This window comes from Lysinibacillus sp. UBA5994, from assembly GCF_002429725.1.
Classification (GTDB): Bacteria; Bacillota; Bacilli; order Bacillales_A; family Planococcaceae; genus Lysinibacillus; species Lysinibacillus capsici.
The window spans coordinates 8,998-124,340 of sequence record NZ_DJAU01000024.1 but is presented as its reverse complement, the minus strand read 5'-3'; the positions used below and the strand labels follow the sequence as shown (position 1 = coordinate 124,340).

The window sequence follows — 115,343 nt, the reverse complement described above, 5'->3', positions numbered from 1 at the left end:
ATAATTTTTTCTCTTATATTGTGGCAATTTTATGTACTTTAAAATAGCAATTACATAGTTTCAAAATAACATAATCACTACCTTTATAATAAAAACAAAATATCAGTTATTTACTATTCATTAGATCCTCAAAATAGAACTGTTTTCCAAAAAATATATTTTACTTTCATAGTAAAATATTTTTAAAACCTTTTTAAATTCAATATTCTACAACAAAACAACATTCCAATGCTCCTATCATCACCTTAACTTTTTTGCAAAATAATAACATGAAGAAATTTAACAATTTTAATAAAAATACGAGTTGAACTTTTACAAAAAATAGAATACGATGAATTGCGAAAGGTGGTTCACCATCATTCAAGCAATAATAATTTTTTAAAAGGGGTTGGAAATATGTCAGACGTTCTAAAGCAATTTGTTATGCCGAAAACAAACTTATTTGGACCTGGAGCAATTCAAGAAGTTGGTAAACGCTTAAATGATTTAGAAGTGAAAAAGACATTAATCGTAACAGATGAGGGTCTACACAAATTAGGTCTCTCAGAACAAATTGCAAACATCATTACAGCTGCTGGAATTGATGTAGCAATTTTCCCTAAAGCAGAACCAAATCCAACAGATCAAAACATAGAAGATGGCATTTCCGTGTATCATGCAGAAAACTGTGATTCTATTGTTTCTCTTGGAGGAGGCAGCGCACACGATGCAGCAAAAGGTATCGGACTTATTGCTTCGAATGGTGGACGCATTCATGATTATGAAGGCGTTGATAAATCACAAAATCCACTTGTGCCATTAATTGCAATTAATACAACTGCTGGTACTGCCAGTGAAATGACTCGTTTCACTATTATCACGGATACAGCACGCAAAGTAAAAATGGCCATTGTTGATAAGCATGTGACACCGTTACTTTCTATAAACGATCCTGAATTAATGATTGGTTTACCTCCTGCTCTTACGGCAGCTACTGGGGTCGATGCACTAACACATGCTATTGAATCATTCGTTTCTACGAATGCTACACCAATCACGGACGCATGTGCTGAAAAGGTCCTTCAGCTAATTCCTGAATATCTACCACGTGCCTATGCAAATGGAGCTGATATAGAAGCGCGTGAACAAATGGTATATGCACAATTTTTAGCGGGAATGGCCTTTAATAATGCATCACTTGGCTATGTTCATGCAATTGCTCATCAATTGGGTGGTTTCTATAACCTACCACATGGCGTGTGCAACGCTATTTTATTGCCACATGTTTGTCGATATAATGTCACAGCACGTACAGAGCGCTTTGCTCGTATCGCTGAATTATTAGGAGAAAATGTAGAGGGTTTAAGTAAGCGAGATGCGGCTGAAAAGGCTATTACAGCGATTGAGAAGTTATCACAAGATTTAAATATTCCTAGCGGCTTCCGTGAATTAGGTGCAAAAGATGAGGATATTGAGATCTTAGCAAAAAATGCATTATTAGATGTGTGTGCTGAGACGAACCCTCGTAAAGCAACACTAGAGGATATCAAACAAATCATCACAAATGCAATGGGTCCTATTGTGAAAAAAGAAGAGTCACTCGAGGCAGTTGCCCTTTCTTAATCGACGGTTTCCTATAAGCCTATACAAAGGATGGAGAAAACAAATGTTTTCTCCACTTTTTTATGGACTCGATACACACACATTGTCTATCACGGGAACTCTCGCTATACTTTTCTTAAAAAGAATAGGAGAAAATAATATGCGTTTAATTTCAATTTGTCCTAGCAATACAGAATTAGTCGCCTATTTAGGGCTGACAGACCAGCTCGTTGGAGTTGATGATTATTCTGATTGGCCATCATCGGTTAAAGATCTACCACAGCTTGGGCCTGATTTATCAATTAACATGGATGCATTAGAGGCATTACAGCCTGATCTTGTTCTGGCTTCCTTGAGTGTACCTGGTATGGAAAAAAACATTGAGGCACTAAAAGAAAGAAATATTCCTCATATTATTTTTAATGCAAACTCATTAGAAGAAATTGCGCAAGATCTTCTGACACTCGGGAAAGCTTGTCAAGTGGAGGAACAAGCAAAGACAATTGCTGAAGAGTACATGCATTCCATCGAAAAAATGTATTCCATTGCACAAACAATTCCGAAGAAACCTACCCTGTATTGGGAATGGTGGCCGAACCCTATTTTCACTCCTGGGAAAATAAATTGGCTAACAGAAATTAGCGCTCTTGCTGGTGGCATAAATCTATTTCAAGATGTTGAGCTTGCTAGTGTTCAAACAGATTGGACAGATGTTGTTAAACGCCAGCCTGACTATATCATGATGGCTTGGGTTGGTGTCGCATTTGAGCGTATCCAACCTGCTAATTTATTAAAACGTCCATATGCCAAAGAGTTACATGCCATTCAATCGGAACAGCTCCATGTAATGGAAGAATGGCTGTATTGTCGCCCTTCTCCACGACTTATTGAAGGTGCTATAAAGCTTGGAAAAATACTGCATCCTAAAGAATATGAACAAATAAAACCTCCAAGTTTCTTATGATGAAAAAACCACATCCAGCGTTTTTTGGGATGTGGTTTTGCAAATAGAAATTAGATAAATTTCACCATATGATATTTTTTCTTACCTCGACGGACAATGCTAAATGCATCCTCTAAACGATCCTTCGCATCGACTACATATTCTAAATCTGTTACCTTTTCACCGTTTACACTAATTGCACCATTTGATACATCTTCACGTGCTTGACGTTTTGAAGAGGAAATGCCGGCCTCCACAAGTAGGTCCACAATGTTTTTATCCTCTTTAGCCATTTCAATAGAAGGAACGTCTTTAAAAGCGTCCTTCATTTCTTCGGCTGAAAGTGCTTTTAGATCTCCTGAGAATAAAGCAGCTGTAATACGGATGGCTTGCTCTAATGCCTCTTGACCATGTATTAAACGAGTCATTTCTTCAGCTAGCGCCTTTTGGGCCTTACGTAAATGTGGCTCCTCCTCTACAGATACGGCTAAAGCTTCAATTTCTTCACGAGATAGGAACGTGAAGATTTTTAAGTATTTTATGACATCTGCATCAGCTGCATTGATCCAGAATTGGTAGAATTCATATGGAGATGTTTTCTTACTATCTAGCCAAACAGCACCACCTGCTGTTTTACCAAACTTTGTACCATCTGCCTTTGTTACTAATGGAATCGTAATTCCAAAGGCTTTCGTTTCTTCCTCGTGTGTTTTACGAATAACCTCTAACCCTGTTGTAATATTACCCCATTGGTCAGAGCCACCTACTTGAATACGGCAATTGTAGTGATTGTATAAATGATTGTAATCAATACCTTGAATTAACGTATAGGCAAACTCTGTAAACGAGATTCCTGTGTCAAGACGAGAAGCAATCGTATCTTTTGCTAACATATAGTTTACGTTAATTAGTTTCCCGTAATCACGTAAAAATTCAATTGTGTTTATATTACCAATCCAGTCACGATTGTTCACAAGCTGAGCACCATTGCCATCTTCCGCAAATTCGAAAATACGTTCTAATTGACTACGGATTCCTTGAACGTTTTTATCGATTTGCTCTACTGTTTGTAATTGGCGCTCTTCTGAACGGCCAGATGGGTCACCGATCATCCCTGTCGCACCACCAACGAGTAAAATTGGACGGTGGCCCGCTTTTTGGAATCGACGAAGTGTTAACAATGGAACAATATGTCCAATATGCATGGAGTCAGCTGTTGGATCTACCCCACAGTATAAAGATACAGATTGTTCATCTAATAATTTTGCCATGCCTTCCGCATCTGTTTGTTGGTATAGCAAACCACGCCATTCTAAATCTTGTAATAATTCGTTTGTCATGTTCATTCCTCCTAAAATGGTTAAATTCATTACGTGCATGGACATGTTTAAATAAAAAAAGTCCCTACACGCAAACAATTGCATGCAGGGACGTTAAGTTGCAAACTAACGCGGTACCACCCAGCTTGAAGATGTCATCCACCTTCCACTTCATTCAGCCGCCTTTATCGCAGGCGCGCACGTCTAAGCTCCAAGCACGTAATTCGTCTCTACAATATGACCAGTTTTCACCAACCACTGGCTCTCTAAACAGGGAATATAGACACTACTGCAAGCTCTTCATCACCAGAAAACTATAAACATAATTTTATACGATTCTTTTTCAAAGTCAATAACTATGTTCGTGCTAAAACAATATGTGCTATAATAGACAAGATTTTAGGAGGTCGATACATTGAAAGATTGGATTGAAAAAATCAATGCAAAGATCGATGAATTACTTGAACAAAAATGGATGAAGAAATTACGTATTTCAGGTAGTGTTACCTGGAACTTATTTTTACTATTTTTAGTCTTTGCATTGGTTGGCACTGTATTTGTCGGTTCAGTTGGAGCTGGTTATTTTGCTTCTCTTGTAAAAGAAGAACCGTTACGCTCAAAACAAGAGTTAAGGGATCAAATTTTTAGCTATGAAGAAACCAGTGAGATTTATTTTGCCAACGATATTTATATTGGGAAATTAAGGACAGATTTAGATCGACGTGAAACTTCGCTTAGCAATGTTGCACCAGAGGTCGTGAATGCTGTTCTGGCAACAGAAGATGAATATTTCCGAGAGCATAACGGAATTGTTCCTAAAGCAGTTATTCGTGGGTTATTACAAGATGTCACAAACTCTGCAACGCAGACAGGTGGTTCTACACTTACCCAGCAGCTTATTAAAAACCAAGTACTAACTAATGAAGTATCATACGAGCGTAAAGCTAAGGAAATTTTACTAGCGATGCGTTTAGAACATTTTATGACGAAGGAAGAAATATTAGAGGCTTATTTAAATATCATTCCCTATGGTCGTAACTCTTCAGGACGAAATATTGCAGGTGTTGAAACAGCTGCGGAAGGAATTTTTGGCGTAAAAGCAAAAGAATTGACTCTTCCTCAAGCTGCGTACATAGCTGGTATTCCACAGGCACCATTTGCTTATACACCATTTACAAATACAGGTGAACTGAAAAGTGAAGAAGCTTTGAAACCAGGTATTGATCGTATGAAAACAGTACTTTATCGTATGAAAGAAGCTGGTTATATTGATGATGCACAGTATAATGAAGCGTTAAACTATGATATTGCTGCCGATTTCCGTGGACCAGAAATGCGCGCGGAGGATCGTTATCCTTGGTTGACTTATGAGCTTGAAGCTCGTGCAAAAGATATTATTGCTGAAAAATTAGCAAAAGATGATGGGATTGACCCAGAGCGCTTAAAGTCAGAAAAAAAATTAAAGGATAAATATACGATTTTAGCAGATCGTGATGTTCGTTCAAAAGGCTATCGTATTTATTCAACCATTAATAAAGATATGTATGATGCGATGCAAAAAGCAGCAAAAGACTTCCAGTATTATGGTCATACGTATACTGGTAAAGGGAAAGATCCTGTTACTGGTGAAGAGATTGATATTGAGATGCCGGTACAAGTAGGTAGTATTTTAATAGAGAATACGACAGGTCGTATTTTAAGCTTTGTCGGTGGTCGAGACTTTAAAACCACTCAAGTAAACCATGCAACACAAGCTTATCGTTCTAACGGTTCTACAATGAAACCATTACTTGTTTATGGACCTGCCATTGAGTATGGCGTAATCGGTGCGGGTAGTCCATTAGTTGACGTGAAATTCTCAATTGGTTCTTGGAGTCCAAGTAACTATATTACGAGTGATGAGCGAGGTCTTATTCCAGCACGTGAAGCTTTAGCAGATTCTCAAAACATTTCAGCACTACGTTTATATAATGATATTATTAGTAGACGCCCTGCAGATTTGTTAGTAAAAATGGGATTCTCAAAATTACATCCAGATGATTTTACTAACCTAGCAACTGGGATCGGTGCTTTAAGCGAAGGAACTACTGTTGAAGAAAATACAAATGCCTTTGCTACCTTTGCAAATGGTGGCCAATTCATTGACGCTTATATGATTGATCGAATTGAAGACCAAGAAGGAAATATTGTTTACCAACATGAAGTAGAACCTGTTCAAGTATTTAGCCCAGAAACATCTTATATCGTGACAGATATGCTACGTGATGTTCTCACTAAAGGAACAGGGACAATGGCACGAAATACATTAAAATTCTCTTCTGATTTCGCTGCAAAAACAGGGACTTCTCAAGAATATAAAGATGTTTGGTTAGTTGGTTATAACCCTAATGTATCTCTTGGTGTTTGGATGGGTTACGATCAACCTCGTACACTTTATGCATTTAACAACACCTATTTACAGCCAAGCGTTCGGGTGAATAAGCTATGGGGTACTTTAATGAATGCTGTTTACGATGCGGACCCTCAGCTAATTGACCCTCCAACAAGTTTTAAGGCGCCTAAAAATGTTGTGACAGCATCATTCTGTGGCATTTCCGGCATGGCCCCTTCTGCAGCTTGTGCTAGCGCAGGTCTTGTACGCTCAGATTTATTTAATGCGAAAGTATTTTTACCATCACAACCTGATGATAGCTTAGCCTCTTCAAGTGTTGTGACGATTAAAGGAAAAACTTATAATGCGTTGCCAAATACACCAGCAGAGTTTGTAAAAGCAGGTGGCGCAGGCATTAATCAAGACTTTATTAAACGAATGTTAGGTAGACTTGGCGGGAACCCTGCTAGTCTGTTACCAAAGAATTCTACATTGTCGAATTCATCTGTATCAGCAGTTGATTTCCCAGCGGATGGTAGCCCTCCAGGAGCTGTCTCAGCTTCAGTAAATGGCTCTACATTATCATGGTCAGAGTCATCGAATGATGTTGTTGGTTATCGTATCTACAACGTTACGAATGGCGGTAATACACTTGTAACGTCCGTACTAGAGTCAACACAAAGCATTACGGTTGCTAGTGGACAAGCTTATGTAGTGGTCGCTGTAGATATTACAGGTTTAACATCACCACACTCCAATGTTGTGTCTACTGGCGGTAGTGAAAATGAACCTGACCCAGAGGAAAACGACCAAGAACCAATACCACCTACAACACCACCTACTAATGGCAATGGTAATGGTTCGGGTAGTAACGGCAATGGCTCCAATAACGGGAACGGGTCTGGTAATAACGGCAATGGCTCCAATAACGGTGATGGTTCTGGTAACAATGGCAATGGCTCCAATAACGGTGATGGCTCCGGAAGCAATGGCGATGGATCTGATAACCCCGGAGATGGCACAAATGGAGGAGACAATGGTAATACCACTACTCCAACTGAAACATCAAGGCGCTAATCCATTATGCCTTAGCAAAAGCATTTGTATTAGATAATCAATTAAACAGACTTACTGCATATTACTTATGAATTGTAGTAAGTCTGTTTTTTTGTCATTATTAAGAGGACTACTATTTTGAAGGGGTGAAAATATATGAACATATTGATTTTAGGAGGCACACGTTTTTTTGGAAAAAAGCTAGTTGATCTTTGTATTCAAAATGGACATAATGTAACGATTTTAACACGTGGTCAAAGTGGCAACCCCTTTGGTACACATGTTAAGCAATTAGTAGTAAATCGTAATGATCGTGATGCTTTAGAACAGGCACTAGCCAATACAACATGGGACATTGTCTATGATAATATTTGCTATTCGCCCAACGAGGCACAAGCGATTTGCGAGATATTAAAGGGAAAAACGAAAAAGCTCGTCTTTACTTCTACTCTTTCAACATATGAGGTAGATGGTAAGATGAAAAAGGAAGAAGACTTTGATCCATACCAGTATCAAATTCGTATGGGACATCAAGAGGAATTTTCTTATGGAGAAGGAAAACGACAAGCGGAGGCAGTCTTATTCAAAGAAGCTTCATTCCCAGTCGTAGCTGTACGTTTCCCAATTGTGATGGGTGAAGATGATTATACTCGACGTTTACATTTCCACGTTGAACATATTTTACAGAATCAGCCGATTACTTTACCGAACATTGATGCAAAGATGAGTTATATTACAGATAGGGAAGCTGCTGAATTTTTATACTTTGCGGGCGTTACTCCTATTGAGGGACCATACAATGCTACCGCATCAGGGGCCATATCTCTCAAAGATCTAATTGCGCTAATTGAAGAAGCAAGTGGTCAGCGCGCAAAAATTTCCCTCATTGGTGGTGATGAGGAATCACAGTCTCCTTATGGGGTGCCTGCTGATTGGTATATGTCTAATGCTAAGGCTGAGAAGGCAGGATTTACGTTTAGTCAGCTTGAAGATTGGTTACCAAAATTAGTGGCAACATTAGTAAAACAGCTACAATAGCATTTATAGCGCAAAGAATCTGCTCATATCTAGCAGATTCTTTGTTCATCCTAATGTCTAGTCATTTTTGCCGCTAATGCCTCACTTTCTGCTGAACGAAAGTTTATTTTCACGGTAATATGTTCTTTAAAATAGCTACTGCTTTGTCAATCTCTTCCTTTGTGACCGTTAATGGAGGCAAAAGACGAATAACTGTTGGCCCTGCCCCTACTAATAAAAGACCACTTTCTTCCGCTGCCGCGATATAAGGCGCAACTTCCGTGTCCCCACAGCCAATCCCTAACAAGAGACCCTGGCCTTGAACAGTATAGCTAGAAGATAAATGAGCCCTTAGTTGTGCCACAAAATAGGCAGATATTTCTCGTACCTGGTGTAAAAAATCCGGCTCAAACACATGATTTAAAACAGCTTGTGCCACATTCATCGCAAGAGGGTTTCCACCGAATGTTGTACCATGTGTTCCTGGACTAAATGTAGCATGAAGCTCAGCAGTTCCGAGCATTGCACCAACAGGGAAACCACCACCTAAGCCTTTTGCCAAAGTTACGATATGTGGCTTTAATACCGTTTGTTCAAATGCATAGCGTGTTCCTGTTCTTCCAATGCCCGTTTGCACTTCATCAACAATTAGTAGTACACCTTGCTCCTCACAGACTTTTGCAATAGCTGCGGCAAATTCTGCTGATACACTATTGACGCCACCCTCTCCCTGAATCATTTCTAGCATTATAGCTGCAACTGAATCATCAACGGTTGCTTCAAGTGTAGCAGCATCATTAAATGGCAGAATCGAAAATTTTTCTACGAGTGGTCCAAAGCCATTATGTACTTTGCCTTGACCTGTTGCAGACATTGCTCCAAAAGTACGACCGTGGAATGATTTTTCAAATGTAATAATATGATGTTTGCCTGTATGCTTACGAGCTAATTTAATGGCCGCTTCATTAGCCTCAGCCCCGCTATTACAAAAAAAGGCATGTGAAAAGTGTGTATTAGCAATTAATTTTTCTGCCACCTTTTCCTGACCTGGTATTTCAAAAAGATTTGAAATATGCCATAGCTTTTGGCTTTGCTCTTGAAGTGCCTGTACAACGGCTGGATGGGCATGACCAAGACTCACCACAGCAATGCCACTAGTAAAATCCAAGTATTGCTTCCCTGTTGAATCCTCAACAATTGTCCCCTGACCTTTAACAATTTGTGCACGACGCTTGCCGTAATTCTCAAATAAAACACTCATGTTATCATCTCCACTATCATTTAAAATAGTTTCTTTCAACAACTATACTTCTCAAGCTATCCTATTTAGAACACTAGGAAGAAAGAAGTTCACTTGTGGCTACAATTGTTGTACCAATTAAAGTTGCGCCTACAATTTGTACAGAAGGAATCCCTGCCCGTAAACAGTCAATCGCTCCTTGCACTTTCGGAATCATTCCACCGTAAATATGGCCCTGCTCTGTCCATTGATCTATAAGACTAGGTGTAGCTATTGCTTGATATTCATCTTCAATACGGATACCACTCACATCTGTCACGAGTAGTAAGCTATCTGCTCCGACGGCTAAAGCAATTTCACTTGCTACCGTATCGCCATTAATATTAAGAGCCTGACCTGCTTCGGTCGTACCTACGCAGGCAATAACAGGTACAATCCCTACACCCATTAAAGCTTCCAATAAGGATGTATTGATATTTTTAATAGCTCCTACATACCCGTAAGTCTCTTGATCTAAAAAGTCTACGACTATCAACTGATTATCAAAGCCATTTAATCCGATGGCTGCTATACCAGCTGTTGTTAACTCATGAACTAATGCTGTGTTTACTTGCCCTATTAGGGTCGATTGGACAACTTTAATTGCAGCCTCGTTCGTGACACGTATTCCATTTAATGTATGTGATTGTAGGCCTTGAGCAGCTAGTTCTCGATTTATGACTGGCCCACCCCCGTGGGTAATAATAAGCTCTACCCCACTCTCTTGTAATCTTTTAAAATTATCAAAGAAAGCCTCATTTAAACCTTCCAGTGTACTGCCCCCAAGCTTAATGACCACACGTTTATGAGCGGTATGATGCATTGATTTGGACATAGTCATATGTTAAGTCACATCCCCAAGCATGCCCCTTACCATCACCCACACCAAGGGACACATAGATTTTTACTTCATGCATTTTTAATATTTGAATTAACTCGTCCTCAGAAAAGGGAATTGGTTCACCGTTTTCTACCATAGTAGCACCACCGATTTGGATAGTAATTTTATCTGGATCAACTGTTGCGCCACTATACCCTACTGCTGCAATAATACGCCCCCAGTTGGCATCACAGCCGAAAACTGCAGTCTTTACAAGTGGTGAACCAACGACTGTTTTTGCAATTTTACGTGCCTCCTCGTCTGAAATTGCACCAACAACTTCCACTTCGATAAGCTTCGTTGCTCCTTCACCATCTTTGGCAATCATTTTTGCTAAATCTTCCGCTACTGTTTGCAAAGTGTTAAAGAAATTTTGCCAATCTGGATGCTCTGGAGTTAAAGAATTATTCCCTGCCAAGCCATTAGCCAATATTACCACTGTGTCATTAGTGGATGTATCCCCGTCAACTGTAATAGCGTTAAATGTTAAATTAGTAATAGTCGATAAAGCTGCTTGTAACACATCAGATTCAATGTTGGCATCTGTTGTAATAAAGCCTAGCATTGTTGCCATATTAGGTTCGATCATACCTGAACCTTTTGCTACACCAGCAATGATAACTTCCTTGCCATCCACAGTTGTACTATAGCTTGTGTTTTTCATGACGGTATCTGTTGTCAAAATAGCCTGCGCAAAGTCAATCGCACTTTCTAAATTGTCCTTTGGCTCTAACTGAAGAATACCATTTGCTACTGGCTCTAATTTCATCATTTCTCCAATAACACCTGTCGAGCAAACTCCCACCAAATTTGGTGCAATCCCTAATTTTTCAGCAGCTAGCGCTTGCATTGTTTGGGCATCTTTTACACCTTGTTTACCTGTACAAGCATTCGCATTGCCTGAATTCACGATCATCGCTTGCATTTTCTTAGTTGCATAAACAACTTCCTTCGTGACTTTTAATGGTGCTGCTTGCACAGCATTTGTAGTAAAAACACCCGCAACACTTGCTGGGACTTCACTTACTAAAAGGGCTAAATCCTTTTTCTTATGTTTTAAACCACAGTGTAATCCGGCTGCCTTAAAGCCTTTTGGTGAAACAATATTTTTACTTGATAATTTTTTCATTACATTCGTTGAAGTGGTAACTGTCATCCGAAATTCCTCCTTAGATTAATAAATAAGAGAAGCATACAGTTGCCTGCATGCTGTTAAATAAAGAACGGTACGACATCTAGCCCTGTCGTTTGTGGTAAGTCAAATTGCACATTCATATTTTGGATAGCTTGCCCTGCTGCTCCTTTGACAAGGTTATCAATTACACTAACAATTGTGGCGCGATTTGTACGGGAATCTACTTTCACTAGAATGTCACAATAATTTGATCCCTTGACACGATTTGTCCCTAAACTAGATGCATCCGTAACGATTCGAACAAATGGATGATTCTCATAGGTTGCCTGTAAGCAAGTGATCAATTGCGACTCTGTAATTCCCTGCATTACTGGTGCATAGGATGTCGCCAAAATTCCCCTGGTCATTGGAACCAGATGCGTATTAAAAGTAACCTTTGTATCTGCTTGAGCAAACATGGAAAGTGCCTGTTCAATTTCGGGAATATGTTGATGTGTATTTACTTTATAGATTGAAAAATTCTCATTTGTCTCACTAAAATGGGTAGTTTGTGAGGGCTTATTGCCTGCTCCTGAAATACCACTCTTTGCATCAATAACTAGAAAACTAGGATCAATTAAACGTTCTTTTACAAGTGGTAGTAAGGATAATAAAACTGCTGTTGGGTAGCAACCCGGATTAGCAACAAGTGTTGCTTGACGTATAAGCTCTTCATTCCATTCTGTTAAACCATATACACTTTGTTGAACACTATGGAACGGTGCAGCTTTTTTGCCATACCAGGTTTCATAGCTTGCTAAATCTTTTAACCGAAAATCACCAGATAAATCGATTAGCTTTGGTCCTTTCCCAACCAAAGGCGGTAATAGCTCACTTGTCACCCCAGATGGTGTACTCGTAAAAATAACATCGAATTTTTCTAAAGTGTCATACCCAATCTTTTGTAACGGTGTATCAGCTATCCTAACAAGATGGCCAAATTTCGAAGAAAATTGGACACCCTCTTCTGAAGAAGTAAATAAATCAATTCGTTCTACAGCTGGATGATTATGTAAAAATCGAATAAGTTCTAGACCACCATATCCAGTTGCTCCAATAATACCTACTTTCACTGCACTCACCTCTGAAATAAGTTAAAAATAGTATACGTCTGCATATTTATTAAGTCAACTGAATTTTTATTTAATTCATTGTTTTTTGAAATAGATAATATTTCACCTACTCTCACCTCTATACTATTGTAAATCCAGAAAAAAGAAGGCAAGAATCCTTTCGCCCATCGAATGAATCCCTGCCTTCTTTTTATGCACATGTTGTATAAATATCAATTGATGTTTTAGATAATTAATCTTCCATGGTTGATAAATCACCAGTTGGTAAATTTAATTCCCAAGCTTTCAAAACGCGACGCATAATTTTACCACTACGTGTTTTTGGCAATTTATCTTTAAATTCTATTTCACGTGGTGCTGCATGTGCAGATAAACCTTTTTTAACAAAATCACGTATATCTTCAATTAATGCATCAGAAGGTTCTACCCCTTCTCGTAAGGATACAAAGGCTTTAATGATTTCACCTCGCACCGGATCTGGTTTCCCGATAACACCCGCTTCAATCACATCTGGATGCTCAAGTAGCTTACTTTCTACTTCAAAAGGTCCTACACGTTCACCAGCCGTCATAATGACATCATCCACACGCCCCTGGAACCAGAAGTAACCTTCATCATCCATATAGGCTGAATCTCCAGACACGTACCATTCTCCTTTTAGGAAATAAGATTCATAGCGCTCTGGATTGCCCCAAATTTGGCGCATCATGGCAGGCCAACCACGACGAATAGCTAGATTCCCCATTGTAAATGGTGGAACCTCATTGCCTGCATCATCTACAATCGTCGCATGAATACCAGGAAGAGGTTTCCCCATTGAACCTGGCTTAATATCCATCGATGGATAATTACAAATCATATGCGCTCCCGTCTCTGTCATCCACCATGTATCATGTATACGATGACCTAGTTCCTCTACTCCCCAGCGAATAACTTCTGGATTCAAAGGCTCACCAACAGACAGCACATGGCGTAAAGATGTGAGATCATAGCTTTCAAGCAAGCCACTACCTGCACCCATCAGCATTCGGAACGCTGTTGGTGCACTATACCACACTGTCACACTATAATCTTCAATAGCCTGATACCATGCTTGTGGTGAAAATCTTCCTCCGACGATTAGCATTGTTACACCGTTTAACCACGGACCAAAAATGCCATAGGCTGTTCCTGTAACCCATCCAGGATCAGCTGTACACCAATAAATATCATCTTCACGTAAATCAAGTACCCATTGTGTCGATTGATATTGCTGAATCATAGCATTATGGACATGCAATACACCCTTTGGAGCACCTGTTGATCCAGAGGTATAGTGAAGAATCATCCCATCTTCTCTGTCTACCCACTCTATATCAAAATGAGCTGAAGCTTCTTTTAAATGTTTAGTAAAGTCTAGTATTTGAGCTGTTTCCTCAACGCCCTCCCCTACTAAAAAGATATGCTCCAATTTAGGTAATTTAGCTAAAGGTACACGTTCAAGTAAAGCAGGTGTCGTGACTAATACTTTCGCCTCACTATCAGCAAGTCGATCATACACAGCACCTTCCATAAAAGCTTCAAACAATGGTCCAACAATAACCCCCATTTTCAACGCACCTAATAATGAAAAATAAAGCTCAGGTGAACGAGGCATAAAAATAAATAAACGATCACCTTTCTGCAGATTAGTAGTCGCTTTAAAAACATTTGCTGCTTTGTTTGTTAACCTTTTCATTTCATTAAATGAATATGCCTCTTTCCGTTTACCATCATTAAAATACAATGCCACCTTATTTTTGCGATGTGTTTCTGTATGGCGATCAATAGCCTCATATGCCATATTCACTAAACCTGTTTCGCTCCAACTAAATGCCTTTTCCGTATCTGCCCAATTATGAGATTCTGCCACTTCTTCATAATTCGTTAAATGGTGTTGACCAGGTAAAGCCATTAACTTCTCCTTCATTTTCATCCCCATGAAAATACCCCTTTCTTTGCTTTTGTTTTTGACTAAATTTCAACAATCCCCCCTGTTGAAATTCAGAGAATTTCCCAAAAGCAAAATTGATATGTAGCAATTGTTATATAACAGTTATCCATAGTATTAATGTTCGAATCCCTAATAGCACTACTTTTATCTGTTAAATAACAGAAGCAATATAATCTTATTTTACACGAATTCAGATAGATTGTCTCAATATTTTTATTTTTCCAAAAATACAGGTATATTTTGCAAAAATAAGCGTTTTTACGCAAGAAATCAGCTATAATGGAATTATTAAACTCAGGTGGTGTAATTATGGAACATAAAAAAACTTTTTTTTCTGTCACAAAGGAAACAAAGCATGGTACTGTGTATGTGGAAGGACCTGTGCCTCCAGAAAAATTAGCTACATATTCATTCCATGAAGGCTTGGTTGCCTTCAGACCTCCAAAACAGCAACAGCAGGCCATTATAGAAATTGCTGGACTACCCGAAGGCCGAATTATTATTATTCGAAACGAAGATATTATTGTAGGCTATGTTACCTATCTTTACCCTGATCCACTTGAACGATGGGCAGAAGATCGTATCGATGACATGATTGAATTAGGTGCCATTGAAGTCATTCCTGACTACCGTGGTACTGGTGCTGGGAAGGCGCTACTAGCCGTTTCATTTATGGGGGATGAAATGGAAGATTATCTTGTGATTACTACCGAGTACTATTGGCATTGGGATTTAAAGGGAACTGGTTTAAATGTTTGGGATTACCGCAAAATGATGGAGAAAATGATGAGCTCTGCTGGTTTCGAATATTTTGCAACAGATGATCCTGAAATTACATCACATCCAGCCAATTGCCTGATGGCGCGCGAAGGAAAACGGGTGCCTCCTGAGACAATGGAAAGATTTGATAGACTTCGTTTTAGAAATCGTTTCATGTATTAAAACTAATACAAAGGGGATGCATATATGATTGTAGAAGAAATTATGAATGATAAGCCTTATACATTAGCTCCTACCAATACAGTGCAGGAGGCACTAAAGTTAATGCGTGAAAAGAAAGTTCGTCATTTACCAGTTGTAGATGATGAACACCACGTTTTAGGTGTAATTACTGAACGAGATATTAAAGAGGTCTTGCCCTCATCTTTGCAGGATGAACCAAACTCTCCTATTTTTAATGCAAAAGTAGAGGATATTATGGTGAAAGACCCCCTTATAGGTCATCCACTAGATTTTGTTGAAGAGGTGGCACTTACGTTTTACGAATCAAAAATAGGCTGTTTACCTATTGTCTCTGGTGGAAAATTGGTAGGCATTGTTACGACAACAGATTTACTCTATACATATATAGAGCTGACTGGTGCTACCGAGCCTGGGTCAAAAATCGAGATTCGGGTATCCGATACCCCAGGAGTTTTATTTGAAATTACAAAAATATTTCATCAACATCATGCCAATGTCCAAAGCGTCTTAGTTTATCCTGACTCTGAAAATACACAAAACAAAATTTTAAGCGTCCGAGTAAAAACACTAAATCCTTTAGCAATGATTGAAGATTTACGCAAAGAGGGCTTTGATGTCCTATGGCCAAATTTACCGGGTGTTTCGCTATAATGAAAAAGGCCGTATTCGTATACTCGCCAGAACAACTCGGATATAAATTTTCAGATACACATCCTTTCAATCATAAACGCTTGACGCTAACTATGGATCTACTAAAAAATATTAATGCACTCGATGATGTAGATATTGTACCAGCACGTGTTGCAACGGAAGAAGAGCTATTGCTTGCACATGATTCAAAATATATAGATATTGTAAAAAAAGCAGGACATGGTGAATTATCAGAAGCACAATGTGAAAGCTATGGGATTGGCACTGAAGATACCCCTATTTTTGAAAATATGCATGAAGCAAGTGCACAGCTAGTTGGTGGAACTTTAACCGCTGTTGATTATGTAATGGAAGGAAAAGCCGAACACGCCCTTAACCTTGGTGGAGGACTCCATCATGGTTTCCGTGGTCGAGCATCAGGTTTTTGTATTTACAATGATAGCACAGTGGCTATTCGTTACTTGCAGGAAAAGTACAACGCTCGTGTACTTTATGTAGATACAGATGCTCATCATGGGGATGGTGTCCAATGGAGCTTTTATGAGGATCCTAATGTTTGTACACTGTCCATACATGAAACTGGTCGTTATCTATTCCCTGGAACCGGAAATATTACTGAGCGCGGCAATGGGCAAGGCTATGGAACCTCCTTTAATTTTCCAATGGATGCGTTTACTGAGGATGAAAGTTTCCTAGAGATCTATGAACAGTCAATGCGAGAGATTTTTGAATTTTTCAAGCCAGATGTTGTATTAACACAAAATGGTGCAGATGCACATTATTTTGATCCATTAACACATTTACATGGAACAATGAATATTTATCGCGAAATTCCTAAGCTAGCTCATCAATTAGCACATGAGTATTGTGATGGTCGATGGATTGCAGTGGGGGGCGGTGGCTACGATATTTGGCGAGTGGTGCCCCGTGCCTGGTCCATGTTATGGTTGGAAATGACTGACCAAGCGTTACCAATGGGGCCACTCCCTCAAGCATGGCTGGATCGCTGGCAACCAGAAGCACCTGTTCCTTTTATTCCAACATGGGAGGATCCGATTCCTTTATATGAACCAATTCCTCGTAAAGCGGAAATAGAGGAAAAGAATGCTCAAATGTTAGCCAAATCGCTACATATTATTCGGAATGAAAGACGGGATTAATTTCTTGGCCTCACGATATTCGTGGGGCTTTTTAAATTAGATGAATGCTTTTGGTGGTATATCCATCAATTCTTTTGTTCTATCCCTCACTTTTGAAACGCTATCCTCTATTTTTGACGTTCCATCCAGCAAATAAAAACACGCAAATCCTTCATAAGCGATTTACGTGTTAGTATCATTATTTACTTTTGACAGATTGTCGATGCTCAATACGGTGTGGTAAAATAACCGCTTCGTCCTCGACAGTTTCCTTGCTCATTAATTTTGTCAGCAGGCGCATTGCAACAGCTCCAATATCGTAAAGCGGTAGCGCGACACTTGTTAACTGTGGGCGAACCATTCGTGCTAACTTTGAGTTCTCAAAGCTGATAACTTCAATATCTTCTGGAACATTTTTGCCCGCATCTTGTGCGCCATGAATTAAACCGATGGCCAATTCATCACTTCCTGCAAAATAAGCTGTTGGTGGCTGTTCAAGAGCAGATAAAATCTCCCAAGCCTCTAAGCCCATATCATAGCTGGACTCTTCTGCAGCAATTAATGCTTCATCTATTGGTAAACCAGCATCCTGCAATGCTTTCTTATAGGCTGCTAGCTTGAATTTTCCGTTAATTGTATACGAAAGTGGGCCAGTTACAAAACCAATCCGTGTATGGCCATTTTGAATAAGTAATGAAATAGCTTCATAAGCCGCCTGGAAATAATCGATATTCACAGTTGCAATTGTTTGGGATTCATCCACAGAGCCTGCAAGCACAATTGGTACTGGCGAATGATCCATCGTTTGCTGCATCTTTTCTGTAACCTCATCACTCATCATGACAATACCATCAACCTGTTTTCCAAGCATTGTATCCAGTAGCTGTAACTCTTTATCTTCATGTTGATCTGAGTTGGCTAAAATAATATTGTAACGATACATTGTGGCAATATCCTCTACACCACGAGCCAGCTCCGCATAAACATTGTTTGCAATATCTGGGATAATCACGCCAACTGTTGTTGTTTTCTTACTTGCTAAACCTCGCGCTACTGCGTTTGGACGGTATTCTAATCGTTCAATTACTTCTAGTACTTTTTTTCGTGTTGCTGGTTTTACGTTTTGATTACCATTGACTACGCGAGAAACCGTTGCCATGGAAACATTTGCCTCTCTTGCAACATCATAAATTGTAACAGTCATCGTACGTGCCTCCCTTTTTTCCTATTATAGCCTTATCATACGATAATTTTCATATTATTTTCAAGAAGAACTACGTAAAAACCAAGTACTAATAGTCCTATTCTAGACATTATTTTGTCACGATATAATAAACACCGCCTGCCGAAGTAAGCAAGCGGTGTTCGCTGTTAACAATTAAGCATGAATTTCATGATTTTTCATGAATTTTTGTAGCGTTTCATAGAATGCGTCAAATGTTGGGATGTCCATTTGTTGTTGTGAGTCAGACAATGCCACAGATGGATCTGGATGCACCTCTGCCATGACGCCATCAGCACCAATTGCAATAGCTGCTTTTGCACAAGGTAATAATAAATCACGACGCCCTGTTGAATGTGTAACATCTACGAATACTGGCAAATGCGTTTCTTGTTTTAAAACTGGTACGGCTGAAATATCTAATGTATTACGAGTTGCTTTTTCATAAGTACGAATACCACGTTCACAAAGGATAATGTTTTCATTTCCTTTAGACATAATGTATTCTGCAGCATGAATGAATTCATCAATTGTTGCAGCTAAACCTCGTTTTAATAAGACAGGTTTATTTGTTGCACCTGCTGCTTTTAATAATTCAAAGTTCTGCATATTACGTGCACCAATTTGGATGACATCAATATAATCCAATGCTTCCTCTAAATGACCTGGTGTCACGATTTCTGTAATAACACCTAAACCATATTCCTCGGACACACGTTTTAAGATTTTCAGACCTTCTAATCCAAGACCTTGGAAGTCATAAGGAGAAGTACGTGGCTTATAAGCACCACCACGAATTAACTTTTCGCCTTTTGCTTTAATAGAAGCAGCAACTGCTGCTACTTGCTCATAAGACTCAACCGCACAAGGACCAAATACGAAAGATGGTTTTCCTTGCCCAATTAATTCACCATTGATATTAATAATTGTATCTTCTGACTTCTTCTTACGAGATACAAGCAACTCTTTCTTTTTATCAGCTTCAAGTTGTTTTAAAGCTGTTTTAAAGATTTGCTTAAATATATAATCAACCGTCATTTGGTTTAATGGACCTTGATTGTGTTCTTTAATAAGATCAAGCATGTGTCTTTCACGCAGCGGATCATAGCGATTCACACCTTGTTTTTCTTTAATTTTACCGATTTCATCAACTACAGCTGCACGTTCATTAATTAGACGAAGAATTTCTAAGTTTAAACCGTCTATTTGACTACGTAAGCTTTCTAAATCTTTTTGGCTCATGCTTTCTTGCTCCTCTCCTCATGACAGACACTTTCAGAACTCTGAAATGTATGTTACATTTTTAGATAATAGCATTATTATAATCAATGTTGTTCAGAATGTCACGCATTTTTAATTTAGCGCTTCAACTCGCTAAATTATTTTCAAGTATGACGCGAAAGGAAGCGATTACATTGAGTTCTAAACTATTCGCACTTGATATTGGCACTCGCTCAGTGGTCGGGATTATTCTCCAAGAAGAAAATGATCATTTTCATGTGGAAGATATTTTAGTAAAAGAGCATAAAGAACGTGCCATGGTAGATGGACAAATACATAATGTCATGTATGTGGCAGAATTAATTAATGAAATAAAACGTGAACTTGAAGAGAAACATGGGCCGCTCACAAAGGTAAGTGTCGCTGCAGCAGGTCGATCTTTGAAAACTGAACAAGCTAGTGTGACCATCAATATACGTAATCGACCAATTTTTACTGAAGAAGATATTAGTCGCTTGGAACTTCAGGCTGTTCAACAAGCACAGCAGCAACTCTTGCAACAAAAAGAGGATGCAAAAATTAGCCACTATTATTGTGTAGGTTACTCAGTCCTGTATTATCGCTTGGATGGCGAGGAGATCGGAAGCTTGTTGGATCAACAAGGGGATGAAGCCCAAATCGAAGTGATAGCAACGTTTCTACCTCGTGTAGTTGTGGAATCATTGATTGCCGCTCTTAAACGAGCTGATTTAGAGATGGAAGCATTGACGTTAGAACCGATTGCTGCCATTAATGTGCTGATTCCTCCAACGATGCGTCGCCTAAATGTGGCACTTGTTGATATAGGGGCAGGTACATCAGATATTGCCATTACGGATAAAAGTACAGTTGTAGCTTATGGTATGGTCCCTACAGCTGGCGATGAAATAACAGAAGCTTTAAGCGACCACTATTTGCTAGACTTCCCTGTAGCTGAAGAGGCTAAACGTCAGCTACAAACCTCTGAAGAGATATTGATTCAAGATATTCTAGGCTTTGATCAGTTCTATCCAAAGGAAGAGGTTTTTTTAGCAATTGAGCCTGCAGTGAAACAGTTGGCGAAGTCTATCGGAGAAGAAATTCTACGACTCAATAATCGAGTAGCACCCAAAGCCGTTATGCTGGTTGGTGGCGGTAGTTTAACACCCAACCTTACTACAGAACTAGGTCAAGTTCTAGATTTACCAGCTAATCGTATTGCTGTTCGAGGCATTGATGCTATTCAAAACTTAACAAAAGAAGATCATATAAAAGCCTCACCTGAATTAGTCACACCTATTGGTATTGCCATTGCTGCTAAAAAAATGCCGATTCAATATATGAGTTTAACAGTCAATAACCAAGTGGTACGCCTTTTTGAACTAAAAGAAATGACTGTTGCAGATGCCTTTCTAGCTGCAAATATTCGCGCAAAGCAATTATATGGAAAGCCAGGACATGGACTATCTATCAGTGTCAACGGACAGGACATATTTATACCAGGTGGACATGGTCAGCCTGCTGAAATATTGGTAAACGGGCAACAGGCATCAACAAAAAGCCTGATTAAAACTGGAGATGCCATTCAGTTAATAGAAGGACAAGATGGGCAACAGGCGACGGCTACAGTAAGAGATCTTATAGATGATGCAGCAATAAAGACTGTGACAATCCAAAACACCAAATATGTGATTGAGCCCAAAATTTCTGTCAATAACTCTTCTGCATCACTCGATACCGTTTTAAATGATCGTGATATCGTCGTTTTTGATATTGCCGAAACAATTGAGGATGTATTCAAAATCACTAATAATTGGCATTTGTTAAAGCAATTTGAGTCCTATACGATTCAAGTAGATGGACAACCTTTATATTTACCAGAGTTCTCTTCTCAGCTAATGATTAATGGAAAAGTAGCCAAATTGAGCTATGCTGTACAAAATGGAGATGTGATAAGCTTCCAACAACCATCTCTACCAACAGTACAGCATATCGCAGACCAAATGAATCTTTTGCTAGAGGATAAAATCATTATTCATTTCCAACAGGAAGTTTTGGAACTAAAGAAGACTGCAAATGAAGCGATTGTTAATAAAATGGTTGTGTCACCACAATCCACTGTACCCAATGGAGCGACTTTAGTATTTAAAGAAAAGGATCGTAGTCGTTGGATTTATCAAGATGTTTTCCGATTCTCTAATTGGCAGCTGCCAAGTGCCTTTAAGGGGAATTTTACGATTTTAAGAAATGGTCAGCCAGCGAGCTTTGATACAGAGATATTTGGTGGTGATCAATTAGAAATAATATTAGAAGCAACACCTATCATTTAAAAAAAGGGATACGTTACAACTTTATCTTGTAACGTATCCCTTTATATTATGCATTATGCACGAACTTCTTCATTTGTTTCTTCTTTTTGATCTGCTTTTTCTGTCGTTTCTTCGGCTTTTGGTTCCTCACTTGGAATATAATCCTCTAATGGTTCTTCCCCTTCAAAGGAAACCGTACCATCATCAAAAACAGTTGGTGCTTTTGCTGTTTTTAGTGTTTTTACTTTCTCTACTAATTGTGTAGATTGCTCTTGAATTTGTTTAGAAAGTTGAACTGTTTTATCTTTTGCAGTTGTCGAGAAGTCTGCACTCTTATCTTTTAGCTGAACAGCTTGTACAGCCACATCACTGCGTAAATCTTTTCCTGATTTTGGAGCTAACAGTAGACCTGCAGCAGCCCCTACGATTCCACCAACTAATGCGCCAATCACAAAATCTTTCATGTTTACACGCTCCTCTTCATAAATCGAGTCTTGCGGATGATAAAGCTGAGGCAAAGAACTTTCAAGCTGCTGTTCCTTTACTTCGTTAAAATTTGGCTTTTGAGTTGTCATGCAACAATTCCTCCCCATCTAATTATCAAATTTGTCTAGACTGGTTGTCCATCTATTTTCACAGATGCATCTTCAACTTATATGTCTAAGACTTTATTTTTATTCAGCCAGCATAGAATACTCACTGAATAATTATCATTTTTTACGACCCCATTTTCTTTTTGGTGTTTCTTCTACTTGCACAGTTTCAAATGCATAGGCATCAGGTGATACCGTTTCCTGCTCGATGATTTTTCGCTTTTTCCATTTATCAGCAATACCCATCGCAACATTACTCCATTGTACAACTTGTGCAATTTTTTCTTCATTTTGTTCTACGCTTTTAGAGACAGAAGTAGTAATCTGCTGAACAGAATTATTTAAACCATTAACGGAGTCACCAATACCTTTAACAGCTTGAACAACTGAATTTAATTGTTCAGATTTATGTTGAATATCCTCTGCTAAGCTATTTGTTTTTGATAATAAAGAAGTTGTTTCGCGTGTAATGCCTTCCATTTGGCCTTCAATCCCAGATAATGTCCCTGCTAAGCTGTTTAAGATGGATTTAAGCGAGAATAATGTCATGCCCACGCTCACACATAAAATTAAAAAACCGATTGCAGCAATAATGGCTGCAATATACAAAATCACTTCCATAAGTTGACCTCCTGCTAGTAAATTCTCTTTACTATTACTTTCCCTATCTTCGACAAAAAAAACGGAATTCCTGCTTAAATTTGAGAAAAAACAGCTTAACCCCTACGGACTAAGCTGTTTCATTGTTTTTAAGCACGTCTTCAAAAGCATCTTGGAACTTGTGAACATCACCAGCGCCCATAAATAAAAATACTGCGCCATTATGTTTTGTTAATATATCAATTCCTTCAGTGGTAATCACTGCACTGCCTTCAATAAGTGACGCTAAATCATGAATAGAAAGCGCGCCTTGCGTTTCTCTCGCAGAGCCAAATATATCACATAAATAGGCTGTATCTGCAAGGCTCAAACTATCCGCAAAATCTTGTAAAAAAGCTTGTGTACGTGTAAATGTATGTGGTTGGAAAATCGCAACTAGCTCACGTTCAGGAAATTTTTGTCGTGCTGATTGAATTGTCGCGCGAATTTCCGTTGGATGGTGTGCATAGTCATCTATTAAAACATTATCCCCTATATCCGTCTCAGTAAAACGTCTTTTTACACCTTTATACGTGTGTAAACGCTCCTGAATAATATCTGGAGAAATGCCTTCATATTCACATAGCGTTATAACCGCCAATGTATTTAAAACAGCATGATCCCCAAATAATGGGATAAAGAAAGTGCTATAAAATTCATTACGTACAAAAACATCAAATTTTGTACCCTCAGTTGTTTTTTCAACATTACGAGCTTCAAAGTCATTTTCAGCACCAAATCCATAATACACAACTGGTACTTTTGCTTGAATACGTTGAAGCTGTTCATCATCACCACATGCTATAATTGCTTTTTTCACTTGTAATGCTAATGATTGAAATGCAGAATATACGTCCTCTATATTAGCGAAGTAATCTGGATGATCAAAATCGATGTTCGTCATCACAGCATAATCAGGATTATATGCTAAAAAGTGACGGCGGTATTCACACGCCTCCATTACAAAGAAATCAGCATTTTCATGACCTGCCCCAGTACCATCACCAATTAAATAAGATGTCGGTTTATAGCCACCTACCACATGTGCCATTAAACCAGTCGTAGATGTTTTACCATGTGCACCTGTGATGGCAATAGATGTATAGTTGCCAATATATTCACCTAAAAATTTATGGTAACGAATGACTTCTACACCTATTTCTCGAGCACGTACTAATTCAGGGTGATCATCGGAAAATGCATTACCTGCGATCACTGTCATACCTTCTTTAATATTATCTGCATTAAATGTAAAAATTGGAATATTACGTTCACGTAACGGTTGCTCCGTGAAGAAATATTTGTCGACATCTGAGCCCTGTACTTGTTCACCAGCATCAAATAAGATTTGTGCAAGCGAACTCATGCCAGAACCTTTAATGCCTGTGAAATGAAAAACTGTCATTAATTAAACCCCCCGGGAATTTCAATATCCCATCTATCATCTATTAGGTGTATCGTATTATTTCACGAATGGTTAGGTATTAATACCTTCACAAGTATTAAAAAATACGTACTATTCAACACATCTTGTCTATTATAGCACTTTTTATGCACAAGGATAGATGTGTAACTTTTCTAAAAAAACTAAATTCGACGTAAATTAGATAATCTAGACGAAAACAATGCAATTCTTATTCAAACATAGTAATTAAATCTTCTTCTGTAATGTAACTTTCACGTGGCTTACTTCCTCTTGCTTCCGAAACAAAACCATGTGATTCTAACATGTCAATTAAACGAGCAGCACGATTATAGCCAATATGATACTTTCGTTGAATCAATGAGGTAGAAGCGCCACCTTGCTCATAGACAAATCGACAAACATCTTCAAATAAATCGTCCTGTTCTGCGGACACCTCTGTTTTCTTTAATAATTCCTCTTGATCGAAAATATAATCAGGCTCACCCTGTTCACGAACATGCTCAATAATCGATTCAATTTCATCATCTGTAACAAAAGTTCCCTGTAAACGCACGGGCGCTGACATACCATTACCTAAATATAGCATATCCCCTCGACCAAGTAACCTTTCAGCTCCCTGCCCATCTAAAATGGTACGAGAATCAATTTGAGAGGAAACTGCAAAGGCAATACGTGTAGGGATATTTGATTTGATTAACCCTGTAATAACATCCACTGAAGGTCTTTGCGTAGCAACAATTAAATGAATACCACATGCACGTGCCTTTTGAGCAATACGGCAAATGGCCTCCTCTACATCTGCTGGAGACATCATCATTAAATCTGCTAACTCATCAATGACAATTAAAATGTAAGGCAACTTCAGGCTATGTTCATTATTTTTATCAGCTATGGCATTAAAACGTGTAATATCACGTGCACCTGCATGAGCGAATAGTTGATAGCGACGCTCCATTTCCTCAACTGCCCATTTTAGTGCAGCCGTTGCCGCCTTTACATCTGTAATGACAGGACTAACTAAATGCGGAATATGGTTAAATGGCGCCAGCTCTACCATTTTAGGGTCGATCAGCATGAGTTTTAGCTCGTGTGGTGCAGCTTTATATAATAAACTAACCAAAATAGAATTAATACAAACGGATTTACCCGAACCCGTTGCACCAGCGATTAAGCCATGTGGCATTTTACGCAGATCTAACGTAACAGGTTTTCCAGTCAAATCAAGTCCTAATGCTGCCTCTAATGGTGAATCTGACTCAACGAAGGAGGCACTATTTGTTACCTCAGATAAGCGAACAGCTCGTGATACTCTATTTGGGATCTCAATACCGATCGAACTCTTCCCAGGAATTGGTGCTTGAATACGAATATCTTTTGCTGCTAGGGCAAGTTTTAAATCATCTGCTAAGTTTCGAATTTTACTCACCTTTGTACCATGGCTCACCGTTATTTCAAATTGAGTAACAGCAGGACCTTGCATAATCGATTCAATTTGAGCAGAAACTTGGAAATAAGATAGTGCTTCGACTAATGTGTCGCCCTGTTGCTCCATCCAATCCGTATCCTGTGTTTTTTCCTCTGGTGGCTCTAGATATTCATCCGTTGGCTTTTGATAGACGTGTACAGGCTTTGCTGGTATCTCAGCTTCTACTTCTACTTCTACTTCTACTTCTACTTCTTGTGGTGCTACTTGATTCTCAACAGATTCTACCGGAGCATACTCTACAATTTCTGAAACTACTTCAGGTTCGATAGCTAGTTCTGGTTCTGACACTTGGTCCCGTTCTGAAGATAGTTCAAGTTCTGGTTCTAACTCAAGCTCTGGCTCAATAGTTGCAGAAATTTCATCAGCAGCTGCTTTTTCAATTTCTATTCTTTCATTTATTGAGATACTTGACATTGATGTAACAGGAGCCATTGTAATTACAGCAATAGGCTCTTCAGCACTACTTGTTGTAGGGACACTTTCTACTTCATCTTTTACCTCAAGTTGCACTGGACCATCTACTTGCAATTGAACAGTCTCTGACATATGGAAATCGTTGTCATCTTCTGGTGGTGAAACGGACATTTCGCTTGTTGTCATGCTGTCTAAGGACGATGATTTTTCTGGCATCACATCCACTAGTTTGTTTTTCTCTGTTTCTGGCATGCTCTCTACACGTATAGGCTGCTGAGCCATCTTCAATTGCTGTTGGATTCTCCATTTTTCTTTATCTGTTTTTAACATTAGTACATTAAATGGAATTCGACTTTTTTCTTCCCTCGATGCAGTATCAGGAGATTGGTCATCCATTGACGGTTGAACGACAGTAACTTCTCCAATATGGATCGTAGAATTTTCTATTTGTACTTGTTCCACAATCATTTCTTTGACATGGATTTCCGATTGATCTGCTGAAAGTTGTTGAACTGTTTGATCTTGAACAACAGCTTCCTTCTCTTGCCCTTCAAAATCCATAGCAAAAGAAGTCGTTTGAGGCACAGCTACATTTGATGACAAATTTTCCTTATCATCGTTCTCTTCAACCAACAGTTCTTCCTCAAAAATAATTGGTTCACTTACTGTCGAAAGTTCTTTCGATTGAATAATCTCATGGTGTTCCGTTAAAACCGTTTGGTTTGTGCTAGCCGGCTCTTTTTCTTCTAGTATATTTTCATTGACCTCATTTGTTGTCGCTTCTTTTAAAGGCTTTGCAACAGTAACCCTTTCAACTGCCTGTACATCGGTTTCTTGCTTCTCATATTCCTCTTTTCTTTTATCTAATAAATCTTTGATGGGACTTGGTTTTGCAAAACCATAGACAGGTGAAGGCACATCTGTTGGAACAAATCGTTTGCGATTCTCAGGCATAATATTTTCAACTTTTTGTTCTTTTCGCTGACTCTTTTCTTTTGGTGCAGGTGCAGTCATAGGACTTATAGTAGCTGTTTCATTTTGTGCATCTCGAAACACTAAGCATGCTCTTGAACGAAATTCTTGTTCTGAAGGCTGATTTTTCATCATTGTTTTTCTACCTGTACGTTTAGAGCGATTTGCTAGTAAATCTCGAATTCCTGAAACCTCAACATCATAAACACTAGAATCGACAATATGATGATTTAAATGTTTTGGTAACGATAAATCCCCAATTTGTCCATAATCATCATCTTCCATTTGATCAAACATTTCTTTTGAGTGCGTATAGGATGCTTCACCTTCATCATCGTCAATCAAAGGGAAACGGAAAGTCTTTTGCTTAGCGATTGGTGGTTCTTTTTGTGTATGTAATTGCTCCGACTGAACTTCTCCATAATCCTCATAATATTCTTCATACTCATAGTCTTCATCTTCTTTATTAATAAATTTACTAATTTGTTTTTTAAACCAGTTCACTTCGTTTCACTCATTTCTCTTACACTTCATTTATAGCATTGTCTAGTTTTAAATTTATCAATAGCTCAATGTCTACATCAAAAAGCATACCATAAAAACGGTCTTGAAACTTGCATTTAGAGGCTCATTCTAAACAAAAAAATCGTTATGCTACTAGCATATTAGTAACATAACGATTTAGGGCATTTCACCTTGACACAAGGAATAATATCATGATAAAACATTTAAATTTTAATAATTTCTTTTTTAAATAGGGGAATTTTTATTTAGTTGGTGATTCAAAAGCACTACCAACTATAGCATCCTCTGGTAATACTAAAATTCCTTTTTCAGATGGTGCATTAGGAATCGCTAATTCACGCGCTGAACAAAGCATGCCGTAAGACTCAACACCACGTAAATTTCCTTCTTTAATAAGCATTCCCGAAGGCATTACGGCACCAATTTTCGCAACAACTACCTTCTGACCTGCTTCTACATTAGGAGCTCCACATACAATTTGTAGTATCTCATCTCCTACATTGACTGAACAGATACTCAATTTGTCAGCATTTGGATGCTTGTCCTTTGTTTCTACATAACCAACCACAAATTTTGGTGAAAAATCAACATCAAGATTAATATTAGCTCCATTTTTTTCGATTGCCACCGCTAGCTGTGCTACTAATTCTGGTGTCACTTCTACTAAGCCTTTAGCATCTGTTTGGATGTAACTGCTCGCATTAAATAAATTGAAGGCTTTAATTTCTCCCGTTTGAGCTTCCCTTAAAATAGCAATATCACCAGCACGTTCTACTTCTGTTTTCACAATAGCCTCCGTTGCTAGTTGAACTAGTAAGACATCTCCTACATGCTCTTTGTTGTAAAATACGTTCATTGTTATTCTTGCTCCTTTTTCACTCTGTTTTTTGCTAAGATAAAGATTGGTTCTAGTTCCCCATCTTCATAAATAAAAGATAATGACGTAATCGGTACAGTACCGACTGCAAAGAAATGCATCGTCATCTGTGCTAATACATCATACCCTGTTTCATTACGAATATCACCTATAATTAATACATCTTGATGAGGCACGGATAATGTCATATCGCCCTCCACTTGTGCCTGCATTTCTTTTAAAAAGCTCTCATTTAAAATACGGCTAGCATCATAGCCATCATTCACATTGACAAAATAAAAAATATTACCTGCTACCTCATCTTTTTTATAGGCGGTTGGTAGTTGTTTCACCGAAAAGCGTGCCATTTCTCGAATTTGTTCTACCGTTAATTGTAAGGCTTCTAGCATGGATTCATCAATAAAGCGATAGGTTTTACCTAAATCGAGTGCATAAAAAACGCGCGTTTCAGCTGTATGCTCAGTTGTAATAAAGGCATGCCCTTCTTTCGATGCCTGTGGATAAGAAGTGGCACGAATCACGGGATAAATCTGTGTAGTCGTTTGGAAACCCTGTTCTTTTTCTTGTACCATTGCATTAAAGGTTTGCTCAATTGTATATATAACTTCTTCAATCGCTGACTCTTGCTTGTCATTATATTTTGCTAAGATCCCAGGTAAGGAGAGCTCCATCCCTTTTTCAATTGTCTTATGATTCAAGCGTAATTTATCGTACTTTTTATCAAAATGAAATTCATATTTCTCTTCAGTTAATTGCTTTTTTAATAGGTCGACTAGTTGTTCAGACTTCATTCGCTTCATCTTTTTCACATCCTAACTTCAAAATGAAACGGCTCACATGTTTGTGAACCGTTCTGTTCATTCCTTCTATTTACTTCATCTTAACCGAATGAACGATTTTCGTCATCTCACGCAAATTATTTTCAATTTGTTTTGCCTTTGAAATGGTTGTCATCTTCACACCACCACTACTAACAATGAGCTCCATTTCATTTTCTTCGTCCGTTTTTAGAACCGCTGTGAAGCCAAATCGACCATCCTTATCAAAAGTCGATTCCTCGATAATTTTGTCCGCTTCATTTTCTTTTAAAAGATTATAATAAAGTTTACTGTCTTGTGCTTCACGATCATTGATAAAAAGAATGTAGCTTTCTTTGCCTTTTGAAATCACAATATTATAAGCATCTGAACTGTCTTCAATTTTAAAGTTTGAAGGTAAGTATAATTTGATATCCCCAATTTCTACTGTATGTTCTTCTGGCTCTTCAGCAAAAACCTTCTCCGTTAATTGGAGCCCATTAGCAATTTGATCATCAATAGATTGATTGCAGCCAGAAAGGACAAGAAGTATAAGCATTAGGCCAATTGCTCTTAGCCATGAAAATAACATGTCTCTCTTCCTTTCACTACTAACTTTTTTCTATTTTAAAAAAATTAATCATAAGATGCAACCTAACTATCCTCTCACCACTAATTCTTTTTAACTATTTTTGTGAAAATGTGAACAAATATTGACCAACTAAAAGCGAGACAATATGCTCAAACATCATCTGTCTACTAACTAAACCTTGCGTAAAAATACCTACAGCACCTGCGCCTTGACGAATATCTCGACGCTTTGTATATTGCTCCATAATCGGTCCAAGTTCTCCACCAGTTCTTATTTCCTGGGCAATTTCTTTTGGCAGAATAATTTGTGCGCCAGCAGCTGTAAACATTGTTCCATCTGACACAGTTAATGCACCCCAGTTACAAACATACATGTCATCATCGATTTCAGTTACGCCACCTTCTAAGCCAAATGATAATTCTGCATCCGTTAAAATCAAGGCGTTTTTAGCACGATTCATTGCCCCTAATCTAGTTTCTTCATTACTTATCGGTTGATCTGATACTTCAGAAGCAGCTTTGACATGAGTAAAGAGAGAATCCTCAAAGTATTTGCGAACAATTACTTCAACTGCTTCTGTTTTGGCCTTATTGGTTGTGCCAATTGCTATTTTCATTTAATCCCCACTTTCTTTCCATAGAAAAAGATGCCTCTAAAAGGCATCTTCCTAGCTTCTTATACATTAGCGTGAATTGACTCTAATGTCGAACGATCTGCTTTTTTCACTAATTCAACAATTAAAGCTTTGGCAGCTGCATAATCATCAATGTGAATAATTGATGCTGATGTATGAATATAACGTGAGCATACACCAATAACTGCACTTGGAACGCCATCGTTTGCCGTATGCACTCGACCAGCATCTGTTCCACCTTGGGAGACAAAGTATTGATAAGGGATATGATTGGATTCGGCCGTATCTAAAATGAATTCACGCATACCACGATGTGTTACCATTGTACGATCTAAAATACGAAGTAAAGTACCTTTGCCGAGCTGTCCAAATTGACTTTTTTCACCTGACATATCATTGGCAGGAGAAGCATCTAGTGCAAAGAATAAATCTGGTTTAATCATGTTTGCTGATACTTGTGCACCGCGCAAGCCAACCTCTTCCATTACATTTGCACCTGAGTATAAATGTGAACCTAATTTTTCGTGCTGTACTTCTTTCATTAGTTCAATCGCTAGACCACAGCCATAGCGGTTATCCCAAGCTTTAGCCATAATTTTCTTCGGATTAGCCATTGGTGTGAATGGACAAATTGGTATGATGGATTGTCCAGGACGAACACCCATAGACATAGCATCTTCTTTATTATCAGCACCAACATCGATAAGCATATTTTTTATATCCATTGGCTTCGCTCGTTCTGCATCTGTTAATAAATGGGGTGGGATGGATGAAACTACACCAGGAATTGCCCCATTTTTCGTATATACTTCTACACGCTGTGCAAGCATAACTTGGTTCCACCAGCCGCCCAATGTTTGAAAACGGATCATTCCATTATCTGTGATAGAAGTAACCATAAATGCTACCTCATCCATATGACCAGCAACTAATATTTTCGGTGCATCCGTAACATCACTGTGCTTAACACCAAAAATACCCCCCAAATTATCTTGAACGATTTCATCCGAGTACTTTTCTAACTCAGAACGCATGAACGCGCGTACTGCGTGTTCATTACCCGGAGCGCCTGGTAATTCTGTTAAAGTTTTAAATAATTGTAATGTTTCCTCATTCATGATGACTCTCTCCCCACGAAGTAGAATATTCTTCCTTGCCTATTGTAACACAATTATTTCCGAATTCGAAATATTGATACATTTCCTCAATCCGCTTAATTGTGAACGTGCATTCACTCTATAGGCTATGCTAAAATAAAGGTATAGAAAAAGGAGGAAAAAAGTATGAAATTACGTGATTTTTTAATTGGTGTCGCAACTGGCTTAGCTGCCGCAGTCATTATTAAAGAAGCTAGTGAAAAAGTTTCTCCGTTCGTACCTGCAGGACAAGTACTTGAAAACATAAAAAGAGAATTTAAAAAGGATTCACCGATTGATGGTTCTTGGATTTTTATGAAAACTGAAGATTTTACAAACGGTATTATTACCATCCCAGTATATCGTGGGGGGATCTCGCGTATGCATGAAGGTGAGATGCAGACATTCGAATTTGCTGCCGATGCACGCTCTGGTGTTGTCGTGGAACTAACAGAAGTTTAATTATGTATATACAATAGAAGCCATCTCATAAATTGAAGATGGCTTCTTATAATGTTAAAAAACAAAACATTTTTGTGAAAGGTGAAAAGAGATTTCCAATGCGCTGGCGGAACGGAAATCAACCCCTCACCTTGCTAAAGGGCCTTTTCTGCTACTCATAATATCTAATTCAACAACATAAGAAGCCATCTCATAAAATGAAGATGGCTTCTCTATGTTATTCGGATAAACCTTTATTATTAAAGTACTTTTTATACTTACGGTAATAATTTAAATTATTGAGTGTTAGTTTCACCCAACGCTTCGCATTCATATCCTCGTTAAAGTAAAGAGAATTTGTGTATTTACCCTCACTAATTAATTTTTTTGCTTCTAATTTGAGCTTTTCATTCGATGCATATTTGAATAATACACCTTTAGGAATAATCATCCATAAATGCTTGTCCTGCACATATGTGACTTCTTGCTCGATATTTAACATATGGTCATCCGCAACATACTTCATTAAATTATGCCCACTTGCTGTTACATAATAGCTAGAACGCCCATTACGTAAATTGATTTCAAAAAGTTTATATTGCTTGTCTCGAATATCATATTTCATATCAAAATTCGCAAAACCTGTATAGCCAATGTCCTCTAGGAAGAAACGTACTTGATCCATTAATTCTTTATCATAGGTTGTCACGATGGCTGCATAACTTCCGATTCCTTCAGGAGAATGTTCTTCTAGAATAGGGTTACCTAGACACATCAGCTTCACTTTTCCATCCTTTCCTACATAGGCATTTAACACACGCATATAGGAATCGTCCCCAGGAATAAATTCTTGAATAATCATTGTATCCTGATAAGTAGAGCTATAAATAGCTTTTAATATAGCCGTTTTTTCCGCTTCATCATGTGCAACAAATACTTTTTTCTTCCCAGGGAATTTACAAGCCCAATATTCTACAGAGTTGGAAGCCTTTAAAATGATAGGGTAAGCAAATGGTGGTGTAAAGTTTTCATAGTTGTCAGCTGTCACCGTTGTTGTACCTGGATATTTAAAATTATATTGATCACACATTTTATAGAAATTTTCTTTCAATAAAATTTCATCCATCAATGATTCGTCGATATAAGGTACGGTAAAATGCTCTTGTAATGCTGGCTTATTTTTGATGATCAGCTTGGCATAATCGTCCCCACATGCTAAAAGTAATAGTTTTTTATCAGCATATTTTTTTGCAACTTCTGCAAGGGCAGGTGCAAAAACATCTTGTTCATTTAAACGGTCTATTTCTTGAAATTGTAGGATATGGCTATCTTGTGTTGCTGTTAAATGAGAACGTCCTAAAACAAGTGGTTTAATACCATATGCTTCATAAAACGCACGTGCCATACCATATGCATTCATATCTGATCCAAGTAAAACGGGTAAAAATGGTTGTTCAGTTGCCATGTTTATTTCAACTCTCTTTTGTATTTTAGTATCGTGTTAAGTGTATCATATTTTCTATCCTGTTCACGAACAAAAACGCGAGGTATTGACATTTTATATGCCAAATACCTCGCCTTTGCTTGCTCGATTAAAATGTAATAACAGCTTGTCTACTACGCTCTAGTTTATCCACAATCTCTTTGCCTGACTCATCCCATCGAATCATACGGTAATAAGCATCGTGATAGAAAATAAAGCCATAGTTATTTGCAAGGGCTTCTTTCATCAGTCGCTCTTTTGCAAATACACTTGTCATTGGATAATCGTCATAGGCTAATACCCATAATGGATTTTGATGAGCATGAGTCGGCATAATATCTGCCATATGCAATAACACTTCATCATTTTGCGTTAGCTTGATGACAGCATGACCCTCACTATGACCACCAGTATGAAGCATTTCGATTCCAGGTACTACTTCCAATGACTCTTCGTAGGTTTCAACTAAATGCTGAACTGGCTCCCAATTTTCTTTCCAATAAGTATTTTTAGAACGGATATTGGGGTTACGCATTTCATCCCATTCAATTTTCGTTACAAAAATCTTGGCATTTGGGAAAGTTGGTACAAGTACATCCCCTTCCCACTGTGTTAACCCCCCAGCGTGATCAAAATGTAAATGCGTCATTAACACTGCATCAATATCTGCTGTCGTTAATCCTAACTCTTGTAAGCTATCAGCTAACGAAGATTCTTCTGTTACACCAAAGTTTCGTAGCTGCTTTTCATTTAATTTGTTAAAGCCAACACCCGTATCAATAAGGTAGTTTTTGCCCCCAAATTGAATAAGAATAGGTTCTGTTGGTAATTCAATTTGGTTTTTTTCATTGACTGGATATTTGCGGGACCAAAGAGGCTTTGGTACAACACCAAACATCGCACCACCATCTAGGCACGTAACACCCCCGTTAAGCCATGATAATGACATATTGTGAAACTGTAACTGATCCATCCATATTCCCCCTACAATTTAGTGATAAATTGCGATTCTAAGCGATAAATCGGCTGCCCCTTCGCAGAAAACTTCTCTTCATATTCTGTCATCACATTATCCTCTGGCATATTTGCATGCAGGTCGAGAGATACATACTTTAATAACATCCCATATTCAGACATACTGATTAAAGAATACTCGAAAAGACCTCGGTTATCCGTTTTAAAATGGACTTCCCCATTATCCACTAAAATCGACTCATATAATTTCAAAAAATCCCCGTGCGTTAAACGTCTTTTTGCATGTCGTGTTTTTGGCCAAGGATCTGAGAAATTCAGGTATACACGTGATACATCGTTTTTGTCAAAGAATTTATATAAATCTGCGCCATTTACTTTTAGTAAACGTAAATTCGCTGGAGATTTTGCCTCTAGCACTTTTTCTAGTGCACAAACAATCACACTATCGTAAAGTTCAATGCCAATATAATTGATTGTTGGATTTTGCAAAGCCATACCGGTCACAAATTGTCCTTTTCCAGACCCTACTTCAATATGAATAGGGTTGTCATTGCCGAAAACAGCCTGCCAATTTCCTTTAAAGTCTTCAGGATTTGGAATAATCACCTCTGGGTGATCTGTAATCATTTCCTCTGCCCAAGGCTTATTTCTTAATCTCAATGTTGTTCCTCATTTCTTTCTTGTGAAATTATTGATTTTTTTATAGTATAACGTATTCCCTTATAATTCGCATGAAATTATTGCACAATGATATTTTTATGAATCCTTAACAATAACCTGCCAAGCATTTTGTTGTATTGTACAGTGGATATTGGTCTCTTGATTGACAATGCCAATATAATTACCATCCGTATGGCAGTCAACCTTATCTGCTACGATAAGATCAAAGACCTGCCCCTGTAAAAAAGTAACTTCCTTAAATTTTGTATGTTTTTCAAAAAACACAGTGACAAATACCAGTAATAATTTGATACGAGAAATACCATGTACAATTGTGATATCCACTTGCCCATCATCTGCTTTTGCGGCAGGTGATATTTTCATGCCGCCTCCAAAATAAGGTTGATTACTCATCGCCACAAACCACGTCTGCTGAAATTGCCATTCCTGTCCCTCTGAACGTATCGTTATGTCAAAGCGTTCAAAGCGAAATAACCCTCTAATTACAGCGACAGCATACGAAAGTTTCCCTAATCCAATCTTATTGAGATAAAACTTAAGACGAGAAGTGTTAATTGATTTTGTCACAAAGGCATCGAAGCCTATGCCAGCATTATTAACAAATATTTCTTTTCGTTGATTATCAATCTGAACGATCCCTGCATCCATTCTTACATTAGCCAAGGTAGTCTTTACATAATCCTCGATTTGCTGGGCATTGGAAAAGGTATGAAAATAACGTGCAAAGTCATTACCAGAGCCAGCACGAACTACACCAATTATGATGTATTTATTATGTATAACACCACTAACTACTTCATGAATGGTGCCATCACCACCAACAACGACAAGCAATTTCTTCTCTTGTTGCTGGTGTGCCCATTGTTGAGCGATTTCCTGTCCATGTCCTGCATATTCAGTAAAAGCCACTTGATAGGAAATCGTTAGTTGCTCTTGAAGTTGGAGCCAAACTTTTTTTCCTTTTCCATTCCCAGCGGCCTCATTGACAATAAATAGAACGTTCATACATCATTCCTCTGTTGGCTGAGATGCTTGCTGCCATATATCTCGGTTAAAGGAGGTGGTTTGGACCGTATTTAAAATTGTCTGTGCAGCTCGGATTTGCATATGCTTCATAGGAGAGGAAACTTTTCTTAAATGCTCTATCCATTCATGGTAATTTCGACGATCAACAAAGCGTACCCCAAATGGTGAACCAGGATAATCAAAATACCCATTACGAGATAGCACAACCTTACGGATGGGCATATCAATATCCTCTTGTTTAAATAATTGCGACAGTACCGATTCCATCCGCCCTAAGTTAATCGTTGGATTCAAAACTTTAAAATCCTTCGTCCCTACTTTTTTAATCCAGAAGCGATCGCTGCCACCTACATATACAGCTTGATTTTCAGCCTCTAAGACCGTAATACAAATACACTCTGTCGGCGACATTAACACTACATCTAGCTCTATAGGTGCTTTTCTAATTTGTAGTATTGGATAATAAAACAATAGATAATTATCTGGCAATGTTTGCAATAGCATACGGAGCAATGAGTCACGCATGAAGCGAGGATCTACATATGATTTTTCCCGTAATGTTGAACTGGCCCATTTCATTTGAAAATGAAAGAACTGATCAATAAACATTCGTTTCAACTCATGGATGGATTGTGGTGCATACACAATTTTAGGTTCAAATGTGAGCGTCGTTTCTTCTTCAGGAATTATATCCTCATCGCTGACAAGCTCATTTGATATTTCTACTTCTTCAACATCCTCTGTTGTTTCCTTTTGCCGTCCAGCAAACCATTTTTTTATGAAGGTAAAACGTTCTTTTTCCTCGTAAGCCTCCGCTTCCACCTCATTGTCGACATGTTGCCACTCGCTAATATCTTCTCCCAACTCCCACTGTCGCTTAATGCGCTCCCATTGGTTTTTCTTCAAGCGCACAAATTGTGTTGGGTATCTCGCTAAATCAATTTGATAGCGTGAAATGTAATCTTGTAATTTCACCAATTGTGCCATGTAAAGGTCACTCCATTCTTACTCACCATATCTATAGTTCTCTTTTTATCTAGATTGCTTTGGTAGAAAAGAGGCATTGTATTCAATACATCGACAATTATTCTACAAATTTCAATCTGTAAAATTATTCATTACTATCCTTTTTATTTTACATGACGATACCAAACATTACATCCATAAAAAAGAGAACTACCCTTATCGATAGTTCTCTTAAACGGTTCTTTTATTTTGAATTCAAAGAAAGTGGTAATTTCGCCTCAAAAGCTTGTTGCAATTTACGCGTCCATTCACCTGGCACACCAGTACCGATTTGGTTTCCATCCACATCAATAACAGGAGTAACTTCTGAAGATACAGAAGATACAATAATTTCATCCATTGTTAATAAATCAGCTTTTGTCATTGGTTCTTCAACTACAGGTAAACTAATCTCCTCTGCACATTTTAAAATGACCTGACGAGTAATACCGTTTAAAATGAAGTTATTTGCTGGGTGTGTATAAAGCTTACCGTCTTTAATCCCATAAACATTTGCTGATGAACATTCTGTTACGATATCCCCGCGATGTAAAATTGCTTCGTAGCAGCCCTTTTCAGCTGCCTCTTGTTTTGCTAATACTGCACCAAGTAAGTTTAAAGATTTGATATCACAGCGCAACCAACGAATATCCTCTACAAACGTAGCCTTAACCCCTTTTTCAAAGTTTTCATATGCACGTTCACCAGCTTTCACATTACCCGTTAATACAGCTGGAACACTTGCATCTGGGAAAACGTGATTACGTGAATTGGCACCACGTGTAATTTGGAAATAAACATGCCCTGTATCAAGATTATTTTTTTCAATCAGCTCATGTAATAATTTGTGTAAAACGTCTTTTGTATAAGGAATAACAAGACGAATTTTTTCGGCGCTTGCATAGAAACGATCAATATGCTCTTGTGCTGTAAACATATTTCCGTTATAAACTTTGATTACTTCATAAATACCGTCACCAAATTGATAGCCTCTATCTTCTGGTGATACTGCAATGGATCCTTCTTCAACAATTTGATCATTCCATAATGAATATGCCATGTTTTGTTCATCCTTTTCGTCTTTGAGTTATTTTTTTCCTGCAAGTTCAACAATTGCTTCAGCATAAATTGCCGCTGCTTTTACAAGGTTTTCAACGACAACAAACTCATCCGCTCGATGCGCTACATCTGGCTCCCCTGGGAAGAGCATGCCAAATGCCACGCCTTTTTTCATCACACGTGCATACGTCCCACCACCAGTTGATAATAAAGGTGTTTCTGTATCTCCCGTTTGACGTCTATAGATAGCTGCTAATGTCTGGATGAATGGATCATCTTCGCTGACATAATGTGGCTTGGAGTCGTCTTGTATATCTAGAGAAAACCCTTTTTCTACCGTTAAGCGTTGTGCTGCTGTTATTTTTTCATCGAATGGATAGGAAACTGAATAGCGCATACTAATTACTAAACTGCCGCCTTTATAGACATCATAGCTTACGATCCCTGGATTTAATGTTGTTTGTCCTGACATTGTATCCTCAAACTGCAGATCGAGCTGACTACCATAATGATCCTGATAAAAAACATCTGCAATAAAGTCGACAAATTGTTTACTTGCTTCTGTCGTCAACTCTTGTTGTAAAAATGCTGCAAGATAAACAGCTGCATTGATACCTTTATCTGGTTCCATTGCATGGGCTGCTTTACCTTTGATAGTTATTATATAGCGAGACTCCTCCATTAATAAAGAGCCTTCTAGCTGATTTTTACTTAAAAATGTTTGAAAATTCTGTTCGAATGATGCTGTTACGTGCTGAATTATTGCTTTTGCAAAATCAGGTACCATATTTGGGCGCTTTCCTGCATTAAATAGTAGTAGCTGTTCTTTCGTTGCATCACCCACTTTATTTTGAGAGAACACAAGCTCTGCAATGCCTTTTTCTGCATTGATGAGCGGGAAATCCGCATCTGGTGCAAAACCAATTGTCGGCATTTCCTCCTGTTTAAAATAGTGGTCGACACAGCGGAATCCTGTTTCTTCGTCTGTACCAATAATCATTCGTACTCTTTTTTCTAACGGAATACCTGCATCTTTCACAAGTTTCATGGCCATCCATGCCGCAATCGTAGGCCCTTTATCGTCAATCGCACCACGTGCAAATAATTTACCATCAGCTACTGTGCCGCTGAAAGGAGGGTAAGTCCAATCTGCTTCTTCTCCAATTGGGACAACATCAACATGACATAAAATACCAAGTAAATCTTCACCAGTTCCCATTTCAATATGTCCAGCATAATTATTAACATTTTTCGTGAGCAGGCCTTCACTTTGACCTTTTGCTAGTAACCATTCAAGCGCTTGAAGTGGACCATCCCCAAAAGGTACTTCAGTAGTTATTGTATCCTCATCGAGCACACTATTTATTTGCACAAGCTCCTGTAACTCTTGTATTAATTCGTCTTGCCTTTCTTTTGCAGCTTGTAACCAATCCATACCATGTACCTCCTTCAAAGTATTAGCATTATTCTACACCTTACAACATATATGACAATCAGCTTTCTGACAACTATTTTCAGTAACTTCTACTGTCACTACCATATATAGCACGTTTTTCACGTATTCCCACAAAATACAGTATAAATTTTATATATTAATTGTAAATTTCTCTTGCATTCACTAGAAAATTAAGTAGTTTTTCTATATAATAAAGTTATCAGAATAATTGTTCTGACTATAAAATTAGAAAAGGGGATGTCTAAGGCAGCTACTTATTAGCCTAAGTGCACTCCGCACATATTGTCGTCCGCTAGTCTTTGCCAAGAGAATTAAGATGAAGGAGTGGTTCATTTAATGAAACCAACTACTGATCGAATGCTTAATCGTATTAAAGACGTGTACATGTTTATTTTAGACAAAGGAACCGTGTCTACACAGGATTTAGTCGAAGAGTTTAGTATCACTCCTCGCACCGTTCAAAGAGATTTGAACGTGTTAGCCTTTAACGATTTGGTGACGAGTCCAAGTCGAGGCAGATGGACAACGACGAAGAAAAAAGTAAAATTAACGTCTTAGTTTTACGTTTTGTACGTAAAGCATTGTGTATGGAAAAAGAATGACCTTTCGTCGGGGTCATTCTTTTTTGTCGTTAGAAGATTTTTAGATTTTTTTCCCACTTTGCTTACTGACTTCTCCAGCTTGCTTTCTGTGTAAAGTAATTATTTACATCACTTTTTCAGTCATCTATCTATGCAAAGCAATGATTTTTATCTTACTTCCATTCATCTATATAAAACGATTATTTACATTGCTCCTTTACCCTTCAATCTAAGCTTCACATCTTAGCATAGCAACATAAATCTGCACGCCATTATCTGCTCTGTGCTCTTTCAAGATTATTTTAACTATTTACAGTTGCTTAACAATCCGTTAAACTCGAAACATTCTAAATGTTGAGAGGAGGATTTTATATGACTTTGTCAAAGTTGTTTCATCCATTAGTTTGGATTATTTTAGGTGGAACAATTTTTACACGTATTGCAAGCTTTATGGCAATGCCTTTTTTAGCAATTTATTTACATAATGAAATTCAAGCCTCTCCCTTACAAATTGGATTGACAATTGGCATCGCGCCGCTCATTTCCACAGTAGGTGGATTTTTCGGGGGTTATTTAACAGATCGCTTTGGTAGAAAAAGCGTTATTCTATTAACAATTATCGTTTGGAGTCTTGTGTTCTTTGGCTTTGCAACGGTTCATGCTGTTTGGCTTTTTATCCTATTCAATGCTTTGAATGGACTTTGTCGATCATTTTTTGAACCTTCCACACAGGCATTGATGATTGATTTTACACCTGCCGATAAACGAAAAAGACTATTTTCCTTACGTTATACAGCCATTAATATTGCAGCGGTTATTGGTCCAATTATTGGCGTGTATATCTCACAGCTCTCCAGTCCAAGTATCCCTTTTATGCTGACAGGGATGATGTATATTATTTACGCAGTCTTTTTATTTTTTGTGTTAAATCGCTATCAAATGCAGCAACCCAAAGCGGTTACACAAACAAAAATACTCAGTACATTCACAATTCTTTTGACAAATCGTGTGCTGCTTAGCTTTATATTGGGTGCCATTTTAATCAATATTGGTTACTCGCAATTTGACTCAACGCTACCACAAATTATCGAATTAAAAATTGATGAAGGTGCGAAACTTTATTCGTTATTAATCTCTCTCAATGCAGCAGTTGTGTTATTACTACAATTACCTATTAGTATAGTATCAGAGCGCTTTTCATCTACAGCAACATTATTAGTAGGTGTACTGTTCTTTGCTATTGGATTATGTATGTTTGGATTCTCCAATAATTATACGCTCTATATCATTGCCATGATTATTTTTACCATAGGTGAAATCTTTGCCTTCCCTACAATGAATGTTATGATTGATGAAATTGCGCCAGATACTCAAAAGGCAACCTATTTAGGTGCTGCACAATTTAAAAATTTAGGTGGCTTTATTGGCCCAATAATAGGCGGTTGGCTCTTGACTCATTATATGAACGCTATGTTTCCAGTCATCGCTGTTCTTGTTTTATGTAGTTGTATCTTTTATAGAACAAAAATAGCTGCTCATTAATAAACGCCCCATTGCTATCAGAATAGCTAACTATGCTATCGATAGAATGGGGCGTTTTTTAACTAATATAATCCTCGTCAGCAGCGACCTCTGCAAAACTAGAATATTGATCCTTACCAGCATTTTTTGATTGATAAAGCGCTTTATCGGCACGTTCAAATAAGCTCATTTCTGTATCCTCAGCATGATTATAAATGGCTCCGCCCATGCTCACAGACAACACAGACCATTTCTCGCTAGCTTGGCCATCATATCTAACTGACCTTATTTGAGTCAAAATGTCCTCTGCTATGTGCTGCATCTGTTCCGCTGTTGTATCGTATAAAACAATGGCAAATTCATCCCCACCGAAGCGTACAACAAAGCCACTTTGTTTCACAACATGCTTTAAAATTTTCGCTGTTTCAATGAGGATATGATCTCCTTCTACATGACCAAATTGATCGTTTACTTGTTTAAAGTTATCTAAATCAATTAACAATAAACCTGGCACATTCATTTTTCTTTTTCTTAATAAATTATCAATTTTCCTAATATATGTAGCACGGTTGTAGACACCAGTTAGCGGATCGAAGGTAGCTAGGTGTATTGTTTTAGATAAAATTTTATTAATAACTAATAGCATAATAAAGGATGTTAGTAGAGCAATAGACAGTAAGATCCAAAATTGCTTTGTATTTTTTTGGAGAGCTTCCATTTTAGTGAAATTGATAAATTTCACATAGACAATTCTTTTGGATGACTCCCCTCTCACTGTCTCTGCTTCATAGGGCAGAAAACGATGTGTTTCTATATAACCATTGTCTAAGGCCTTTTCATACTCAACTGGCTCCATTGTTTTCTTAGCTTGCTCGAAGTATTTTTGAAATTTCTTAGATTGCTCCTGTACAGTGATTCTCTTCGATCTCGAATCATTAAAGAAAACGCCACCTGCATTAATAGCTTGCACATCCACTAAATCAATATACTTACCTATTAAGTACTGTGCAGTTTTCTCAAAATTAAAGGTTTGGAAGACAGGATCATTTAGTAGGTCTATACCTAACTCGAGCAAATATTTCTTATCATGTGTTGCCAGATAGCCAAATTTTCGATATTCACCTGTTGATGTTGAAATATCGAGTCCATCTGTAAAAAATTCGCCACTAGCGCGCCGTTCATCTAATAAAGCAGAAAAACGTTGACAGCAAAGCGAGAAATCCAAGCCAATATCTTTGGCAAAAGTTGTGTAAACTACTGTATTTGATTGATCCACTATGTAAATATCCATACCATGTTTCTTTTTCATTTGCTGCAAATCCCAAGTAGCTACATTAGGGTTTTCATGGTAATAGTTTTTTAGCTGTCTAAGCTCCTGTTCCATTTTATCTGAAATATTATTATCAAAATAAAAATGGGCATCATCGACAGTTTGCATATCTGTTAAAATATGATTTTCAATTAATATTTTATTCATGCTCACTTGCTTTTCTATCTCTGTTACCAGTATTTGTCGGTTCACATATGAAATAACAGCAACAAGTATGACTGCAAATGCTATTAGAGATAGTAATAATTTAATACGCAGGTTCTTCATTTAATTGTCCTCTACTTATTTTATACCATCGTCTTTTGGGGAATATTTCAAAATATGATACATTCTATGACTATATCACAATAACTCATTTCATATTATACAGTTACAGTCATATTACTGTATATAAAAATCCCCGATGCTATGTGATGCATCGAGGAATAATATGTTTTAATGATTGTTTTGTAGACCGTTTAGCTCTTCAGCAGTGAGCTCACGATATTCACCTAACGCTAGATTTTCATCTAATTTCAGGCTTCCCATGGAAATACGCTTTAAATATGTTACACGTTTTCCTACAGCCTCAAACATTCGCTTTACCTGATGAAACTTGCCTTCTTGAATCGTTAGCTCTATTTCAGATTGCTGTGCAGACTTTAAGATCACAAGATTTCCAGGTTTTGTAACATAGCCATCATCTAGCTCAACACCATTTGCAAATTTCTCGGCATCTTCTTCTGTCACAACGCCTTCAATCTGTGCGTAATAAACTTTTGGCACATGCTTTTTGGGAGACAATAAATTATGAGCTAATTGACCATCGTTTGTTAATAACAGCAATCCTTCTGTGTCTTTATCTAATCGACCAACAGGAAACGGTTGAAAATGCTGGTGTAATGGCTCTAATAAATCAATGACTGTTTCATCTCTTAAATCTTCAGTGGCAGAAATAACACCAGGCGGTTTATTCATTATAAAATAAACAAATTCTGTATAAACAACGCGCTCTCCAAACACTGATACAATTTGCTTTTCTGGGTCTACGTGTAAAGCTGCATCCTTGACATAATCACCGTCTACTGTGACTGCTTTTTGTTTTAATAGCTGCTTTACTTCCTTACGAGAGCCGTACCCCATATTTGCTAGTAATTTATCTAAACGCATCGTTCCACTCCTATTTCAATCCCAGTTTACTCATAATACGGGTTAATCGTTCACCTAATAGCTTTTGGGCTAAACCTAGGCGTAATGATAAAAAGCCATAAACAGCCGCACCAACACCCGCACAAATAATTGAGAATAGTAATGCTGAGAATTTACTATCAACTGGTCCCATTAGTAATTCCAATAATTTATGCACAATCAGCACGCTAATGGCCATCGCCATTGTCAATAAAGCAATTAGCATGACACGACGCACAACCATTTCTGATCGATAATTCAACGTTTTTCGTAACACAAGCATATTAATGATAATCGAAACACTGTAGCCAATAGCTGTAGCTACTATAGCACCATCAGCCTCTAACCAGCGAATTAAAGGAATATTTAATGCTAGCTTTACGAAAATTCCAGATAATAAGCTAAAAACAATCCACTTTTGAAAATCAATTCCTTGAAGTAAGGCTGCTGTGACTTGGAATAACGCAAATAAAATCGCAACAGGTGCATAATGCGCTAAAATGGTTGCTCCCATTTCGCTTTCTGAATAAAGCATAAAATAAATTTCATTGGCTAATAGAGAAATACCAACCACAGCTGGCAATGTAATAAAGATTAAAATTTGATAGGTTTTATCCATTGCATGGCGGAGCGCTAAATACTCCCCCTGTGTAAAATATTTTGTAATTGTTGGTACAAGCGCCATCGAAAATCCAGTCGCTAGCATAACAGGGATGATAACAACTTTATGTGTCATAAAGTTAATCATCGATAAATAAGTATCTGTTACTTCTGCTAAACCAATGGACGTCATTGCTCCATTAAACGTAAGCATGTCGACTAATTGGAACAACGGATTCGCCACCCCTACAAACACCATTGGGATGGAATAGGTAATCACTTCTTTATAAATATTGGACATTGGTAGCTGTGTGGAAGTCACACTTTGGCTACGTAATAAGTTAAATTCAGGCTGATATTTTTTCCAGTAATAATAAAGAACACCTAATCCACCGATTGCCCCGATAAATGCAGCAAACACAGCAAAGGAGATGGCTGTCTCTGGTTTTCCTTTAAACACAATCACCACTAGGAACGACCCACCAAGTAACACAACAATCCGCACAATTTGTTCCACCAATTGTGAAACGGCAGTAGGCTCCATTTTGTCGTAGCCTTGGAAGAAGCCCCGCCATAGACTCATAAATGGCACTACGATTAAGGCAAAACTAACCCATCGTATTACTGAAGCAATTTGTTCAACTGTAAAGACCTGTTCCTCACTCTTAATAACTAGCCCTGCAATTGGCGTAGCAAGTAGAAAGAGGGCAATAAATGCTGCAAAGCCAGTCATCATCATAATAAGAATGCCAGATTTCATCAGCTTGCGACCCGATTGATAATCTCCCATTGCGTTATATTTGGATACAAATTTAGAGACGGCTATTGGCGCACCTGAAATGGCGATTGCCAGCATAATTGAATAGGGAATATATGCATATTGGTAAAGCGCAATGTTCTTCTCGCCAACAATTGCATAAAACGGAAAAATATAAATTAATCCGAGTACCTTCGATAAAAACATCCCCATTGTTAATATCGCAGTACCTTTCATTAAATTGGACATCATACCCATCCATTCATTGTAAAATCAATATTATTATCGTAACACTTCAAAGCATACTTATAAAACTTTTTCGTTTTAAAACAAACGATATGCAAGCGCTGTCACTCTAAGAGCAATAAAGTAAACCAACTGTAATCTTAACATATTTATAGGAAATGAGACGCATAAAAACACCAAAAAGTTCATTCATAAAGAAACTTGATGAAAAAAGGCCTTAAAATAATCGGTGAGGAATTGAACATCCCCACCGATTAGGTATTTCTTATACCATGTCCACAAAGAACTTTTTATACCATACTAGGAATACATAAACTGTCCAAATATAACGACCGCGATTTGCTTTCCCTTCGTAGTGCTCATCTAGATAGCCAACTAATTGTTTTGTATCAAAAAATTCATTTGCAAAGTCAGTTGTAAACATTTCTTTTACCATACTGTAATACTTTTCTTCACGTAACCAGTGGCGAATTGGCACTGGGAATCCGAGTTTCGGACGCTTTGCCCATTCTTCTGGCAATTCCTGATGCGCAGCTTGACGTAGAACATATTTTGTATCGATATCATTCACACGGTATCTTGAAGGAATATTTTTCGCTAATTCCATTACTTCTTTATCTAAAAATGGTACACGTAATTCAATTGAGTGTGCCATACTCATTTTATCTGCCTTTAATAAAATATCACCAGGCATCCAAAGATTTAGATCTAGATACTGCATTTTTGTCACATCATCATCGCCAGGTACTTCATCATAAATACGTTTTGTAATCGATTTTACAGATGGGGCATTTTTATAAGCTGGCTTTAAAACATTAATAGCATCCACTTCATCCCAAACTACCGCTTCCCCAATAAAACGCTCTTCTACTGTTTGAGCACCTTTAATAAGGAAATTCGTGTATTGATTTTTCGGTAGGGCTTCTGCCATTCCACGTAATGTTTTACGAAGACCTAATGGTAATTTTTCGTATTTTTGCATTCTTCCTGAGTTTTGATACCAAGCATACCCACCAAAAATTTCATCAGCACCTTCACCTGATAAAACAACCGTTACATCTTTTGAAGCAAGCTCCGAAAGGAAGTAAAGTGGCACTGAAGATGGATTGGATTGTGGTTCATCCATATGCCATTGAATTTTAGGTAGCGCTTCAAAGCACTCATCTGCGGTAATGTATCTACGTTCATTTTGAATATTCAACGTATCTGATAAATCTTTTGCAAGATTTGTCTCATTGAACATATCTTCATAGTCCGCAAACCCGACTGAGAAGGATTTATCTGGGCGTAATAAAGACGTAATATAACTAGAGTCAATACCACCCGATAAGAATGAACCAACTTTTACATCACTGATTTGATGAGCCTCTACAGATTCTTTAACAGTTGAACGAATTTCTTCAATATATTTTTCGATTGGTGCTTCTTTTGCATGGAATTTTTTATCCCAATATTGCACGATTTGCTTTTGTCCATTTTGTATCAGCATATAGTGAGCTGGTGGTAATTTAAAGACACCTTTAAAGAATGTTTCATCCATAGATGAATACTGGAATGTTAAATAGGGGCGAAGTGCCTGTTTATTTAACTCTTTAATAAATGATGGGTGTGGTAAAAACGATTTAATCTCAGAGCCAAAAATAAACGTACCGTCTGTTGTATGCTCAGAGTAATACAATGGTTTGATTCCAAAGCCATCGCGCGCAATGAACTGTAAATCATTCTTTTTATCCCAAATACAGAAGGCAAACATCCCACGCAGTTTCTTCACAAAATCTACGCCATATTCTACATAGCCATAAATAATGACTTCACTATCTGACTGCGTTTTAAACGTATGACCTTTTTCAATTAAATCTGCACGCAGCTCTTGGAAGTTAAAAATCTCTCCATTAAATACAAGCACGATATTGCCGTCTTCACTATATAATGGTTGATTCGCTACGTCTGATAAGTCAATAATACTTAATCGACGGAAACCTAACGTTACTTTATCGTCACTATGAATACCGCCGCTATCCGGTCCGCGGTGAATAATTGTATTCATCATATTTTCTATCGTCTGATGATGATCAATCACATTTGTTCCATTAATATAACCTATAAATCCGCACATTCTATTTTTCACCTCATAATTTAGTGCATAACCTTTACCATAATAGCATGAAAAGACATTCATTTCATGCTGACAATGCTAATAAAGGAAAACTTTCATTCATCCAATTGTATAACAAAGAATATTGTGTTTCATTCTACTGTATAAGCTCTTCATCCCAAAAGAAGAGATAAAGAATTATAAAACACTTTTCTATTATTTTCAATGTCAAAGAAAGTCCCTCTCTATATAGACTTCATGTATAATAGGAAAGATTCCTAATTTGAACAGAAAGTGAGTTTCTAACTATGTATGATGTAATCGTGATTGGTGGTGGCCCATCTGGTTTAATGGCGGCGATTGCTGCTGGAGAGCGCAAAAAGAAGGTGTTATTGTTAGAAAAAGGCACAAAACTAGGCAAGAAATTGGCCATTTCTGGCGGAGGACGCTGTAATGTTACAAATCGTTTGCCTGTTGAAGAAATTGTGAAACATATACCCGGTAATGGCCGTTTTCTCTATAGTCCATTTACCGTTTATAATAATGAAGATATAATTGCATTTTTTGAAGGGCTTGGTGTCGCCCTAAAGGAAGAGGACCACGGTAGAATGTTCCCTGTATCCAATCGCGCACAAGATGTCGTTGATGCGCTGATTAGACAGCTACAACGTCTTCATATTGAAGTTCGTTTACACACAGCTGTCAGTAAGCTTCTAATGGATGAAGATAAAATTTTGGGTGTACGTCTTGCTGATGGCACCGAAGTCCGTAGTCAAGCAGTCGTTGTAGCTGTTGGGGGCAAGGCGGTTCCACAAACAGGCTCAACAGGTGATGGCTATCCTTGGGCTGAACGTGCGGGTCATACAATCACTACCTTATTCCCAACAGAAGTCCCTGTTATTTCAAAAGAAGATTTTATTCAAGCACGTGAACTACAAGGACTAGCATTGCGTGATGTTGCTGTCTCCGTGCTAAATAAAAAAGGCAAGACACTCGTCACCCATCAAATGGATATGCTCTTTACCCATTTTGGTTTAAGTGGTCCTGCTATTTTGCGTTGTAGTCAATTCGTTGTGAAAGAATTAATGAAAACAGGCTATGAGCCCGTGACAATGCGTATTCAAACACTGGTACATTATAATGAAGAAACATGTCTACAATATTTAAATAAATTAATAAAAGAAGATCCGAAAAAGGCTGTGAAAAATGTTTGGAAAGGCATAGCACCTGAACGATGGCTCTTGTTCCTATGTGAGCGAGCACATATTGATGTTCAATTGACGGGCGCTGAATTATCCCAAGAGAAAATTCGTCAGCTAGCACGTTTACTAGTAAACTTCACGTTAACAGTGAGTGGCACACAGTCACTTGATAAGGCGTTTGTAACAGGTGGCGGTGTCTCTGTAAAAGAAATCGAGCCAAAAACAATGGCCTCAAAGAAAAAAGAAGGACTGTTCTTTTGTGGAGAAATTCTTGATATTCATGGCTATACAGGCGGCTATAACATCACTTCAGCCCTCGTAACGGGACGTATTGCAGGAATGCATGCGGCATTATAATAGGAGAAAAAGCGTGTCCGTGGAACAACGGACACGCTTTTTTAGCTTTCACTAGACATATAAACTTCTTCAAATGGTTGGATAATGACAAAGCCCTCACCAGAAAACGCCATCTGGATGGATTCTCCACTGCCTCGGCCGATAAATGTACGGAAGCTAATATCTGTTTTAAATTCAGGTGTTAAGTTGCCTGACCATGCGACAGTAGCATGCGGATCAGTATATACTGTTTCACCTGGTTTCACTAATAATGTCAGTGGTTCAAAATGAGTTGTAATCGCAACCTTCCCTGTTCCTTGAAGGGTTACATTAAATAAACCACCTGACATGATGCCAGCCATTTTACGCATCAAACGTATATCCCATTCGATGCTAGGCTCAAAGGCAAGTAAATCATTGCCATTGACACAAATACTGTCGTTTTTCAAATCAAAAACAGTTACTTTCTTTCCTTGATCCGCTAAGTAGAGTCTGCCCTTTCCGCTAGCTTTCATCAATTGCGTACCTTCACCCGTTAAAGCCTTTTTAAACATTTTGCCAAGACCATGCTCCAAGACGCGCTCACGTTCAAATTTAATATCACCTGTATAGGAAATCATTGCGCCCATTTTTGACCACACTTCACCGTTTAGATTAACCTCTAATACACGTTCAGTTTCCAATTCAAAATAATCATTCTCATTATCGTCCTGCTGTGTTTTATGAACAAATTCATCTAAAGAAAATTTCCCCATGATTGATCCCTCCCTAATTACTTTATATACGTTGTTCTTTGAGAAAAGATTCAATTTTTAATAGTTTGTTCCTCATCATGAATTTCGTTACAAAATTTCTCTTTTAATTACGAAATCACTTTATTTCCAGTAATGTTATTGACATCAGACATGTGCTGTTATACATTAAACAAAGAAATTACAATTGTTATATAACAAACACTTCAAAAAAAATAACTATATAAGTGCCATCCACGAAATGACACCTATATAGTAAATTGAAAGTTCATATTATTGTGTAGCAGATACATCTCCAACATTTTGCGCTGCTTTTAAAGCTGTTTGCTTACGTACATCTGCACGTAACGTTAAGGAAATAATCAACGAAGCTGCGATTAAACCTGCGAATACATAGAATACCGGAATATAGCTTCCATACGCATTTTTGATTGCACTTACTAACAATGGTCCAAAAACTCCACCCAATGACCACGTTGTTAATAAATAACCATGAATCACACCAAGTTGCTTTGTGCCAAATAAATCACTTGCAAATGCAGGTAGATTTGAGAACCCACCACCATAGCAACTAACAACTAAGAAGATAAGTGCTTGGAAAATAATTACGTTAGTTGTATGTGGTAAAACGATAAATGTGATTAGCTGTGCAGTAAAGAAAATAACGAAAACGTTAGAACGACCGATATAATCAGACACAGCGGCCCAGATTAAACGACCACCACCATTAAATAACCCCATAATTCCTACCATTGCGGCAGCACCTGCTACTGATAGACCGACAATTTCCTGTGCCATTGGTGAAGCAACAGAAATCATCATAATCCCTGCTGTTACATTAACTAAATGCATGGACCAAAGCATCCAGAAGTGCTTTGTTTTAACAGCTTCTCGTGCTGACATAACAGCTAAATCTTTCTTAACTACGTCCTTACCATTATTGGCAGCTGCTTTCATATTAGCAGGCATATAACCTGGCTTAGGTGGTGCTATATATGAAGCCCCTAAAATCATTAACGTGAAGTAACTTGCCCCTAGAATAAAGTATGTTGTAGAAATGCCAACTGCCTCCATTAAGTTGGCTGCGACTGGTGCTGTAATAAGTGCACCCGATCCAAAACCAAGTACGGCCATACCTGTTGCTAGACCACGACGGTCTGGGAACCATTTTACAAGTGTTGATACAGGTGCAATATAGCCAATCCCCATTCCTAATCCACTAAGAACACCATATGTTAACCAATACATAACAACAGAATCCATTGAAATGGCTACACCAGCACCAGCTTGTCCTGCTCCAAATAAGACAGCTGCTACCATCGCCGATTTACGTGGTCCCATTTTTTCTACTAAACTACCAAATAATGCAGCTGAGAAACCAGCTAATCCCATCATAATGGTAAAGGCAATCGTTACCTTTGTTTCACTCCATCCCATTTCTGTGACAATCGGTAGCTTGTATACACTGTATGCATAGGCTCCACCGATTGAAAGGTGAATAGCGATTGCAGATAATGCAATTAACCATCTATTTTTATTCATAAATTCTCATTTCTCCCCTCTTTTGCTACCTGTGAAAATTCTATGAACGTCCATGTAAAACAATTTACCACTTAGAATTATTCAAATGCAAGATGTTTTTCTAAAAAATATTATTTCTCCAAAAAGTTTTTCATTCTTTTCTTAAAAATTAAAATCAAACAAATCTTACAGCCTCTAAGAAAAATGAAGTTTTACAAACTAAAAAATCCGCATATACTAGATTTTATTATTTTTCTACTCTACTTTATCGTTATATATTAATTATTCTTAAATAATTATTTTTGTGTATATATTCACATACTGTTTATGAATAAAATCTTAATTAGAATATTAATTCTATTATTTATCTACAGAAAGAACGTTTTCTTTAGTTTATTTACGCTAGAATTTTTAAGAACAGAAGAGAAATTCGAAACTATTTTCTACAAGATTTTCACTTTTATATGTATGAATAAAAAGCTGATTCCCGTCTTTTATTTCCATATTTTTTATTTTATTTAAAAAATCAACAATACAATCAATGTATATTTCAAATTATTTATTGAAAGTGAAATATTTTTTATTATTCAAATATATATATTAGAGTGCAATTTTCTGGCATATGTACGCCACTACAACAATATAAATCATATTTATCATTTGTTTTGTTATACTACACAATAAAAAAAATACTCTTCAACAAATCTTGTATTACAACAGCTTTGTTATTTATGGTAATTTAGTATAAACTAAGAATTTTTAGCAGGTTTTAAGGTAAACATGCTTATTTTGTAGAATTGGGGTGATGAATGTATAAAAGAAAGCTAATAGCTATCGCTCTTTTATATGTCTATGAAAAATATATCTTTACGTCTAAAAATGTTTATTTTTTCATTTATTATTGTCCTTTTTTCTATAGCAACAAGTGGTGCTATCATGATCCATAACCTTTCGGGTGCATTTGAGAAAGAATTTGGAGCACGAGCCATTGCTATTGCGAGAACCGTTTCACAACTGACAGATGTACAAAATAATGTTGGGAAACCGAATGGATTTGAAGTTATTCAACCCATTGCAGAGAGAATTCGTTTAACAACTGATGTTGATTATATCGTGATTATTGATATGAAGAAAATCCGCTATTCTCACCCTTCTGAGAGCAAACTTGGCACAGTTTTTGAGGGTGGAGACGAAATAGAAGCTTTTTCACAGCATGAATACATATCAAAAGCTCAGGGAGTGCTTGGCTATTCCATCCGTGCATTCGTTCCTATAATGAATGAAGAAGGTACACAACAAGTTGGTGTTATTACAGTTGGGTTACTCACCCCAAAATGGTACAACCTACTAGATGAATATCAATTTGATATATTGATTTCTCTTTTTTGGGGACTAGCTATTGGATTAGGTGGTTCAGTCTGGGTGGCTAATCACCTAAAGCGTCAAACATTTAATTTAGAGCCATACGAAATCGCTCGCTTAGTGGAAGAGCGATCTGGCATTATACAGGCAATGGATATTGGTATATTAGCAACCGACGAAAGAGGTAATGTATCATTTATTAACCGCCTCGCAAGGCAATATACTCATTTCTTTGAACAGAGTATTTCTCGCAAAGAATTATTTAATGGGACATGGCTTGCGGAAGACATTTTACAGCAGCATGAAATATATAGACCTCTACTTATACATGACCAGATGTATTTAGTACGCACCTTCCCTATTCGAATTTTAGATCAAAATGCCGGATATCTTATAATGTTAACGGATCGTAAAGAGGCAAATATGTTAGCTGAAGAATTAACAGGGATTAAAATGCTTGTGGATTCCTTACGAGCTCAACAACATGAATATATGAACCGTTTACATAGTATTGCAGGATTAATTCAACTAGATCGTAATGATGAAGCTCTGAGTCTTATTATTGATGAAATTACGGATGAAGAGGAAATTATACAAATTTTACATGATAAAATACTTGATTACTCAATTCAAGGTTTACTACTTGGGAAGTACTCGCGAGCAAAAGAACTCGGCGTGGAACTGACCATTGATGATGATTCAAAGCTAGCCGATATTATGAGCGGTTTTTCTAGTGGTGATTTGGTAACTATAATTGGAAATTTGCTTGATAACGCGATGGAAGCATGCTTTGAATGTACGTATAAAGATGTACGATTAACGTTAATTGGCGATAAGCATTATCTATATATAGAAGTACAGGATAGTGGCTTGGGGATAATAGGTTTACCGCAACGAATTTTCGAATATGGTTTTACTACCAAACAAAAGGAAGGACATGGTATTGGCCTTGCACTTGTTAAACAAATTGTAGAATCTAATAACGGAAATATACAAGTTGAATCAACGGTCAATATCGGTACAAATATTACTATTGAGGTAGGGGTGATAGAAGAACAATGAGCAAACTTTCAGTTTTTATTGTAGAAGATGATCCAATGGTGCTTGAAATAAATAAAGGTTTTTTAAATAAAATGATTGGTTTTCAGCTTGTAGGCGAATCTATCACTGGTCGTGATGCTTACGAAAAAATTAAAGTGAAAAAACCAGATTTAATTTTACTAGACATGTTTTTACCAGATATGACCGGTATGGATTTATTTTTAAAACTCCGTTCAGAAAGGATTCCCTCAGATATTATTCTGATAACTGCTGCGCGAGATGCACCGACTGTTCAAGAGGCTTTACGATTTGGTGCAAGCGATTATCTCATTAAGCCCTTTCGCTTCGAACGTTTTGAAAAAGCTTTACAGCAATATAAAAATAGCTCTAAATTGTTTACTAATTGCACAGCCTTCAATCAAGAGGATATTGATAGTTGGCTAGGTATACAACAAGAGTCAAATGAATTACCTAAAGGCTTAAACAATTTAACGATGAAACAAATATTAGATTATTTAACAACATATCGAGTAGCTATAACCTCCGAGCAGCTGGCTCAAAATGTTGGAATGGCAAGGGTCACAGTTAGGAAATATTTAGATTTTTTAGCAACTAAAGGAACCGTTAGCATTGAACTACAATATGGAACAGTTGGACGACCAACGAAATATTATTCCATAAAATAGTTAAGCATAAATAGTTATTAAAATAAAAACTCATATAGAATCTGCTATTTTTCTTATTATGCATAGGTTTATGATGCTTTACTATGCACATTAATAAAAGAAAAGTAAGCAGATTCTTTTTTCTCTAGCAATTATCTTGTATTATAACAATTTATCAATATAACTAATTGTTATATACCATAAATACCAAAATGTTCATTATAACCATAATATTGAATATTTATTCGTATAAAATACAATAGAAAGCGTTCACATCTTATACAGTTAGGAGTGAATTAACATGTGGCGTAACCCTATAAAAGTACTTTTCTTAAACTTATGTTTTTTAACCATCCTCATAGGTTGTCAACAGCAGACCTATCCAACTGACAATGAGCAATTAAGTCATGAAGAACAAATTGTCATTCGCTTTTCACATGTTGTTGGTGAAAACACCCCTAAAGGAATGGCAGCAATTAAATTTGCAGAGCTTATTAAGGAACGAAGTAATGGTCATGTAGAAATTCAAGTTTTCCCGAATGGTGTACTGTACAAGGATGGTGAGGAGATGAATGCTCTTTTAAGAGGAGATATTCAGATGATTGCCCCTGCCATTTCAAAAATTACTACGTTTGTACCCGAATGGTCTGTCATGGATTTACCTTATGCATTTAAAAATGCACAAGAAGTTCATACATATGTTGAAAGCGAAGTTGGACAATCATTAATGAAGAGATTAAATAAACACAATCTAATCTCGATGGGCGTATGGGATAGTGGCTTTAAACAGTTAAGTAATAGTATTCGTCCCATCCAAAACTTAACTGATCTACAAGGTTTACGCATGAGAATAATGCCAAGTGATATTTTAGCAGAGCAATTTTCCATTGCCGGTGCCTATCCTAGACGAATTGATTTTAATACGGTCTTCCATCAACTACAAAAAGGCAATGTTGATGGGCAAGAAAATACGCTCACTAATATTACAAGCAAAAATCTACATTCACTTCAAGATTACTTAACTATTAGTAATCATGGTTATCTAGGCTATTTGTTATTAATGAATAATGAATTTTGGAATTCCCTCCCTAAAAATGTACAGGAGCTTTTGATTGATACTCTTGAGGAAGTACAAAAATGGGAGTGGCAACAAGCAGAGAATTTAAGTACGGAAAGACTTCAGGAAATGGAAGCATGTCAATGCATACAAATTCATTATTTAACGGAGGAAGAAATAGAGGATTGGGAGAACGCCTTTAAACCTGTATACGACTATTATGCAGAAAATTATGGTTTTAAATATATTGAGGCACTTCCTAAAAATCAATTTCATTAACTAGGGTTTAAAAGGTTGCCCTTTTAACTATAAATATAAATTTTAGGGGGATATAGAATGAAAAAATGGCTTTTCATGTCATTCATGGCTTTGCTTTTACTAGTACTTGCGGCTTGTGGTGGCGACAAAAAAGAAGCAGCTTCTGCTCCAGCAGCTGAGGGAGATGGTGGCTACACCAAAGAAAAACCTCTTGTTATTAAATTCTCTCATGTAACTTCAATTGATAGTGTTAAAGGTAAAGCAGCTGAGGCATTTGCAAAACTAGTGGATGAAAAAACAGAAGGTAAAGTGAACGTTGAGGTTTATCCATCCTCACAACTATATGGAGATAATGATGAATTAGATGCCTTAGTATCAGGAAATGTGCATATGATTGCTCCTTCTGTAACGAAAATGGTAAAAATCGATCCTCGTTGGCAATATGTTGATATGCCATACCTTTTTGAAAATCAAGAGCATGCTCGTAAGTTCTTTAATTCAGATGTTGCAAAACTGATTCTAGAATCTGACCAACTAGCAGCTAACGATATTAAAGGTCTCGTGTTCTGGGAAAATGGCTTTAAACACTTTTCCAATAACAAACATCCACTTGTGACAGTGGACGATTTTAAAGGACTAAAATTCAGAGCACAAGCAGGTAAAGTTTTAGAATCGCAGTTTAAAGCTTTGAATGCTGGTTCTGCGACCATTGCATTTGGTGAAACGTACGCTGCCTTACAACAAGGAACAGTAGATGGACAAGAAAACACATTTAATAACTTTGATACTCAAAAATATCAAGAAGTTCAAAAATACTTCTCCGTATCTGAACATGGTCGTCTAGACTATGCTATCTTTGTAAACAAAACATTCTGGGAAAAAATACCTTCAGAGCTATTGACAGCAGTTGAAGAATCATTAAATGAGGCAACAACGTTAGCTTGGGATTTAGCTGCGGAAGAAAACGAAAAATCATTCGAAAACATTAAAAACTCTGGTATTGAAGTCCTTGAGCTATCAGATGCTGAAAAAGAAGCCATCAAAAAACAACTGGAACCAGTTTATGAAGAGTTTACTGATGTTATCACAGAAGAACTAATTAATGGTATTCGTGATTTAAAATAAACATGGTTCTTAAAAAAACTTACTATTCCAACAATTAGTTGATGTAAGGAATAGGAAATCGCAACAATTTCTTGGGTATTCTTTGTTAGGAAGTTGCCCGTAGTAGTGAGTTATCGTCAATATCAATAATTTTATTAGTATATCGCTTACTTACAAACGGGTGCTAAGAAGCTCACTTCAAACAGCAACATTTACAGTGGGAATAAAAGCATCCGTTTTTAACTTTAAATAAAGGAGGCTACAACATGAAGGCCGTTTATAAAATATGGGGCTACTTAGAAGAAATTCTTGCTGGAATTTTTTTCGTAGCAGGTGTCGTGCTCATTTTTTATGGGGTTATTATGCGCTACATATTTAATGAACCACAAGCATGGGTAGAGGAATTAGCACGCTATTCTATAATTTGGGGTACATTTTTGGGGTTTGGCTTAGCCCTTCGCCACAATCAGCATATACAGGTGGATATTCTATATGACAAATTAAAGCCATCGAAAAAACGTCTATTAGATTTAGTAGCAACAGGCTTGAGCATCGCCTTTTGCTTAATTTACACGTACTATGGTTTTGTTTTAGTGGAAAATCGCTATACATCTGGTATGGTTTCACTTGATATCGGGATTCCAATGTGGATTGTATATTTAGTCCTACCTCTTTCAGGTATTTTATTTTTACTAAGATTCGTAGAACGATTAGTTAATATTCTACGAGGAAAGGATGAAGAATATGCTAATCCTCTTACTTAGTTTCTTTTTGCTATTATTTCTACGCGTACCTGTTGCTATTAGCTTAGCACTTTCGACAATTCTAGTGTTCTTCCAAATAGATTTTAATATGAATATGATTCCACAGCGCATTTTTACTGCATTAGATTCCTTCCCTATGATGGCCATCCCAGGATTCGTGCTGGCTGGCGTATTAATGGCGCGCGGTGGGATATCAAAATATTTAATTGAAGCTTTACGTGCATGGATTGGGCACCTTCCAGGTGGTCTTGCAGTTGTTACAATTGTTGCATGTGCTATTTTTGCCGCTATTTCAGGCTCTTCACCTGCCACAGCAGCAGCAATCGGCTCTATTATGATCCCTGCAATGATTTCAGCAGGCTATAAAAAACGTTATTCCATGGGACTTGTGGCAGCAGGTGGTACATTAGGAATTTTAATACCACCGAGTGTTCCACTAATTATTTATGGTATCACCTCGGAGCAATCAATTGGTGAGTTATTTATGGCTGGGGTTCTTCCTGGATTAGCTTTAACAGGAATTTTAATTATTGCTGCTATCGTTTATGCGAAACGCAATGGATTTAATGGAGATCAACCAGCTTCTTGGGAAGAACGTGGGCGTAAATCTTTAAAAGCCATTTGGGGAGCATTTTTACCTTTTTTAATTTTAGGAACAATCTATTCAGGAGTTGTGACACCAACTGAATCAGCGGTGATAGCTGTTTTCTATGGTCTTATTGTATCCTTGTTTATCTATCGTGAAATGAAGCTAAAGGATTTCCGCGAAGTATTAGTAGAATCTATTAATATTACCGCTATGATTTTCTTAATAATAGGTGCCGCTTCGTTATTTGGACTCTATTTAACAAATGCACAAGTACCACAGCAAGTGGGTGCATGGATTGCAGAAAGTGATTTAAATAAGTGGATTTTTATGATAGTTGTCAATATTTTGTTCTTTATCATGGGTATGTTCTTAGAAGCCGTCTCCATTATTCTAATTACTTTACCAATTTTATTACCAATCCTTGCACACTTCGATATAAATTTAATCCACTTTGCCATTATTATGACGATTAATATGGAATTAGGAATGATCACTCCACCAGTTGGATTGAATCTCTTCGTGGTTAGCGGTATTGCAAAAGAAAAACTTGGGGAAGTGGTAAAAGGCGTTATACCGTTTATCATTTTAATGATTATCTTCTTAGCACTTGTTGTCTTAATCCCACAACTTTCTCTCTGGTTACCAGAGCAAATGAAATAAGGTTTTAAGATGGGCATAAATACAAAGGGTTATTCAATAAGAGATCGCTCTTTTTGGACAATTGTCATTAGTTTGGGCGGGGCTTCTGTTTTTGTCTTTGCAGCAATGTATTCTGTTCAGCCCCTGCTCCCCTTCTTTACAGAGCAATTTCATATTTCTGTATCCGTTGCAAGTCTATCCGTATCTATGACTACTCTATCAGTAATTCTTGGATTAATCGTGCTAGGTTTTTTATCAGATCGTTATGGAAGAGTTTTGTTCATTCATTTATCCATAGTTTTTACTATCATACCTTTTTTTTTCATGCCACTAACTGATTCTTTTTCTACTATTATTTTATTACGCTTTATTCAGGGCTTTGCTATTGCAGGTGTACCTGCAGCAGCACTTGCCTATCTTAGCGAAGAAATTAATCAACAATCAATGGGCTTTGCCACTGCATTATATATTTCTTGTAATGCACTAGGCGGAACAATTGGTAGACTCATGATGGGGTATGTCACTGAATATTTTTCATGGAAAATGGCATTTGTTTCATTAGCCATTATGGGGTGCATCGTTATGGTAATTGTCTGGTGGATGCTACCTAAATCCAAAAATTTTTCGGTACAACAGCGTACGATTCAACAGGATTTACAAGGCTTTTGGTTTCATTTGAAAAACCCTCAATTATTGATGCTTTTTGGATTAGGAGTTATTTTACAATTATCCTTTACTGGAGTTTGGTCATTTATTCCCTATTACTTAACAGCGCCTCCTTTTCTATTATCTTTACAAAGCATTTCTTTTATTTTTTTAGCCTATGGTTTAGGTATTATTGGTTCGCCTATTGCTAATGCACTTGCAGGAAAAGTTGGATTACATACCATTCGAACATTTGGTGTTTGTTTATTAACTGTGGGAATACTTTTTACATTAAGCAAGTCACTTTTCATTATTGTAATTGGACTTTGTCTAGCATGTTTAGGTTTTTTTACTGCTCATGCATTAACTTCCTCATTGGTAAGTCGGCTAGCTCTTTATCAAAAAGGAAGCGCCTCTAGTCTATATTTGGTCGCTTATTACCTTGGGGTGGCCTCTGGAAGTACAATACTAAGCCCTGTTTGGTCATTATTTCAGTGGCATGGTATCGTAATCATTACTGCTTTTCTGCCAATAACATACCTATTTATTTTAAATTCGCTACAGAAACAGCAAAAAAGAGATGTACTCAAAAAATGAGCATCTCTTTTTTTGCTAATTCATTGTTTTTTTTACAAGGACAATTGCTTTAATTTCTTTATAATAAATACACAACAAAATTCCTACTAAAATTAATAAAGAGCCATATATTTGAACACTTGTAGGGAATTGTTTTAAAAATACAGCACTCAATAGCATGGCTATAGCTGGCTCAAAGTTTAACAACAACGACGCATTTGTTGAGCCGACCTCCTTCATTTTTTGATTCCACATTAAATTGCTTACCCCATGAATAATAATCGCTGATAAGATGAGCAAAAACCAGTAGGGTACTGCAACTTGCCAATTCGTCTGCGGCAAAATAGTAAATGAAAACGGCACAAGCACCAGTAAACCTATTAAATTTGTATAGAACGTAATCGACTGGGCTGACATTTTCAGACTAAGATGATTGACAATAATGAGGAACAAAGCAAAGCTTAGCATTGTAATTAAGCTCAGCACCTCACCCTTACCGATTGAAATGGTGATAAGTGCCCCTTTTGTAATGATGAGGCCAACACCAACAAATGATAGTATTGCACCTAGCCAAAATATGCCGTTACGTGATTCATGATAGATCATTTTATTCAGCAGAGATGTGACAATCGGTGCACAGGCTAATATTAAAGCCGCAGTGATAGGAGAAGTGTGCTGGAGACTAGCATAAAAGCTATAGTGATTAATGGAAACGCCCAGTATTCCTGCAAGGATCAATAACAATAAATCATTTCTTGTAAATGTTGTTCGGTAGATTGCTTTCCAACTAATCCCTCCTAAAAAGAGAACAATGACAATCAATCTAAAAATGGCAACCGTTAAAGGATCCCAATGTTCAATTAAAATAGAGCCAATAATGAAGTTACTGGCCCAAAAAAATACACAGCTAAATAAAATCATATAGATTGTTAGTTGTTTCATATTTTATCGCACCCGCAAATAAAGAGATTTCTACATAAGTAATGGCAAATCTACTTCCCTTTCCTTTATTCATCTTTCCTATTAAAACATAAGTATAGCAAACTAGAAAATTTCTAGTTTGCTATGTTATCTAAATAAGGGGGATTTAGATTTATGCTTAATTGATAAACTTTCCTTTAGACATAACCACTCGGTTGGATGGTTTACGTGCAATAACTTCCGCGCTTGATACTGCGTCAAAGAATACAAAACTTGCTTCGTCCTTCACATTCGGCCAAACCTTCTGACCATTTGCATCTAATGGCGTGACACCACTTGTAATATATTTTAATGTTTGTCGAATAGAGCGTTCGTCAAGTTTACGAGAAATATCTGCAAAAGTAGTCGCTTTTTCTAAAATATCTCCTGAGCCATTAGGACTCCAAGAATCATAAAAGCCGTCACAACCAAAATGGACATCCACGCCGTGCTCTGTTAGTAATTCAATCGGTGGAATTAATCGTCGCAAATCAAATGGCACCGTTGACATTATTTTTACTTGTTGTTGTGCTAAACGATCTGCAATTTTATGTTGCTCCATGATTGATACATCACCAAGTGAAAAGGCATGACTTATTGCCGTTCTCCCCTGATATTTGGCATCCTCCACGATGTCTATCCATTTATCGATTGTATAATACCCAACATGTCCACCATCATGTAAATGAATATCGACATCAACATTAAATTCCTGTGCAATATCCATCACTTCATAAAGAGAAGGCTCGATCGAGTTATCGATGCCAGCTGGATCTAGGCCGCCAATCATCGTCGCTCCATTGCGTAAAGCTTCACGCAATAATTTAGGGACATCATCTCTTAGTAGACCATGCTGTGGAAAGGCAATGACTTCGGATGTCACGACATCTTTATAATCGTCCAATGCCGCTAGTACACCTTCTAAATTTTTTAATCCAATGTATGGATCGATATTGACATGTGTACGAATATGATTCGCACCATTCTTAAGGATTTTTTCAATCATTGCAGCCGCACGTTGTTTACCTGTTGTAGCAAGAACGGATAACTCTTGTGCTTCACGATCAAGTCGTTCCTTTAAATTCTTTACGGGCACACAAGCCTTCCACGGTAAAGATAAGTATGTTTTATCTAAATGATTATGCATTTCCTTAAAGGCAGGTAATAGCAGCTTCCCTTTCATATCTGTGACTTCGTTTTGAGAATCGATTGCGTCTGTTGCGGGTACAATTTGCGAAATGAAGCCATCTGTAATTTCAAGGTGAAAAAGCTCCACTTTCGTTCCAACTGTATCATTTTCCTTTAGATATTCTCCTGTTTCAAGTAGAACATTTGTAAGCCAGTGCTTCATCTGAATTCTCCTTTCAACTCTCCTACATCCTGTTGGTGAATCATTTTGCCTTGTGAAATGACCGTAGTAATTGGGCATCTTCTTGCTATCACATGTGCAGTGCTCACGCCATCCACTAACAGCATATTCGCTTTATCACCAACTTGTGGCCAAACACGTTCTCCTACATCATTCAATGGTGTGATACCACCAGAGGCGTATTTCCAAGCTCGACTTAATGAATATTCATCAATAAAACGGAATCTCTCCGCCATGACATTTAATTTCATAATCGTATTACCAGTACCATATGGTGACCAATGATCTGTTAAGCTATCATGTCCCACAGATACCTTTACACCATTGTTATAAAGATAAGGAATTGGTATTGTCGAACGGTTCAAATCGATTGGTACAGTTGTTGTTACATCCATTTGTACCTCAGCCATGGCTTGAACTAAATTTTCTAACCGTGACTGTTCTAAATCAGCAAGTGCCATCGCATGGCTAATTGTGACTTGACCTTCTTTTTTCGCCTGTTTCGTTAACTCAATCAGTTTATAAAATTCAAATTCGCCTAGTGTGTTCGCTGTGTGAATATGAATATCGATCCCTGCATTATAGTCTTGTGCAATACCCATCGTTGTTTGCAATGACTTTTCGATATTGCGATCTACAATGGATGGGTCAACGCCTCCAACAAGCGTTGCTCCCATCGCCATTGCCTCACGGATTAGTCCCTCTACATTGGAGCGTAATAAGCCATGCTGTGGAAAGGCTACAATATCATAGGTGATTTGATCTTGATAGTTTGCTAAAACCTGTTTTGTAATTTCAATATGCTTTGTCCCAATTTGTGGGTCAACATTACAATGTGAACGAATATGTGTGTGTCCTTGGGAAATGAGCCACTTCACCATTTCCTCAGCTCGATAAGCAGCTGTCGGCAATTGTTTAGGTAGTAGTGTTCTTTCTTCTTCAATGCGTGTTAAAATCCCTTTAGTAATGGGTCTTGGTGCCTGCCATTCTCCGCCGAAATACGTTTTATCAATATGAATATGCATTTCTCGGAATGAAGGGACTAATAGTTGCTGTTGTGCATCTATTACTTCTACATCTTCATCAGCCACTATATCCTTATCTACTTGTTGAACATGTCCATCTTCGATTAGAACATCATAAATACCTGTACGAGTAGCAACAATGTGTTCATTTTCGCGCTCATATGCTTCTTCTAATCTCACATTTTTCAGCAATAGTTTACTCATAGTTTCCTCCCAATTGGTATTTTTTCGTCTATCACCAAATTTGATTACTCTACAATTTCAACGCCACTGATCATCGTGTAGTTAGATGCATCTAACCAGAAACCTTTTACAGCATTGCTGTAAACTGCTAAATGCTCATAGTTACGCACTGGAATATACACAGCTTCGTCTAACTCGATTTGCATTGCTTTTTTGTAGATTTCATTACGTGCCTCTTGGTTTGCTTCAGAACGCCCTTGCTCAATTAGCTTGTCTACTTCTGGATTTGAATAGTAGAAATGGTTTCCTGGAGGCCCCATAGATGCAGTGTGGAATAGATTGTATTGGTTATAATCAGCATCACCCGTTGCATTACCCCAACCACTAATAAAGATTTGATGCTGTTCTTTCGTAATTTCAGAAATAAATGCACCATACTCCATTACTTGAATATCAACATCTAATCCGATTCCTTTTAATTGAGATTGAATAACCTCCGCCATGTTGATACGCTCTTTACGGTCACTTGTCAGTAATTTAACTTTTGTTCCCTCTTGAACGCCAGCTTCTTTTAACAATTCTTTAGCCTTCACTACATCATAGTCATACGGTTTCGTTTCACTAGAATATCCAATAATTTTTGGACTCATTGCAGAATTTGCAAGTGTTCCTACATTATCATAAATACCGCTAATAATTGCTTCACGGTCAACAGCATAGCTAATAGCTTGACGTACTTTTACATCAGATAATAACGTATCTTTCACGTTGAATCCGATAAATTCTACTGCTAGTCCTTCTGCACGGAATAAATTCATCGTTGAAGAATTTTCAATACGATCAATCTCTGTTACAGGTACTTGTTCAGCAATATGTGCTTCTCCACTTTCAATCATTGCTAGACGAGTAGAATCCTCTGGTACAACTTTAAATGTTACTTTATCTACTTTCGGTACAGTCCCCCAATAATCTTTATTCGAAATTAAAGTGATTTCTTGACCAGATTTCCAAGTTTCAAATACAAATGGGCCTGTCCCTACTGGATGAGTTGCTAATTCGTCCGCTGCTTCAGCAATCGCTTTCGGGCTCATCATGCTACCCTCTTGACTGGCTAAAATAGATAGAAGCGGAGCATATGGTTCTTTTAATTTCAACGTTACAACATATTCATCATCTACCACTACTTCACTAATCATAGATAATTTATCACGCTGTGGTGATCCAGTTGCAGGATCTAGAATTCGGTCAAATGTCGCTTTTACAGCCTCTGCATTAAAATCTGCTCCATCATGGAATTTAATGCCTTCATTTAATGTAAATGTCCAAGTGACTTCATCTTTTTGCTCCCACTCTTTTGCAAGTAATGGAACAATTTTACGATCTCTATCAAAAGCGACAAGTGTTTCATATACCTTGCCATGAATAATATTTGCTGATGGAATATCTGTAATAAAGTGAGGATCAAGACTTGTCGCATCTGCTGCTCTTAGAATAACTAATTCTCCTCCTACGCTTTTTGATCCCTCTTTGGAACCTTCTGTACTATTATTGCTAGCAGTAGAGCAGGCTTGCAGAATAAGTACAGTTATTAGTGCCATGAATAAAAACAACTTCATTTTCTTCATCAACATTTCCTCCTTGTGTGATTTGTTCCTTACATTTCGAATTATAAAGAAATAAAATTCACTTGTTTTTTAAAATTTTTACGTGTTTTTTAAATTTTCTGACTAATAAGCCATAAAATATTTACATTCTTTACGCTTTTCACTAAATTGAAATCAAATCAAATAGAAAAGGAGTATTCGATATGAATAAAGTAACAACTACTATTGATCATTCTGTTTTAGTGAATGCACGCAAGGCATCTAGAAAAAAGAATCTTGTTTCTTTCCTAAACAAAATCAAAAAGAATAAAGCAGCTGTCGTAGGAGGCATCATCATTCTTCTATATATATTGATGTTTCTTATCGGGCCCATTTTAGCCCCTTACGATCCCTACGACGTACAATTAGATCAAAAATTACAAGGACCAAGCGTTGAACATCTAATGGGAACGGATGACAAAGGGCGAGATATTTTAAGTCGAATTTTATATGGATCACGTTTATCAATTGGTGTTGGTATTTCAGCTGTTTTATTCGGTGGTACAATCGGCACTTTCTTAGGTCTTATTGCTGGCTATTATGGCAGATGGGTTGATTCTATTATTAGTAGAATTTTAGATATCATGCTTGCGTTCCCAGGTATTTTGCTAGCTTTAGCGATTGTTAGTGCATTGGGGCCGAGCCTTATCAATGTCACAATTGCTGTTGGTTTTTTCTCTATTCCTATGTTTGCTCGTATTGTACGTGGCTCAACAATGGAGGTTAAAAAATTAGAATATATCGATGCTGTCAAAACACTTGGAGCAAATGATATGACGATTTTAATTAAGCATATTTTTCCAAATATTTTATCACCTATTATTGTACAAGCATCAATGCGCTTAGCAACCGCTATTCTATCTGCAGCAGGACTATCATTCTTAGGTTTAGGTGCTCAGCCACCATCTCCTGAATGGGGTGCCATGCTTTCTAACGGACGAGATTTTCTATTTACCGCTCCTTATATGGCGCTATTCCCAGGTATTATGATTTCTATACTTGTATTAGGCTTTAACTTATTTGGTGACGGTTTACGCGATGCGCTAGACCCAAGAATGAAAAATTAAAGGAGAGAAGACACATGACATTATTTATCTTAAAACGACTAGCTCAAATTATTCCTGTAACACTTGGTGTAACGCTTGTTGTTTTTCTAATTATGCAGATGATTCCCGGAGACCCAGCGATTATTTTAGCAGGAGAAGGAGCTTCTCAAGAAACGGTTGCAGAATTACGTGAAAATTTAGGGCTCAATAAACCATTAGCAGTTCAATATACAGACTATATTAAAAATCTTCTACAAGGAGATATGGGTAACTCTTTAAAAAATAATCAACCAGTATTCGAGGAAATTACCTCCCGATTACCGATTACCATAGAGCTAGCCTTTTATAGTATTTTAATCACCATTGTTCTGGGGCTTATTGCGGGTATTATCTCCGCTATCCGTCCTTATTCTTTGATGGATGTAGGATTAATGGTTGTCGCTTTATTAGGGATTTCCCTTCCAAGCTTCTGGTTAGGAATTTTATTAATGTATGTATTCTCTGTACAGTTACACTGGCTTCCTGTAGCAGGCTGGGATAGTGCCAAACATATTATTCTACCAGCTGTCACACTTGGTGCTGGTGGAGCTGCCATCGTCGCTCGTATGACTCGCTCTAGTATGTTAGAGGTTGTAAACCAAGACTATATACGAACAGCGAAAGCAAAAGGCTTAAAAGGATACATCATCATTTTAAAGCACGCATTACGCAATGCCTTGATTCCAGTTATTACAGTAGTAGGCTTACAGTTTGGTAGTTTACTTGGCGGAACAGTTTTAGTTGAATCGGTTTTCGCTGTAAACGGATTAGGACGAATGATTGTAGATGCCATTCGAACACGTGATATACCAGTCGTACAAGGTGGCGTTCTTGTTGCCTCGTTAATATTTGTTTTCATTAATCTTTTTGTAGACATATTGTACCGATTCTTTAATAAACGAATGGATTTAAACTAAGGAGGGGAAAAACGGATGAAACAAGAAACCGTGTTGGAAGTAAAAAATTTACAAACCTATTTTTATTCGAGTGAAGGGGTTGCCAAAGCTGTCGATGGGGTATCCTTTACTCTTCAAAAAGGAGAAACACTGGGCATTGTTGGTGAATCTGGTTGTGGAAAATCCATGACTTCCCTGTCATTACTTCGTTTAGTACCATCGCCTCCTGGTAAAATCATCAATGGCGAAATTTTATTAAATAATACAGACATTTTGAAGCTCTCAGATGAAGAGCTACGTAAAATTCGGGGCAATAAAATATCGATGATTTTTCAAGAGCCTATGACAAGCTTAAATCCTGTATTATCCGTTGGAGAGCAAATTGCTGAATCCATTCGATTGCACCAAGGCTTCTCACGTAAAGAAGCATGGCAAAAGGCTGTCGATATGATTCGCCTAGTTGGGATTCCTGCACCCGAAAAAAGAGCGAAGCAGGAGCCTTATCAGTTAAGTGGTGGGATGCGACAGCGCATTATGATTGCCATGGCACTAGCGTGTACACCAGATGTGTTAATTGCTGACGAACCGACAACTGCCCTTGATGTAACTATTCAAGCTCAAATTATTGATATTATTCAAAACCTGCAAAAACAACTAGGCATGAGCATTATCTTCATTACCCATGACCTTGGTGTTGTAGCAGAAATCTGCGATAAGATTGCTGTTATGTATGCGGGACAGGTTGTAGAAGAAGGCACAACAGAAAGTCTTTTTGAAAAACCGCTACACCCTTATACAAATGGATTAATTCAATCATTACCAAAGCTATATGAAGACCAAGAAGAATTATCTACTATTCACGGAACTGTCCCAAGTCCCTATAATTATCCAATTGGCTGCCGTTATGCAGAACGTTGCCCATTTGCTACAGATTTATGTCGTGAACAACAGCCTGAGCTTTTGACTGTAGAGCAAGGAAAAAAGGTAAGATGCTGGATGTACAGTAATGAATGGCAAGGAGAAACACTTATGAAGGAGCTGACAGTATGACAACAGCGCAACATACACAACCACTATTACAAGTAAATGATTTAAAGCAGCATTTTTTCTTAAAAAAAGAAAAGCTCTTCGGTCCACAGCAGGTTGTAAAAGCTGTGGATGGGGTGTCTTTCGACATCATGCCTGGTGAGACGCTCAGTATTGTAGGAGAATCTGGCTGCGGAAAATCAACAACTGGTCGTTCTATTTTAAGATTAGATGAGCCTACTGCTGGAGAGGTATTATTATTCGGTAAAAATCTAGTGAATATGAACAAAAAAGAGCTTCGTGCTGCACGCAAGGACATTCAAATTATTTTCCAAGATCCCTATGCGTCCCTTAACCCACGAAGAACCATTCGTAAAATGTTAACAGAGGCCATGTCTATTCAAAAAATTGTACCACCTGAGCATCAAGAAGCACGCATGATTGAATTAATGTCTCTTGTCGGGTTACGTCCTGAATACTTAGAGCGTTATCCACATGAATTTTCGGGTGGTCAGCGTCAGCGGATTGGTATTGCCAGAGCCCTTGCTGTTAATCCTAAAATTATTATTTGTGATGAGTCTGTTTCTGCCCTAGATGTTTCCATTCAAGCTCAAATACTAAATTTACTAAAACAACTACAAAGAGATTTAGATTTAACCTTTTTATTTATCTCACACGATTTAAGTGTTGTTCGACATATTTCAGACCGTATTATGGTGATGTATCTTGGAAAGGTCGTAGAAATTGCTGATAAGCATTCCCTTTTTACTCAGCCACATCATCCTTATACAAAAGCACTGTTTTCTTCTATACCTGTTATTGATAAGCAGTATCGTAAGGAGCGCATTATTTTAAAAGGTGACTTACCATCACCTCTTAGTCCCCCTACTGGCTGTAGCTTTCACACACGTTGCCCATTCGCAACGGATAAATGTAAAGCAGAAGTGCCAGCACTACGAGCGATCACTGCAACACATAAGGTAGCTTGCCATTTCGCAGAAAATTTAGTTTAATGTATCTTACACTTACAAAATAAACGGAGAGGTCATTATGTTACAACCAGAAACCTTCAACATATATATTCTCCTATGTGTAATTGCTCCAATTATTGGAGCTTTTCTGCTTACTTTTATATTTATTTTCGAAAAGCAAATCGATAGCCTTGAGGAGGAAAAAAGAAATTTAGAGCTTGAGCAGGATTTACAAAGAGCAAATATTCTCCAGTTGAATCAGCAAATACAGCCACATTTCTTTTTTAATGCATTAAATTCATTATTAAGCCTAGCTCGCATCAATCGTAAGGAAGATTTGGTTGCGGGCATTGAGGCTTTGGCAACATTTTTTAAATTTAAATACAATAATCATGAGGTGTTAATTGCGTTAAAGAACGAGATACAATTTGTCGATAGTTATTTAAATATTCAACAATTGCGATTTGGCCATCGTTTGACTGTAAATAAATATGTTGATGATGAAGCACTATCCGTCCAAATACCACCTTTTATTCTGCAGACTATTATTGAAAATGCCTATAAACATAGCTTTGAAAAACATATAGGACAGGCAGAGCTATCCATTACAATCAAAAAAATGGATAATAGCTTATTAATTGAAATTAAAAATACACAGCCTTTAGAAAAAATAGAAATGACTACTGAACAGGTAGTAGACGAACTGCAGCAAGGTTATGGGCTCGAAAATATTAGAAAACGGCTTGAGCTCATTTATGGGCTCGAAAATATTTTATTCTCGATTCAAAACAATGAACAGCATTACACTGTTACCATCCATGTTCCCGCTTAGGCATTCTATCAACTGGAAGGAGAAAGGAGTATCTCGCCATGAATATTTTAATCGCAGATGATGAGCCATTAGAGCTTGAGCAAATGATTTATTTATTAAAGCCACATTTTCCGAATTGGACCTTCCATACTGCCCAAGATGCCTCACAAGCTCTGCAATTAGCTAAGAAGCACCGTATGACTATCGCCTTTTTGGATATTCAAATGCCTGGGAAAGATGGAATCACGTTGAGCAAGGAATTAAAAGCGCTTTATGAGGTAGACATCATCATGGTAACAGCTTATCAAACCTTTGAATATGCCCAACAAGCATTGCGTATCGGGGTAAAGGATTATCTTACAAAACCAGTCATTGCAAGTGAATTAGATGCTATTGTGGAGAAATATAAGGTGTGGAGTTCTAACCATGATGCGATACAAAGCGCACTTTCCTATATTCATGAAAACTATTATGAAAAACTGAGTCTCAATATTATTGCTGAAAAAATTCATTTGAATCCAAGCTATTTAAGTCGTAAATTTTTGGAGGAGCAGTCTATTGGCATTAATGAATATATTAATAATTATCGCCTAGAAATGGCTGTAAAGAAAATCAATGAAAATCTAGACACAAGTATGTCTGCAATTGCTGAGAGCTGTGGTTTTAATAGTCAGCACTATTTTAGTGTTGCGTTTAAGAAAAAATATAATCAATCACCACGTCAATATAAATCCTCTAAAATGAGTAAAGGTCTTTCATAATATGCTAAGGAAGTTTTCATTGCTTGTTCCATTTGCAAGTTTAAGCACAGCAGCAGGAGTCATTATTCTTTTAGCGAGATGGATTAATGGTAATTTATTATTGTCCTCTCCCTCAGCCCTTATTTCTTTTGGTTTTATGGCGGGCATTTGTTATACACTAGCAACAGCTATTTCATTTATCATACTTGGTTCATTGCTGAATAAGAGCGATTACACACAAAATCAGCATACACAAAGCTTTTTGCTCTTTACCATACAGCGTAAATTGTCTGGAATGAATTTAAAGGTTATACGTCTATTTTACTTGTTAACAGGTATTGAACTTTGGCTTATTCAATTAATAAGCATTAGTGTATTGTCTGAAATTATGTTAAATATTCCAGTCCCTATTACACTTTTTTTCTTTTTAATCGGCATCTTACTTCTTGACCGCATCATGTCAGTGAAAAGTATACTATGGTTGGAAATTTTATTTATTATTGCTCTTTTTTCATTACTTATTTTTATCCCTATTTATTACTTTGTACTAAATGGGGCAAGCACCGTATATGAGGGTATTCGCTTATATCACCCTTATTTATTTTATTTTAAAAATAGCGAAATTCTGCTGTTCTATGTCATTATTCAACTTGCTGTTTTAGGACAAGTATTTTTTGATAAATCAACATGGTATTTAATTGCCTTTATAAAACCTAAAAAAGTACGTAGCAGTCTGTTTTCCTCTGGTGTAATTTTAGCGTTATTAACGCTATCATTTACGGCAATTTTAATGATTGCCCTATATAGCGGATCATTTGGCCAATTCCAAGTACTGATTTTTACGTTTTTATATGAAGTACAACCAGGCTTTCTGACATTTGCTTTTCTCGTCATTGTCCTATTAGCCATTGTCACAACCTTGCTTGTAGACATGCGGGCAACGAAACGTTTTTTTGTGACGAAAAGACCCTATTATTTCTATTTGATTGGCCTGATGATTATTTTATTCACCTGTTTCTTATCTATCGATTTAACGATTTTAGGTGTTATTTATTCTTTTGCCTTTCTGCACATTACCATGCTACCGTTTGTGTTAATCCTTTTATTTACGAATCGCCATATTCATAAGCATAGCTGGCTTGTCATCCTGCTATCCATCATCATTGGAATTGGTGTTGGTTTAAGCTTTAATACGCTTTACGGATTAGCTACCAGCTTTATGATCTCGAGTATTTATCAATTAATGCTTCAGACTGAAACGATGGAAAAAAATACCTGAACTCGAGATTATTCGGGTTCAGGTTTATAAGTTATTTAACTGATATAAAATAAAAATAGGATTAGTGATAGCAAGCCAACAATGGCCGAACTAATGGAAAGATAATGTCTTTTTTCCTCTCGACCATAGTAATAGTCAATGAAATTAGAGCTGAAAAGGCTGACAACTAAATATCCTCCAATGATAACAGTAAATAAAATCCACCCTTTAATTATGATCACCATGAGCATCATGGTATTCAAAATTTTAATAGCCCAAACAGCACGTCTATGATGACTATTGACATACTCCTTTGGTATATTAAACATTTTCCTCATTAGTTTATCGCCAAGCATTTGGATAGCTAGAAAAATAACTAGCATAACGATTAAACCTGACATTCCAAATTTAGCATCATCATTGAGAATAAGATCTAAATAAGCCTTGGCCAAATCTTTATTTTCTACTTTATAAAATGAATTGTTGTCATAATCAACAATTCCGATATCCTCGTCGTTTATGAACATTTTCAGCTTCATAACCTGACCTTTTTCAAATTCTACCCAGACATCACGTTGTAATCTAAAAAAAGTACGCTCATTCATTTGAGTCACTGTAGCTTGCTGTAATAGTTGTTGTAATAACACTTTTTCTGAACTTTGCTCCATTACTCGTTGTCCAATGACCCACCCAGGTCTTCCAGCCTTAAAGATCTCCTCATCCGAATTGTAAATTATTGTATATTTCTTTATTGATTGCTGCTGTGCTAATTGAACAATTGAAGCATGTTGCGTTTGCTCTATCTGCCCTAATGGACCGATTTCTATTATCAATAGAAACATAACTATCGTGCCTATGATAATCAAAGGATATGACCAGCGTCTTGTCTTTTTTGTTTGCCGCACTTGCCGTAAAATATCCTCCTGTAAGGATTTCGTAAATCGTGGTGCTTCGCCAAGTTCTTGATCCAATTTCTCTTTAAAAGTTGTCATTCATTAACACCTCCCACTTACTATTCGCTAATTTTTCCTGTAACATTTTTCTTGCTCGATGCAATCTGGTTTTAACTGTATTTTCTGCACATGTAAGAATATCTGCAATTTCTCTAACCTTTAATTCCTGATAATAATAAAGGATGACGACTTCTCTATAAGTAATAGGTAACTCAAATAAAGCATTTGTTAATGTTGTCCGTTCATCCTGTGCTAATAGCATCGTTTCTGGTGTTCGTTTACTTGCACCAATATGCAATTTTTCCAACAGTTGATGGCGTTTATTTTTCCAGCTTCGCAAATAATCATGACTTTTATGTACAGTTATTTTAACTAAATAGGTCTTTAGAGATGCTCTTTGTTCAAAGCGATCCTGCTGCAGATAATAAGAAAAAAAGACATCCTGGACTATTTCTTCTGCCATCGCCCAATCCTTTACATAAAGATAAGCCACTCGTAAGCAATATTCTCCGTGTTCTTCCATAATGGCCACTAAATGCTCACTCATCCAAACACCTCCTACAAACATTCACCCTATAGTCGTAATCCGAACTTGGTTGGTTTCAAAAAAAATCGAAAAGTTTCGTTAACATGAAGGTCATAAAAAGAAAAAATCCTCACACAATAAGAGGGTATTTTTTATGAATAGTAACTCCTAAAGAAATAACCTACATTTTTAAGAGTGAATTTATTTGTATGCCATGTTGCATACTTTTTTTCTTTTATCTATTGAATAACTAGCAAAAAAACTGTTATAGTGAGATTGTTTGTCTGACGTCTGACTAATTAAGATCTTTAGCTGTTCTTCTGAAATTGGAACATCAGGACAAAATATCACAGATACTTATGGAGGAACTTATGAGATACTTAATATCCTTTTGTGGATTGTTACTAGTTTTTGCCTTAGCTTTATTAATGAGTAAAAACAAAAAAGAAATAAAATATAAATATATAGTGATTATGTTGATCATCCAATTTTTATTGGCAGCTTTACTACTTAATACAACGGTCGGCTATGTGCTAATCAAAGGAATCACCAAAGTGTTTGATCACTTATTGTCCTATGCAAATGCAGGTATATCCTTTGTTTTTGGTGGCTTAGCAAATGAAGGCGAATCACCCTTCTTTTTAACAGTTTTATTACCGATCGTCTTTATATCTGTTCTGATTGGGATCTTGCAGCATTTTAAAATTCTTCCTTTTCTGATGAAATGGGTAGGTTTATTTTTAAGTAAAGTAAGTGGCATGGGGAAATTGGAATCCTATAATGCTGTTGCTTCCGCTATGGTAGGTCAATCCGAAGTGTTCATAACTGTTAAAAAGCAATTAGATAAGATTGCACCACAACGTATGTATACATTATGCGCTTCTGCTATGTCGACTGTTTCGATGTCAGTAGTTGGAGCTTATATGACGATGATTGAGCCAAAGTATGTTGTTACGGCCATTGTATTAAACCTGTTTGGTGGATTTATTATTGTTTCCATCATTAATCCATATACTGTGGATGAAAAAGAAGATATCTTAACAATTGAAGATGAACAGAAGCAAGCGTTCTTTCAAATGATTGGCGAATATATTATGGATGGCTTTAAAGTAGCCATCATTGTTGGGGCAATGCTTATTGGTTTCGTAGCATTAATGGATTTAATCAATTCATTATTCGATATGATTATCGGTATATCTTTCCAAGAAATATTAGGCTATATCTTTGCGCCAATCGCTTTCCTAATGGGTATCCCATGGGCAGATGCTGTGGCTGCTGGCGGTATTATGGCAACCAAATTAGTAACAAACGAATTTGTTGCTATGATTAACCTTGGCGATGTTGCTGAGTCCATGAGTGAACGTACATTAGGTATTATTTCTGTATTCCTCGTATCTTTTGCCAACTTTTCATCGATCGGGATTATTTCGGGAGCTGTAAAAGGTTTGAATGAAAGGCAAGGGAATGTCGTTGCTCGATTTGGACTAAAGTTGTTGTACGGTGCTACACTCGTAAGTATCCTAACAGCTATTATTGTGGGATTGATTATTTAATTGTATCAGGAGCTATTTATTGAATTGCACTCAGTTAGATGGATGCAGTCCTTATTTTACTGCTTAAGCTCTAAATTAAAAAATGTACATTACTAAAATTGAATTTAGTAATGTACATTTTTACTTTATATCTCTTTATTTTACGACAATATTGACAAGTTTGCCTGGAATAACGATGATTTTCACTAAGCTCTTTCCTGCCATGTATTCTTGAACCTTTTCATCGGCAAGTGCTACTTTTTCAATATCCTCTTTTGAAGCATCTTTTGCTACGACGATCTTAGCACGAACTTTACCAGCAACTTGTACAGCAATTTCTACTTCATCATCCACAAGCTTTGCTTCATCATATGTTGGCCATTGCTCATATGAAAGAGTCGAATCGTGTCCTAATAGTTGCCATAGTTCTTCTGCAATATGCGGAGCGATTGGAGCTAGCATTTTCACAAAGCCTTCAGCATAAGTCGTTGGAATCACATCAGCTTTATAGCAATCATTAATAAAGACCATCATTTGTGAAATAGCTGTGTTAAAGCGGATGCCTTCATAATCCTCTGTCACTTTTTTCACTGTTTGGTGGTATGATTTTTCAAGTGATTGATCGTTAGACACTTGAATTTTTGCTGAAATTGCGCCATCTTCTTCACTGACAAATAGACGCCAGATACGGTCTAAGAAGCGACGTGCTCCATCTAAACCATTTGTAGACCATGCAACAGAAGCCTCTAGTGGGCCCATGAACATTTCATATAAACGTAATGTATCGGCACCATGTGACGTAATGATTTCATCTGGGTTGACAACATTGCCCTTAGATTTAGACATTTTCTCGTTACCTTCACCTAGAATCATTCCCTGGTTAAATAATTTTTGGAATGGCTCTTTTGTATGGACAACGCCTAAATCATAGAGAACTTTATGCCAGAAGCGAGCGTATAGTAAATGTAATACAGCATGCTCCGCACCACCAATATAAATATCAACAGGTAACCAACGTTTTAGTAACTCTGGGTCTGCAATCGCCTCTGTATTTGTAGGGTCGATATAGCGTAGGAAGTACCAGCTCGAACCTGCCCACTGTGGCATTGTATTTGTTTCACGACGTCCTTTTTTACCTGTCTCTGGATCGACAACATTTACCCATTCTTCAATATTTGCTAATGGTGATTCACCAGTACCTGATGGACGGATATTATCTGTTTTTGGTAGCATTAAAGGTAATTCTGATTCTGGAACTGGCGTAATCGTGCCATCTTCCCAATGAATCATTGGAATTGGTTCACCCCAATAACGCTGACGGGAGAATAACCAGTCACGTAGACGATAAGAAATTTTCTTCTCCCCTACACCTTTTTCCGCTAACCATTCAATGGCTTTCGCAATGCCATCTGCTTTATTTAAGCCATTCAGGAATTCAGAGTTAATATGTTGACCATCACCTGTAAATGCTTCTTTGCTAATGTCTCCACCTTCAAGTACAGGAACAATGTCTAAACCAAATTCAGTTGCGAATTCATAGTCACGTTCATCATGTGCTGGCACCGCCATAATAGCACCTGTACCATAAGACACTAACACATAGTCAGCAATCCAAATCGGCACTTTTTTACCGTTTATCGGATTCACTGCATAAGCACCTGTAAATACACCTGTTTTTTCTTTCGCTAAATCTGTACGCTCTAGGTCAGATTTCATTTTAACTTTCTCTAAATAAGCCTCAACAGCTTGGCGTTGGTCAGCTGTTGTAATTTGTTCCACTAATTTATGCTCTGGTGCAAGCACACAGTATGTAGCACCAAACAATGTATCAGGACGTGTTGTGAAAACTGTGAAGTTTTGATCAGAACCGTCAATGGCAAATGTCACTTCTGCCCCTTCTGAACGGCCAATCCAATTGCGTTGCATATCTTTAATAGATTCAGGCCAATCAACTTCTTCTAAGTCATCGATTAAACGATCAGCATAGGCTGTAATTTTAAGCATCCACTGCTTCATTGGTCTGCGTTCTACTGGATGACCACCACGCTCTGATTTCCCATCAATTACTTCTTCGTTAGCTAATACCGTGCCAAGTGCTGGACACCAGTTAACAGCTACTTCATCTACATAAGCTAAACCTTTCTTATAAAGCTGGATAAAAATCCATTGTGTCCATTTATAATACTCTGGATCAGTTGTGTTAATTTCGCGATCCCAATCATAGCTGAAGCCTAGCTCTTGAATTTGACGTTTAAATGTTGCAATATTTTTAGCTGTAAATTCAGCTGGATCATTCCCTGTATCAAGTGCATATTGCTCAGCTGGTAAACCAAAAGCATCCCAGCCCATTGGATGAAGTACATTATAGCCTTGCATACGTTTAAAGCGTGATAGAATATCAGTTGCCGTATACCCCTCTGGATGGCCTACATGTAGTCCTGCGCCAGATGGATAAGGGAACATATCTAAAGCAAAGAATTTAGGCTTTGCTGTTTCATTTTCAGTTTTAAATGTTTTGTTATCAGCCCAATATTGCTGCCACTTTTTTTCAATTTGTTCATGATTAAAACTCATTTTTTTTCCTCCTTCGATTGATCGTGCTGCTCTCCATCATAATTGACAAAATATTTAAAAAATAAAAAAACTCGCCCCTTTCTTATAGAAGGGACGAGAGAATTTGTACTCCCGCGGTACCACCCAAATTAGTGATTACACTCGGCTCAAGCTTCCTTAACGCGGAAGAAACGACACACGCTGTTTCACGCGGGCAGACTCAGAAGGCGAGTTCAACTTGCATTCTTACTAGCTCCCACCAACCGCTAGCTCTCTAAAAAGAACCACAAATCTACTATTCCTCATCACAGTCTTTACATGATATTGCATTTATTCTAATGGAAAGTATTGAAAAGCACAAGCCTTTGTTTACAGCTTACCCATTACTGAACAATTAAATCCTTTTCTTCCTTAGACTTTGATAAATCCTGACATTCATGAAAAGCAAAGTGCTGACAACCAATACATTGATTGACGTTTAAATAATGGAAAGCTTTTGTAATCGCTTCTCCAGTATGCTGAAAAAAATGCTGCGCGCCTATTTTATCGTAAAGTCCATTGTGCTGAAGAGCATCCTTTAAATCTCCTTGCACACCCGTTACCAAAATAGTACCGCCCTGTGCTGTATAATTTTCAATGATATTACTAAAATATGCTTCTCCAGTAGAATCCATAAAGGGCACTTTCCCCATCCGTAATATCAAAACTCTTGGTTGCTGATGCAAAGTACTTTCAATCGTTTGTTCAAACATTTGTGCAGCACCAAAAAACAACGGCCCTTCAATTGTGTACATACTAATTTGCGGGCAATCATGCTGCTGATGCACTACATGTGGCTGTACCTTTTCACTTTTATTTGAATGATCTGGAAGTACTTTTGTAACAACAAGCTTTTCACTCATGCGTTTCGCAAATAATAGCACAGCCAGCACAAGCCCTACCTCAACTGCTAATGTAAGACTAGTGAATACCGTTAATAAAAAGGTAATCAATAATACCAGTGAGTCGCCTGATTTTAATTTTGCGATATGTGAAAAATGATGTCGCTCACTCATATTCCAAGCTACGACCATCAATACCGGAGCCATGCTTGCTAACGGAATATGAGATGCATATGGAGCTAATAACAATAATGTGATTAAAACAAACACACCATGAATGATACCCGACATAGGAGATACTGCGCCTGTTTTGATATTGGTCGCTGTGCGTGCAATGGCGCCTGTTGCTGGAATACCACCGAATAAAGGCGTCACAATATTAGCAATCCCCTGACCAATTAACTCACGATTACTGTTATGCTTACTATTTGTCATCCCATCCGCCACAACTGCCGATAATAGAGACTCAATACCACCTAGCATTGCAATGACAAACGCTGGGCCAATAAGTTGTTGTAATCGTTCGAGCGTGATGTTTGGTAAGACGAAATGAGGTAATGTATTAGGAATTTGCCCATAAGCCGTTGCAATGGTAGCAACTTGTCCTGAAAAGAAGAAAGTTGCCATAAGTGTAGAGACAACGATACCCGCTAATGCTCCTGGAACCTTTGGAAAAAACTTTGGAGTTATCATTATTGTCGCCAAGCATACGACAGCAGTAAGAATACTATACGTATTTGTCGTACCAAGCTGCTTAATGATTTCCTGTATGTTGGCGATAAAATATTCATGCCTTTTAACATTTGTGAGCCCTAGAAAGTTAGCGATTTGACCTGTAAAAATAATCACTGCTATCCCTGCTGTAAAACCAACTGTTACAGGACGTGGAATAAACTTAATTAAAGTCCCTAACTTAAAAAAGCCCATGACACAAAGCAATACCCCTGCCATTAAACCCGCAAGTAATAAATCTTCATAGCCATAGGTAAGAACAATCCCCAATAGAATTGGCACAAACGCCCCCGTAGGCCCACCTATTTGATATTTAGAACCTCCAAAGAGAGAAATAAGAATACCTGCAATGCAAGCCGTATAAATCCCATATTCAGGTTTCACACCCGATGCTATGGCAAAGGACATGGCAAGTGGAATAGCAACGATTCCCACAATAATCCCTGACAATAAATCCTTCTTTACATGTTGAACTGAATATCCTTCAAAGCGTCCTGTAAACAGTGACTTCATAGATAAATCTTCCCTTCGAAATAATAAGCAAAGCCCAATTTTTCATCATCATTGATTTACTTATTCTCTTCGTCACCTTCATTACTTGTCATTTCCTCTAATCTCGAAATGGTATTAACCAAATGGTTATTAAAAATATCCTTTGCCACCCCAAGTAATGCACCAATCATTGGGTCACTTAAAGAATAATAAACTTTTTTTCCTTCCTTCACGCCATAAACAATATTTTTAGCACGCAATACACTTAATTGCTGAGAAACAGCAGAACCCTCTTTCTCTAAGCAATCTTGAATCTCATTGACACTTTTCTGTCCATCTACAAGGAGTTCAAGTATTCTGATGCGTAACGGATGTGCTAATGCTTTGAAAAAATCCGCTTTGAACTGTTGTAAGCCCTCGTCCATAAAAAACCCCTCCATATAACTACATATTCAAATATTTGAATATGTATGATTGTAATCCTGTCACAACATTTTTTCAATATCTACTATTAAAAAAAGAACAAAAACAAGTGCTTAACACTTGTTTTTGCTCTTTTCAGTGCGACATTATTAATCTGCTACTATTTTGTTCTTCTTTAAAGGATAATCGTATGTTAAACATGGAATAATCGCCAATAGTACGATGACCACCAATGTTAAAACGAGAGGAATCATGCCAAATTGATCTACCATAATACCACCAAATAGTGGACCAATCATCCGTCCTCCAGTAGCAGCACTATTGATAATCCCTTGATAGAATCCTTGACGACCTTTTGGTGCCAGTTGATTAGCAATCGTTGGTAATGCAGGCGTATAAAACATTTCACCAAATGTTAAGACAAGCATCGCTGCTCCAAACATTTTAAAATCGTTTGCAAAGGCAATAATACCAAAGGAAAGTGCAATCAGCGTTACACCAAATACTAACTGACGCTTTAAATTGTGTTCCCACCGCTTTACGAGCGGTGCAATGAGTGGTTGCCCAATGACAATTAGAAGACCGTTGATTGTCCAAAGTAAGCTATATTGCTTTAATCCCAATCCTAAATCTTGTGTATAAGATGAAATGGTTGCACTCCATTGAGAATATGCTAGCCAGCATAAAACGGAGGATGCACTAATTATTAACAAAGCATAGAAAGGTGCCTTGTTTACGATTCGCTTACTTTCGCTCAAGACATTTTTAGGTGCAATACTGCCCGCCTCCAAACGCTTAAATGTAAATAAGGCAATGAAAAAGAATAAAATATACATACCTAAATTCACTTTAAACACATAGTCAAATTGATAATCTGCCACTATACCGGCAAGGGCAGGACCTACGGCAACACCGACATTTTGTGCTAAATAGATAGTATTAAAAGCCTTACGTCCACCTTCTGGCCAGGCAGCCCCAGCTAAGGCAAACATACCTGGGAAAACAATGCCCCCACTAAAGCCTAGTATCGTTAAAAACCACACATAATGTGGCCAACCGTGCCAAATTGTTAAGCCAATTAATGAAGCAATCGTTAAAAGGATACCAAGCATAATAGCTTTATAGCCACCAATTCTATCAAATAAGTAACCACCTAATAGATTACCTAATACTCCAGCAGCAGAATTCAGCATTAAGACAAAACCAGCCATAGCTAAAGATTTGCCTAAATAATCATGCATATAAATGGCATTCAAAGGCCATAAAAAAGAGTTGCCTGTTGTGTTCACAAGCATTCCGATAATTAAAAACCAAACACGTTTTGGCATAGGATGACCTCCATTATTTCGCTTCTCTAAATAGTTAGTGTATGCTGAAATACTTAAAAGTACAAGGAAAATAATTTTACCTTTTTTACAAGACTTCTATCCTATTTTCAATCGTATTTAGTTTTGTTCCTTTCCATTTTTCTTTATCCAAATCATGATATTACCCTTACCCCATGACGGAACGAAATGCACATGATAGAATAGAGCGTTAGAGGAGTGAAATAAATGACAGAGACGAATTTTCCTTTTCCTTCAGAGGGGAAAAGATACTATACATGGAATCGCTATTTACGTGACCAATTTGGTCATAAAGTATTTAAAGTGGCATTAGATGCAGGATTTGATTGCCCTAACCGCGACGGCACAGTTGCTTTCGGTGGCTGTACATTTTGCAGTGCTGCAGGTTCTGGTGATTTTGCTGGTAATAAGGTAGATCCAATTGATGTTCAATTTGCTGAAATCCGAGACAAAATGCACCAGAAATGGAAGGATGGCAAATACATGGCCTATTTCCAAGCCTACACAAATACACATGCCCCTTTGCCAGTTTTAAAAGAAAAATTTGAAGCAGCTTTAGCGCAAGAAGGTGTAGTAGGTCTTTCTATTGCTACTCGTCCTGACTGTTTACCCGATGATGTTGTCGAATATTTAGCAGAGCTAAATGAGCGGACGTATTTATGGATTGAGCTCGGTCTACAAACGGTGCATGAGAAAACGGCTAATCTTATTAATCGTGCCCATGATTATGCAACGTATGTGGAAGGCGTTGAAAAATTGCGTAAGCATGGCATTCGTGTTTGCTCACATATCATTAACGGATTGCCTCTCGAAGACTATGACATGATGATGGAAACGGCACGAGCAGTTGCACAATTAGATGTCCAAGGCATTAAAATCCACTTACTTCATCTATTAAAAGGAACGCCTATGGTGAAGCAATATGAAAAAGGTATGCTAGAATTTTTAGATCAAGATGTATATACAAAACTAGTAGCAGACCAATTAGAAATTTTACCACCAGAGATGGTCATTCATCGTATTACAGGTGATGGACCGATTGATTTAATGATTGGACCCATGTGGAGTGTAAATAAATGGGAAGTACTGAATGGCATTGATGCTGAGCTTGAACGTCGTGGTAGTTGGCAAGGGAAGTTGTATAAGGCAGAGGTTATGAAATGATACTACAACGCGTTTTACAATATGCCCAGCAGTTATTAAAAGATAATATAAAAGAGGGAGATACAGTTGTTGATGCAACTGCTGGAAACGGCCATGACACATTGTTTCTGGCACAGCTTGTTGGGGATGAAGGGCAAGTTTATGCCTTTGATGTCCAAAAAGAGGCGGTTGACGCGACACTCCTCCGACTTTTAGATCATGGTTTAGAACATCGAGCACTCGTTTTAAATAAAGGGCATGAAGAAGTTACGCAGTTTGTACACAAGCCAGTAACTGCGGCAATCTTCAATCTCGGCTATTTACCTGGTAGCAACCATGATATTATTACAAGACCTAATACAACAATCCAAGCCATTGAGAATATATTAAAGCTCTTAAAAGTGGGCGGTTTGATTGTTCTTGTTATTTATCATGGTCATCCAGGTGGAAAAGAAGAGCGTGATAAGGTCATTGATTATGTAAGCCAACTGCCACAAAAATATGTTCATGTCTTAAAATATGCATTTCTGAATCAACAAAATGATCCACCCTTCGTCATTGCATTAGAGAAAATGAAAGAACATCCTATTCAATAATTACATGCTAAAAGGCGATCAGCTAGTTTCTATCAAACTAGCTGATCGCCCTTGCTCTTTATCTACTTGTTATTGCGTTTTTCATTATAGTCAACCCAGAAATCTGCACCTTTAATTCCTAGTTTACGAGGATCAAAGACTGGGTCTTTTCCTTCTTTTTTCTGTTTCTCGTAATCTTTTAATGCGACAATAGCTGGTTTCATGATAATTAAAATAGCTATAACGTTAATCCAAACCATCAAACCAAGACCTACATCTCCCATTGCCCATGCTAGACCAGACGTACGGATTGTACCATAAAAGGCTGCAACTAAAATGGCAATTTTCGCAATCCAAATGAATACCTTTTCTGTGCTACCTCTAAATAAGTAAGCGACATTTGTCTCTGCAATATAGTAGTAAGCCATGATTGTTGTAAAGGCAAAGAAGAATAACGCAATGGCTACAAATGGAGCACCAAAGCCAGGTAATGATGAGTCAACTGCATATTGTGTATAGGCTGCACCTGCTTCAATACTTTTCGCAAAAGTCATTTGCTCATCGCCTGCTAATCCACCACTATTAAATTCTCCAATATGGATAAATGGATCTGCTCCCTCAGCTGCCTTTTCATCTTGTACATTGTACATGCCTGTAAATAAAATCATAAATGCCGTAGCAGAACAAATTAATAATGTATCAATATAAACAGACGCCGCTTGTACAATTCCTTGCTTAGCAGGATGTGATACTTCCGCAGCTGCCGCAGGGTGAGCACCAGTTCCTTGACCAGCCTCATTAGAGTAAATTCCACGTTTAACACCCCAAGCAATCGCTGAACCAATAATGCCGCCAAAAATTTCTTGAGCCCCAAATGCACTAGAAAAAATTAATCCGATAACCGTTGGTACTTGTGAAATATTCATAAAAATAATGATAATGGCCATAATGATATAGGCTAATGCCATAAACGGTACAATAATCTGGGCAGCATTTGCGATTGATTTAACACCCCCGATGATAATAGCACCTAATAAAACAACAATAATAAGTCCTGTGATCCATGTTTCCAAACCGAAAGCGTTTTCAACAGCACCTGCGATGGCATTCGACTGCACACCAGGCATCAAAATTAACATTGCTATTAAAGCCGCCACAGCAAAAATAACTGCAAACCATTTTTGGCCCATTCCTTTTTCTATGTAAAAGGCCGGTCCACCACGATATTCTGTATCTTTCTCTTCTTTATAGATTTGAGCTAATGTTGACTCTACATACGCGGTAGCCGCACCTATGAAAGCGATTGCCCACATCCAAAAGACAGCACCAGGTCCTCCCATTCCAATCGCTGTCGCAGTACCAGCAATATTACCTGTACCTACACGTCCTGATAATGCGATAGACATTGCTTGGAATGAAGATATTCCCTTTTCTGACTTCTCCCCTTTAAACATTAAAACAAACATATCTTTAATGTGCCTTACTTGTAGGAACCTTGTAATAATTGAGAAAAATAACCCAATTAATAAGATGCCATAAATAAACCATGGTCCCCATAAAATACCATTCAACTTCTCTACAATTACATCCATTTTACCCCTCCAATTTGAATTACCTTACTTTAAGTCATTATAGTATTACACTTTTCTGAAAATTACAATATTATTTTTAAGTAACAATATTTAAGTAAGTAACCTAGTAAATGGAAGGGTATAAACCTATTTAATTATATAACCAATTCTTCGAAGAGCATTATTAATAAAATCTCGTATATACATAAAAATCTCTTCGCGCTCTCCCTCATGAAATAAATTATGATAACAATTTGCCCATTCTTTAAACTGAAATTCCGTGAATTCCTGTTGATGAAGCCAATTTCGAGTTTGGCGAGTGTCCGTAATTTTATCCTTCTCAGCTGTCATAATTAGCATAGGCATATTAGGCATTTCACCTTTAGGCAGCATCACTAAATTTTTCATCATCTGCTGAAGTTCTCGATACCATTTCACAGAAACTACAGTCATGAGCGGTACATCATCTTTCATTTCTTCTCTGCCTTCAACACTACGCGTTAATTTCTCTAATGTAATATCATGTGTCAATTTAACATTGGCCGTTAACGCACTTAGACTTGTTAAAGCATTTGTTAATTTACCTGGTAATAGCTTTAGTTGCAACCAAGGTGATGTTAAAATAATGCCTGCACATTCATATTGTCTCTTTTGCAGTGTATGGAGGATTAATGTTGCACCTAGTCCATGCCCTATTACAAAGGTTGGTAAATTATATGAAAAAGCATTTTCAATCAGGTTTCTTGTATACTTATTGTACAATTTGAAGTCTTCATCATGGACTCGAGCAAACCTTGCATTACCCCCATGATTCGGTAAATCTCCCATGACTATGTGGAAGCCTTCTAATCTTAATTTCTCTATCAGCCATGCATACCAACGGTGATTTTCATAAGCACCATGAAGAATAGCAATCACAGCTTTTGCTTGTCCATCAGCTTCCCATTTCCACATTACATAGTCCTCCTAAAAAATAATTACACTTTGATTATATCGAAATAAATAGCACATTTTAATTTTATATTTCCATAAAGTTGCGTATTTGATACGATAATACTACATTATAGAAAGAAAAGAGGCGATTTTCATGATTTATCCATTTAAAGATAAAACGCCAAAGATCGATCCGTCTGTTTTCATTGCTGACTACGCAACTGTTACGGGCGACGTAACAATTGGCGCCGAAACAACTATTTGGTTTAATACGGTTATTCGTGGTGATGTTTCCCCAACGATTATTGGTAAACGTGTCAGTATCCAGGATCTTTGCTGTTTACACCAAAGCCCAAAATATCCGCTCATTATTGAAGATGAGGTAACAGTTGGACACCAAGTCACTTTACATAGTTGTACAATTCGCAAAAATGCCTTAATTGGTATGGGATCCATTATTTTAGACGGAGCTGAGATTGGAGAAGGTGCATTTATTGGAGCTGGAAGCCTAGTACCTCCTGGTAAAGTCATTCCTCCAAATAGTTTAGCATTAGGTCGTCCAGCAAAAGTTGTCCGAGAATTAAATGCTGAAGATAAAGAGGATATGGAACGCATCGTACGAGAATACGCAGAAAAAGGTCAATATTATAAATCACTTCAGAAATAAATAACCTACACAAAAAATCAATACTAACGAAAAAATCCCTCGCGTTTTCGTGTACCGAATATGTTCACGAATCCTAGCGAGGTATTTTTGTAAAAAAAACAAAAGGAGCAATGTTGCCCCTTTGCTTATTAATACATCAGAATAATTTTCTAATGACTTCATTACTTTAGTTCAATAGTTTATAAACGTGCTTTTTCTCGTAGCGCGTCTGCTTTATCAATTTGCTCCCATGGTACATTTAAATCTGTACGACCAAAATGTCCATACGCAGCAGTTTGTTTATAAATTGGACGACGAAGATCAAGCATTTTAATGATACCTGCTGGGCGTAAATCGAATAGCTCGCGTACCCATTCAACGATCTCGCTTTCTTTCACTCTACCTGTGCCAAATGTATCGACAGCAATGGAAACAGGCTGAGCAACGCCAATCGCATAGGCAAGTTGCACTTCAGCACGCTCTGCTAAGCCAGCTGCTACGATGTTTTTCGCTACATAACGTGCTGCATATGCCGCCGAACGGTCTACCTTGGTTGCATCCTTACCTGAGAAGGCACCACCACCGTGACGTGCATAACCACCGTATGTATCAACAATGATTTTACGTCCTGTTAATCCAGCATCACCTTTTGGCCCACCAATTACAAAACGGCCAGTTGGATTGATGAAGTATTTCGTATTAGCATCTAATAATTCACTCGGTACAACTGGTGCAATAACAAATTCTTTTAAATCTGCTTGAATTTGTTCAAGTGTTGCTTCTTCATCATGCTGTGTTGAAATAACAATTGTATCCACGCGAACCGGTACATTATTGTCATCATATTCAATCGTTACTTGCGTTTTACCATCAGGACGTAAATAGGCAAGTTCACCTGATTTACGTACTTCTGTTAAACGGCGTGCTAATTTGTGTGCCAAGCTAATTGGTAATGGCATTAGCTCTGGTGTTTCATTACATGCATAGCCAAACATTAAGCCTTGGTCACCAGCACCAATTGCTTCTATATCAGCATCTGTCATAGAGCCTTCACGTGCCTCTAATGCCTGATCAACACCTTGAGCAATATCAGGTGATTGTTCGCCAATTGCCACAAGCACCGCTAAGTTCTCAGCATCAAAGCCATATTTACCTCGTGTATAGCCAATTTCAGCTACAGTGTCACGAACAATACCTTTAATATCCACATAAGTAGAAGTAGTAATTTCTCCTGCTACTAATACTAATCCTGTTGTTACAGTTGTTTCACACGCTACACGTGCATTTGGATCTTCTGCTAAAATAGCATCTAAAATGGCATCCGAGATTTGGTCACAAATCTTATCTGGATGTCCTTCTGTTACACTCTCTGATGTAAACAGTCGACGGTTTGTCATTTGGTTTTCCTCCTAAATACTCTTACAATAAGTAGTTGTGTATGAATACGGTACTCATTACCCATGTCAAGTCCGCTCCTAAGGATTGAACTCTCAAGCCGTTACTGCTGCTTTTAACACGAGGATTTCGAAAGATCCGTCATTACAATAAGGAAAGAACTACATATACTTACCTTTACATTGATTTTTAACAATAAAAAAATCCTTTTCTCACGTTACTTTACATGAGGAAAGGAATAATGACTGCGTAACCTTTCACTCTTATCGTTCAAGGGATGTTCCCTTGCATCAGGTTGGCACCAACGCATGTCGTGAAATAGTTCATGCAGGTTGCCGGGTTTCACAGGGCCTGACCCTCCACCAGCTCGGGATAAGAGTATCCGTTCAATCTCATGTTACTGAAAAGGTCGAACGTTGTCAAATATTTTCTTATGTATTACTGTATAGAAAGGAAAGAACTTATTACACAAAAACTTTTCATACTTGGATGATGATGTAAATAGAAGCAAATTAATCCCTACAACATACCTAGCTACTTGTGGTAACATATGTGTGGCTCAATTTTCGTGCCTAATTACAGTAGGATTGATGGTATTCTACTCGAAAAACATTATTTTTTGTCAGTTTATTGAAAAGTGGTAAAAACTCTAAAATAATTTCTTAATTAGTATAGATTATTTAAGCAATTGTGTTATACTATTTTTGAAATTAAGAAAAAATCCCTCTAAATCAAGGGAATACTATAAAAAAGGATGGTATTTAATCGATGAATTCAGTAGAAATTGCAAACGAACTGAAGGAATTATTAAACGGCGGTAACATTAATGTTCAACTTTCAGTACCACAATTAGCAGAAAAAGCTACATCTCGTGGTGAAGCAATGTTAACAGTAGATGGCGCAGTTCGTGCAGAAACTGGCAAATACACTGGTCGTTCACCTAAAGATAAATATACGGTAGAAGAAGAAAGCACAAAAGATCAAATTGACTGGGGTAAAGTCAACCAACCGATTTCTTCTGAAGTGTTCGATAACCTATATGTAAAAGTAATAAAATATTTAAAAGAACGTGACGAGTTATTCGTATTCAAAGGCTTTGCAGGTGCTGACAAAGACTCACAATTAAGCATTCAAGTTATCAATGAATACGCATGGCACAATCTTTTTGCTCATCAATTATTTATCCGTCCAACAGCAGATGAATTAGCTTCTCATGTTGCCGACTTCACTGTCATCTCAGCTCCTAACTTTAAAGCAGATCCTGCGGTTGATGGTACTGCTTCTGAAACATTCATCATCGTATCACTTGAAAAGAAAATTATTTTAATTGGTGGTACAGAATATGCTGGTGAAATGAAAAAATCTATCTTTGGTATCATGAACTACTTATTACCACAACAAGGTATTCTTTCAATGCACTGCTCAGCAAACGTTGGTGAAGCTGGCGATGTAGCGTTATTCTTCGGTCTATCTGGTACTGGTAAAACGACGTTATCAGCTGATCCTGATCGTAAGCTAATCGGTGACGATGAACACGGTTGGTCTGATAATGGTGTATTCAACATTGAGGGTGGCTGCTATGCAAAAACAATCAACCTTTCTGCTGAAAAAGAACCAGAAATCTACAATGCAATCCGCTTCGGCTCTGTATTAGAAAACGTAGCTGTTGATCCAGAAACTCGTATTTGTGACTATGATGATGGTTCACTAACAGAAAATACACGTGTAGCTTATCCAATCCAATACATCGAAAATATCGTTGATCCTTCTGTTGCAGGTCATCCAAAAACAATCATCTTCCTAACAGCTGATGCATTTGGCGTATTACCTCCAATCAGTAAATTAACAAAAGAACAAGCGATGTATCACTTCCTAAGCGGGTTCACTTCTAAACTTGCTGGAACTGAACGTGGTGTGACTGAGCCAGAACCAGTATTCTCTACTTGCTTCGGGTCTCCATTCCTTCCACTTCCTGCAACAGTATACGCAGAAATGTTAGGACAAAAAATTGACGAGCACGGTGCACAGGTATACTTAGTAAACACTGGTTGGACTGGTGGCGAATATGGCACAGGTAGCCGTATGAAACTTTCTTACACACGTACAATGGTCCGTGCAGCAATCGATGGTAAATTAGCAGATGTTGAAACAACACAAGATGCTGTGTTTGGTTTACACATTCCAAAAGCAGTTGAAGGCGTACCTTCAGAAGTGTTAAATCCTCGTGAAGCTTGGGCAGATAAAGCTGCATACGATGCAAAAGCTGCTGAGCTTGCAGGCTTATTCAACGAAAACTTCAAGAAATTCTCAAACGTTTCTGAAGCCATCACTACACTTGGTGGTCCATTAAAATAACGTCTATATAAAAGACAAAGGGAACGAATAAATTGTTCCCTTTGTCTTTTTGTTTTCTCTATGCTTTATTGTTGTTTCATCCACTTGCAAAGAGCACGGACAGTTTCACGATTTTTTGCTGGTGGATATTGATGTGCATAGTTAAGATCATACCAAGTTTCGAATGATTTATTTGCTTCCTCTAAAAAAAATGCCAATTGTCTGGCATGTTCAATATCCACATTTTCATCACGATAGCCATGAATGATAAGAACGGGAGCTGTTATACGCTCTATCTCAAAAAGAGGTGTTCTTGCATCATACGCTTCTGGCACACGATTAGGTGTTCCTCCAATAACGCGCTTCATCATTCTGCGCATATCTGTACGTTCCCAATAAGTGGCCGTTGCATCAGAAACACCTGCCCATGTTACAACAGAAGTAATATCCCTTCTTAAAATAGCTGTCCACAGAGCCATAATACCACCTCGTGAAAAACCAAAAACATGGATATTGTCATTGCAGAATTGTTTGAGTACATCTACGGCATAGACCGCATCGTAACGGTCTGCCCCTGCAAACTCGTCACGCCCCTCTCCCCCACGATTCCCACGATAATATGGGGCAAATACGATAAAGCCCTGCGCCGCAAATTGTGCAATACGAGAGGGTCTTACCATCCCTATGCTTTGCATGCCGCCTCTTAAATATAAAAAGCCATCATATGTACCTTCAGTCTTTGGCTCTGCTAATAGTCCTTTTATACGTAAGCCCTGTGAAAGATAGGTTATTTCCGTTAAACGGATAGCTGGATTTGGTGAAGGATAGGGGCGTTTTTCGATAATATCACCATTGTGTGTCACGATGTTTCAGCTCCTCCAGCATTTTCTTCATCCCCTCATCCTTCATGTGAAAACTCAAGTTAGGATGCTGAGCAAATTCTTCATCAGTTAACCAAAGCATGCCTGACGTTTCTAAATCAAATTCTATATCCTCTTGCGCCAAAAATTGTGCAGTGAAAACGGATTTACAAAAAACGATTTCATCATACACTGCATACTCTGCAAACCATTGAAGATTTTTCACATGAACACCCGTCTCTTCAAAAACTTCTCGAATCGCCGCCTCCTCTAAGGTTTCCCCTTCTTCTAATTTCCCTCCTGGCACTTCTACACCACGTCGTTTATGGACAGTACATAACCATTTATTTTCATGCTTTAAAAGGACAAGGACGTGTTTAGGTTCTACTTTAAATTCGCCTCTTGTAAAACTCAAATCTACTTGTAGGCCATGTAAATCTGTAAATGTTAACATATCTTCAACCTCACGTTCTTTCTTGTTGCAAAACAAAAGTTACTTTCTTTATCATTACTTCTATTTTATGGACGGAATTTAATCATCATTCCTATTCCTATCTATATTAACTATATTGTAAACCTACAATGACAAGCAACCCTAAGCTACAGTCTTGTAAAGCATGAAAAAAAGCGTGCTTCATAGGAAGACACGCTTTTCTTTAGATTACTTGCTGACCGTCAAAATAGACGATAGGACTTTTCACAACACAATCAATATGAACATCTGACGCATTGGCTCCACCAAATGGCGCATTACTGCCAAAAGCGATATGGATGGTCCCATACACCTTCTCATCCTCTAATACATTGCCACATAGGATAGCACTTTTATTGGCTCCGATGCCAAACTCTGCAATGACTCTACCATTGCCTTCACCAAGTAATGCCAGTAGTCGTGGACCATCAGGACCGATTGCTTCTTCTAAGCGACCATTCTTTATTTTTAATAATAATGGCTCCTTTAAGACACCAATATTAGCAATAGAGCCATCTACTAATATCTCTCCATTCGCAGATGTTTCTATTGGTGCAATATACGATTCTCCTGAAGGAATATTCCCGTACTCACCAGGTTGACGAATAACCCCTGTGGACCGAATTCCGAAACGGCCGTCTACACTAAACGTCAGCTCATGACCATCCTTGACAATACGAATATCTTTTGTCGTATTAAGTAAAAGGACATATTTTTCTACCGTAGCTTCGATCTCCTGTGCATCTGCATGAAGGGCACCTTGCTCCAGCATCTCCAATGTTACCCCTGGCATTGTTGCTACACGTCCACCCTTTTCACAGGCATGTTTACGAGCCAGTGTATGTGTTAGGGAGTGGGAGGTAATACACAGTGTAACATCGGCATTTGCCATAAGCTCAGAAACTGCATGGATTGGTTCCTGCCCAGATTTCTCTAACAGGGGCATCACCATGAACATTGTATTTGCAGTAATTGACAGTCCAGCTTCATAAAAAATTTTCGCGATGTCTTGTTTGTGGCTATCTGTCAAAATTAATAGTGACTCAGAAGATTGAACATTTAAATTGCCTTTTAAAACATTTAGTGCAATATCATGTAAATGATGCATAATAGGGCTCCTTAATTAAAATTCAAATGATATCTACGAATGATTCCTTCTATTTCATTTCTAGCTTCCGTTAAAGGTCCCAAAAAATCAGGAACACGTTGCTCTGTAAAACGATAAATTGGTCCAGAAACGGTAATAGACGCTACGACCTGTTCCTCACTATTAAATATAGGCATAGCTAGCGCCAATACATCGACCGAATACTCACTGTTACTAAGTGCATAGCCACATGTTCTAATTTTTTCTAGCTCTGCCCTTATTTCTGTGGCATCTGTCATCGTATTATTTGTATAAGCTGTTAATGGTTCATCTATGACCTTTGCAATTTGCTCTTCATTTAAAAAAGCAAGCATTGAACGGTAAGATGCTCCTACATACAGTGGCGATCTACTTCCTCTTGAAACTGTAAACTTCACCTTATTTACAGGCTCTGCTTTCAGTAATGTTAACGCTTCCAGTCCATTCAGTACGGTAAAAATAGCTGTTTCACCAGTGACATCCTTTAATTTCTCAAGAACTGGCATACATAGCTGATCTATGTTTAATGAATCATACATATTCATACCTATTTCCCATAATGCAATACCAAGAGAATATTTTTTTGTTATAGGATCTTTTGTTATAAACCCATTATTTTCGAAGGTTTCAAGAATGCGATATAAATTTGTATGATTCATGTTCATCGCCAGTGCTAACTCTCGACCACCCCATGTGGGCTTTTCCTTTGTAAACATTTTTAAAACCGCAATTGATAAATTTAATGTCTTTAGCATATCTCTCATCCTTCTGAACTATTTATCTGTACAAACGGCTGCAAATCTCTCTCTTAAGGGGGAAATAATCGACAGATTTAGCAGCCGTCAGCACCTGATATCACTTTATCAAAAGTAAGAGAGTAGCTAATCTCTTACTTTTGATATAGGAAATCAACAGCAGCAGTTATATAAACTTTTGCACAGCGTACGATATCCTCAACACGCACTTTTTCATTATAACCATGAATACTTGGTAAATAAGCTGGGCCGTATTGCAATACAGAAATATCATATTGTCTGAAATGACGAGCGTCACTGCTTGCCCATTGCATGACACCATATGCCTCTTGCCCTGTAACATATGATATATTTTCCACTATCGATTGGCATACAGGATTTTCAGCAGGCGTATAATTGGCTACGCTTTTAAAGCCAAAACGTTGGATTGAATAATCGATAGCCAAGCCATCTAGTTTAGTTGTCAAGATTTCTGTTACTTCTTCTTGTGTAATACCAAATGGTAAACGACAATCGACCTGGACCTTACAGTAATCTGGGATTACGTTTGACTTCGTACCTCCCTCAATTGTACCAATATTTACAGTAATTTTCTCTAAAACTTCTTGATATTTCAAGCGATCTTTCTCCACTTCACGCATGTATTTTTTTGATACCTCGATAAGTGGCTGTACCTCTTCAGGAATTGTGATTTCTACATCCCATAGTGTACGAATCTCTTGTATAGCTCGGATTGCATCAACAATGGCATTTCGTCCAGCCAATGGTGATAGGCTTCCATGACCAGGTTCCCCACGCACCTCTAATTCAAACCAGTAAGAGCCCTTTTGTCCAATAGTTGGGTTTAAAGGTGAAGAGGGCTCAGCGATTAAACAACCATCTCCCTGCACATAGCCTCGCTCTAACAGCCAAGGAACACCAAATTCACCGCCAGTTTCTTCATCTGGTACGATCGCCAAAGTTAATTTCCCTGGTAGTTCAATGTTCAGTTTCTTTAATAACTTTGTTGCAAAAATAATACCTGCTAAACCGGCTTTCATATCACTCGCCCCACGTCCAAGCATCCAGCCATCCTTCACTTCTCCTGAAAATGGATCAAAATCCCATTTTGATAGATCACCGACAGGAACAACATCGGTATGGCCACAATAAACGAGTTCTTTTCCTTCCCCATTTCCAATAGAAGCTACTAAATTAAACATTTTATCAGCAGCTTCATATTTTTGATAAGTAATGCCTACATCATTTAAATAGTTTTCGATAAAAGCTGTTATTTCAGTCGTATCCCCTGGAGGATTGACACTTGGGATTTGAATGAGCTTTGAACAAAACGCTATCAATTCATCTTGATGATTTTCAACTGCCTCTACTAATTGAGCTTTAAGTGCTTGTAAATCATTCATGTGTGTGTACCTCGTTTCCTTTCGTTTGTAGATGACTCATGCTACCATATAAGCCTTTCATATGTGTAAATTGTGTTTCATCAAAGAAAGAGCATTTATTAGCACCGTAAGTTTTTGCTACCTCTAACACAAATCGCACAACATTTTCTACATCTGTGACATGGGTTGCACCTGTTGCACAGCCTGCCACAACAGATTCAGTTGTAATCGCTACACCTACAACAGGGCTAGATGTTGCAACTGCTGGTTGTAAAATACTATTGATATGGAATAAACCATTACCATATGGTGTAATGTCTTGCATCGTGATTGGCAGGACAACTGGAGAAATGCCAGCAGATTGTGTATATACGTGCAATAAATCATCACTAATTTTTAATATGTAACCTTCTTTGACAGTTGGCGTTATCGCAAATCCTTTATGGTTACATACTTGATTGCCTTTTGTTGTATCAATTGATAGAATAGCATCCATTGTATCTTCTACTTCATTTTCGTTCATGACACTAATATCCACTGGCGAGTTCATAAATGGCACTGGCTCATGTGGTAAGGTTGGAGCTGTTGGACAAATATGTGTGGAGAAAATAACGTCACCCTCTAATTGATCACCCTTTAAGGCCATATCAATAGCTTTTGCTGCTCCTGCCAGACATGCCAGTGCGCCGTCTCCATCTGATACAAAGCCTGTCATTTCAGGGCGTGCTCCAATACCACCTAATCGTCCAATAATTCCTAATGTAGGTGCATTTCCGCCAGAGGATTTGCCGTTCTTTCCTTTGACGAGGACGCGAACAAAATCAGTTGAGCCGCTTTCGCCTTGAATAGTTTTTACCTTGACATCTGCTGTGGAATCAATATTGTGTAAATATTTCTTAATCGTGTCTCCGTTTACATAAATACTATCCATTACCTCGTATAATTCAATAACATGCTTCAATGACATAATCAGTCCGCTCCTTTTTCTGCTTCAATAAATTTTATCTTTCGTTAAATTGATGATACTTCTTGCTGTATCGACTTATATAAATGACACGATACTTGATGTGTAGCTGATACTGTATCAAGTGTCGGTTGGACCTCTGCACATTTTTCTGTAGCAAAACGACACCGCTTATGGAATGCACAGCCACTCGGGGGATTAACCGGGCTTGGAACATCGCCAGATAAAATAATACGGTCCTTTTTATCAAAAGGATTTTCCTTAGGTATGGCCGATAACAAGGCTTGTGTATAAGGATGCTGAGGGTTCTCATAAATTTCCTTGTATGTGCCAATTTCCACTATTTTTCCTAAATACATGACAGCAATACGATCACACATGTAGTTCACCACATTCAAATCATGTGAAATAAAAATATAGGTTAAGCCGAATTCTTTCTGTAAATCTTTTAATAGATTGATAACCTGAGCCTGTACAGAGACATCTAATGCGGAAACAGGTTCATCACACACCACAATATCTGGATTCAGTGCAAGAGCCCGAGCAATATTTATACGTTGTCTTTGTCCACCAGAAAATTCATGTGGATGGCGCTTTGCATGGTATGCACTTAATCCGACTGTTTCAAGTAATTCAACCACTCGCTTTTTACGGGATGCCTCATCACCAATCCCATGGATCACTAATGGCTCAGCAATAAGATATTCAATCGTTTTACGAGGATCGAGTGATGCATAAGGATTTTGGAAAACCATTTGGATGGATTTTCGAGCAGAGCGGATATCTTTTGAATTTAAGCTTGCTAAATCCGTTCCCTTAAATTCAACTATTCCCTCTGTTGGTGAAATTAGCTGGTTGATTAAACGGGCAACCGTTGATTTACCACACCCCGACTCTCCCACAATCCCCAGTGTCTCACCTTTATATAACTCAAAACTTACACCATCTACCGCCTTCACAAATTGTGTTGGTTTTTTAAAAGGAATTGAACTTTTAATGGGAAAATGCTTTTTTAAATTACTTACCTTTAAGACAAGTTCATTGTACTGTTGCATTAAAAATCCCCTCCTTCCTAGGGACAATTTGATCTTTTGCTTGTAAATGGCAGGCTACAAAATGGTTGTCCTGTACTTCCACTAAATCAGGCACAGTACTACGACAAATATCTGTCGCTAAAGGACATCGTGCTGAGAAGTGACAGCCACTATGTGGCATTGTTAAATCTGGTGGACTACCAGGAATAGCCGGCAGCCTTTGTTGCTCTTGTGTCCCCATTGTAATTTGAGACTCTAATAATCCCCACGTATAGGGATGTAAAGGTTTTTCATAGAGCTGTTTTGTTGTAGTAGACTCTACTGTACGACCTGCATACATAACATTTACTTTGTCACATAGCTCCCAAACTACACCTAAATCGTGCGTAATCATAATGATGGCTGTATCATGTTCTTGTTGTAATTTTTTCATTAAATCAAGAATTTGAGCTTGTACAGTTACATCTAGTGCAGTTGTTGGCTCATCAGCAATGAGTAGTTTCGGGTTACAAGCTAGGGCAATAGCAATCATGACACGCTGACGCATTCCACCTGAAAATTCGTGAGGATACATTTTTAATCGTTTCTCTGGCTCAGGAATCCCAACCATTTTTAACATATCGACGGCTTTGATAGCGGCATCTTTCTTCGATATTGTTTCATGTGCTTGGATGACTTCAATAATTTGATTGCCCACTGTTAAGACAGGATTCAAACTTGTAATTGGATCTTGGAAAATCATTGAGATGTCATTGCCTCGCACATTGCGCATTTCCCTTTCAGAAATTTCGATTAAATCGCGGCCATTAAATAGAATTTTTCCATTCGTTATTTTTCCTGGCGGAGATGGAATTAAACGCATGAGAGCAGTGGCTGTAACACTTTTTCCTGATCCTGACTCTCCCACAATACCTAGTGTTTCCTTCTTATTTAATTGTAAATTTACTCCATTAACAGCTTTCATTGTAGAGCCGCCACTTTTAAATTCTACTGTTAAGTTTTCTACATCTAGTAAACGTTCAGTCATGACTCCACCCCCTTCCATTAAACTTTCATTTTCGGATCTAATGCATCGCGTAATCCATCCCCTAATAGGTTAATTCCAAGAACTGTTAATAAAATACAAATGCCTGAAAATGTCGCCATTTGGGGATTTAATACTAAAAAGTCTTTGCCATCTTTTAAAATACTGCCCCATGAAGCTGTCGGTGGTTGAACGCCTAATCCTAAAAAGCTAAGGGCAGCTTCTGAAATAATAGCGCCAGCTGTACTCATCGTTCCATAGACAATTAAAGGGGCTAAACAGTTCGGTAATATATGGCTAAAAATGATCCTCGTATGTGTAGCACCTAAAGAATGCGTTACTTCAACGAATTCTTCCTCTTTTACACTTAACACCTGTCCTCGAACAAGTCGTGCGAAACCTGGAATATTAGCAATACCAATCGCAACAATAACATTGACAAGTCCTTGCCCTAATACCGTCATTAATGTAATAGCTAGTAATATAAATGGGAATGCGAAAAGACCATCCATTGTGCGCATAATAATGGAATCAATGCGTCCACCAAAATACCCTGCCACTAAGCCTAGCAGTGTGCCAAACACAGCACCAAATAGCACCGCCGCAATCCCAACAATCATTGAGATTCGTGTACCGTAAACTAAGCGACTAAACAGATCACGGCCATAGTTATCTGTTCCTAATAAATGTCCTTCTGTATTCATCGGTAAAAACGATTTACCGACAATCATTTCATTCGGTGGATGGGTAGCAATTAATGGGGCAAAAATAGCAACAATACCCATTAAAGTGACAATGATTAACCCAATTGTCGCTAATTTATTTTTTAGCAACTTGCGCAATAACGTATTTCTTTTTTTCGTTTCTTGGACGATTGCTTGAGTCATTGTTATTTTTTCCCCCCATCCGATTCTAAATTGACCTTAGGATTAACCACTTTATAAAGTACATCGACTACTAAGTTAACAAGCACAAAGATAAACGCAATGAAAATAACAGTACCTTGGACGACTACAAAGTCACGTTTATCAATGGCATCTACAATTAATCGACCCATCCCAGGCCAACTAAAAATTGTTTCTGTTAAAACCGCTCCGCCCAGTAAATTAGAAATTTGCATTCCTAACACGGTTAAAATCGGTGTTAGCGCATTCTTAAATGCATGTTTACCAATTACTAAATATTCTTTAATACCTTTAGAACGAGCTGTTTTAATATAATCTTGCGAAATAACCTCTAACATACTTGAACGGGTAATCCGTGCAAATGTCGCCATTGGAATCGTTGCTAAAGCAAATGCTGGCAAAATTAAATGCTTCAAATAGGTCCACAGGCCATCGCTGATATTCCCCATCCCAGTTGCTGGGAACCAACCAAGGTTAACACTAAAGAATAAGACAAGCATGATGCCCAACCAGAAAATTGGCATAGATACACCAACTAATGACACAAGCATTACAACATAATCAATGATGGTATTTTGCTTTCTCGCTGCAAATATTCCTGCTGGGATGCCAATCACGACTGCTATTAACAGCGCTGCCAATGCCAATATCACTGTATTAGGGAACCTTTCGAGAATAAGTCCGATGACAGACTCACTATAAGAATAGGAATATCCTAAATTTAACTGTGCTAGATCTCCTACATATGAAATAAATTGCGAAGGCATGGATTTATTTAATCCTAGCTCTTCTCTTAAATTCTCTACATCTGCTACACTCGCTTGTGGTCCAAGCATGACTGAAGCCGGGTCACCAGGAATCATTCGCGTAATAATAAAGACGATAATTCCTACTACTAGCAGTGTCGGGATGAGGTTAACTAATCTTTTTAAAATAAATGAGCCCATCTTAACAAGACCTCCTTTTCATTATTAGAATCAGTGGTTCATATTGTGAATAACCACATAGTACACCACTTAATAATTGTTTGTAAATATATTTTTTTCTGAATCTTTGTAATTTTATATTTACTTTCTATTTACAAGTGTGCTAATTTTAATCTCGAACCTACCATTTTTGAATCAACGGTTCATATTGTGAAACAAAAACTAAGGAGGCTAGTGCATATGAAGAAATTAAACGTAAGAAAGTCTTTACTACTACTCTTTTTAACTTTACTAATTGGTGTTTTAGCTGCTTGTGGTGGAAACACTGAGAAAAGTACTTCAACGGATGAAAAAGAGGGAGAAGCTACTTCTGGAGGCACATTAAATATTGGTCTGTCAGCCAATGCAAAAACATTTGATCCTATCAAATATACAGGGGTTTATGAATCACAGGTGATGCGCCAAATGGGTGATACGTTAGTTGTTTATAACAAAGATCTATCTGATATCATCCCTTCGTTAGCAACTGAATGGAATGTATCAGAGGATATGTTAGTCTACACATTCAAATTACGCGAAGGTGTTAAATTCCAAAAAGGTCAGTATCAGGATGGCCGTGAAATGACAGCTGAAGATGTGAAATACTCTTTAGAACGCTCTGCTAAAGAATCTGCTATGAATCGTTTAAGTGGTGTAACAGAAGTGAAAGTGTTATCGGATTATGAAGTAGAGATTCACTTAGCTACACCAAATGCTGCCCTACTTGCTATGCTAACGGATGCAGGGAATATTATTATTCCAAAAGAAGAAGTTGAAGGATGGGGCGATAATTTTTCTGAACACTTTGTTGGTACAGGTCCATTCCAACTAACAGAATGGAAAAAAGACCAAGAAGTAAAATTAGTTCGTCACGATAATTACTGGGGCGATAAGCCAAATGTTGATAACTTAACAATGAAGTTTATCTCCGATCAAAATATGATGACAAATGCATTACGTTCTGGTGATATTGATATTGCCATGGACGTTAAAGGTCAAAACCGAGAAATCATCAACCAAGATAGTAACCTTGAGCTTTTAACAAATCCAGGTCTATCGATTGTTTATCTTGATCTTAATAACAAAGTAGGTCCAACTGCTGACAAACGCGTTCGTGAAGCGATTTATATGGCAACAAATGTAGAGGAAATTATTTCTGGCGTTAACCAATGGGGTGGCGGCGATGTTTCTTATTTACCATTACCACCTGGTTCATGGGGATATGATCAATCGTTAGTTGATATGGTACCAAAATATAATCCAGAAGAAGCAAAAAAATTACTAGCAGAGGCTGGTTACGCTGATGGCTTCAAGACAGAGATTTTCGTATCAGAAGCACGTGTTCCTTACGCAACGATTTTCCAAAGTCAGTTAAAGAAGAACTTAAATATTGATGTGGAAATAAAAGTGCTTGAATGGGGTACTTACAGTGATACTGTGGCAAAGGGTAATGCGCCAATGAATATTGGTGGCTGGACTTGGTACCCAGATCCTTATTTCTTCCTTTATCAATTATTCCACACAAATCAAATTGGTGCGTTAGGAAATGGTAAAGGCTACAGCAATCCAGAAGTGGATAAATTATTAGAACGCGCCGTATCAGAAACAGTAGTGCAAGAAGAACGTGCAAAATTATACCAAGAAGCATTAAAGCTGATTTTAGCGGATGTTCCACGTATTGAATTAGAGGCAACACAAACGGTTGCAGGTGTAAACAAAAAAGTACAGGGCTTTGAGGTTTCTGCTGATAACTCCGTACAAATTGTGCATCCAAATGGTACAAACGTATCCATTACTAAATAATTAAACTTGAAAAGTGGAGATACCAGTCTCCGCTTTTCTCTTCATAAGGAGAGATTTGATCCGATGACACGCTATATAAATGGACTTGTTTTTAATTCTGAGACTCGTAGCTTTAATAAGCAATCTTTTCAAGTGCAAGGGCAATACTTTGAACCCGCTACTCATTCACCTGAAACAGAGTTGGATTTAGATGGCTACTATATTACACCAGGTTTTATCGATAGCTGCTCACAAATCGGTCTAGCTGAAATAGGGATTCGTTGGGAAGGTGATGATAGCTATGAATTTGACTCACATTTGCAATACTCTGTAGTTGATGGCATATACCCATTTGATACTGCTTTTCAAAAAGCTGTTTCTCATGGGGTGACTGCATCTCATATTGTTCCCTCTCCTAAAAGCTTGATAGGTGCAAAAACGGCTATTATTCACCATACACATACAACGGTTGATGAAATGGTTATTTCAAAAGATGTGGCTTATTCCTTCTCTATTGGACATCAGGCAAAAAGTACATTTTTCGCAGAAAAGAAAAAACCACTCACTCGTATGGGCATCGCCAAAATTTTAAGAGAAACATTACAACAAATTCAGCAACAGGAGCCGTCCATTACGAAAATCGTTATTCGAGCGCACAAAGCCGTTGATCTTGAATTCATTAGCCGCCTTCAACAAGAATTTGGGTCAATTTTTGATTTTCATATTATCCATGGCACTGAAATTACATTCCTTCATGAAACATCCTTTAATACGGTTATAGCTGGTCCTACATTTCGATATATTGAGCACAATGAGATGATGGCACTATCCCCCAAACTGTATCATCAACTGTATAAGCATAGTATTCCATTCGTTTTTTGTACAGATCATCCTGTTAGTAGCACCTCGCATCTAACATTAGAAGGATGCTTAGCTGTAAGAGAAGGTATGGCACGCCAGGACGTGCTATATGCTCTCACAACGGGGGCTGCAAATTTTCTAGGGATTGCCCATAAAACAGGTGCTATTCGTGATGGTCTTCTTGCTGATTTTGTTATTTGGGATAAGCATCCATTAAATTTAGATGCCCAGGTTGTCGCAACCTATATTAAAGGAACAAAAGTTTATGCACGGGAAGAAGGGTTTACACAATGATTATTTATCATCATGCAAAGTTTCATACAGTCAATGAGCAGAACGATACTTGTGAACAGTTATGGATCGAAGATGGGCGTATTGTCTATATTGGACCAGCCAAAGAATTTCCCCCACAAGCAGAGCTAGTTGATCTACAGGGAGCTTATGTTACACCAGGATTAATTGATATTCATGCACATGTCGGAACATGGGCTGAAGTCACTGAAGACATTAATGATGCCAATGAATATAGCGAACCCTTTACACCTCTTATGCACGCTTTAGACAGTGTAGATATCCGACACTTTTCCTTTCAACATGCGTTAGAAGGGGGCGTAACCACTGTGCAAACTGGGCCAGGTAGTGCCAATGTCATAGGTGGTATTTGGAGCATTCTTAAAACAGCAGGACCTACCCTTTCCTCTCGTGTTTTAGTAGAGCGGAGCGGTTTAAAGGGGGCCCTAGGGGAAAATCCGAAAAACGTCTTTGGCAATCAGTATAAGCGCAAGCCGATGACTCGTATGGCCATTGCACAGCTTTTACGAGATGGTTTCCAACGTGCAAGTCAACTCAATGAACAACAACAAACTGAGCAAATTAAAGAAAATGCTGAGTTACGCCCGTTTATTGAAGTACTTCGAGGCGACATGCCACTTCGCCTTCACTGCCATAGAGCAGATGACATTATGACAGCAATTAGAATTGCCAAAGAATTTAATGTGAAGCTTCATTTAGAGCACTGCACAGAAGGCTATCTCATTGTGGATGCCGTTAAAGAAAGTGGATTCCATGCAACGCTTGGGCCCTATATGTTAACGCCATCTAAATACGAAACGCGTCATTCTACACCAGCAATTGCTGCCGTTTTTAAAGAACATAATATTCCATTTGCTATCATGACAGATCATCCATTTGTACCAATTCAATACTTAAAGTATTGTGCCACAGAAGCGATTCGTTATGGTTTAGATAAAGACACAGCCCTCAAAAGTATTACGATCAATGCAGCTAAGCTTGTACAGCTTGATCACCGCATTGGCAGCCTTGAGGAAGGCAAAGATGCTGATTTTGTTGTTTGGTCGCACCCTATTTTTGAAACAGAAGCAAAGGTTTTACAAACTTATGTAAATGGACAAAAATATTACGAAGCGGAGTGAGCGCAATGCAACATTCGAAAATTGCCGTTGTAACAATTGGTCAGGCACCTCGTAAAGATATGGCAGAGGATATACAGCAATTAAGAGAAGCAGGTTTAGATGTTCATGAATTCGGTGTACTTGATTTACTATCCTCAGAGGAAATTGCTACACTTTCGCCTTCTCTTGAGGACTCAGATGTTTTAGTGACACTTCTTACCAATGGTCGACAAGTAAAGCTCAGTAAACAAAAGCTCATGCCTTATATTCAAAGCTGCATTGATGATCTACATGAATTCACTTGGATACTACTTATGTGTACAGGAGATTTTACGAATAAATTATCCTATAAAAATCTTTTACTACCTGATCGTATGATGACTAATTTAGTGAAGGGCTTACATACAGAATTAGCCATTGGTTTAATAGGCCCCGAACCCGAACAACATCGAACGGTTGCAGAGAAATGGCAAAAAGCACAGTTCGATGTAACTTTTTCAGCAAGCTCCCCATACCACTTTGATAACCAACATTTATTGTCAAAAGCACAACAATTAGAAGAGCAAGGAGCCGATTTGCTTATTCTTGATTGTATGGGCTATTCCACAACAATGAAAAACATGATTAAAGATCAACTCACTATCCCCATCATCGTCCCTCGAGAAGCGGTTTTTACAATTTTAAAAGCCATTTGTTAATAGAAGAAAAGGTCACTTCTGATTCAGTGACCTTTTCCCCTATTCGCTAGACACGTTTGTTGAAATAAGGAAGCTGCTCAACGAATGCCTTCGTATCATCATCTCCATATTCATGAACAAGTGCATAGATTTTCATTAATCTTTTATCTATTTCATCATTTTCTCTGTCTTGGTGATACTGTATATACGGTAACTGTGCACGCCATGCATTCGAAATTTCTAACAGTTGCATTTGCTGAAAGATTCTCTCAAATACATCTAATGCTTGTCGATCTACATTGAGTTCGAAATTCCATGGCCCTGCATATGGGTTGGTATAATACGTTCTATTGGCAAGTGAAAAATATACGCGCTGACGATCCATCTTTACGATTCACTCCTTTTTCCATAGTATGGGGTGATAGGTGGTGTTTTATTCGCTTTTATGTCAAACTTCCTTCACAATTAATAGAACCAGATAATTTATAATAGGTATGATGAATAAAGAACGGAGTGAATACTATGAGTTTAACTACGCTCTTAATAGTCGCAGTTATCATCGTTATTTTAATCACCATTGCGACAATTATCAGTGTCAACCGTGCCTATGCCTTTAAACATACTGTTGATGAAAAACCGAAGCAAAACTATCATCAAGAGGAAAATTAAATACCATTACTGAATTTGGAGTGAAAGAAATGGGCGTACCTTTACCAATTATCATTATGATTGCGATGATGATGCTAATGTTTGGTGTTTCTGTCATTATCATTATGAAGAAAAAAAATAATATTTTTACACAAACAATTGATCCAAAGCCTGAACAACATACGTCTCAGCAAAAGGAAGAGCAACGATGAAATACCCCTTTATTTGGCTCATCCAGTTTTATAGAAAGTTTATTTCACCTATGACGCCACCTACTTGTCGTTTTCATCCTACCTGTTCTTCTTATGGGCTCGAAGCTTTTCAAAAGCACGGTGCATTCAAAGGCTTCCTCTTAACCATTACACGTATATCCAAATGCCATCCATTTCATCCTGGTGGCTTTGATCCTGTGCCTGAAAAATGGCCTTCGAAAAAGAATTAATTTCGGAGGGCATTTTTTTCTTGTACTTTTTTAAGTTGTGCGTTATCATAATAACTGTTCTAAAAAAACAAATCGTAATGATTACTATTTAAGAGAGGTATCTTACTTATATGAAAAAACTATCTGTATTATTGTTAGTCGCAGTTCTTGCTTTATTTACTGCCGCTTGTGGAGACAAATCGTCCACATCCCAAAAGACTGAGGAAAAAGATAAATTAAGTATTTATACAACGGTTTATCCATTAAGCTATTTTGCACAGCGCATTGGTGGAGATTATGTTGAAGTAGCTTCAATTTACCCAGCTGGTGCGAATGAACACACCTTCGAGCCAACTCAAAAAGATATGATGAAATTAGCAGATGCTGATATCTTTTTCTATATTGGCTTAGGACTTGAAGGCTTTGTAGAAAATGCTAAAAAAACTCTAGCGAACGAAGATGTCACAATGGTGGCAACTGCTGATGACGTTTCAGATGAAAAATTAGCTGTAAGCACAGGACATGTTCATGCAGAAGAGGAAGAACATGAAGCAGACGCTCATGATGAGCATGAGCACGGTACAACCGAGGAAGAGCATGAACATGAAGGTGAAGAACATGGACATGATGAGCATGAGCATGGCGATATCGATCCGCATGTTTGGTTATCTCCTACAATTAGTCAAGACTTAGCACTGGCTATCAAAAACACACTAGTTGAAAAAATGCCAGCTCAGGAGGCAACTTTTAACACAAATTATGATGCATTAGTAAAAGAATTACAGGATTTAGATCAAGATTTCGAAGCAATGACTGACAAAGCACAAAATAAAACATTCTTTGTATCACATGCTGCATTTGGCTATATTGCTGGTCAATACGGCTTAACTCAAGTGCCGATTGCTGGCTTGAATTCACAAAATGAGCCATCTCAAAAGGAATTAACAAAGATTGTAGACAAAGCAAATGAATTGCACATTCACTATATTTTATTTGAACAAAATGTCTCTTCCAAATTAGCAGAGATTATTCAAAAAGAAGTTGGTGCAGAATCTCTTGTCTTGCATAATTTAAGCGTATTAACAGCTGATGATGAAAAAAATAAGGAAACCTATTTCACATTGATGCAAAAAAATATTCAAACATTAGAAAAAGCTTTAAGCGTTCAATAATATGAGTAAGGAGGTGCCCCTCTATTGGGACACCTCCTTTATTATGACGTATTTTTCTTGTGGCATCCGTTTTTCCGTTCGATAAAAAGACCCTAGCCACTTCATTGTTTTTTGCTTAGTCACATGCTTAGCTTTTGGCTGAAGGACAACAAAAGCCATTATACTACTTTCTACTAGCATAGGTGGCCACTCAGTAAAGTTAAACTGAACTAAATTGTCTTGTTTATTTGTTTTTTGAGTAACAAGCTTCATCGGCTGCTCCACTAATTGTTGTACGGCTAACCGATTTTCTCCGATGATTGATAACCCCATAATTTCATTCAATTGATGTTGTATAGGTGACGCTAAACTTTGTCTTTTTGTTTCTTCCTGTAAATCTATATATTTTTCGCTTGTTGCAGCAGGGAAACTTGCATAATCCCATGTATGATCTTGTGCTAATTGGCGATCCGACACTAAAAAATATTGATAGCGAACTTCTCCTTTACGATCAGGCAAAGGGTCATCCCATGTCACATCAATATGATACCAAGCATGATCAAGTTTCACTAATACCCAGGCATGTAGCTGTTCTCCTACTTTTCCTGGTACATATTGTACCTCAAAACCCAGCATTTCTAACATTCGATATAGCACTAAAGCATATGCCTGACAGACGCCCTTATTCTCCGTTAATAATGTATATGGAGAATATTGACTTCCTTCTGTTTCCTTAGAGTATTCCGCGGACAATACAATAAAATCATGTGCAGCCTGTAGTTTTTCTATGTCACTTAATCCATGCATAGGTGCAATAATATTTTCCAAAGTTTGCTCGACAAATAACGCCTCTGTTTGTGATAGATGGTACGTAAATGCAAAGGCAATGACAATATTATTGCTATAACCTTCGTACTTCCATTGGAAACTTGAAATATTAGTATAAATATAAGAGTTTTCAATTGCATTTTTAGTAATTTCTGTTAGTTCATCTTTTATCTCGGCTAAGTCACCAGTATAACGAATCGAGAATTCGGATGATAGATGCATAACTTCTTTATTAATGAGAGATTGTAGTGTTTCAATTGAATGAGCTGTTGCTACATCTTCTTTTTCATAGTTTGCAAATACTTGCACATGACTCATTTGTAGAACAAATAATATAATGACAACATTATATATATATTTCCTCATATGAGTCATTCTCCTTTACTAAATAGTTTATGCCTCTCTTTTTTTATTATGTTAATAAATGATTAATTTCATGCTAAAAGTTCAAATAAAAAAGAAGCCTTCCTTTTTAGAAGACTTCTTTCACAAAGTTTTTATTGTAATAATTTCCGTCTCAACAATTTATCCGCACCATTGCGCGGAAGACTGTCTGTAATAATCATTTCTTTAGGCACTTTATATTTAGCAAGTTTCTGTAAACAAAAGGCCTTTAGTTGCTCAACAGATACCTGCTCATTTAACACGATAAAGGCAATAGGTACCTGACCCCATTGTTCATCAGGCATACCGCATACACCCGCCTCTTTGACAGCTGGGTGTGTGAGTAGTACATTTTCTATTTCTGCTGGATAAATATTTTCTCCCCCTGAAATGATTAAATCTGCCCTTCGATCAATGACGAATAAATAACCCTCTTCATCCACATAACCAATATCACCTGTATGAAGCCAGCCAGCCTTCGTTGCATTTTTTTGTGCAAAACGTCCAATATAGCCAGGTGTGACATGAGGACCTCGTATGCAAATTTCCCCTTCACCTTTAGCATTTGGCTCAGCAATCATTATTTGATTAAAAAATAAAGGCTTTCCAGCAGAACCAATTTTCCTCATAGCATCTTCACTTGCCAATGTGGCTGTTTGTGAGGAGGTTTCTGTCATCCCATACGTTTGTGCGACAGCTAAATTTAACGCATGTGCTCTCGCTAAATAATCAACGGGAACAGGTCCACCTCCAGCTAACATTAACTTAAAATAAGATGACGCTTTCGCATTGCGTTGCTCTAGCGTATGTAGAATTCGTTCCAAGGTCACCGCTACAACAGACATATGGGTGACATCCCCATCCATAATATTTTGTGCGATAGATTCCACATCAAATTGCTCATATAAAAAGATTTGATTTCCATATAGCAGTGAACGCACTAAAATAGAGAACCCACTAATATGGAATAAAGGGACCGCGCATAGCCAAACGTCCTGAGCCTGTAGCCCAATATTTAAAACGGAGGCAGTGGCACTAGCCTGATGATTTCCAACTGTTTGGCGAACCCCTTTTGGGAAGCCGGTTGTACCAGACGTATACATAATAGTTGTTGTTTGATGAAGAGGCCATTCCTTGCCAATATCTACTGCACCCTCTGCACCCTTTTCAATTGCTGAAAATAAATGATAGGTTGTTTCAAATGGTAGCTTTTCTACATCCTCATCGGCAACTAATACCGCTACAGCCTCTGAATCCTCTAGCTGATAAGCCAGCTCATCCTGTGATAGTCTACGATTAAGCATCACCATTTCACATTGCAGATGCATGCAGGCATACATCATGATCACAAGCTCAGGCTTACTTGGCCCCATAATAGCAATTCGATCACCCTGTTGAATACCGAGTGTCACTAATTGTCGAGCACGTTTTATCGATTCATCATTCAATTCTTGAAAAGTCCAGTTTTGCTTTTTAAAAGTAAGTGCCTTACGGAAAGGTGTTAAATAAGCTCTTTGTAAAATCCAGTTAGGATACATCTTTGTCACTCCAATCACCATACATCTTAACGCTTTCCCATCTAGTTTGTCTATTATCCATGTAGTATCTAGCTTTTTAGTGAATACCTCTATCCTTCACCTATTGAGTTTTATCCACCTCTTAGCCACTTCTATCCCCTATTTTTATCTTCACTCTGTTCAAGACATATAAAAAGCTCGTATCTCCAAAAGATACGAGCTTTAAACCCTTACTAATCAAGGGAATCTTGGGAATTGACCGAAATCTGGTTGACGTTTTTCTTTGAATGCATCGCGGCCTTCTTTTGCTTCATCAGTTGTGTAGTAAAGAAGTGTAGCGTCTCCAGCCATTTGTTGAAGACCTGCTAAACCATCTGTATCTGCATTCATCGCTGCTTTTAAGAAACGTAGTGCAGTTGGTGACATTTGAAGCATTTCTTCACACCATTGAACTGTCTCATCTTCCAATTGCGCATAAGGCACAACTGTATTGACTAAGCCCATATCAAGTGCTTGTTGTGCATCGTATTGACGGCATAGGTACCAAATTTCGCGTGCCTTTTTATGACCAATAATACGAGCAAGATAGCCTGAGCCATAACCAGCATCGAATGAACCCACTTTTGGTCCAGTTTGTCCAAAGCGAGCATTGTCAGCTGCAATTGTTAAGTCACAGACAACATGTAAAACGTGACCTCCACCAATTGCGTAGCCAGCTACCATTGCTACTACTGGTTTTGGAATTACACGGATTAAACGTTGTAAATCAAGAACGTTTAGACGTGGAATTTCATCTTCTCCTACGTAGCCACCGTGACCGCGAACTTTTTGGTCTCCGCCTGAGCAGAAAGCATGTTCACCTTCACCAGTTAGAATAATAACACCGATATTTTTATCATCGCGTGCACGTGAGAATGCGTCAATCATTTCCATTACCGTTTTTGGGCGGAATGCATTACGCACTTCTGGACGGTTAATCGTAATTTTTGCGATACCGTTATAGAACTCATACTTAATGTCTTCATAAGTATGTAATGTTGTCCATTGACGTGTCATTGAATTGCCTCCTATATCATTAAATTCGTCTCGTTTCTAGCGAGGCGCTAACGTAATCGTATATTACGTTAAATACTCCTCTACTATTGTAGCAAACTCAGCGGGATTTTCCACATGAATTGCATGTCCAGCGTCATTTACTGTTAAATGCTTAACAGTATTTAATAGCGCTTTCATTTCTAGTGCAATTTTACAAAATTTCTCATCCAATGAACCTGTAATTAACAGGACAGGTATTTCTAGTTGCGACAATCTATCCCAATTTGAAGGTTGGACGCCTGTCCCGATACCTCTCAAGCTACCAGCAAGTCCCTCTTCTTTCTGTGATAGTCGCTCTTCTCGAATAGTTTCTCTTACAGTTTTAGGTAGACGTTGCTGTGAAGCAAAAAGCGGTATGCTTTCCCAAGCATTGACAAAGGACAGTACACCATTCGTCATTATTTTTTGCGCTAGTGCTTCATCTCGCTTACAACGTTCATTTTGCTCTTCCATTGTTCGCAAGCCAGGAGATGCACTTTCTAAAATGAGCTGATGTATACGAGCTGGATACGAAATGGCATAGGATAAAGCGATTCTTCCACCCATTGAATAGCCCAACAGCGTAAATTTCTCTAAATGAAGCTGGCAAAATAGTTCTTCTAAATCCTGTAATTGCTCCTCCATAGAAAAACGCTGTACGTGCTGTGGAATAGCTGTTTGACCATGTCCGATTAAATCAACGGCAATAACACGCACATGAGGTAGAGCTTGTGCTAGATTATGCCATGTTGCTGAGGTACCGGTAAATCCATGTAAGGCAACGACTGTATATTCACCTTTTTCATTCCATATGTCGACATGGGTTTCAAGCCCACGAATCATCCACTTTGTCATACTTTTAACTCCGCATTAATTCGATTCCATAAACCTCGATGTGCATTCACATTCTCGGTTCTATCTGTAAATATTTCAACTAATCGTAAAGAATGGTTTTTACATGTTGAAAATTTCTCAGAAAGCTCCGATATTGTTTCGACACGTACATAGTCCATATCATACATATGTGCAATGTCACGGAATTCAAGGGCTGTTGGTGTGCCAAATAAATCCTCATAGTGATCTTCAACAGTTGACTGTGGTAAATAGGAAAAAATACCACCGCCATCATTATTCATCACAATAATCGTTAAGTTACATTCCTGATATCTGGAAGCAATGAGTCCATTCACATCATGCAAAAAGGCTAAATCACCAATCAGTAAATAACTTTCTCGATTATTTCCCTGACTAAAACCGATTGCTGTTGATACGACACCATCAATCCCGTTCGTTCCTCGATTGGCAAAAACACGTAGATCTTTCGGTGTAGCCAATAAAAATGTATCAATATCTCGTACTGGCATACTACTGCTTACGAAAATATCACTACCGTCAGGAATCATTTTGAGTAAACGACTGACTATAGCCCCTTCATCTTTTTCTACCTCTGCGTATTGTTCAATAAACATAGAAGCAAGCTGATTTGCTTTTTGCCATTCGGCTAAGTATGTTTTCTCGATAGCCGTTTCAGTGATAGCTAATTCTGTTAGCCACTGATCGACATTCGCATGAATAAAATGCGTAGATACGCCTGTAGCATCTCTAAACATAGGGTCTTCATCGATAATCACATACGCATTTGGGCGTGACTTTGTAATAAATTGCATTATAAACTTCGAAACTGGTTGTGCCCCTATTCGGATTACTGTATCTGGTTGTACCAGTGCTTTGAAGTCATCACTCTTCATAATGGCATCATAGGTTGTCACGATATATGGTAAACAATCCTCTGGTACGGATGTACGCATATTCGATAAACTTTCAACAATGACAGGCCACTTCAGCTGACGTACAAATTCCCAAACTATGGATAATTCTGTACCAAGAGCTAACTCACCAATGATCATAAAACCTCTTTTAGTTGATTGTATAATAGAGGATAGTGCCTGTTGATCCACGCGTGTTGGGGTTAATTGTCCCATACTGCTGTGCTTAAACGTCACTGCTGGTAGCTCCTGCTGTAAATCAATTAATAGTGGTTCACGGAAAGGTACATTAATATGGACTGGTCCAAAAGGTGCGCTCGTGGCAATGGCTACCGCACGAGCAAGATGACGCTCAATAAAAGGCAATGTTGGTTCAGCACCATCTGCTAACGGAAAATCAACACTCCACTTTACATGTGAACCATATAAATTGGGTTGGTTGATAGCCTGTGGGGCGCCTACCTCACGTAATTCATGTGGGCGATCAGCTGTTATAATGATTAATGGTACACGTGCATAGCTTGCCTCCACAATCGCAGGAAAATAGTTAGCTGCTGCTGTACCAGATGTACATAAAAGAACCACAGGCTTAGTAGTTGCCTTAGCAAGCCCTAGCGCAAAGAATGCTGCTGAGCGCTCGTCTACCTGCCGATACATTTTTACTTGTTTAGTAGAAGCAACCGCATAAGCAAGCGGTGTTGAACGTGAGCCTGGACTAACGACAACATTCTCTACACCAGCTTGCACTAGCGATGCGACCATTTTATAAACATAATCTGTTAGTATTTTTCGTTCACTCATGTAATTGTCCCCCTAGCGCACGAAGCATTGGACGGAATTTTACTAATGTTTCTTCATATTCAGATTGCGGTTCTGAATCTGCGACGATTCCACCGCCTGCATATAAATAAGCTTTATCATTTAGTAAGGCTGCTGAACGTATGGCAACTGCAAACTCACCGTTACCCTCTGCATCTAGCCAGCCTATTGGCGCAGCATACAGTCCCCGATTCATCGGCTCATATTTACGGATGGCTGCCAATGCTTCTTTGCGTGGTACACCACCTAAAGCGGGTGTTGGATGTAATGATTTAGTCAATTGTAAGATTGTTGCATCCTGATTTAACTGACCTTCAACAGGCGTATACAGATGTTGAATATCTCGTATTTTTAACAAGCGTGGTCTATCTGGCACCGTCATGTCCACACAATTTTTACGGAATGTTTCCGCAATCATATCCACAACATACTGATGTTCTCCGCCATTTTTAGGGTCATTTAATAAACTTTGTCCAAAAGCCTCATCTTCCTCTGCAGTCTTACCTCGTTTAATTGAGCCAGCAACACAAGAAGAAAATGCTCGACCATCTTCTACTTTCACAAGTCGTTCAGGTGATGCTCCGAAAAATAATAAATGTCTATGCTCTAAACCAAATAAATAGCTTTCTGGTTGTTCATGAATAATTTGAGAAAGTACTTGTGGTGCGGATACATACTCTTTAAATTGCAAAGCAAGTGATCGTGCAATGACCACTTTATCTGCCTTTTTCTGTTTAATTAATGCTGTCACTTGATCGATTGAGGCTAAATAAGGCTCTTTATATGGTTCAAAATAACTTATGATTTCAGGTTTTGTATACGTTTTCACTTCTTTAACCTGAGCTGCATGGATTAAATGATCGCGCTCTTTTCTTAGCGCTTCGAACTGATCCTCAGCCTGTTGGTCTTGTGTCAAAAGGTGAATACTTACGTATGCTTTATCATCGCGTATCACCAGTTGAAACGTTGCTAATGCAAAATAAGCCTCTGGGAAATCCGTCCATTCCCCGTCTACATTATTTTGAGGATCAAATGTAAAACCGCCAAACAAAATTGGTTGTAACGCTTGTTGACCTTTTGGACAGTTTTTTGTTATGTTTTTCCATTCCGCTTCAACTGCATCAAAGCGGTTTTCTTTAGCGTTGTTTTGAATAGTATGAGCATGTCCTAGCCCAACTAATGTCATTGTTTTTTCTCTATTTTGCCAATAAAATCGTTCACCTTTATAACATTCCTCGCCAGCTGCATAGAACGCCAGTGCAGATAGACGACTTACTTCAATTGTTTCCATATAAAAATGA

General features: G+C 37.8%; 99 protein-coding genes, 1 riboswitch and 2 other annotated features. Of the genes, 39 read left to right on the top strand and 60 right to left on the bottom strand.

Going from position 1 to position 115,343, the window contains the following annotated elements; translation table 11 throughout:
* Window positions 1-396: 396 nt before the first annotated feature.
* Window positions 397-1,602, top strand: a complete 1,206-nt coding sequence (locus tag B3D98_RS07520) for an iron-containing alcohol dehydrogenase (protein WP_288582129.1) — start codon at window positions 397-399, stop codon at window positions 1,600-1,602.
* Between the two features lie 139 nt (window positions 1,603-1,741).
* The gene (locus B3D98_RS07515; RefSeq protein WP_103118663.1) at window positions 1,742-2,545 is read left to right on the top strand and encodes a cobalamin-binding protein; all 804 of its coding nucleotides are present in this window, start codon (window positions 1,742-1,744) and stop codon (window positions 2,543-2,545) included.
* A gap of 50 nt (window positions 2,546-2,595) precedes the next feature.
* Here B3D98_RS07515 and tyrS read toward each other — a convergent pair whose 3' ends face one another.
* The gene (tyrS, locus tag B3D98_RS07510; RefSeq protein WP_115674505.1) at window positions 2,596-3,864 is read right to left on the bottom strand and encodes a tyrosine--tRNA ligase; all 1,269 of its coding nucleotides are present in this window, start codon (window positions 3,862-3,864) and stop codon (window positions 2,596-2,598) included.
* Window positions 3,865-3,947: 83 nt separating this feature from the next.
* Window positions 3,948-4,156 (bottom strand) — a binding site (T-box leader).
* A gap of 102 nt (window positions 4,157-4,258) precedes the next feature.
* Between tyrS and B3D98_RS07505 the strand changes: the two genes are divergently transcribed.
* The gene (locus tag B3D98_RS07505; protein ID WP_054549938.1) at window positions 4,259-7,291 is read left to right on the top strand and encodes a transglycosylase domain-containing protein; all 3,033 of its coding nucleotides are present in this window, start codon (window positions 4,259-4,261) and stop codon (window positions 7,289-7,291) included.
* A 135-nt stretch (window positions 7,292-7,426) separates the two neighbouring features.
* On the top strand, window positions 7,427-8,308 hold the full coding sequence (locus B3D98_RS07500) for an NAD-dependent epimerase/dehydratase family protein (RefSeq protein ID WP_288582128.1): 882 nt from the start codon (window positions 7,427-7,429) through the stop codon (window positions 8,306-8,308).
* A 109-nt stretch (window positions 8,309-8,417) separates the two neighbouring features.
* Here B3D98_RS07500 and B3D98_RS07495 read toward each other — a convergent pair whose 3' ends face one another.
* From B3D98_RS07495 to acsA, 5 genes are all read right to left on the bottom strand, one after another.
* Window positions 8,418-9,548, bottom strand: a complete 1,131-nt coding sequence (locus B3D98_RS07495) for an acetylornithine transaminase (RefSeq protein ID WP_288582127.1) — start codon at window positions 9,546-9,548, stop codon at window positions 8,418-8,420.
* 73 nt (window positions 9,549-9,621) lie between these two features.
* Entirely contained in the window at window positions 9,622-10,407 is a 786-nt protein-coding gene (argB, locus tag B3D98_RS07490; RefSeq protein WP_288582125.1) for an acetylglutamate kinase, read from the bottom strand.
* Window positions 10,370-11,602: a bifunctional glutamate N-acetyltransferase/amino-acid acetyltransferase ArgJ gene (gene argJ, locus B3D98_RS07485; RefSeq protein WP_048393513.1), complete on the bottom strand. Its 1,233-nt coding sequence runs from the start codon at window positions 11,600-11,602 to the stop codon at window positions 10,370-10,372. Before argJ ends, argB begins: the two co-directional genes overlap by 38 nt.
* 56 nt (window positions 11,603-11,658) lie before the next feature.
* Window positions 11,659-12,693: an N-acetyl-gamma-glutamyl-phosphate reductase gene (gene argC / locus B3D98_RS07480; protein WP_288582122.1), complete on the bottom strand. Its 1,035-nt coding sequence runs from the start codon at window positions 12,691-12,693 to the stop codon at window positions 11,659-11,661.
* A gap of 232 nt (window positions 12,694-12,925) precedes the next feature.
* Entirely contained in the window at window positions 12,926-14,653 is a 1,728-nt protein-coding gene (acsA, locus tag B3D98_RS07475) for an acetate--CoA ligase (RefSeq protein ID WP_375543413.1), read from the bottom strand.
* Between the two features lie 321 nt (window positions 14,654-14,974).
* Here acsA and B3D98_RS07470 point away from each other — a divergent pair, with 321 nt between their 5' ends.
* From B3D98_RS07470 to B3D98_RS07460, 3 genes are read left to right on the top strand one after another with little or no spacing between them, the layout of a single operon-like run.
* Window positions 14,975-15,607 (top strand): GNAT family N-acetyltransferase, encoded by a 633-nt coding sequence (locus B3D98_RS07470; RefSeq protein WP_036078398.1) that lies wholly within the window; start codon window positions 14,975-14,977, stop codon window positions 15,605-15,607.
* 24 nt (window positions 15,608-15,631) lie between these two features.
* The gene (locus B3D98_RS07465; RefSeq protein ID WP_048393508.1) at window positions 15,632-16,279 is read left to right on the top strand and encodes an acetoin utilization AcuB family protein; all 648 of its coding nucleotides are present in this window, start codon (window positions 15,632-15,634) and stop codon (window positions 16,277-16,279) included.
* Window positions 16,279-17,439, top strand: coding sequence for an acetoin utilization protein AcuC (locus tag B3D98_RS07460; protein WP_048393507.1), 1,161 nt, complete (start codon window positions 16,279-16,281; stop codon window positions 17,437-17,439). Before B3D98_RS07465 ends, B3D98_RS07460 begins: the two co-directional genes overlap by 1 nt.
* A gap of 178 nt (window positions 17,440-17,617) precedes the next feature.
* Here the strand turns inward: B3D98_RS07460 and ccpA are convergent, their stop codons facing one another.
* A complete protein-coding gene (ccpA, locus tag B3D98_RS07455; protein WP_048393506.1) occupies window positions 17,618-18,622 on the bottom strand; it encodes a catabolite control protein A in 1,005 nt (334 codons plus the stop codon).
* Between the two features lie 174 nt (window positions 18,623-18,796).
* Window positions 18,797-19,882, bottom strand: a complete 1,086-nt coding sequence (locus B3D98_RS07450) for a bifunctional 3-deoxy-7-phosphoheptulonate synthase/chorismate mutase (protein WP_004226108.1) — start codon at window positions 19,880-19,882, stop codon at window positions 18,797-18,799.
* A gap of 173 nt (window positions 19,883-20,055) precedes the next feature.
* On the opposite strand from B3D98_RS07450, the gene pilM reads away from it, so the two are divergent.
* The gene (gene pilM / locus B3D98_RS07445; RefSeq protein ID WP_048393505.1) at window positions 20,056-22,209 is read left to right on the top strand and encodes a pilus assembly protein PilM; all 2,154 of its coding nucleotides are present in this window, start codon (window positions 20,056-20,058) and stop codon (window positions 22,207-22,209) included.
* Between the two features lie 53 nt (window positions 22,210-22,262).
* Here the strand turns inward: pilM and B3D98_RS07440 are convergent, their stop codons facing one another.
* The 9 genes from B3D98_RS07440 to B3D98_RS07400 form a co-directional block, all read right to left on the bottom strand.
* Complete coding sequence (locus tag B3D98_RS07440; protein WP_004226105.1) at window positions 22,263-22,763, bottom strand: YtxH domain-containing protein; 501 nt, start codon at window positions 22,761-22,763, stop codon at window positions 22,263-22,265.
* A 135-nt stretch (window positions 22,764-22,898) separates the two neighbouring features.
* Window positions 22,899-23,402 (bottom strand): DUF948 domain-containing protein, encoded by a 504-nt coding sequence (locus B3D98_RS07435; RefSeq protein ID WP_048393503.1) that lies wholly within the window; start codon window positions 23,400-23,402, stop codon window positions 22,899-22,901.
* A 109-nt stretch (window positions 23,403-23,511) separates the two neighbouring features.
* Complete coding sequence (gene murC, locus B3D98_RS07430) at window positions 23,512-24,825, bottom strand: UDP-N-acetylmuramate--L-alanine ligase (protein ID WP_004226102.1); 1,314 nt, start codon at window positions 24,823-24,825, stop codon at window positions 23,512-23,514.
* Between the two features lie 229 nt (window positions 24,826-25,054).
* Window positions 25,055-28,222, bottom strand: a complete 3,168-nt coding sequence (locus tag B3D98_RS07425) for a DNA translocase FtsK (RefSeq protein WP_288582112.1) — start codon at window positions 28,220-28,222, stop codon at window positions 25,055-25,057.
* 262 nt (window positions 28,223-28,484) lie between these two features.
* On the bottom strand, window positions 28,485-29,099 hold the full coding sequence (gene ytpR, locus B3D98_RS07420) for a YtpR family tRNA-binding protein (protein ID WP_048393499.1): 615 nt from the start codon (window positions 29,097-29,099) through the stop codon (window positions 28,485-28,487).
* A gap of 2 nt (window positions 29,100-29,101) precedes the next feature.
* Window positions 29,102-29,920: a DUF1444 domain-containing protein gene (locus B3D98_RS07415; RefSeq protein WP_288582109.1), complete on the bottom strand. Its 819-nt coding sequence runs from the start codon at window positions 29,918-29,920 to the stop codon at window positions 29,102-29,104.
* 70 nt (window positions 29,921-29,990) lie between these two features.
* Window positions 29,991-30,509 (bottom strand): hypothetical protein, encoded by a 519-nt coding sequence (locus B3D98_RS07410; RefSeq protein WP_048393497.1) that lies wholly within the window; start codon window positions 30,507-30,509, stop codon window positions 29,991-29,993.
* 94 nt (window positions 30,510-30,603) lie between these two features.
* A complete protein-coding gene (locus B3D98_RS07405; protein ID WP_054549934.1) occupies window positions 30,604-31,125 on the bottom strand; it encodes a DUF84 family protein in 522 nt (173 codons plus the stop codon).
* A 59-nt stretch (window positions 31,126-31,184) separates the two neighbouring features.
* Complete coding sequence (locus tag B3D98_RS07400) at window positions 31,185-32,261, bottom strand: M42 family metallopeptidase (RefSeq protein WP_054549933.1); 1,077 nt, start codon at window positions 32,259-32,261, stop codon at window positions 31,185-31,187.
* Between the two features lie 165 nt (window positions 32,262-32,426).
* On the opposite strand from B3D98_RS07400, the gene B3D98_RS07395 reads away from it, so the two are divergent.
* On the top strand, window positions 32,427-32,741 hold the full coding sequence (locus B3D98_RS07395; protein ID WP_004226089.1) for a hypothetical protein: 315 nt from the start codon (window positions 32,427-32,429) through the stop codon (window positions 32,739-32,741).
* Between the two features lie 217 nt (window positions 32,742-32,958).
* Here the strand turns inward: B3D98_RS07395 and B3D98_RS07390 are convergent, their stop codons facing one another.
* The 7 genes from B3D98_RS07390 to pepV form a co-directional block, all read right to left on the bottom strand.
* Window positions 32,959-34,185 (bottom strand): ATP-grasp domain-containing protein, encoded by a 1,227-nt coding sequence (locus tag B3D98_RS07390; protein WP_066037570.1) that lies wholly within the window; start codon window positions 34,183-34,185, stop codon window positions 32,959-32,961.
* 127 nt (window positions 34,186-34,312) lie between these two features.
* Entirely contained in the window at window positions 34,313-35,176 is an 864-nt protein-coding gene (locus B3D98_RS07385) for a YtnP family quorum-quenching lactonase (RefSeq protein ID WP_048393489.1), read from the bottom strand.
* 11 nt (window positions 35,177-35,187) lie between these two features.
* Complete coding sequence (gene trmB / locus B3D98_RS07380) at window positions 35,188-35,838, bottom strand: tRNA (guanosine(46)-N7)-methyltransferase TrmB (protein WP_016991781.1); 651 nt, start codon at window positions 35,836-35,838, stop codon at window positions 35,188-35,190.
* A gap of 96 nt (window positions 35,839-35,934) precedes the next feature.
* Entirely contained in the window at window positions 35,935-36,864 is a 930-nt protein-coding gene (locus B3D98_RS07375; protein WP_257960547.1) for a diacylglycerol/lipid kinase family protein, read from the bottom strand.
* Between the two features lie 3 nt (window positions 36,865-36,867).
* Window positions 36,868-37,872 carry a nuclease-related domain-containing protein gene (locus B3D98_RS07370; protein WP_288582103.1) on the bottom strand — a complete coding sequence of 335 codons (1,005 nt, stop codon included), beginning with the start codon at window positions 37,870-37,872 and terminating at the stop codon, window positions 36,868-36,870.
* Window positions 37,873-38,095: 223 nt separating this feature from the next.
* Window positions 38,096-38,950: a D-amino-acid transaminase gene (gene dat, locus B3D98_RS07365; protein WP_103118672.1), complete on the bottom strand. Its 855-nt coding sequence runs from the start codon at window positions 38,948-38,950 to the stop codon at window positions 38,096-38,098.
* 27 nt (window positions 38,951-38,977) lie between these two features.
* Entirely contained in the window at window positions 38,978-40,384 is a 1,407-nt protein-coding gene (gene pepV / locus B3D98_RS07360; RefSeq protein WP_288582101.1) for a dipeptidase PepV, read from the bottom strand.
* A 357-nt stretch (window positions 40,385-40,741) separates the two neighbouring features.
* Here pepV and B3D98_RS07355 point away from each other — a divergent pair, with 357 nt between their 5' ends.
* Window positions 40,742-40,963 carry a DeoR family transcriptional regulator gene (locus B3D98_RS07355; protein ID WP_004226074.1) on the top strand — a complete coding sequence of 74 codons (222 nt, stop codon included), beginning with the start codon at window positions 40,742-40,744 and terminating at the stop codon, window positions 40,961-40,963.
* Window positions 40,964-41,358: 395 nt separating this feature from the next.
* Complete coding sequence (locus B3D98_RS07350; protein ID WP_004226066.1) at window positions 41,359-42,528, top strand: MDR family MFS transporter; 1,170 nt, start codon at window positions 41,359-41,361, stop codon at window positions 42,526-42,528.
* A 58-nt stretch (window positions 42,529-42,586) separates the two neighbouring features.
* On the opposite strand, the gene B3D98_RS07345 is transcribed toward B3D98_RS07350, so the two are convergent.
* The 4 genes from B3D98_RS07345 to asnB form a co-directional block, all read right to left on the bottom strand.
* Window positions 42,587-44,104, bottom strand: a complete 1,518-nt coding sequence (locus B3D98_RS07345) for a diguanylate cyclase (RefSeq protein ID WP_288582094.1) — start codon at window positions 44,102-44,104, stop codon at window positions 42,587-42,589.
* A 168-nt stretch (window positions 44,105-44,272) separates the two neighbouring features.
* The gene (locus B3D98_RS07340) at window positions 44,273-44,986 is read right to left on the bottom strand and encodes a pseudouridine synthase (protein ID WP_288582092.1); all 714 of its coding nucleotides are present in this window, start codon (window positions 44,984-44,986) and stop codon (window positions 44,273-44,275) included.
* Window positions 44,987-44,996: 10 nt separating this feature from the next.
* Window positions 44,997-46,610 (bottom strand): putative polysaccharide biosynthesis protein, encoded by a 1,614-nt coding sequence (locus tag B3D98_RS07335; protein WP_081011001.1) that lies wholly within the window; start codon window positions 46,608-46,610, stop codon window positions 44,997-44,999.
* Window positions 46,611-46,872: 262 nt separating this feature from the next.
* Window positions 46,873-48,723 (bottom strand): asparagine synthase (glutamine-hydrolyzing), encoded by a 1,851-nt coding sequence (gene asnB / locus B3D98_RS07330; protein WP_048393475.1) that lies wholly within the window; start codon window positions 48,721-48,723, stop codon window positions 46,873-46,875.
* A gap of 287 nt (window positions 48,724-49,010) precedes the next feature.
* Between asnB and B3D98_RS07325 the strand changes: the two genes are divergently transcribed.
* Window positions 49,011-50,261 carry an NAD(P)/FAD-dependent oxidoreductase gene (locus B3D98_RS07325; RefSeq protein WP_048393473.1) on the top strand — a complete coding sequence of 417 codons (1,251 nt, stop codon included), beginning with the start codon at window positions 49,011-49,013 and terminating at the stop codon, window positions 50,259-50,261.
* A 41-nt stretch (window positions 50,262-50,302) separates the two neighbouring features.
* Here B3D98_RS07325 and B3D98_RS07320 read toward each other — a convergent pair whose 3' ends face one another.
* Window positions 50,303-50,995, bottom strand: coding sequence for an AIM24 family protein (locus B3D98_RS07320; protein WP_036118779.1), 693 nt, complete (start codon window positions 50,993-50,995; stop codon window positions 50,303-50,305).
* Window positions 50,996-51,265: 270 nt separating this feature from the next.
* Entirely contained in the window at window positions 51,266-52,534 is a 1,269-nt protein-coding gene (locus B3D98_RS07315; RefSeq protein ID WP_004226054.1) for an L-lactate MFS transporter, read from the bottom strand.
* A gap of 915 nt (window positions 52,535-53,449) precedes the next feature.
* On the opposite strand from B3D98_RS07315, the gene B3D98_RS07310 reads away from it, so the two are divergent.
* The 7 genes from B3D98_RS07310 to B3D98_RS07280 all read left to right on the top strand — a co-directional run bounded on the left by B3D98_RS07310 (window position 53,450) and on the right by B3D98_RS07280 (window position 61,234).
* Window positions 53,450-54,937, top strand: coding sequence for an ATP-binding protein (locus B3D98_RS07310; protein WP_083225408.1), 1,488 nt, complete (start codon window positions 53,450-53,452; stop codon window positions 54,935-54,937).
* Window positions 54,934-55,602, top strand: a complete 669-nt coding sequence (locus B3D98_RS07305; RefSeq protein WP_066038081.1) for a response regulator — start codon at window positions 54,934-54,936, stop codon at window positions 55,600-55,602. Before B3D98_RS07310 ends, B3D98_RS07305 begins: the two co-directional genes overlap by 4 nt.
* A gap of 280 nt (window positions 55,603-55,882) precedes the next feature.
* Window positions 55,883-56,917: a DctP family TRAP transporter solute-binding subunit gene (locus tag B3D98_RS07300; protein WP_066038082.1), complete on the top strand. Its 1,035-nt coding sequence runs from the start codon at window positions 55,883-55,885 to the stop codon at window positions 56,915-56,917.
* Window positions 56,918-56,974: 57 nt separating this feature from the next.
* A complete protein-coding gene (locus B3D98_RS07295) occupies window positions 56,975-58,021 on the top strand; it encodes a DctP family TRAP transporter solute-binding subunit (protein WP_066038083.1) in 1,047 nt (348 codons plus the stop codon).
* Window positions 58,022-58,266: 245 nt separating this feature from the next.
* A complete protein-coding gene (locus tag B3D98_RS07290; protein WP_048391136.1) occupies window positions 58,267-58,764 on the top strand; it encodes a TRAP transporter small permease in 498 nt (165 codons plus the stop codon).
* Window positions 58,745-60,013 carry a TRAP transporter large permease gene (locus tag B3D98_RS07285; protein ID WP_048391134.1) on the top strand — a complete coding sequence of 423 codons (1,269 nt, stop codon included), beginning with the start codon at window positions 58,745-58,747 and terminating at the stop codon, window positions 60,011-60,013. The genes B3D98_RS07290 and B3D98_RS07285 overlap by 20 nt, the downstream gene beginning before the upstream one ends.
* Before the next feature lie 9 nt (window positions 60,014-60,022).
* The gene (locus tag B3D98_RS07280; protein ID WP_288582082.1) at window positions 60,023-61,234 is read left to right on the top strand and encodes an MFS transporter; all 1,212 of its coding nucleotides are present in this window, start codon (window positions 60,023-60,025) and stop codon (window positions 61,232-61,234) included.
* Between the two features lie 15 nt (window positions 61,235-61,249).
* Here B3D98_RS07280 and B3D98_RS07275 read toward each other — a convergent pair whose 3' ends face one another.
* The 4 genes from B3D98_RS07275 to B3D98_RS07260 all read right to left on the bottom strand — a co-directional run bounded on the left by B3D98_RS07275 (window position 61,250) and on the right by B3D98_RS07260 (window position 66,375).
* Entirely contained in the window at window positions 61,250-62,155 is a 906-nt protein-coding gene (locus B3D98_RS07275; RefSeq protein ID WP_288582080.1) for a DMT family transporter, read from the bottom strand.
* A gap of 157 nt (window positions 62,156-62,312) precedes the next feature.
* Entirely contained in the window at window positions 62,313-63,524 is a 1,212-nt protein-coding gene (locus B3D98_RS07270; protein WP_048391128.1) for an amidohydrolase, read from the bottom strand.
* Window positions 63,521-64,771: an amidohydrolase family protein gene (locus tag B3D98_RS07265; RefSeq protein WP_066038087.1), complete on the bottom strand. Its 1,251-nt coding sequence runs from the start codon at window positions 64,769-64,771 to the stop codon at window positions 63,521-63,523. The genes B3D98_RS07270 and B3D98_RS07265 overlap by 4 nt, the downstream gene beginning before the upstream one ends.
* A 44-nt stretch (window positions 64,772-64,815) precedes the next feature.
* The gene (locus tag B3D98_RS07260) at window positions 64,816-66,375 is read right to left on the bottom strand and encodes a glutathione ABC transporter substrate-binding protein (protein WP_288582076.1); all 1,560 of its coding nucleotides are present in this window, start codon (window positions 66,373-66,375) and stop codon (window positions 64,816-64,818) included.
* Between the two features lie 182 nt (window positions 66,376-66,557).
* Here B3D98_RS07260 and B3D98_RS07255 point away from each other — a divergent pair, with 182 nt between their 5' ends.
* From B3D98_RS07255 to B3D98_RS07225, 7 genes are read left to right on the top strand one after another with little or no spacing between them, the layout of a single operon-like run.
* Window positions 66,558-67,460: an ABC transporter permease gene (locus tag B3D98_RS07255; protein WP_048391122.1), complete on the top strand. Its 903-nt coding sequence runs from the start codon at window positions 66,558-66,560 to the stop codon at window positions 67,458-67,460.
* Between the two features lie 14 nt (window positions 67,461-67,474).
* Window positions 67,475-68,395, top strand: a complete 921-nt coding sequence (nikB, locus tag B3D98_RS07250) for a nickel ABC transporter permease (protein WP_048391119.1) — start codon at window positions 67,475-67,477, stop codon at window positions 68,393-68,395.
* 15 nt (window positions 68,396-68,410) lie between these two features.
* Complete coding sequence (locus B3D98_RS07245) at window positions 68,411-69,424, top strand: ABC transporter ATP-binding protein (protein ID WP_288582074.1); 1,014 nt, start codon at window positions 68,411-68,413, stop codon at window positions 69,422-69,424.
* A complete protein-coding gene (locus B3D98_RS07240) occupies window positions 69,421-70,413 on the top strand; it encodes an ABC transporter ATP-binding protein (RefSeq protein WP_048391115.1) in 993 nt (330 codons plus the stop codon). The genes B3D98_RS07245 and B3D98_RS07240 overlap by 4 nt, the downstream gene beginning before the upstream one ends.
* A gap of 37 nt (window positions 70,414-70,450) precedes the next feature.
* Window positions 70,451-71,203 carry a sensor histidine kinase gene (locus B3D98_RS07235; protein ID WP_115674326.1) on the top strand — a complete coding sequence of 251 codons (753 nt, stop codon included), beginning with the start codon at window positions 70,451-70,453 and terminating at the stop codon, window positions 71,201-71,203.
* Between the two features lie 38 nt (window positions 71,204-71,241).
* The gene (locus B3D98_RS07230; protein WP_115674327.1) at window positions 71,242-71,943 is read left to right on the top strand and encodes a response regulator transcription factor; all 702 of its coding nucleotides are present in this window, start codon (window positions 71,242-71,244) and stop codon (window positions 71,941-71,943) included.
* A 19-nt stretch (window positions 71,944-71,962) separates the two neighbouring features.
* Window positions 71,963-73,201, top strand: a complete 1,239-nt coding sequence (locus B3D98_RS07225; RefSeq protein WP_244205718.1) for a permease — start codon at window positions 71,963-71,965, stop codon at window positions 73,199-73,201.
* A gap of 35 nt (window positions 73,202-73,236) precedes the next feature.
* On the opposite strand, the gene B3D98_RS07220 is transcribed toward B3D98_RS07225, so the two are convergent.
* A complete protein-coding gene (locus tag B3D98_RS07220) occupies window positions 73,237-74,172 on the bottom strand; it encodes a DUF4181 domain-containing protein (RefSeq protein WP_288582071.1) in 936 nt (311 codons plus the stop codon).
* Window positions 74,159-74,680: a sigma-70 family RNA polymerase sigma factor gene (locus tag B3D98_RS07215; RefSeq protein ID WP_115674329.1), complete on the bottom strand. Its 522-nt coding sequence runs from the start codon at window positions 74,678-74,680 to the stop codon at window positions 74,159-74,161. The genes B3D98_RS07220 and B3D98_RS07215 overlap by 14 nt, the downstream gene beginning before the upstream one ends.
* A gap of 350 nt (window positions 74,681-75,030) precedes the next feature.
* Here B3D98_RS07215 and B3D98_RS07210 point away from each other — a divergent pair, with 350 nt between their 5' ends.
* The gene (locus B3D98_RS07210; protein WP_048391105.1) at window positions 75,031-76,212 is read left to right on the top strand and encodes a NupC/NupG family nucleoside CNT transporter; all 1,182 of its coding nucleotides are present in this window, start codon (window positions 75,031-75,033) and stop codon (window positions 76,210-76,212) included.
* Window positions 76,213-76,347: 135 nt separating this feature from the next.
* On the opposite strand, the gene leuS is transcribed toward B3D98_RS07210, so the two are convergent.
* The 4 genes from leuS to B3D98_RS07190 all read right to left on the bottom strand — a co-directional run bounded on the left by leuS (window position 76,348) and on the right by B3D98_RS07190 (window position 82,600).
* Window positions 76,348-78,765 (bottom strand): leucine--tRNA ligase, encoded by a 2,418-nt coding sequence (gene leuS, locus B3D98_RS07205; protein ID WP_054549916.1) that lies wholly within the window; start codon window positions 78,763-78,765, stop codon window positions 76,348-76,350.
* Window positions 78,766-78,851: 86 nt separating this feature from the next.
* Window positions 78,852-79,062 (bottom strand) — a binding site (T-box leader).
* 65 nt (window positions 79,063-79,127) lie between these two features.
* The gene (locus B3D98_RS07200) at window positions 79,128-80,870 is read right to left on the bottom strand and encodes a SulP family inorganic anion transporter (RefSeq protein ID WP_288582066.1); all 1,743 of its coding nucleotides are present in this window, start codon (window positions 80,868-80,870) and stop codon (window positions 79,128-79,130) included.
* A 56-nt stretch (window positions 80,871-80,926) separates the two neighbouring features.
* Window positions 80,927-81,274 carry an ArsR/SmtB family transcription factor gene (locus B3D98_RS07195; RefSeq protein ID WP_048391099.1) on the bottom strand — a complete coding sequence of 116 codons (348 nt, stop codon included), beginning with the start codon at window positions 81,272-81,274 and terminating at the stop codon, window positions 80,927-80,929.
* Between the two features lie 147 nt (window positions 81,275-81,421).
* Window positions 81,422-82,600 (bottom strand): MDR family MFS transporter, encoded by a 1,179-nt coding sequence (locus tag B3D98_RS07190; protein ID WP_048391096.1) that lies wholly within the window; start codon window positions 82,598-82,600, stop codon window positions 81,422-81,424.
* Between the two features lie 225 nt (window positions 82,601-82,825).
* On the opposite strand from B3D98_RS07190, the gene B3D98_RS07185 reads away from it, so the two are divergent.
* Window positions 82,826-83,782, top strand: a complete 957-nt coding sequence (locus tag B3D98_RS07185; RefSeq protein ID WP_048391094.1) for a TIGR01212 family radical SAM protein — start codon at window positions 82,826-82,828, stop codon at window positions 83,780-83,782.
* Window positions 83,779-84,357 (top strand): tRNA (mnm(5)s(2)U34)-methyltransferase, encoded by a 579-nt coding sequence (locus B3D98_RS07180; RefSeq protein WP_048391092.1) that lies wholly within the window; start codon window positions 83,779-83,781, stop codon window positions 84,355-84,357. The genes B3D98_RS07185 and B3D98_RS07180 overlap by 4 nt, the downstream gene beginning before the upstream one ends.
* Window positions 84,358-84,419: 62 nt before the next feature.
* On the opposite strand, the gene B3D98_RS07175 is transcribed toward B3D98_RS07180, so the two are convergent.
* Both B3D98_RS07175 and B3D98_RS07170 read right to left on the bottom strand, forming a co-directional pair.
* Window positions 84,420-85,928 carry an alanine/glycine:cation symporter family protein gene (locus tag B3D98_RS07175; RefSeq protein WP_048391090.1) on the bottom strand — a complete coding sequence of 503 codons (1,509 nt, stop codon included), beginning with the start codon at window positions 85,926-85,928 and terminating at the stop codon, window positions 84,420-84,422.
* Window positions 85,929-86,054: 126 nt separating this feature from the next.
* On the bottom strand, window positions 86,055-86,861 hold the full coding sequence (locus tag B3D98_RS07170; RefSeq protein WP_048391088.1) for an alpha/beta hydrolase: 807 nt from the start codon (window positions 86,859-86,861) through the stop codon (window positions 86,055-86,057).
* 133 nt (window positions 86,862-86,994) lie between these two features.
* On the opposite strand from B3D98_RS07170, the gene B3D98_RS07165 reads away from it, so the two are divergent.
* The gene (locus tag B3D98_RS07165; protein ID WP_016994472.1) at window positions 86,995-87,507 is read left to right on the top strand and encodes a gamma carbonic anhydrase family protein; all 513 of its coding nucleotides are present in this window, start codon (window positions 86,995-86,997) and stop codon (window positions 87,505-87,507) included.
* A gap of 179 nt (window positions 87,508-87,686) precedes the next feature.
* Here the strand turns inward: B3D98_RS07165 and metK are convergent, their stop codons facing one another.
* The gene (gene metK, locus B3D98_RS07160) at window positions 87,687-88,883 is read right to left on the bottom strand and encodes a methionine adenosyltransferase (protein WP_004225981.1); all 1,197 of its coding nucleotides are present in this window, start codon (window positions 88,881-88,883) and stop codon (window positions 87,687-87,689) included.
* A gap of 258 nt (window positions 88,884-89,141) precedes the next feature.
* Window positions 89,142-89,260: riboswitch (SAM riboswitch) on the bottom strand.
* A 389-nt stretch (window positions 89,261-89,649) separates the two neighbouring features.
* On the opposite strand from metK, the gene pckA reads away from it, so the two are divergent.
* Window positions 89,650-91,236, top strand: a complete 1,587-nt coding sequence (gene pckA / locus B3D98_RS07155; protein ID WP_048391084.1) for a phosphoenolpyruvate carboxykinase (ATP) — start codon at window positions 89,650-89,652, stop codon at window positions 91,234-91,236.
* 65 nt (window positions 91,237-91,301) lie between these two features.
* On the opposite strand, the gene B3D98_RS07150 is transcribed toward pckA, so the two are convergent.
* The 10 genes from B3D98_RS07150 to B3D98_RS07105 form a co-directional block, all read right to left on the bottom strand.
* Window positions 91,302-92,078 (bottom strand): alpha/beta hydrolase family protein, encoded by a 777-nt coding sequence (locus B3D98_RS07150; RefSeq protein ID WP_048391082.1) that lies wholly within the window; start codon window positions 92,076-92,078, stop codon window positions 91,302-91,304.
* On the bottom strand, window positions 92,062-92,529 hold the full coding sequence (locus B3D98_RS07145; protein ID WP_054549912.1) for an NUDIX domain-containing protein: 468 nt from the start codon (window positions 92,527-92,529) through the stop codon (window positions 92,062-92,064). Before B3D98_RS07145 ends, B3D98_RS07150 begins: the two co-directional genes overlap by 17 nt.
* A 202-nt stretch (window positions 92,530-92,731) precedes the next feature.
* Window positions 92,732-93,655 carry an aminopeptidase gene (locus tag B3D98_RS07140; RefSeq protein WP_048391078.1) on the bottom strand — a complete coding sequence of 308 codons (924 nt, stop codon included), beginning with the start codon at window positions 93,653-93,655 and terminating at the stop codon, window positions 92,732-92,734.
* 11 nt (window positions 93,656-93,666) lie between these two features.
* Entirely contained in the window at window positions 93,667-94,428 is a 762-nt protein-coding gene (locus tag B3D98_RS07135) for an IclR family transcriptional regulator (RefSeq protein ID WP_004225962.1), read from the bottom strand.
* A gap of 134 nt (window positions 94,429-94,562) precedes the next feature.
* Window positions 94,563-95,831 (bottom strand): M20 family metallopeptidase, encoded by a 1,269-nt coding sequence (locus B3D98_RS07130; RefSeq protein WP_288582057.1) that lies wholly within the window; start codon window positions 95,829-95,831, stop codon window positions 94,563-94,565.
* Window positions 95,824-96,777: a DUF1177 domain-containing protein gene (locus B3D98_RS07125; protein ID WP_048391073.1), complete on the bottom strand. Its 954-nt coding sequence runs from the start codon at window positions 96,775-96,777 to the stop codon at window positions 95,824-95,826. Before B3D98_RS07125 ends, B3D98_RS07130 begins: the two co-directional genes overlap by 8 nt.
* Before the next feature lie 44 nt (window positions 96,778-96,821).
* Window positions 96,822-97,829 (bottom strand): ABC transporter ATP-binding protein, encoded by a 1,008-nt coding sequence (locus B3D98_RS07120; protein WP_112116398.1) that lies wholly within the window; start codon window positions 97,827-97,829, stop codon window positions 96,822-96,824.
* Window positions 97,813-98,835, bottom strand: coding sequence for an ABC transporter ATP-binding protein (locus B3D98_RS07115; RefSeq protein WP_066038102.1), 1,023 nt, complete (start codon window positions 98,833-98,835; stop codon window positions 97,813-97,815). Before B3D98_RS07115 ends, B3D98_RS07120 begins: the two co-directional genes overlap by 17 nt.
* A 17-nt stretch (window positions 98,836-98,852) precedes the next feature.
* Window positions 98,853-99,719 carry an ABC transporter permease gene (locus B3D98_RS07110; protein WP_004225950.1) on the bottom strand — a complete coding sequence of 289 codons (867 nt, stop codon included), beginning with the start codon at window positions 99,717-99,719 and terminating at the stop codon, window positions 98,853-98,855.
* A gap of 2 nt (window positions 99,720-99,721) precedes the next feature.
* Window positions 99,722-100,684, bottom strand: a complete 963-nt coding sequence (locus B3D98_RS07105; RefSeq protein WP_288582052.1) for an ABC transporter permease — start codon at window positions 100,682-100,684, stop codon at window positions 99,722-99,724.
* Between the two features lie 219 nt (window positions 100,685-100,903).
* Here B3D98_RS07105 and B3D98_RS07100 point away from each other — a divergent pair, with 219 nt between their 5' ends.
* The 4 genes from B3D98_RS07100 (at window position 100,904) to B3D98_RS07085 (ending at window position 105,455) form a co-directional block, all read left to right on the top strand.
* Window positions 100,904-102,505: an ABC transporter substrate-binding protein gene (locus B3D98_RS07100; RefSeq protein ID WP_103118687.1), complete on the top strand. Its 1,602-nt coding sequence runs from the start codon at window positions 100,904-100,906 to the stop codon at window positions 102,503-102,505.
* A 63-nt stretch (window positions 102,506-102,568) separates the two neighbouring features.
* A complete protein-coding gene (locus B3D98_RS07095) occupies window positions 102,569-103,639 on the top strand; it encodes an amidohydrolase family protein (protein ID WP_288582049.1) in 1,071 nt (356 codons plus the stop codon).
* Window positions 103,636-104,778 (top strand): amidohydrolase, encoded by a 1,143-nt coding sequence (locus tag B3D98_RS07090; protein ID WP_279495823.1) that lies wholly within the window; start codon window positions 103,636-103,638, stop codon window positions 104,776-104,778. The genes B3D98_RS07095 and B3D98_RS07090 overlap by 4 nt, the downstream gene beginning before the upstream one ends.
* Window positions 104,779-104,783: 5 nt before the next feature.
* Window positions 104,784-105,455 carry an AroM family protein gene (locus tag B3D98_RS07085; protein ID WP_112116405.1) on the top strand — a complete coding sequence of 224 codons (672 nt, stop codon included), beginning with the start codon at window positions 104,784-104,786 and terminating at the stop codon, window positions 105,453-105,455.
* A gap of 46 nt (window positions 105,456-105,501) precedes the next feature.
* Here B3D98_RS07085 and B3D98_RS07080 read toward each other — a convergent pair whose 3' ends face one another.
* Window positions 105,502-105,819, bottom strand: coding sequence for a hypothetical protein (locus B3D98_RS07080; RefSeq protein WP_009371464.1), 318 nt, complete (start codon window positions 105,817-105,819; stop codon window positions 105,502-105,504).
* Window positions 105,820-105,956: 137 nt separating this feature from the next.
* Here B3D98_RS07080 and ytzI point away from each other — a divergent pair, with 137 nt between their 5' ends.
* The 4 genes from ytzI to B3D98_RS07060 all read left to right on the top strand — a co-directional run bounded on the left by ytzI (window position 105,957) and on the right by B3D98_RS07060 (window position 107,675).
* Window positions 105,957-106,103: a YtzI protein gene (ytzI, locus tag B3D98_RS07075; RefSeq protein ID WP_004225932.1), complete on the top strand. Its 147-nt coding sequence runs from the start codon at window positions 105,957-105,959 to the stop codon at window positions 106,101-106,103.
* A gap of 29 nt (window positions 106,104-106,132) precedes the next feature.
* Window positions 106,133-106,294, top strand: a complete 162-nt coding sequence (locus B3D98_RS07070; RefSeq protein ID WP_004225927.1) for a hypothetical protein — start codon at window positions 106,133-106,135, stop codon at window positions 106,292-106,294.
* Window positions 106,291-106,524: a membrane protein insertion efficiency factor YidD gene (gene yidD, locus B3D98_RS07065; protein WP_016992521.1), complete on the top strand. Its 234-nt coding sequence runs from the start codon at window positions 106,291-106,293 to the stop codon at window positions 106,522-106,524. The genes B3D98_RS07070 and yidD overlap by 4 nt, the downstream gene beginning before the upstream one ends.
* A 110-nt stretch (window positions 106,525-106,634) precedes the next feature.
* Complete coding sequence (locus B3D98_RS07060; protein WP_054549905.1) at window positions 106,635-107,675, top strand: metal ABC transporter solute-binding protein, Zn/Mn family; 1,041 nt, start codon at window positions 106,635-106,637, stop codon at window positions 107,673-107,675.
* A gap of 21 nt (window positions 107,676-107,696) precedes the next feature.
* Here the strand turns inward: B3D98_RS07060 and B3D98_RS07055 are convergent, their stop codons facing one another.
* The 6 genes from B3D98_RS07055 to B3D98_RS07030 form a co-directional block, all read right to left on the bottom strand.
* On the bottom strand, window positions 107,697-108,848 hold the full coding sequence (locus tag B3D98_RS07055) for a transglutaminase domain-containing protein (RefSeq protein ID WP_112116407.1): 1,152 nt from the start codon (window positions 108,846-108,848) through the stop codon (window positions 107,697-107,699).
* Between the two features lie 131 nt (window positions 108,849-108,979).
* Window positions 108,980-110,404: an o-succinylbenzoate--CoA ligase gene (locus tag B3D98_RS07050; protein ID WP_288582040.1), complete on the bottom strand. Its 1,425-nt coding sequence runs from the start codon at window positions 110,402-110,404 to the stop codon at window positions 108,980-108,982.
* A 216-nt stretch (window positions 110,405-110,620) separates the two neighbouring features.
* Window positions 110,621-111,439 carry a 1,4-dihydroxy-2-naphthoyl-CoA synthase gene (menB, locus tag B3D98_RS07045; protein ID WP_004225917.1) on the bottom strand — a complete coding sequence of 273 codons (819 nt, stop codon included), beginning with the start codon at window positions 111,437-111,439 and terminating at the stop codon, window positions 110,621-110,623.
* A gap of 63 nt (window positions 111,440-111,502) precedes the next feature.
* The gene (gene menH / locus B3D98_RS07040) at window positions 111,503-112,312 is read right to left on the bottom strand and encodes a 2-succinyl-6-hydroxy-2,4-cyclohexadiene-1-carboxylate synthase (protein WP_288582035.1); all 810 of its coding nucleotides are present in this window, start codon (window positions 112,310-112,312) and stop codon (window positions 111,503-111,505) included.
* Window positions 112,309-114,024, bottom strand: a complete 1,716-nt coding sequence (gene menD, locus B3D98_RS07035) for a 2-succinyl-5-enolpyruvyl-6-hydroxy-3-cyclohexene-1-carboxylic-acid synthase (RefSeq protein ID WP_054549902.1) — start codon at window positions 114,022-114,024, stop codon at window positions 112,309-112,311. Before menD ends, menH begins: the two co-directional genes overlap by 4 nt.
* The coding region (locus tag B3D98_RS07030; RefSeq protein ID WP_288582032.1) for an isochorismate synthase at window positions 114,017-115,343 on the bottom strand (1,327 nt) is incomplete at its 5' end. The genes menD and B3D98_RS07030, both read right to left, overlap by 8 nt.

Bases quoted from the DNA above. Each gene is read 5' to 3' on its own strand.
- B3D98_RS07520 (WP_288582129.1), top strand. From the start codon at position 397: ATGTCAGACGTTCTAAAGCAATTTGTTATGCCGAAAACAAACTTATTT.
- B3D98_RS07515 (WP_103118663.1), top strand. From the start codon at position 1,742: ATGCGTTTAATTTCAATTTGTCCTAGCAATACAGAATTAGTCGCCTAT.
- tyrS (WP_115674505.1), bottom strand. From the start codon at position 3,864: ATGACAAACGAATTATTACAAGATTTAGAATGGCGTGGTTTGCTATAC.
- B3D98_RS07500 (WP_288582128.1), top strand. From the start codon at position 7,427: ATGAACATATTGATTTTAGGAGGCACACGTTTTTTTGGAAAAAAGCTA.
- B3D98_RS07495 (WP_288582127.1), bottom strand. From the start codon at position 9,548: ATGAGTGTTTTATTTGAGAATTACGGCAAGCGTCGTGCACAAATTGTT.
- argB (WP_288582125.1), bottom strand. From the start codon at position 10,407: ATGACTATGTCCAAATCAATGCATCATACCGCTCATAAACGTGTGGTC.
- argJ (WP_048393513.1), bottom strand. From the start codon at position 11,602: ATGACAGTTACCACTTCAACGAATGTAATGAAAAAATTATCAAGTAAA.
- acsA (WP_375543413.1), bottom strand. From the start codon at position 14,653: ATGGGGATGAAAATGAAGGAGAAGTTAATGGCTTTACCTGGTCAACAC.
- B3D98_RS07470 (WP_036078398.1), top strand. From the start codon at position 14,975: ATGGAACATAAAAAAACTTTTTTTTCTGTCACAAAGGAAACAAAGCAT.
- B3D98_RS07465 (WP_048393508.1), top strand. From the start codon at position 15,632: ATGATTGTAGAAGAAATTATGAATGATAAGCCTTATACATTAGCTCCT.
- B3D98_RS07460 (WP_048393507.1), top strand. From the start codon at position 16,279: ATGAAAAAGGCCGTATTCGTATACTCGCCAGAACAACTCGGATATAAA.
- ccpA (WP_048393506.1), bottom strand. From the start codon at position 18,622: ATGACTGTTACAATTTATGATGTTGCAAGAGAGGCAAATGTTTCCATG.
- B3D98_RS07450 (WP_004226108.1), bottom strand. From the start codon at position 19,882: ATGAGCCAAAAAGATTTAGAAAGCTTACGTAGTCAAATAGACGGTTTA.
- B3D98_RS07440 (WP_004226105.1), bottom strand. From the start codon at position 22,763: ATGACAACTCAAAAGCCAAATTTTAACGAAGTAAAGGAACAGCAGCTT.
- B3D98_RS07435 (WP_048393503.1), bottom strand. From the start codon at position 23,402: ATGGAAGTGATTTTGTATATTGCAGCCATTATTGCTGCAATCGGTTTT.
- murC (WP_004226102.1), bottom strand. From the start codon at position 24,825: ATGACAGTTTTTCATTTCACAGGCATTAAAGGTTCTGGCATGAGTTCG.
- ytpR (WP_048393499.1), bottom strand. From the start codon at position 29,099: ATGAACGTATTTTACAACAAAGAGCATGTAGGAGATGTCTTACTAGTT.
- B3D98_RS07415 (WP_288582109.1), bottom strand. From the start codon at position 29,920: ATGAAGCGAATGAAGTCTGAACAACTAGTCGACCTATTAAAAAAGCAA.
- B3D98_RS07410 (WP_048393497.1), bottom strand. From the start codon at position 30,509: ATGTTATTTTCATGGCTAAGAGCAATTGGCCTAATGCTTATACTTCTT.
- B3D98_RS07405 (WP_054549934.1), bottom strand. From the start codon at position 31,125: ATGAAAATAGCAATTGGCACAACCAATAAGGCCAAAACAGAAGCAGTT.
- B3D98_RS07400 (WP_054549933.1), bottom strand. From the start codon at position 32,261: ATGAATGAGGAAACATTACAATTATTTAAAACTTTAACAGAATTACCA.
- B3D98_RS07395 (WP_004226089.1), top strand. From the start codon at position 32,427: ATGAAATTACGTGATTTTTTAATTGGTGTCGCAACTGGCTTAGCTGCC.
- B3D98_RS07390 (WP_066037570.1), bottom strand. From the start codon at position 34,185: ATGGCAACTGAACAACCATTTTTACCCGTTTTACTTGGATCAGATATG.
- B3D98_RS07385 (WP_048393489.1), bottom strand. From the start codon at position 35,176: ATGGATCAGTTACAGTTTCACAATATGTCATTATCATGGCTTAACGGG.
- B3D98_RS07375 (WP_257960547.1), bottom strand. From the start codon at position 36,864: ATGAACGTTCTATTTATTGTCAATGAGGCCGCTGGGAATGGAAAAGGA.
- B3D98_RS07370 (WP_288582103.1), bottom strand. From the start codon at position 37,872: ATGGCACAATTGGTGAAATTACAAGATTACATTTCACGCTATCAAATT.
- dat (WP_103118672.1), bottom strand. From the start codon at position 38,950: ATGGCATATTCATTATGGAATGATCAAATTGTTGAAGAAGGATCCATT.
- pepV (WP_288582101.1), bottom strand. From the start codon at position 40,384: ATGGATTGGTTACAAGCTGCAAAAGAAAGGCAAGACGAATTAATACAA.
- B3D98_RS07355 (WP_004226074.1), top strand. From the start codon at position 40,742: ATGAAACCAACTACTGATCGAATGCTTAATCGTATTAAAGACGTGTAC.
- B3D98_RS07350 (WP_004226066.1), top strand. From the start codon at position 41,359: ATGACTTTGTCAAAGTTGTTTCATCCATTAGTTTGGATTATTTTAGGT.
- B3D98_RS07345 (WP_288582094.1), bottom strand. From the start codon at position 44,104: ATGAAGAACCTGCGTATTAAATTATTACTATCTCTAATAGCATTTGCA.
- B3D98_RS07340 (WP_288582092.1), bottom strand. From the start codon at position 44,986: ATGCGTTTAGATAAATTACTAGCAAATATGGGGTACGGCTCTCGTAAG.
- B3D98_RS07335 (WP_081011001.1), bottom strand. From the start codon at position 46,610: ATGTCCAATTTAATGAAAGGTACTGCGATATTAACAATGGGGATGTTT.
- asnB (WP_048393475.1), bottom strand. From the start codon at position 48,723: ATGTGCGGATTTATAGGTTATATTAATGGAACAAATGTGATTGATCAT.
- B3D98_RS07325 (WP_048393473.1), top strand. From the start codon at position 49,011: ATGTATGATGTAATCGTGATTGGTGGTGGCCCATCTGGTTTAATGGCG.
- B3D98_RS07320 (WP_036118779.1), bottom strand. From the start codon at position 50,995: ATGGGGAAATTTTCTTTAGATGAATTTGTTCATAAAACACAGCAGGAC.
- B3D98_RS07315 (WP_004226054.1), bottom strand. From the start codon at position 52,534: ATGAATAAAAATAGATGGTTAATTGCATTATCTGCAATCGCTATTCAC.
- B3D98_RS07310 (WP_083225408.1), top strand. From the start codon at position 53,450: ATGATCCATAACCTTTCGGGTGCATTTGAGAAAGAATTTGGAGCACGA.
- B3D98_RS07305 (WP_066038081.1), top strand. From the start codon at position 54,934: ATGAGCAAACTTTCAGTTTTTATTGTAGAAGATGATCCAATGGTGCTT.
- B3D98_RS07300 (WP_066038082.1), top strand. From the start codon at position 55,883: ATGTGGCGTAACCCTATAAAAGTACTTTTCTTAAACTTATGTTTTTTA.
- B3D98_RS07295 (WP_066038083.1), top strand. From the start codon at position 56,975: ATGAAAAAATGGCTTTTCATGTCATTCATGGCTTTGCTTTTACTAGTA.
- B3D98_RS07290 (WP_048391136.1), top strand. From the start codon at position 58,267: ATGAAGGCCGTTTATAAAATATGGGGCTACTTAGAAGAAATTCTTGCT.
- B3D98_RS07285 (WP_048391134.1), top strand. From the start codon at position 58,745: ATGCTAATCCTCTTACTTAGTTTCTTTTTGCTATTATTTCTACGCGTA.
- B3D98_RS07280 (WP_288582082.1), top strand. From the start codon at position 60,023: ATGGGCATAAATACAAAGGGTTATTCAATAAGAGATCGCTCTTTTTGG.
- B3D98_RS07275 (WP_288582080.1), bottom strand. From the start codon at position 62,155: ATGAAACAACTAACAATCTATATGATTTTATTTAGCTGTGTATTTTTT.
- B3D98_RS07270 (WP_048391128.1), bottom strand. From the start codon at position 63,524: ATGAAGCACTGGCTTACAAATGTTCTACTTGAAACAGGAGAATATCTA.
- B3D98_RS07265 (WP_066038087.1), bottom strand. From the start codon at position 64,771: ATGAGTAAACTATTGCTGAAAAATGTGAGATTAGAAGAAGCATATGAG.
- B3D98_RS07260 (WP_288582076.1), bottom strand. From the start codon at position 66,375: ATGAAGAAAATGAAGTTGTTTTTATTCATGGCACTAATAACTGTACTT.
- B3D98_RS07255 (WP_048391122.1), top strand. From the start codon at position 66,558: ATGAATAAAGTAACAACTACTATTGATCATTCTGTTTTAGTGAATGCA.
- nikB (WP_048391119.1), top strand. From the start codon at position 67,475: ATGACATTATTTATCTTAAAACGACTAGCTCAAATTATTCCTGTAACA.
- B3D98_RS07245 (WP_288582074.1), top strand. From the start codon at position 68,411: ATGAAACAAGAAACCGTGTTGGAAGTAAAAAATTTACAAACCTATTTT.
- B3D98_RS07240 (WP_048391115.1), top strand. From the start codon at position 69,421: ATGACAACAGCGCAACATACACAACCACTATTACAAGTAAATGATTTA.
- B3D98_RS07235 (WP_115674326.1), top strand. From the start codon at position 70,451: ATGTTACAACCAGAAACCTTCAACATATATATTCTCCTATGTGTAATT.
- B3D98_RS07230 (WP_115674327.1), top strand. From the start codon at position 71,242: ATGAATATTTTAATCGCAGATGATGAGCCATTAGAGCTTGAGCAAATG.
- B3D98_RS07220 (WP_288582071.1), bottom strand. From the start codon at position 74,172: ATGACAACTTTTAAAGAGAAATTGGATCAAGAACTTGGCGAAGCACCA.
- B3D98_RS07215 (WP_115674329.1), bottom strand. From the start codon at position 74,680: ATGAGTGAGCATTTAGTGGCCATTATGGAAGAACACGGAGAATATTGC.
- B3D98_RS07210 (WP_048391105.1), top strand. From the start codon at position 75,031: ATGAGATACTTAATATCCTTTTGTGGATTGTTACTAGTTTTTGCCTTA.
- leuS (WP_054549916.1), bottom strand. From the start codon at position 78,765: ATGAGTTTTAATCATGAACAAATTGAAAAAAAGTGGCAGCAATATTGG.
- B3D98_RS07200 (WP_288582066.1), bottom strand. From the start codon at position 80,870: ATGAAGTCACTGTTTACAGGACGCTTTGAAGGATATTCAGTTCAACAT.
- B3D98_RS07195 (WP_048391099.1), bottom strand. From the start codon at position 81,274: ATGGACGAGGGCTTACAACAGTTCAAAGCGGATTTTTTCAAAGCATTA.
- B3D98_RS07190 (WP_048391096.1), bottom strand. From the start codon at position 82,600: ATGCCAAAACGTGTTTGGTTTTTAATTATCGGAATGCTTGTGAACACA.
- B3D98_RS07185 (WP_048391094.1), top strand. From the start codon at position 82,826: ATGACAGAGACGAATTTTCCTTTTCCTTCAGAGGGGAAAAGATACTAT.
- B3D98_RS07180 (WP_048391092.1), top strand. From the start codon at position 83,779: ATGATACTACAACGCGTTTTACAATATGCCCAGCAGTTATTAAAAGAT.
- B3D98_RS07175 (WP_048391090.1), bottom strand. From the start codon at position 85,928: ATGGATGTAATTGTAGAGAAGTTGAATGGTATTTTATGGGGACCATGG.
- B3D98_RS07170 (WP_048391088.1), bottom strand. From the start codon at position 86,861: ATGTGGAAATGGGAAGCTGATGGACAAGCAAAAGCTGTGATTGCTATT.
- B3D98_RS07165 (WP_016994472.1), top strand. From the start codon at position 86,995: ATGATTTATCCATTTAAAGATAAAACGCCAAAGATCGATCCGTCTGTT.
- metK (WP_004225981.1), bottom strand. From the start codon at position 88,883: ATGACAAACCGTCGACTGTTTACATCAGAGAGTGTAACAGAAGGACAT.
- pckA (WP_048391084.1), top strand. From the start codon at position 89,650: ATGAATTCAGTAGAAATTGCAAACGAACTGAAGGAATTATTAAACGGC.
- B3D98_RS07145 (WP_054549912.1), bottom strand. From the start codon at position 92,529: ATGTTAACATTTACAGATTTACATGGCCTACAAGTAGATTTGAGTTTT.
- B3D98_RS07140 (WP_048391078.1), bottom strand. From the start codon at position 93,655: ATGCATCATTTACATGATATTGCACTAAATGTTTTAAAAGGCAATTTA.
- B3D98_RS07135 (WP_004225962.1), bottom strand. From the start codon at position 94,428: ATGCTAAAGACATTAAATTTATCAATTGCGGTTTTAAAAATGTTTACA.
- B3D98_RS07130 (WP_288582057.1), bottom strand. From the start codon at position 95,831: ATGAATGATTTACAAGCACTTAAAGCTCAATTAGTAGAGGCAGTTGAA.
- B3D98_RS07125 (WP_048391073.1), bottom strand. From the start codon at position 96,777: ATGTCATTGAAGCATGTTATTGAATTATACGAGGTAATGGATAGTATT.
- B3D98_RS07120 (WP_112116398.1), bottom strand. From the start codon at position 97,829: ATGCAACAGTACAATGAACTTGTCTTAAAGGTAAGTAATTTAAAAAAG.
- B3D98_RS07115 (WP_066038102.1), bottom strand. From the start codon at position 98,835: ATGACTGAACGTTTACTAGATGTAGAAAACTTAACAGTAGAATTTAAA.
- B3D98_RS07110 (WP_004225950.1), bottom strand. From the start codon at position 99,719: ATGACTCAAGCAATCGTCCAAGAAACGAAAAAAAGAAATACGTTATTG.
- B3D98_RS07105 (WP_288582052.1), bottom strand. From the start codon at position 100,684: ATGGGCTCATTTATTTTAAAAAGATTAGTTAACCTCATCCCGACACTG.
- B3D98_RS07100 (WP_103118687.1), top strand. From the start codon at position 100,904: ATGAAGAAATTAAACGTAAGAAAGTCTTTACTACTACTCTTTTTAACT.
- B3D98_RS07095 (WP_288582049.1), top strand. From the start codon at position 102,569: ATGACACGCTATATAAATGGACTTGTTTTTAATTCTGAGACTCGTAGC.
- B3D98_RS07090 (WP_279495823.1), top strand. From the start codon at position 103,636: ATGATTATTTATCATCATGCAAAGTTTCATACAGTCAATGAGCAGAAC.
- B3D98_RS07085 (WP_112116405.1), top strand. From the start codon at position 104,784: ATGCAACATTCGAAAATTGCCGTTGTAACAATTGGTCAGGCACCTCGT.
- B3D98_RS07080 (WP_009371464.1), bottom strand. From the start codon at position 105,819: ATGGATCGTCAGCGCGTATATTTTTCACTTGCCAATAGAACGTATTAT.
- ytzI (WP_004225932.1), top strand. From the start codon at position 105,957: ATGAGTTTAACTACGCTCTTAATAGTCGCAGTTATCATCGTTATTTTA.
- B3D98_RS07070 (WP_004225927.1), top strand. From the start codon at position 106,133: ATGGGCGTACCTTTACCAATTATCATTATGATTGCGATGATGATGCTA.
- yidD (WP_016992521.1), top strand. From the start codon at position 106,291: ATGAAATACCCCTTTATTTGGCTCATCCAGTTTTATAGAAAGTTTATT.
- B3D98_RS07060 (WP_054549905.1), top strand. From the start codon at position 106,635: ATGAAAAAACTATCTGTATTATTGTTAGTCGCAGTTCTTGCTTTATTT.
- B3D98_RS07055 (WP_112116407.1), bottom strand. From the start codon at position 108,848: ATGAGGAAATATATATATAATGTTGTCATTATATTATTTGTTCTACAA.
- B3D98_RS07050 (WP_288582040.1), bottom strand. From the start codon at position 110,404: ATGTATCCTAACTGGATTTTACAAAGAGCTTATTTAACACCTTTCCGT.
- menB (WP_004225917.1), bottom strand. From the start codon at position 111,439: ATGACACGTCAATGGACAACATTACATACTTATGAAGACATTAAGTAT.
- menH (WP_288582035.1), bottom strand. From the start codon at position 112,312: ATGACAAAGTGGATGATTCGTGGGCTTGAAACCCATGTCGACATATGG.
- menD (WP_054549902.1), bottom strand. From the start codon at position 114,024: ATGAGTGAACGAAAAATACTAACAGATTATGTTTATAAAATGGTCGCA.